The organism is Afipia dichlorophenoxyacetatis, assembly GCF_055386385.1.
On the sequence record NZ_AP029250.1, the window covers coordinates 1,307,725 to 1,421,751 of the forward strand.

The window sequence follows — 114,027 nt, forward strand, 5'->3', positions numbered from 1 at the left end:
TCCGATCGCGTTTGTCGAGATCGAAGTTAAACGACCCGAAGCTCTGGCCTGAGACACAACGTTCTTTCGTCGCGTCTCTGGATACCCGGGATGTCTAGTAGCCACGCTCCCGATTGATGGCGTGGCGTGCCTGCTGGCCAGTGCGGACCGCGTCCGCTGTCGTCGCAATTGTGGTCTTGATCGCATTCATGCTGACATCGCACGCATCATGTGGCGTAACGATGATCTTGGGGTGAGTCCAGAAGGGATGTTCATCGCCCAAGGGCTCTGCCGAGAACACATCGAGCGAAGCTCCGGCAAGCTGACCGTCGTCGAGTGCGGTCAATAAGTCTTTCTCGACCAGATGTTCTCCGCGTCCCACCTGGATGAGATAGCCGCCGCGTTTCATCTTTCTGAATGTTGTGAGATTAAGAATTCCTCTTGTTTCCGGTGTAAGCGGCAAGAGATTGATCAGGACTTCCGTTTCATTCAGCATTGCCGAAAGCCCTTCGGCTGCATGATAGGCTGTCACGCCGGTCGGCACGGACTTCGTCGTGCGACTCCAGACGTTGACTGGAAAGCTGAGCGCTCTGAGATCATCGGCGACACGACGCCCGATCTCGCCATATCCCAGAATGCCGATCGGCACGTCCCGCGCCCTTCGCTGGGAGAGGCGTTGCCACACGCGTTCCCGTTGCTGCGCGAAATAAGCGGCAAAACGCCGCTGGTGCCAGATGACGTGCCAGAGCACGAAGCCGGACATCATCGCCGCCTGTGCAGGATCAACCACTCGCACCACGTCGATGCCATGGCGAAGGCTGGGGGAGGCGAGGATATTGTCGGCGCCCGCACCGATTGAGCAGACAGCCTTCAGGTTGGGATAGGAATCGAAGGCGTTGTGCGCGGGGTGCCACGCCACAGCGAGCTGGATATTGTCCGGACTGTGTTGATCGCGCTGATCCACAAACGTGATGTGGTCGAGCTCGCGAATGATACCGGCGAGATAGTCTCGCAGATCGAGAGTTTCGCTTAAGAGAACGCAGTGCATTGCTCAGGCTGCTTGCGATGGTGATTTCTGCCCCGGAACGGCGGCCAACAACTCACGCGTATAGGGATGCTCCGGCGCTGCAAGCAGCGCGGCTGTCGGCTTTAACTCGACAATCGAACCTTTTTGCATCACGGCGATGCGATCGCAGATCTGGGCAGCAACGCGAAGGTCATGGGTAATGAATAGCATCGATAGACCGAGACGGCCCTTGAGATCTTCCAGCAGGTTCAGCACCTGAGCCTGCACGGAAACGTCGAGAGCTGAGACGGCTTCGTCGGCAACAATGATTTCCGGATCGAGCGCGAGCGCCCGCGCGATGCCGATACGCTGGCGCTGTCCGCCGGAGAATTCGTGCGGGAAGCGTTCCATCGCGCCGGGATCGAGCCCGACCATTCCGAGCAGGTCCTTAGCACGCTGCCGGGCAGCAGCAGGATCCGTGCCGTGGGCGATTGGACCATCGGTAATGATCTGTCCGATCTTGCGTCTTGGATTAAGCGACGCGAACGGATCCTGAAAGATCATCTGGATCCGGCGGCGCTGCTTGCGCAGCTCTTTGCCTTCGATTTCGGTCAGGGCGATGTCACCGATCCGGACTGTGCCGCGGTCGGGCTCGATCAGCCGCATCACAAGCCGCGCGACGGACGATTTGCCCGAGCCGGATTCGCCAACAAGGCCGAGCGTTTCGCCCTGATGAATGGCGAAGTTGATTTCCTTGGCAGCCTGGACCTTGCGATCCGGCTGGAACCAGCCACCGCTGGTCACATAGGTTTTCTCGATACCGATGACGTCAACGGCTCGGTCCCGCTCGACCAGTGACGGGCGCTGCGGCGGATGCATCGAAGGAACGGCGGCGAGCAATGCGCGGGTATAGGCGTGCTGCGGTCGCGACAGCACGTCTTGCGCTGCCCCGTATTCAACAACTTTGCCATGCCGGAGTACGACAATCCGGTCAGCGATATCAGCGACCACGCCAAAATCGTGGGTGATAAAGAGAACCGCCATGTTGCGGGTACGCTGCAGATCACGGATCAGCTTCAGAATCTGAGCCTGGGTCGTGACATCGAGAGCGGTGGTAGGCTCGTCCGCGACCAGCACCGAAGGCTCGAGCGCCAGAGCCATGGCGATCATGGCGCGCTGGCGCTGTCCGCCCGACAGTTGATGCGGATAGGCGCGCACGATGCGCTCGGGATCAGGCAAGCCGATTTCGCGTGCGAGATCGATGGCCTTTTGTTTTCGCTGCTTCGGCGTCAATAGGCCATGCGCCTCGAAGACTTCGGCGATCTGATCGCCAATGCGCATGAGTGGATTCAGCGCCGTCATCGGCTCCTGAAACACCATGGCGATGCGGCGGCCGCGCACATCCTGCCAGGCATTCTCGTCGAGTGAGAGAAGGTTGCGGCCTTCGAACACAATCTCTCCCGCTTCGTTTTTCACGTTGCCGGGGAGGAGGCCCATGAGCGCGTGGGCACACATGGATTTGCCCGAGCCGGATTCGCCAACGACGCAGACGATCTCGCCCGGCGTCAAATCAAGCGAGACGCCATCGACCGCATAAGGGCGGTCTCCGCCCGCGGGCAATGCGATTTTAAGGTCCTTGATTGTGACGGCGGGGCTGGAGGTCATGATCAACGTCCGTCCTTCGCAAGGCGAGGATTAAGTGCGTCGTTGAGGCCTTCGCCGATCAGGTTCATCGCCAGCACCGAGAGCAGGATGGCAACGCCGGGAAATACCGTGATCCACCAGGCTTGTCGGATGACCGTTCTGCCGGCGCCGACCATGTAGCCCCATGAGATCAGGTTCGGGTCACCGAGGCCCAGGAATGACAATGACGATTCCAATAGGATTGCGGTTGCGACCATCAGTGAGGCAAGGACAATCACGGGAGAGATCGCGTTGGGTAAAATTTCACGCCAGATGATCCAGTTATTGGTCTGGCCAGTGACCACTGCCGCTTGCACATACTCCCGTGTTCGCAGCGACAGAACCTCGCCGCGCACGAGCCGTGCGACTGGAGGCCAGCTGACGATTGCGATCGCCGCGACGATCGAATAGATCGACGGCTGCATGATCGCGACCAGCACGATGGCGAGCGCAAAACTCGGAATGGTCTGAAAGAACTCGGTCAGCCGCATCAGGGCGTCATCGACTCGGCCTCCGAAATACCCTGCGGTGGCGCCCAACGGCACACCAACAGCAAGCGCAACCAGCGTCGAGACCATGCCGACAAGAAGAGAGACCCGCGCGCCGTAGATAATGCCGGCCAGGACGTCGCGGCCGAGCGCGTCCGTTCCAAGCGGAACTGTCGGCAGCGTGAACGGCGGAATGAATGGCCGCTGCACCATGCGCCATGGTGAGTTGGGAAATATCAACGGGCCGACGACAGCGACAAGAATGGCGAGCAGCAGGATCGTCAAGCCGATTATGCCGCTGGGGCTGCGCAACATTTGTTTCGCGAGCTTTTTCATGATGTGTAGTTGATGCGCGGATCGACCGCTCGATAAACGAGATCGGTGATGAGGTTGAAGATCAGCACCATCGCGGAGCAGACCACGAACACGCCGAGCAGCAAATTATAGTCGCGCTGGATCAGTGCATCGTACATCAGGCGGCCTATCCCAGGCCATGCAAAAACGGTCTCGGTGATTACGGCGCCCCCGATCAACGTTCCGGAATGAAGCCCCGCGAGGGTCACGACGGGCAACAGTGCATTCCGCAGGATGTGGCGACGCTGGATGATGGCATCACTGACGCCCTTGGCGCGGGCTGTCTTGACGAAGTCGAGGCGTTTGACCTCGAGCATCGACGCGCGTGTCATGCGCGTATAAGTCGCCATGAAGAAGAACCCGATGGTCATTGCCGGCATGATGAGATGCGCGCCGACGTCGAGCACGTGAGCAAAGCCTGTGTAATTGGCGCCGACGGTCTCATAGCCGAAGCTCGGCAACCAATCCAGCCAGACCGAGAGCACAAGGATCGCTATCAGAGCGAGCCAGAATAACGGAGTCGCATAAAATATGAGGGCGAGCACCGTGATCGCGGTGTCGGCCCAGGTTCCGGCGAACCGCGCTGCCAGCATTCCGAAGAGAACGCCGAATATCAGCGAGATTGCAAACGCCGTCAGGGTCAGCAGAAGTGTCGCCGGCAATCGTTCAAGGATCAGCTGTGACACCGGCATTTGCTGCCGAAACGAGAAGCCGAGGTCGAAGGTGACGATGCCCTTGACGTAACGATAGAGCTGCTCCGGCAGAGGTTTGTCGAGGCCGAATTTCTCGCGCAGTTGCTCTACGAAAACCTGATCGCTCGCTCCGGCTTCTCCGGCCATGACAACCGCCGGATCGCCAGGCGCGAGCCGGATCAGGAAGAAGTTCAACACCACGATACAGAGCAGGACGACGACGCCCTTCACAAGCCGCTGGGCAATGAATGACAGCATCAGAGGTCCGTGACGTCCCAATCGGAAGTGGTTCGGCGACTACGCATCAATATAGGATTGTTGCCGTGCTTATTTGTCAATCCATGCATCGCGGAAGCCATCATTCACACCGATCGCAGTTGTGATCAGGTTCTTGATCTGGCAGTGCGTGATGGTTGGAAACTGCAGTTCGAGCTGCCACGCCACCGGCACGTCCTCGACGAGGATCTTCTGCGCTTTCTCGTAGATCTCCTTGCGCTTCGAATCCGGCGTTGCCACTGCACCATCAGCGAACAACTGGTCGATCTCTGGGTTGGAATAACCTTCGACGTTGTTGAACTGCTGGCCCTTGAAAATCTGGCTGCTGATATAATTGCGGCTGACACCAAGCGCAGGATCGCCATACTGGTACAGATAGGTGAAGGCCATGTCGTAATCCCAGTCGCCGATGCGCTGGTTAGAACCCGCCACGTCGGTTGCGATCATTTCGACGTTGATGCCCACATCCTGCAGGTTCTGCTTCACAGCTTCACCCCAGCGCTGCCAGGTTTCGCCGTAGGGCAGGGGCTGGAGGCGAATCTTCTCACCCTTGTAGCCGGCTTCCTTCAGCAGTGCTTTGGCTTTTGCGGGGTCGTAAGTGTATTTCGGAACGTCAGCCGTATAGTACTTCAGCGTTGACGAGGACGGGCCGGTTGCGACCTTCGCGTATCCGTTCCAGATCACGTCCTTGGCGAATTCACGATCGACCGCATACATGATGGCTTGGCGGAATTTCTTGTTCGCTGTCGGGCCGCCGCGGTTGTTGAGCCACATCCAGGCGAGAGGAGAGAAAAATTCCCATCCTGCACCGGTAACGCACGTGTTCTTCAGCTTGCTGATGCGCGGGACGTCAAAATTCTCGACCGAACCGCCTGGCAGAACGTCGACTTTTCCGGTCTCGAAGGCAACCGAGCGCGCCGCTGCGTCAGGAATAACCTGCCAGTAGATCTCATCGATGTAGGGCTTTCCCTTCACGTGATAGTTCGGGTTCTTCACCAGGTGGATGTAAGCGCCTTTCTTCCACTCCTTGAACATGAAGGGCCCGGTGCCGATAGGCGTGTTATTGGCCGGGTTGGTTTTGAAATCGGTGCCTTCATAAACGTGCTTTGGAAACATCGGCATCGAGCCGACTTCAAAGATTCCAATGAATGGACCGAAGGGCTGCTTCAGTGTGAAAACGACAGTGTAGTCGTCTGGAGCTTCGACTTTGTCGACCTGCACCAAGTTACCGCGGGCGCGTGCGTGGGTCTGCTTGAGCATGTCGATCGAAAACAGCACGTCTGCTGATGTAAACGGCTTGCCGTCGTGCCAGGTAACGCCTTTCTTTAAGTGAAAGGTATAGACCTTGGCGTCGTCACTGACGGTCCAGCTTTCCGCAAGACCCGGTTGAGGCTCGAGCTTCGGGCTGTACCGTAACAAGCCCTCATAGATGTTCCCGGCGACCATTTGCGTCGGGCCATTCTGGACCATGGCCAGCATCAGGCTCGGCGGTTCAGGCTGGATCACCGCGTTGATGACGCCGCCCATTTTCGGTTCCTGCGCAAGCGCGGCTGCGCTGATGCTGCAGCTCAACATGAAGCCCGCCACGATCTTCTTCAGCATGAGGTCTCTCTCTATAAGGACTGACAGCAATGCGCTTTTTTTTAATTAGTTCATGAAATCCGGATCGGTGCGAGCCAGCATCCGTTTGAAGGCCGCCCATTCCGTATCCGGCTTTCCTTCAATCTCAATGCTGTCGGAGAAACTTGCATATTGGCCCGCGGTCTTGAGGGCGACAGCAGCGGACGGCTTAACGATATTTCCGCCCGACGCCTGAATCGAGAGCTGTGCGCGGCATGAGCGCTCCATGTTGTGCATCAGCTTGAAAGCTTCTGCGACAGAGCGTCCGCACGTCAGCAGGCCGTGATTGCGCAGGATCATGACAAACTTGTCGCCAAGATCTTTAATCAGGCGCTGGCGCTCATCGAGATCAAGCGCGATGCCTTCATAATCATGATAGGCGAGCCGATCCGTGAACTGCATAGACCACTGGTTGAGCGGCAGCAGACCTTCTGCCTGACAGGAGACGGTGACACCAGCGACCGTATGGGTGTGAAGCACACATATCGCGTCATGACGCGCCGAATGGATGGCGCTGTGAATGGTGAAGCCTGCGGGATTGATGCCAAGACCGAGCGGATCGTCGACGATCTTGCCATCCAGATCGACAGTCACAAGGTTGGACGCGGTGACTTCCTCGAAGCGCATGCCGTAGGGATTGATCAGGAAGCGATCGTGTCGCCCCGGAAGGCGCACTGAGATGTGGGTGTAGATGCTGTCATCAAGGCCGAGCCGATGAATGAGCCGATAGGCCGCAGCAAGGTCGATCCGGATTTGCTGTGTGCTGTTGTCGTAGGTCTCAGGACGTGCGTGAGCAGTTGCAATCATTGTCCACCTTTTGCTGGAAGCAGGCTGACACAGTCTTGAACGATGCCGCAAGATTAAACTGTCGACAATCGACGACTAAATCTTATACATGGATCAAACGGGATTTTTCATGCGGCTCATATCCCCTCCAGTTGGATTGCCTTCACTGGCTGAAAACCACCTTGTCGGTCAGGTGGCCCGCATTCTGACTCAAGCCATTGTTCAGGGGCGGCTGCCGCCGGGATCAAAAGTCGTCGAAGCCGGCATCGCGCGTGAGCTTGGCATCAGCCGCGCGCCCGTGCGTGAAGCCGCCAGACTTCTTGAGCGGCAAGGACTTCTGGTCGCGAGTCCGCGTCGCGGCTTCTTCGTCCGCAAGTTGGAAGCCCGTGATATCGACGAAATTTACGATCTGCGGATTTGCGTTGAGCGTCACGCGGCGGTGCTTGCCGCGCGCAACTGGACGCCTGCGGCGCGTAATGCGTTGCAGCAGCAGATCGACACCCTTCATCGCATGGCAGACATTGATGATCCTGCCCGCCAGGTCGAAGAAGATTACCGCTTTCATCGTTTGATCTGCGAAATCGCGGGTAATCGCCGTCTGTTGCAGCTGTTCGATGACCTAGCGTCGGAGTTGCAGATGGTCATTGGCCTGATCGGCCGTCTTTACGATGATCCAGCGAGAATCGCGCGCACCCATGACACGCTGCTGGCTGTGATCGAGGAAGGACATCCCGAGCGGATCGAGGCCGTCTTCAGCCATCATATTGATGTCGCCTGGCGCGAGGTGAGCAAACTCGTGCGAAATATTTCTACGTCTGACAGTGGAGAAACCTTGTGAAGGCCGTCTATACCGAACGCCACCGCAGCCATGATCCGCAATTCTATCTTGTACGCGGTGTGGTGAAACGCACGACTGAACAGCCCGAACGCGCCGACCGACTGCTCAAGGGACTGGCTGCGGGTAAGCACACGCTGGTTGAGCCGACGGCATTTGGACAAGGTCCGCGCGCGCGCGTTCATAGCCCTGAGTATCTGCGCTTTCTTGCGGATGCCTGGGAGGAGTGGAAAGCTCTCAGCGATGCCGGTACTGAGATGATTCCTAACATGCATCCGGTGCGTCATGCAGCGACGTATCCCAGTCACATCGTCGGCAAGCTTGGCTGGCATACGGTCGACACATCCGCTCCCATGGGACCGGGCACATGGGAAGCTGCTTGCGCGGCGACCGACGTGGCAGCCACCGCTGCCCAACTTGTGATGGACGGCGAGGACACGGTCTACGCGCTCTGCCGTCCGCCGGGACATCACGCCTATCGCGATCAGGCCGGCGGTTTTTGCTTTCTGAACAACAGTGCCGTAGCGGCGGCTCATCTTCGTCTGAAGCATGAGCGCGTAGCGATCCTCGATGTGGATGTGCATCACGGCAACGGCACGCAGGGCATCTTCTATGAATCGCCGGATGTGCTGACGGTCTCCATTCATGCCGATCCGACGCGGTTCTATCCCTTCGTTTGGGGATACGCGCACGAGCGCGGCGCGGGCCCGGGCCTTGGGACCAATCTGAATATTCCATTGCCGCTCGGCACCAAGGACGACGGTTATATGCAGGCGCTCGGCGTCGCGCAGAAGACCATCGCGTCGTTTGCACCGACCGCGCTGGTCGTGGCACTCGGCCTCGATGCCTCGGAGCACGATCCGCTTGCCGGTCTTGCCGTGACGACCGATGGCTTCCGCCGTATCGGTGCGGCCATCGCAAGACTAGGTCTGCCGACCGTCTTCGTTCAGGAGGGCGGGTATCTGTCGGATTTGCTCGGCAGCAACCTGACCGCCGTTCTCGCGGGATTCGAAGAAGCCCGCTGATCAAGCAGGACGCACGGGCAACCGCCCGTGGTCATCAACCAACCTCAAGAAGAAGAAACAAGGATATTATCTATGAGCCTCGATCCCGCCCTTCGCGATCGCATCATTGCGTCCGTTGACGAGGGTTTCAACCAACAGATCAGTCTCAGCCAGGACCTGATCCGCTTTCCGTCAACGCGTGCGCAAGAGCATGCGGTGCAAGACTTCGTCTTTCAGACCCTGCGTAAGCGTGGCTATGCCATGGATCGCTTCGACATGGACCAGGAGGCGCTTGAGCGTCATCCGGGCAGCGGTGCGTTCAGCGAGGAGCACTCGCGTGCGCCAATCGTCGTCGGTATTCACCGGCCACGTAACGAGACGGGACGGTCGCTCATCCTGCAAGGCCACGTCGATGTGGTGCCGACCGGTCCGACAGAGATGTGGACTCATCCGCCATTCGATCCGGTGATCGAGGGCGACTGGCTCTATGGTCGCGGCGGTGCGGACATGAAAGTGGGCTTGGCTGCGAATATTTCCGCGCTCGATGCCTTGCGTCGTATCGGCTTGCAGCCGGCGGCGACTGTCTATGTGCAGTCCGTAGTCGAAGAAGAATCGACCGGTAATGGCGCGCTGATGGCGCATCTGCGTGGCTACAAGGCTGACGCCGCTCTGATCTCCGAGCCAGAGGCTGAACGACTCGTCCGCGCCAATGTCGGTGTGTTGTGGTTCCAGGTCGAAGTCCGCGGCGTGCCGGTGCACGTGCGCCAGATGGGCACCGGCGCCAATGCCATCGATGGAGCCTATCGCGTGATCGGCGAGCTACGGCGCCTTGAAGCGGAGTGGAATGCAGAGAAGGTCAACTACGAGCACTTCAAGAACGAGAACCATCCGATCAATCTGAACATCGGCAAGATCGAAGGCGGTGACTGGGCGTCGTCGGTGCCCTGCTGGTGCAAGATCGACTGCCGCGTCTCGGTCTATCCGGGGACGTCAGCCGAAGAAGCGATGCGCAAAATTACCGATCGCATCGCTGCATTTGCGAGGTCTGACACTTTCCTTAACAACATGCCGCCGATCACGGTCTTCAATGGCTTCCAGGCGGAAGGATATGTCCTGGCGCCGGGTTCTGAGGCGGAAGCTGTTCTCGGACGGGCCCATAAGGAGGCGACCGGCAAGCCGCTCGAGATGTTCATGACGGCGGCGTATCTCGATGCTCGCGTCTATGCGTTGTACGACAAGATTCCCACGCTTTGCTACGGCGGTCTTGGCGAGAACATCCACGGCTTCGATGAGCGCGCCAGCCTTGCCTCCACCAAGCGGATTACCAAGGCGATCGCCTTGTTCATTGCGGAGTGGTGCGGCACTGAACCTGTAAGCGCGTAATCAGCAAAAAGGTGGCGGGGTGATCGGATACGCGATCACCTCGCTGTTACGCCGTCTCTGCTAGAATGCAGCGCGCAGCGCGGTTGTGCGCCAGCTCGACATTCGGTGGCAGCGCTTCAAAGCAGCGCGGCTGTGCGGAGCTGCAGCGCGGCGCGAATGAACAATTGACCGGCTGCTTGTCGAGGGAGGGTGGCGTGCCTGGAATGGTCTCCAGCCGCTCGCCACGTTTGGCGCCGTGAACGGTGGATGACAAAAGCCCGCGCGCATAGGGATGCATCGGCGTCCGCACGATCTGGCTCAAGGTGCCGGTCTCGACAATTTGGCCCGCATACATCACAGCTACGCGGTCGCAGATTTCAATCGCCACACCGATGTCGTGGGTGACGAAGATCACCGACATGCCGAATTCGCGCTGCAGTTCGCGCAGCAGCAACAAGATCTGGATCTGGACCGTTGCATCGAGCGCGGTGGTCGGTTCGTCGGCCAATAGGATTTTCGGTTTGCAAGCGAGCGCCAGCGCGATCATGGCGCGTTGACGCATGCCGCCGGACATTTCGTGTGGATAGGCCTCTAACCGGCGCTTCGCGGAAGGAATGCGGACGACATCGAGCATCTCCAGAGCGCGAGCCATTCCGTCCTTGTGGCTCTTGCCCTCGTGGCGCATCACGCTCTCGGCAATCTGCTGGCCGATCGTATAGACCGGGTCGAGGGCGAGTGCAGGCTCCTGAAAGATCATCGAGACCGTCCGTCCGCGAAAAGCAGACAGCTCATCGTCATTCAACGCCAGCACATCACGGCCAGCGGCCTGCACCTGTCCCGTGATGATCGAGCGCTTCTTCGGCAACAGCCGCATCAGCGCGCGCAAGGTCACGCTCTTGCCCGAGCCGGACTCACCGAGCAGACCGAGAACCTCACCCTGACCTAGGGTGAGGTTGACGCCATTCACTGCGAAGGAGGTACGTTCGCCGGTGAAGCGGACATTGAGATCGCGAATCTCGACAAGATTGCTCATGCTCTTTCCGGGATCTTGTTGTGGAAATCAGTCGCGCGCTGGAAGCCCGCGCCGATGCGCAGGATCGTCGCCTCATCGAATGGCCGACCAACCAGTTGTAGGCCGATCGGCAAGCCATTGCGCGAGAACCCGGAAGGGATCGCGAGCGCAGGCAGGCCAAGGTAGTTGATCGGGCGCGTGAAGCGGGTGAGGTTCTGGAGCACAGCTGCGGCCCTAGGCTCGCCGCCTACGTCGCTGTCCTTGATGGTCGGTGCCGGCACCGGCGAGATCGGCGCAAGCACGGCATCGATCCCTTTTGTCGCCGCCAGATGTTCGGCGAGAGCCTGCCCGCGCCAGCGCATCGCTTCGAGATACGTGATGGCGGGAACAGACAGGCCGTTCTGCAGGCGCATCAAGACCTGCGGGCTGTAATCCTGTGGGCGTTCGATCATCCAGGCTTTATGGAAGGCAGCTGCTTCGACTGCCAGAACGAGCTGGCTCGCCGCCGCTAACTGCCCCTGGTCCGGCAACTCGACTTCGACCACACGCGCGCCTTCTTTTTTGAAGACCGCGAGCGTTTCGTCCAGCACGCGGGCGACGTCCGGATCGAGATCATCGACATAGAAGGACTTCGGCACGCCGATGGTCATGTCTTTCAACGGCAGATTGAGACCAGCCATATAGTCCGGCACGTGACCGCCGATCGTTGTCGGGTCAGCAGGATCGGCACCGGCCATCAGGCCAAGCAACAGCGCGCAATCCTCGGCAGTCTGTGCCAGCGGGCCAACGGTATCGAGCGACTGAGACAACGGCATCGCGCCGGCGCGGCTGACGCGGCCGACCGTGGTTTTCAGTCCGGTGACGCCGCAGAAGTGAGCGGGCATTCGCACCGAGCCGCCGGTATCGGAACCAAGTGCAGCGAAGGTGAGGCGTGCGGCAACCGCCGCACCGGATCCCGATGACGATCCACCGGTGATGTGATCGTAGCCCCACGGATTATGGACGGCGCCATAATTGGAGTTATGGCCGGTGGGACCATAAGCGAATTCAGCCATATGCAGCGAGCCGGTGCGGATGGTGCCGCCGTCCTTCAAGCGTTGCAGCGCGGTTGAAGTCGTCGTCGCAACCCAGTCCTTGCGGATAAGCGAACCGCAGGTGACGACCTTTCCTTCTTCGTAGTACATGTCCTTGTGTGCCAGCGGCACGCCGTGCAGCGGACCGACTTTCTTTCCGGCCGCAAGGGCTGCATCGGCTGCATCCGCCGCCTTCAGGGCGTCATCAGCCTCGATCGACATGAAGGAGTTGAGGCCCGGCTCCCACTGTGCGATGCGGTCCAGGCATGATTGGGTGACTTCGCGCGATGACAGCTTCTTTGATGCGATTGCTTTCGCAACCGCTGTCAGCGACATCAGAGCTGGTTCAGTTGTTGTGCGGGGGGCTTGATCGTTCACTTGCGTGCTCCCGCCAACTGGACAGCTACAAAGGTTGATGGCTCGAGATCAAACGGCAGCGTGCCGGACACCGGCGCAAAGCCCTCAAAGGCTGGTCCGATGGAATTGCCGATACGGGTTGCGACGTCTGCGGTGACAGGAATGCCGGCGACTTTGGCTGTGGCCGCGATCTCTTCGGCTGTCGGTCTTTTACTCACGAAATCATCCTTGTGTTGTTGGGGCGCGGCTGTGGCCCGAGTTTGGAATCGCCATGTAGCAGGCGGCCTGGTGACCCATGTTATCGATCTCTGTCAGCTTTGGTCCGGCTTGTGAGCATAGTGGCTCTGCGAATGGGCAGCGCGTATGAAAGCGGCAACCTGCCGGAGGATCAATGGGATTGGGCGGATCGCCGGTAATCGGCGGTGTTTCCGTCCGCTTGTCCGGATCGGATGACGGCATCGCAGCCAACAGGGCGCGCGTGTAGGGATGTGCCGGCGCGTCCCAGACCTGATCGACAGGACCGAGTTCGACGACTTCGCCGAGATACATCACCAGCACGCGGTCCGAGATGTAGCGAACCACGTTGAGGTCGTGGCTGATGAAGAGATAAGTCAGTCCGAACTCGCGCTTGAGATCGACCAGCAGATTGAGCACCTGCGCTTCGACCGATTTATCGAGTGCAGACACTGCTTCATCGAGAATGACGAGGCGCGGCGACAAAGCGAGAGCGCGTGCGATGTTGACGCGCTGGCGCTGGCCGCCGGAAACTTCGTGCGGATAGCGATTGGCAAAGACTTCAGGCCGGAGCCCGACCTTGCCCAGCAGTTCGCGGGCGAGGGCACGGGCGTCCGCGTCGCTCATGCCGTGAACCTTCGGGCCGAAAGCGATCGATTCCTCGACCGTCAACCGTGGATTGAGTGACGCGTAGCTATCCTGAAACACCATTTGCATAGCGCGGCGTAGTTCGCGCAACGAAAGCGCGCCGCCCACCAGCATGCCGTCGTAGACGAATTCACCGGCGTCGCGATCCATGAGATGCATGAGCAGGCGCGCGGTGGTGGATTTGCCGCAGCCGGACTCGCCGACAATGCCGACGGTTTCGCCTTTGGCGATGGAGAACGTCACATTGTCCACGGCGCGCACTGTCTTGCTCTTACCGAGGAGTCCTCCGCGAACGGGAAAGTGCTTGGTGAGGCCGGTTACCTGCAGAAGAGGTTGGGCTTCGCCACCGAGATCCTCGATCGGCTCAAGCATGTCGATAGGTTGCGCTCGATTTGTCATGGCGTCAGTTCCGGATATCCATTGCGCTGCGCATGCCGTCGCTGAGCAGGTTGAAGCAGATCGAGACCGCGAAGATCATCACGCCGGGCAGCGCGGCGACCCACGGGTTCACGTAGATTGCGGTGCGCAGCGTATTGAGCATCAGACCCCATTCCGGCTCCGGCGGTTTGGTGCCGAGACCAAGGAAAGAAAGGCCTGCTGCCAGGATCATCGATACGGAAATCAGCCCCGTTGCGTAAACAAAGATCGGTCCGAGGACGTTACCAAGCATATGGACGCGCATGATGGTGAACGGTCCTGCGCCTGAAGCTCTTGCTGCGTCAACGAAGTCCATGTTGCGCACGCCTGTGGTTACGCTTTCAGCGACGCGCGTGATCTGAGGGACGAAGACGATGGTCAGCGACACAATCGAGTTTACAATACCGGCGCCAAGTGCACCGGAGATTGCGATGGCGAGCAGAACGGATGGAAACGCGTAGAAAATGTCCACGGTGCGCATGATGGCGGTGTTGAGCTTTCCACCGACATAGCCCGCGATCAGTCCCAACGATGTTCCGATGATAAAGGCTAAGATGACTGGCAGGATGCCGATCACCAGCGATAGGCGGCCGCCATAGATCAGGCGGGACAGCATATCGCGGCCAAGTTCATCAGTGCCGAGGGGATAGCCCGGCGTGCCGATAAAGCGGAGCCGGCGGATCATCGACCCTTGATATGGATCGGCCAGATGAAGCCATGGCGCGATCACCGCAGAGACGAAAATCGCGATCAGGATGATGGCGCAAACCATGCTCACCTTGTCGCGCACCAGGCGACGTCCCACGGTCGCCCAGTAACCGCGCGCCTTGGTTACCGGTGCAGCCTGGACCGCTGTGTCAGTCATTGTGACCATAGGTCCGTTCCTCAGCTTCGTTTGATGCGCGGGTCGATCGACGCCTGCACGATATCGACCAGCAGATTGAGAATGACGAAGAACAACGCGAGCACCAGGATCGTGCCTTGCAGCAGCGGCAGATCGCGCTGGAAGATCGCCGAGTTGAGAAGAAGCCCCGAGCCCGGCCACGAGAACACGGTTTCGATCAGGATCGATCCGCCCAACATGTAGCCGAGCTGCAACCCCATCACGGCGAGCGCGGTGGGCGCTGCATTCTTGATGACGTGGCGAAAAACGTGCGTCTCATGAAGGCCCTTGGCACGCAGCGCTTCGACGAAATCCTGCGACAGGATATCGCCGGTCAGTGCGCGAACGGTGCGCGTGACGATGCCCATCGGAATGACCGATGTCGTGATCGCAGGAAGAATGAGATAGCGGATATGCTCCCAATCCCAGGCCCACGCGCCGGAGCCGCCGGGACCTGCACCGACCGCGGGCAGCCAGTTGAGCTGCACGGAAAAGATGATCACCAGCACCATGCCGAGCCAATAGTGCGGCACCGACACGCCGGCGATGGCAATCGAGGTTGCCACCTTATCTACCCAGGTGTTGCGGAAGTAGCCGGCGATGAGGCCGAAGAACAATCCGAGCGAAAACCCGATAGCTGCTGCGGCAATGGCGAGCATGACGGTATTGCTGACGGCACGCATCACCTCCGACAGCACAGGCCGTCCTGTGGCGATAGATGTGCCGAGATCGCCGTTCACGGCTTTCCAGAGCCATAGGCCGAATTGAACTGGCAGCGGGCGGTCAAATCCATAAGCGACACGCAGTTGGTTCGCGAGTTCTTGCGACGCATCGGCGGGCAGGATCGCGACCAGTGGATCGCCCGGCGTGATGTGCACGAGCAGAAAGCAAACCAGCGCGACGCTGAGGATCACGGGAATAACGTAGACAATGCGCCGGGCGGTATATGCGAGCACGGGTCACCTTCAGAATTCATAAGTCGCCGGCATCATCGCCGTACTTGGAGCGATGATGCCGATTGATGTTGCAGCGGCGGGCAATCCGGTGTGTCCGCCGAGTGTTTCGAAATTATTGGATCGTCACTGGTGAGAAATCGACAAACCAGCTCTTCGGCTGCACGAGCCCCTTCACTTTCGGGCTCACTGCACGAGGGCCGACGTCGTGGGCAACGAACAGGAATGCGGCATCGTCCACGGAAGCAGCATGCAGCTCGGCAAGGGCCTTATCGCGCTCAGCCGGATCGAATGTCTGCCGGGCCTTCTTCACCAGTTCATCGAACTTGGGATTGTTGATGAAGCCCCAGTTGTTCGACACCGGCGGCGCCATCTGCGACTGGAGGAAGCGGACCATGGCGAAGAATGGATCCATCGCCGCATAGGTCACGTTGATCGCGTTCGTGCCGTTGGCGCTCGGATCTTTCACGCCGCGCCGCCAGTTGGTGAACAGCGTGTTCCATTCGATCACATCGAACTGAACGTCGAAGTAGCATTCCGCCAAAGCCTGCTGCAGATACTCGTTCATCGGCAACGGCAGCATCTGGCCCGAGCCTGAGGCCGAGGTCTGGATCTTCACGGAGAGCTTCTTGTTCGGACCAAAGCCAGCTTCCTGCATCAGCTTCTGCGCGGCGGGTAAGTCATACTTGATCTGGAATGTCGGATTGCCGCGCCACGGATGCCCTGGTTCGAAGGTCCCTGTTGCGGGGACCATGAGGCCAGCGAGCAATCCGTCTTTCAAACCATCACGATCGATGCAGAGATTGGCTGCCTTGCGCACGCGAATGTCGTTCCATGGCGAACCTTCGATGCGTGAGAACTGCCAGGGCCAGACGTGCGGTTGTTCGTTCTTGTAGATCTTGAAACCGCGCTGCGTGAGCTCTTTCACTGCGTCGGGTGCGGGCGCTTCGATCCAGTCCAACTGGCCCGACAGCAGTGCAGCGGTGCGTGCATTGGCTTCCGGCATGGGAAGCAGGACCATCTTGTCGGTCTTTGGTACGCGTGCCTTGTCCCAGTAGTTCTCGTTCTTCGCGAGCTCGAGGCGTTCACGCGGCGTGAACTTTGTCATCTTCCATGGGCCTGTGCCCGATGCGTCGCGCGCGAAGGCAGCCCACGCAGCTTGCGATTTTGCTTTGGCGTCCGCACCTTCAGCTGCGTCGTAGAGCTTCTGCCACTTGGTCGGGCTTGCCATGAACAGATTGGTCAAATTGATCGGCAGGAAGCTGTCGGGTTCCTTGGTGGTGAGTTCGACAGTCATGTCGTCGATCTTGCGCGCCGACACGAGCGTCGGCATGCGGGAGGCGGTCACGCCGACCTGACTTGCATCGTACTGTGGCGCATCGGTCTTCAGGACCTTCTCGACATTCCAGACCACAGCATCGGCATTGAACGGCGAACCGTCATGAAACGTGACGCCCGGTCGAAGCTTGAATGTCCACTTCGTCTTGTCATTCGCATCAACAGCCCATTCCGTTGCAAGACCTGGAATGACAACGCTAGCCTTCGTGTCGGACGACAAATCCCACATGGTCAGTGCGTCGTACATTGTCAGGCCGGTGAAGCGATTGCCCTCAAACCCCTGATCCGGCTGGCCGAGCGTGCGCGGAATGTCGGCCGCGGTCATGCCGATACGCAAAACGGTTTCGGCACTGGCAGAATGAGCCAGTGCTGCCGAGGCGATGGCCAATGCGAAGATGGCCGTCGCAGCACGCCATTTTGCAGACTTCACGATACGCATAAGATTCATTCCCTCTGAACTTCGATGGCTAAATCTTATGCAACGCCTGTGCCAATGGCCGCGTTGATCGCCTCTTTGTGCTGAGGGATGGTTACTCCATTGAAATCGATCGCATCCGGGTCATTTGCGCGCCGAATGGGAGAGCGATCGTCCGGCACGTGAACTCAATCGTGCATCACTGCTGCATATATAATGTGTCACCACTCCTCTGGCCTTGAGCCGTGGAACGCGTGTGCAACGTCTATTCGACGTGCTTATTTTGGAGGCAGTTTCGATGCTTAAAAGCGCGCCGTACTGATGCCGACAGCGGCCGCGCTGTCGTTTGCCTTAAGGATTGGCATATCAATCAGACAATTGTGAATGCTGGAGTCGTGCTTTCCCCGAGCTGACAGGGCTTGGCATCAACCTTGCAAACCAAGCTTCAACTGGTTCTTCCACCTTTGGAGCTGCTTTGAGATGAGTATTAAAAGTTCAATTGTTGTCGCGGCATTGGCGGCCATTTTGGGCGCAATCGTGCCCGCAAAGGCTGAGACGGTGGTGCGATACGGCATTTCAATGGCCGATATCCCGCTTACCACGGGGCAGCCCGATCGAGGGGCAGGCGCTTATCAATTTACCGGCTACACCATTTACGATCCGTTGGTCTCATGGGAGATGAATGTGGCCGACCGTCCGGGCAAACTGGTGCCCGGCCTCGCAACTGAGTGGAAGGTCGATCCGGCGGACAAGACGAAGTGGCACTTCACGCTGCGCAAAGGCGTCAAGTTCCATGACGGCAGCGACTTCAACGCCGACGCTGTGATCTGGAATCTCGACAAGGTTCTGAACGACAAGGCGCCGCAGTTCGACAAGCGACAGAGCGCACAGGTGAAGACGCGTCTTCCATCGGTTGCGAGCTACAAGAAGATCGACGACGACACCGTTGAGATCACGACGAAGACGGTGGACTCCTTCTTTCCATATCAGATGCTGTGGTTCCTGGTCTCAAGTCCGGCCCAGTATGAAAAGCTTGGCAAGGATTGGGACAAATTTGCGAGCCAGCCGTCCGGCACCGGTCCGTTCAAGCTAACCAAGCTTGTTCCGCGCGAATTGGCGGAGCTGACCAAGAACACTGACTATTGGGATAAGAAGCGAATTCCGCAGACGGACAAGCTTGTTCTCATTCCGATGCCGGAAGCGCTCACCCGTACCAATGCGCTTCTTGCAGGCCAGGTCGATCTGATCGAGACGCCCGCGCCGGACGCTGTGCCGCAGTTGAAAGCGGCGGGCATGAAGATCGTCGACAACATCACGCCTCACGTCTGGAATTATCATCTGAGCGTGTTGCCGGGCTCGCCCTGGACCGATGTTCGACTTCGCAAGGCGCTTAATCTCGCGATCGATCGTGAAGGTATCGTCGGGTTGATGAATGGTCTTGCGAAACCAGCGAAGGGCCAGGTTGACCCTTCAAGCCCATGGTTCGGTAAGCCAACCTTCGATATCAAATACGATCCGGCAGCTGCAAAGAAGCTGGTGCAAGAAGCTGGTTACTCGAAAGAGAAGCCGCTGAAGGCGACGTTCATCATCGCGCAGGGCGGCACCGGCCAGATGCTCTCACTGCCGATGAACGAATATCTGCAGCAGAGCTTCAAGGAAATCGGCATCGATGTCGACTTCAAGGTCGTCGAGTTGGAAACGCTCTATACCCACTGGCGCAAGGGAGCGGCTGATGAAATGAACGCGGGCATCACGGCGAACAATATCGCTTATGTGACGTCAGATCCGCTCTACGCCATCGTGCGCTTCTTTGCGTCCGACCAGATTGCGCCGGTCGGTGTGAACTGGGGCGGTTACAAGAACGAGAAGGTCGACGCGTTGATCAACGAAGCCAAGCAGACGTTTGATCCCGTCAAGCAGGACGAACTGATCGCGCAGGCCCATGCGCTCATCGTCGATGATGCGGCGCTTGTTTGGGTGGTTCACGACACCAACCCCCATGCACTGTCGCCCAAGGTCAAGAAGTTCGTCCAGGCGCAGCATTGGTTCCAGGACCTGACGACGATCGGTTTCTAATCCCGAGCGCGGCAACTTCGGGCGCGAGATTCATCTCGCGCCCGAGTTTTTGTCGGGACATAATAATTGAGCCTTTTGAAACTCTGAAATCCATGCGCCGCTTCGGCGCATCGATTGATCATCGCTGTTCACGAGAAGGACTATCCATGCCGACCGACCCACTGGACACTTATATCGACACCGTTGCCGAGGCGCTTGCGCTGCCGGTGGAGGAGGCCTGGAAGCCAGCCATTCGTGCGAACCTTGATGTCTCGCTGAAGATGGCGGGGATGGTGCAGGAATTCCCGCTGCCTGACGAAATCGAACCAGCCAGCATCTATCGGGTTTGAGGGTGGCAGCATGAATGATCTGGACTGGTCGTCCGCCTCTCGCATCGCAGAGGCAGTTTCGGGCAAGAAAGTGTCGGCGTTGGACGCGGTGAATGCTGTTCTCGCGCGGATTGAAAAGCACAACCCTGTGCTGAATGCATTTACTGATGTGCTTGCGGATCGTGCGCGCGCGAAGGCTACGAAGGTCGACAGCGCCATTGCACGCGGTGAAAAGCTTGGACCGCTCGCCGGTGTTCCGTTTGCAGTCAAAAATCTTTTTGATGTCGAAGGATTGTCGACCCGAGCAGGTTCGAAGATCAACCGTACGCGTGCGCCAGCATCCCGGGATGCAACCCTCGTTGAGAGGATGGAAGCCGCCGGCGGCATTCTTGTCGGCGCGTTGAACATGGGCGAATACGCCTATGACTTCACCGGTGAAAACATTCACGATGGGCCGTCGCGAAATCCTCACGATGTGACGCGCATGACGGGCGGTTCGTCCGGTGGTTCGGGCGGTGCGGTCGGCGGTGGGCTTGTGCCGCTGGCGCTGGGATCGGACACCAACGGATCAATCCGCGTGCCGGCATCGTTCTGCGGGGTGTTCGGTTTGAAGCCGACTTACGGCCGGCTGACACGCGCCCGGTCGTTTCCCTTCGTACCAAGCTTCGACCATCTGGGGCCATTCGCGCGAACAGTACGGGATCTCGCAATCGCCTATGACGCCATGCAGGGGCCTGATGTGGACGATGCCGCTTGCGTCGATCGACCGATTGAACCGGTGTCAGCGTCAATCGATCGTGGGATTGGCGATCTGCGGATTGCGCTCGCGGGCGGCTATTTCCAGAAGAATCTCTTCCCGGAGGCGAAGGAAGCCGTTGCTCGGATTGCGAAGGCTTTGTCGCTTGCACGGGAGGTTGAACTTCCGGAAGCCGCGCTGGCACGATCCGCTGCCTACGTGATCTCGACTTGCGAAGGCGCATCGCTGCATCTCGACCGGCTGCGCACGCAGCCCAACGATTTCGATCCAGCCGTCCGCGATCGTCTTTTGGCCGGTGCGATGATCCCGGCGCCGTTCGTGGATCGTGCGCAGAAGTTCCGTCGCTGGTACCGCGCGCAAGTGCTTGAGTTGTTTAAGTCGGTTGACGTGATTGTCGCCCCGGCGACGCCCTGCATTGCGCCGAATCTCGGGCAGACCACGTTTACGCTGGATGGCGTTGAGTTGCCGGTTCGGGCTAACATTGGCATCCATACACAACCGATCTCGTTCATCGGCCTGCCGGTTGTGGTCGTGCCGGTGCCTCTTGAGCCGATGCCGATCGGCGTTCAGATTATCGCCGCGCCATGGCGTGAAGATATCGCCTTGCGTGTCGCACACGCGCTCGAACAGACCGGTGCCGCTGTCGCACCGCGTCCGAAAGGATTTTGAAGTGGCTGTTGAAATTGATCCGCCGGATGTGGTTGCTGAAGTCAGCGCAGCCTTTGCGCGCTATGAAAAAGCGCTGACCACGAATGATGTCGCCACGCTTGATGAATTGTTCCGTAACGATCCGAAGACTCTTCGTTATGGGATCGGCGAGAATCTCTACGGCTACGACGCGATTGCGTCTTTTCGCTCTGGGCGAAGCCCCGTCGGACTAATGCGTCAGTTGGCGAAAACCGTGATTACCGCATACGGCAAGGACACCGCTGTCGCCTCGACGCTGTTCTACCGTGAGACGACGCCGGGCAAAGTCGGGCGGCAAATGCAGACGTGGGTGCGTTTTCCGGAGGGGTGGCGCATCGTTGCTGCCCACGTCAGCGTCATCGACGAACCCAAATCGTAAAGAATGAGACATCGCCCCGGCGCGATCCATCGGGATCGCCTGGGCGGTGCTTAATTGTGAGCGCTGCGAAGTCTCCGCTTGATTCAGGCCGGCTCTGCTGGCGCGGCCATGAAGGCACGCCAGCCGCCAAACGAGGTGATGTCGCGCGCACCCTGTACGGCGGTCGCTTCAACGAGGAAGCCTTTGGCCGCCGAGTCATCTGCCAATTTGACCGTACCGATGGAGAGCGGCGAGGGGATCGCGGCCACAAACTTGCCGAATGCCTCAACAGAGAGAGCCCAAACCTCGACGGCGATGGCGGCTCCCGTTCCCGGATCGACACGCAGCATACCCGGCTTGGGTGGGGTCGTGCCTTTCAAGGCATATAGCCGATAATCGGCTGATGTCGTCGTTGCTTGCAGCAGGCGACCGCCCAATTGAAGCAACTCGTGATTCAGCGCCATGCCGGACAGATGCGCGCCGACAGCGACGATCGCAACTTCGTTTGGAGTTTTCTCCTTCGACAGCGCGGCGAGCGGCGGCTGCGGAACAGCTTTCGCGCCCACAGCCATTTTTGTGTCGCTGTGGAAAGCACGGCCGATGCTGGCAAGCTTGGCGTCCTGATTTGCCGGCGCCAGCAATGTGATGCCGAATGGGATGCCGTCTGTCCGCATGGCCGCCGGAACGGCGAGACCGCAGAGATCCAGCAGATTGACGAAATTCGTGTAGGTGCCGAGGCGGCTGTTCAGTTCGATCGGATTGGCGAGCAGCTGATTGACCGTATAGGCGGTCGGGGCAGTCGGCAGCGCCATGACGTCGATGGCTTTGAATGTTTGCGCGCTGATCTGCCGTAGGGCTTCGAGGCGATAAAGCGCAGCGAATGTATCGGCTGCGCCGAGCTTTGCGCCTTTCAGTGTAATTTCGCGTGTCACCGGATGAACGGCATCCGGGTTCGATGCGAGCAGATCGCGGATCACCAGATAACGCTCGGCAACCCACGGTCCTTCATAGAGCAGCCTTGCGGTCTCGTAGAACGGCTCGAGGTCGAATTCGACCGGTGTTGCGCCCAGCGCGACGAGCCGCGCCACTGCGGCCTCATATTCTTTCTCTGCAATGGCATCACCGAAGAACAGCAATTGCCCCTTGCGCGGGATCCCGAGTTTCAATCCAGCGGGGAAGCCGGTGACGGCGCCGACCGAACGATGCCGCGAGAAGGGATCAGCCGCATCATATCCCGCCATGACGTTAAGGGCCGTCATCGCATCGTCGACCGTCAGCGAGAAGATCGACACGCAATCGAGCGTGCGGCAGGCGGGAAGAACGCCCGCGGTCGACATCAGGCCAAGGCTTGGCTTGAGCCCGACAATATTATTGAGCATCGCGGGGACGCGACCCGATCCCGCCGTATCGGTGCCGAGCGAGAGCGGCACCAGTCCGGCTGACACCGCAACGGCTGATCCTGAACTCGAGCCGCCCGGAACGAGCCCGTCGTGTACCGGGTTCTTCGGAATGCCGTACGGGGAGCGCACGCCGACAAGGCCGGTTGCGAACTGATCGAGATTTGTTTTGCCGATCACGATCGCGCCAGCCGCACGCAGTCGCGCGACGGTGTTGGCATCCTGCGTCGGTTGATAAGTGAAGGCCGGACAGGCGGCTGTGGTCGGCAGACCGGCAACGTCGATGTTGTCTTTGACCGCAACCGGAACGCCATACAACGGAAGGGCTGCAGCGTCTTTGCCCTTGAGTGCTTCGGCTTCCGCCACAGCCTCCGCTTCGTCACGCAAGGTGATGAAGATCGCCGGATCGCCATGGTCACGAATGCGCTGGAAGCTTCGCGCGACGGTCTTTGCTGGATCAGCGTTTCCGGCGCGATGCGCGGCGACAATATCGGCAATGGTCTCGGTCATCGGCGGTTATCCTTGTCGCATCGGTGCGAAAAGCGTTGCAGACGGGCGCGAGAACGTCTGGCGGCCATTCTTGAACCCGCAAACAATGTCAGGCAGCTCGGCGATCGCATTCTGGCTGCTTGTCGTGTTGAGCACGATCATGTCCGCCGGATTGCCGACGGCGATCCCGTAGTCCTTCAGGTTCATTAGTTTCGCCGGGTGCTTGGTGACCAGATCGAGGCAGGTCTCGAACTCGCTGACCCCTGCATGGGCGACATTGGCGTAAAAGTTTGCCATACGCAGCAGGGAGCAATCCCCGAACGGTGTGAACGGGTTCAGCACATTGTTGGTCGATACCGAGCAGAGCACGCCTTTGTCGATCAGCTTGTGGGCCGGCGTCAGGCCTCGGGGAGACTTGTGTGTGACGTCGCGCCCCATCAGATAAAGATCGGTCGCGGGAAGAACCGTCACCGCGACACCTGCCTGCGCAAGCCGGCTCGCGGCGGCGTCGAACGCGTCCGGCGGCAGAGCCGAGAGTTTGGACGCATGACCAATGGCAACGCGTCCTTGGTAGTTGCGTTTTTCCGATTGCCGGCAGACTTCTTCGAGATGCCACCAGGAGGGGTCGAGGTCGAAGTCGAGATGCAGGTCGACATCCACATCGAAGGCCTGCGCCAGATCGAACAGCTTTTCGATCTGAGCATTTGGATCGGTGTCCATATAAGGACATCCGCCGATCAGGTTGGCACCATCGCGTAGCGCTGCATCCAGAAGCTCTTCCGTTCCGGGATCGTTGGTCAGTCCTTCTTGCGGAAATGCACAGATCGATAGGTCCATCGCCCATGCATAGTCGCGTTTCAGCGCCTTGATCGCCTGAAAGCCACGCAAACCGATGCGCGGATCGATCTCCACATGGGTGCGCATGCGTGTGGTGCCCTGCGCGATAGCGCGTTCAATCACACGGGCGCCTCTTGCATAGATATCTTCAACCGTGAAATCCCGCTTCATAGCAGCGACAGCAGCGATGGCTTCGCTGACAGTGCCATGATCATGGCCGCAGCGCCCGAGAAGGCAGGCCTTGTCGAGATGGATATGGGTTTCCACGAAACCGGGCAGCACCAGTTGGCCCGCGGCATCGACCTCGACCGCTTCGCAAGCGAGGTGCGGCTCGATCGCGGCGATGCGGCCATCGCGCACGCCAATATCGACGGAATTGGGCAGACCGGGCAGAATGGCCCGGCGGAGGATCAGGTCAAAAGCGGTACGGGCTGTCATTGCGGGTAAGGCTGTTAGAGGTGGATCAAAGTAGCCCAAGAATGTCGCACCGGCAGCTCCAGATTGTGTGCAGTTTGTGCGCTGGATTGTCCAAAATATGTGCATGCAATCCGCGGGCGGATTTGTAAGCATTCACCAACTGAGGAGTTGACCATGTCCGTTGCCGCGCGAGCCGAAACACAAGCGATGTCCGATGCCGAGATTGTCGAGGCCTATCTCGAAGCCTCCATGATTCCAGATCCGGATCGTGCGGCGACATTCATGAAGCCCGACACCATCATCACCTTCACCGGCGGGCGCGACTTCGATCATCCACGCGGCCCGACCGGCTTCAACGCGCACCGTTATCGCTGGGTCAAAAAGAAGATGGATCGTTTTGACGTGTGCCCGGGTGCTGACGAGACGGTCGTCTATAGCGTTGGGACACTTTATGGCGAATGGCCTGATGGCACCCCGTTCGAAGGTAATCGCTATGTTGATCGCTTCGTGGTGAAAGACGGTCAGATCGTCAAGATGGATGTCTGGAACGATAGTGCCGAACGCATTCTGACGCAGCGCGGCATCAAGGCATAATTACTCTGCGGCGTCACGGATGCGCGTGATCTTGGTTTTCTTGTTGCCGTCTGCTCGTGTCTCGTCTTCGGTGTAGGGAGCGAGAATATCGATCAGATCTCGGCCGCGTTGCGGAGCGGGAGTCACAAGCGCCCGATTGGCCACGGAATCCAAATGGCTGTGCATCAGGCTCATGACCTTGGCCTCGTCGCCTCTTGCCAGAGCCGAGATGATGTTTCGGTGCTCGCTGATCGCGCATTCGGATGAGTGCGGGCGACTATAGAGTGACAGTGTGAGACAGCATCGGTACGCGACCTCGCTGACATAGCGAATCAGGATCGGGCTGTTCGTCATCTGGGCGAGGAGGATGTGAAACTCGGTCGCCAGCCGAATCGAAACCGCGTCCGAACCGTTGCGCGCAGCATCTTCCGCATCGACATGGGCTGTTAATGTTGCGACCTGGTTTTTCGTCAGCTTGCCCGCCAGCTGACGCACAACGAGGCGTTCAAGTTCGATGCGTATATCGAAAGCATCACGCGCTTCCTGCCAGCTTGGTGTCGCGACCACGGCAATGCGGTTGCGGCGCAGTTCGACAAGTCCTTCCGCCGCAAGCTGGCCGAGGGCATGGCGCGCGATGGTTCGGCTTACACCAAAGCGTTCACCAAGCGTGTCTTCCGGAAGCTTGGCGCCAGGCTCAAGCGCTTGTTCGATGATCGCCCGGCGCAGGGCACGACAGATCGTTCCGACTTTGTCGGAGGAGCCTGCATCTTTCTTGGCTGATTGCGGCGCCATTGGCGAATTCCGAGTGCCGACATTTAAGTGTCACGTCCTACCTATCATGGCTGCCGCATAAATCAGCGCCTCAATTGCATGCACTTTGGCGGCGCAATTGCACAAAATAAAATCGATGCAAGATCGCGGATTTCACGTCGCCATTGGTTCTGCGGCGATTTCTGTCTGGCATTCGGCTTGCATACACTTCCCGGTATGAGCCGCATGCAAGCAAATCTTCGATTGAGTTCTGACGACAGTCTTACGCCTGCGGTGCATCCATTGGATGCGCCCATCGCGATTGAACTGTCGGGTGCATCCGTCACGTTCGGCCGCGGTGCGAAAGCCGTGCCTGCGTTGTCCGAGACGACGTTGCGTATTCCTGATGGAGAGTTTGTCGCGCTTGTCGGTCCGTCCGGATGCGGTAAATCGACAATTCTGAAATTGGTTAGCGGCCTGGTGCAGCCGTCAACCGGCGTTGTGGTGGTCGGTGGCCGGGAAGTGGCCGCGAAAGCGTTGCGCGTCGGGATGGCGTTTCAAAATCCGACCATGCTGCCATGGATGACGATCGAGCAGAACATCATGTTGCCGCTCAAGATTGTCGAGCCGTTCCGATCGCAGTTCAGAAAACTTCGCAAGACTGAATATCGCGACAAAGCCCACGCCTTGCTGGAGCAGGTCGGCCTCAAGGGATTTGGGGCGCGCTTCCCATGGCAGTTGTCGGGCGGAATGCTTCAGCGCGCCAATCTTTGCAGGGCGCTGATCCATGATCCGCGCATGCTGCTGCTCGATGAGCCGTTTGGCGCGCTTGATCAGTTCACCCGCGAAGAGCTCTGGTCAATTCTTCAGCAGCTCTGGATGACGCATAAACCCACGGTGCTGCTTGTAACCCACGATTTGCGTGAAGCCGGATTTCTGGCGAGCCGCATCTGCGTGATGAGCGCGCGGCCGGGACGCGTTCTCGACGACAGCCAGGTCGAATTCAGCCGTCCGCGGACGGTCGCGATGACCTTCGAGCCGGACTTCGTCGCGCTCAATCAACGTCTGCGTGAGCTCATCGTCGATGCGCGAACGGCGACAGCGGAAGGAAAGGTGTGACCATGCCGGAGTTCAACATTCGCCAGAAGGCGTGGTCGGCGGGCTTGATCATCCTGTTCTTCGTGGGCTGGGAGCTGTTCTGTCTGCTGACTGGGATGTCGGACCTTGTATTGCCGCGGCCTTCACAGGTCATGACGACTTTGGTCGTGCGCTTTCCCGTGTTGTGGCCTCACATCGTTCAGACGTTAGCGACGACCATGGTCGGCTTTGTACTGGGCGTCGCTCTTGGTGTCGTGCTGGGTGCGTTCATCGGTGCGTCGAGAGTTGCTTATGACACCTTTTATCCGTTGCTCATTGGGTTTTCCTCAATTCCGAAAGTCGCCGTAGTTCCCATTTTCGTTCTCTGGTTCGGCTCGGGAACGGTGCCGGCTGTTCTGACGGCGTTGTCGATCTGCTTCTTTCCCATCGTCGTAAATATCGCGACAGGTCTCGCGACGACCGAACCCGAACTGGAGGATGTGCTCAAGGCACTCGGCGCCAGCAAGTTCGATATCCTTTGGAATGTCGGTCTGCCGCGCACCATGCCGTTCTTCTTCGCATCGCTAAAGGTTGCGATCAGCTACGCCTTTGTCGGTGCAGTCCTCTCTGAAACCGTGGCGTCGAACCGCGGCATCGGCAACGTGATGATGACGGCGTCATCGAACTTCGATGTGCCGCTCGTATTCGCCGGGCTTTTCATTCTCGCCGTACTTGGCGTCATCCTCTACGTCGCGTTCTCGCTGATCGAAGGGCAGGTCACGGGCTGGGCGACGCGGAAAAACGATCTGGTTGCAACATGAGCACCGGGTCCCTCTCGCTTTCACCAACCGACGTTTAACTTCGTAAGGAGATCGCCATGTTTGCCAGACTGGGTGCTGCGTTACTGGGAAGCCTACTACTCGCGGGCACAGCCGCGGCGCAGGAGACGACCATCAAGTTTACTCTGGGCTGGAAGACGCAGGGCAGTGACGCAGCCTTCTTCTACGCCAAGGACAACGGCTTCTTTAAAGAAGAAGGGCTTAATGTTGTTATCGACCAGGGCGAAGGCTCGGGCGCGACGGTAACGCGCATCATGTCCGGCGCCTATGACGCGGGCTTCGGTGACGTGAACGCGATCATCCAGAACGCATCGACTCGGCCGCAGGATGCGCCAGTGATGGTCTATATGCTGTGGAACCGTCCGCCATTCGCCATTGTCACGAAGAACACGAGCGGCATCAAGAGCATCAAGGATTTCGAAGGTCACACCCTTGGTGGTGCGCAGGGCACGCCGACCACGCGGCTCTTGCCGGTGTTTGTGCACAAGAACGGGCTCGACAGCGACAAGATCAAGGTGTCGAACATGGCGCCCAATCTGCAGGAACCGATGCTGATCAAGGGCGATATCGACGCAGCACTGGTGTTCAACATCACCAGCTACTTTAATCTCGTGCTCAATCGTCAGGACCCCGACAAGGACTTCAAGTGGTTTTCGTTCGGTGACTACGGCCTGGATCTCTATTCCAACGGCCTGATGGTCTCGCGGAAATTACTCGCCTCGAATCCGAAGGCAGTTGCCGGCCTGGTGCGTGCCGTCAACAAGGCGGTCATCGCCGTGGGCAAGGACCAGAATGCGGGGATGAAAGCGACGGTTAATTACGATAACCTGATCAACGCCGACGTCGAAAAGCGTCGCCTCAAGTACTCCTACGAAGAGCTGATCGTCTCGCCGGAGATGAAGGAAATTGGCGTTGGAGACATCAAGGATGATCGGATGGCCCGTGCCATCGGCATGGTGGTCGAGGGATATCAGCTCTCGCGCACGCCGACACCGGCCGAAGTGTTCTCCCGTGAATTCCTGCCACCGCGAGCGGAGCGCGATCTGGTCTATATGTCGAACTGATATGAACGGTAACCCCGGTCATGGTCACTGAAATCGCTGCCGGCAGCATCTTCTGTGGTCCTGACCGTGGTTGTCTCAAGAATGCGGTTCTCAGCTACGACGGCGGTGTGATCACCGCGATTTCTGAGAACCGCCCGGCTCCGGCTGAACCACGGCGGCTGATCGTTCCTGCCTTTATCAATGCCCATGATCATGCACGGCCTACGGCGTCGTCGTTCGGCGCCGCGGGTATGCCGCTGGAAAGCTGGATCATGCGCACGATTCTCGGGACGCCGCCCGATCCTTATCTCCAGGCGGTCGCGTCGATGGCGCGTTCAGCGCGCGCCGGATGTGCATCGATGATGATCCACTACACGCGACCGAGCGGAACGATGTCTTTGGTGGATGAGGCCAAGGCGATTGCGCGCGCACGCGAGGATGTCGGCATCCGCATGGCCTTCGCACTGGCGGTGCGTGATCAGAATCCGCTGGTGTACGGCGACAGTGATCCCGTGCTTTCGGACCTGCCTGGCGACGCCCGCAAGGTTGTCGAAGAGCTGTTCGTACGCCCGCCGATGTCGCCGCACGACTACACTACACTAACCGAGGATATTTCGGCCGCGATTGCAGGACCCATGGTTGATGTGCAGTTCGGTCCTGCCGGTGTTCAGTGGTGCTCCAAGCCGTTGCTGGAAGCGATTGCGGAAAGCTCACGCCGGACCGGCCGCCGCATTCACATGCATCTCCTTGAGACGATCTATCAGAGGCAATGGGCGGATACCGCTTTCCCGGGCGGAGTGGTTCGTTATCTGAAAGACATCGGCTTCCTGTCTGAACGGGTCACGCTGGCGCACTGCGCTCATGCAACGCCGGAAGAACTGCAGATGATCGGGAACTCCGGTGCGCGGATCGTGACCAATTTCAGTTCCAATCTGCATCTCCATTCCGGTCTTGCGCCGATCAGCACCGCACACAAGTGCGGATGCGACATTGCCGTTGGTGTCGATGGAACGGCGCTGGACGAAGACGACGACGTGATTCGCGAAATGCGGCTCGTTCAGATGATGCACGGCGGGTTGGGTTTCGAGCGGACCTGGTCGCGAGCAGAATTTCTTGGCCTAGCGATCAGGAACGGTCGTCGTGCCACTGGCGCTCTCGGGACGGGCGAACTTGCACCGGGAGCGCCTGCGGACTTTGTGGTGCTCGATCTCGATCGCATCGACCGTGACGCGATCATGGACGTCGATCCCATTGAACTGCTGTTCGCGCGGGGCAATGCGTCTCATGTGATTGACGTCGTGGTCGATGGCCGGATTATTGTGAAGGATGGCAATCCTGTCGGTGTGGATCTCTCCGCTGTCGATCACGAGCTGCGTGGCCTGTACCGGAAGGATCTGCACAAGTTTTCACGGTTTGAGCAGGCGTGGAAACCACTCGAGAGCGCGCTCACGCGTTGGTATGGCACTCATATGGGATGCTCATAGGCGCCAAGCGCGACCGAGGTCCCCACAGGCGCTGAAGCGATCTCGGCTCATTGCGTCAGGAAGCCTGACCTGAAATTCGCGGTGGCGACACCGGCGGTCTGCAAGGAGCGTATTCTTTTAAGTCTCTTCTTTCTTCCGCGGAGTCCTTCGATTTAATTATTATATTTAAGTTGTTCGCTATTTTCAGTGTCTTATTTAATTTTTGAACGCGCCAATTGACTTGGCTAATAATGTACTTTTAAATCATTTTAAAGTGGGCCTTGGGTAGGGGCGTCTGCGATCGTCAATCCCATCCAAAGGGTTGGTTTCGTTTGGTTTAAGCAGCCAGCGAAGCAACGTTTTTAATGACAAGACGGTCGCTTATCGCGGCCGCCGTTTGGTTTTGATATTTAAAAATATTTGTCCTCCGGCAAAATCCGGGAGCATTGCAGATGAGTGGTCCGACGACGGTTGAAGCAGCTGGCGGTCCCGATTCCTCGGTGCAAGATTGGGCCGCTGAGTGGCGCAATCAGGCCTCAACATCAGTCTGTGGCACGTGCCTTGGAGGTGCTTGCGGTATTTGTTCGATCCGCGTAGGCGGCAACCCCAAGGCCGATGGCCAACCCACGGGGTACGTTCCGCGCGCCCTGCAGTTGTACAAGCCCGACGAGATTCCCGTCAGTGCGATCAATAATCTCGACATGGCGGGCTTTGCCCCGGAGTCGGCCACGCCGGGTCTGGTGCGTCAAAGCTCAACGGGATCAACTGGGGCGCCGGCCACTGCAGCCGTACAGCCAAATGCGATCGTCCTTGAAAACATGAAGGAGGGCTCGCCGGAAAGCGAATGGCTGATCGGTGTGGCTGATTCGAGTATTGAAGGATTTGCAGCGCAGTTCACGATCAACCACGGCAACCGCGTCGATTTCAAAATCAATACGGATTCGACGCATTATCGCATCGACATCTATCGCCTGGGATATTACGGCGGAGATGGGGCGCACAAAGTCAAAACCATCGAGCAGACCCTCGATACAGCGCAGGTTCAACCGCTGCCGCTGTTCGATCCGGACCGCAAGCTGGTGGATGCCGGCAATTGGTCGGTGTCCGCCTCGTGGGATATTCCTGCGGACGCGGTATCCGGCGTCTATTTCGCGAAGCTCACACGTCTGGATGGCGGTGGCGATAGCGGTGAAAACATGATTCCGTTCATCGTCCGTGACGATGAAGCCCCCAGCGACATTACGTTTCAAACATCCGATACGACGTGGCAGGCCTACAACTGGTGGGGCGGCTACAATTTTTATGGTGGTATCGACGAGGGTGGGCGCGTGGGACGCGCTTCTGCGGTTAGTTACAATCGGCCCATTATTACGCGTGACGGTGGATTCGCAGCGGGGCCGCAGGACTTCATCTTTGGGGCCGAATATCCCGCCATCCGCTGGCTCGAAGAGAATGGCTACGACATCAATTATATTTCCGGCATCGATACGGCGAGGGACGGTGCGCAACTCCTGAACAGCAAAGTCTTTCTGTCCGTCGGTCACGACGAGTATTGGTCAGCCGAACAGAGAGATAATGTGGAGGCTGCGCGGGATGCCGGCGTTAATCTGGCGTTCCTCAGCGGCAATGAAGTTTATTGGCAAACTCGTTGGGAAACGAGCATCGACGGTACGGGAACGCCGTATAAGACTTTGGTGTCCTATAAAGAGCGCTGGGACAACGACAACACCGACGTGAACGGCACGACGTCGACGTGGCGGGATCCGCAGTTCGGAGCGGGTGAGCCCGAGAATGCACTGACCGGTACAATGTTCACCGTCGACTCCTATCGGCTCGACACCATCGAAATTCCCTATGATCTCTCCAATTTCCGGTTCTGGAGCAACACCGACGTCGCCGATATTGAAGCGGGCCAGGTGTATTCACTGGTTCCAAATCTGCTGGGTTACGAGTGGGACTCCGACGTCGACAATGGCCATCGTCCTGATGGATTGATTGCCCTGTCGTCGACGACGGTTGACGTCAACACACTGCTGCTGGACTACGGCAGCACCACCGGCCCTGGCACTGCGTCTCATAGTCTTACGCTGTATCGTGCTCCCAGTGGGGCGTTGGTTTTCGGCGCAGGAACTGTCTACTGGGTTTGGGGGCTTGATGACAATCATGACCTCGAAGCCACGCCGACAGATCCCAATGTGCAGCAGGCGATGGTCAATCTGTTCGCGGATATGGGTGTTCAGCCGGAAACCTTGATGACGAGCCTGATGCTCGCATCGCAGACGACGGACCACACCAAGCCGACATCCGTCGTCACGTCTCCGACAACGTCCGGATCTTACACAGCCGCTCAGCCGATCGTCATCACTGGAACGGCGACCGACGGTGGAGGAGGAATGGTCGCGGTCGTTGAAGTGTCCACCGATGGTGGCACAACTTGGCATCGCGCAACGGGCTTTGAGAATTGGACATACACCTGGACGCCGCTGGCTGGCGGAACTTACACCATTATGTCGCGCGCGGTGGACGACAGCGTCAATATGGAGACGCCCGGCGCGGGCCAGACCATCGAGGTTGCGGCCGCGCCTGCACTCAGCTTGTTTTTGCCGTCGTCTGTTCCAACAGAGCTTTCCACCGACGACAGCGAATTCGTCAATTTGGGTGTGAAGTTTTCTTCTTCGCAGGCCGGTAGCATCATCGGGCTTAAGTACTACAAAAGCATAGGGGATGGAGGAACTCATGTCGGTTCGCTGTGGTCCGCGACGGGCACATTGCTCGCAAGCGCCACATTCACGGGCGAAAGCGCCAGTGGCTGGCAAACCGTCACTTTCAACACCCCTGTTTCAATTTCGGTTGGTGCGACCTATGTCGCGAGCTATTTCAGCCACGGTTACTACGCCAATACGCAGAACTACTTTACGACGGCACAGAGGAACGGTCCGCTAACGGCGGAAGCTGGAAACGGCTATTTCACCTATGGCTCTGATCCTGCTTTCCCCACAACCGCATCCGGTGGCACGAACTATTGGATCGATGTCATCTTCAGTCCGACCAATCCCGCCAACGAGCCTCCCGTTGGGACCAACGATAACGGATATGCGGTCGCGCAAAACACCACGATAACGTTTGACGCGTCGATGCTGTTGGCGAACGACAGCGATCCGAACGGCGACATCCTCTCAATCTCTGGCGTGGGTGCGGCGTCCGGCGGCACTGTTAGTTTCAACAGCCAGACGAACATCATTACTTTCACGCCAACGGCGGGGTACACCGGTCCGGCGATCTTCGGTTATGCGATTTCCGACGGACGTGGCGGGATTGGTTCCGCTATGGTCAATCTCACCGTCGTACCAGCTCCAACAGGCGTAAGTGTTTTCTCTAGTGCCGATGCTCCGAATGGGTCGGTAGTCGACAATCCCGTGAATCTCGGTATGCGGTTTGTTGCCTCTACGGCGGGCACGATCTCGGGCATTAAATTCTACAAAGCGGCGGGTGAAACCGGCACGCATATTGGCTCGCTGTGGAGCGCCACTGGCACACTGCTGGCGAGCGCGACTTTCATCAATGAATCAGCCAGTGGCTGGCAAAGTGTACTGTTCAGCAATCCGGTCTCGATCACGGCAGGTACCACATATATCGTCAGTTACAACAGCAACGGCCGTTATGTCGTTGACAGCAATTATTTCAATACAGCCCATGTCAACGGTCCGTTGACGGCGCCCGCCGCCGACAACGGCCTCTTTACGTATGGTAGCGGCAGCGCATTTCCGACGAGCACTTATGGCGGATCGAACTACTGGGTCGATGTGTTCTTCAATCCCGATGCCTCGCCGAGCAACGATCCTCCAGTTGCTAACGACGATGGCGGCATTAGCGCAACGCGTGATACCGCGTTGACCATTGCGGCATCGTCTCTTCTTTCCAATGATACCGATCCGAACAACGATATCCTGACGATCACCGGCGTGAACAATGCCGTTAATGGCACTGTCAGCTTCAATGCCCAGACGAATACCATCACTTTCACGCCAACTGCAGGTTACACGGGGGCGGCATCCTTCGATTACGCAATCTCCGACGGCCGAGGTGGCACCGCCACGGCAACCGTCGACTTGACGGTGAATGTCCCCACCACAAGCGTGAGCCTGTTCGCATCTTCCGATACGCCTGCCAATCTTTCGGTCTCCGACGCGAACCAGGTCAATCTCGGAATGAGGTTTGTCTCTTCGGTCGACGGCACGATTACGGGGATCAGATATTATAAAGGAGCACTCGATACCGGCACGCACACGGGCTCGATCTGGACAAGTAGCGGCACGTTGTTGGCGACGGCGACCTTCGTCAATGAAACCAGTAGCGGTTGGCAGCAGGTGAATTTTCTGACGCCGGTGACTATCACGGCGGGAACTACCTACGTCGCAAGTTATCACAGCAATGGACGTTACACTGCCACCAGCGGTTATTTCGGGACGGCCATTACCAACGGCCCACTGACCGCTCCTGCGGGCAATAATGGTCTTTATACCTATGGGGCCGACAATCTGTTTCCCGTCAGCTCTTTCGGTGCGACCAATTACTGGGTCGATGTGGCGTTCAATCCTTCGAGCGCTCCGCCTGTCAACCACTCACCGATCGCGACGGACGACAGCGGTTTCACGACCACGAGGAATATACCGATCACCATTTCGGCCGCAGACCTGTTGATGAATGACAGTGACCCGAACAACGACGCATTGGTGATCACCGGCGTCAGCGGTGCCGCCAACGGATCGGTCAGCTTCAACAGTCAAACCAATCTTATCACCTTCACGCCGACGACCGATTACGCCGGTGCAGCGTCCTTCAATTACTCGGTTTCCGACGGTCGCAATGGAACTGCGTCAGCAAATGTTGCCCTCACGGTGGACACGAGGGAAATCACCAGCCTGTTCAGCGCGGACCATGTCCCCAATATGGTGAGCGTCGCAGAGCAAAATTCGATAGAATTAGGGTTGAAATTCCAGGCGTCGAGCAACGGCGATATTCTCGGCATTCGCTTCTACAAGGGGGCTGACAATATCGGCACACATGTCGCAAGCCTCTGGACAGCCGGCGGCAACTTGCTTGGTACCGCCACCTTTACCAACGAGACGACCAGCGGTTGGCAGCAGGTGCTCTTTAACACCCCGATCGCGATCACGGCCGGGACGACTTATGTCGCGTCCTATCACACCAATGGAAAGTACTCTGCCGATCCGAACTATTTCGCCACGTCACAGACCAATGGACCTTTGACGGCTCCATCGTCTTCCAGCAGCGGCGGAAACGGTCTGTATGCGTATGGCAGCTCGAGCCTCTTCCCCGATAATAGCTACAACTCAACAAGCTATGGCGTCGATGTTCTCTTCAGGGCCCAATTGGCAGCGTAGGAATTGCATCATGCAAGACGAACTTTATACAGATGGCGTCGATGAAGTGATGATCAGCGGCACGATCGTGCGTGTTGACCTGTTCAGCCTGTCGCCGACCGAGCGCGACGCCAACAACTTCCCGAAAAAGGTGTTTCGGCAGAGGCTGATCTTCTCCGCTGAGGGTTTTGCGAACTCGGTAGAGGTCATGCAGAACGCGCTTCAGGGACTGGTTGACGCTGGCGTGGTCAAGCGCAATCAGCCAAGAGGCGTGACGGCAAGTCCGGAAATAGGTTCAGGAGGTGAGCGTGCGCCCACCTCCAGTGCTCAGCGACCGCCAAATGCATCAACAAATTTCCGCTGACGTGGAGCGCGGCAACGAAGCTGCCGAAATTGATCAGCAAGAATCCGCTCCACCAATACATACGGCTCTCGAATGCCTGGTAAAAGTCGCCAGACACCACGGCGTTGATCTCGCGGTCGATCGCCTGCGCCACACCCACGCCGTTGCAGACGCTGCGATCTCGCAGACCCAGCTCTTGCGAATAGCAAAGGAAACCGGCTTCCGCGCACGCAGGGCTAATTTTTCCTGGCACGAATTGTTCCAGCTGCGCGACGCTTATCCGGCGCTCATTCAACTCGCAAACCTGAACTGGATCGTTGTGCTGGGAGCGAGTGACGATTCCAGCGGCGAAGCCCTGCTGATCTTTGATCCGCTGGCCGATCGGCCAGAACCCTTCCTCGTTGGCGAAGAGAACTTCTGCCAGAATTGGCGGGGCGATGCGATCCTGATCAAACGGAATCAATCCCATTCTTCAGTACCGCGGCCGTTTGGGTTCAGGTGGTTTGTTCCGGAATTGATCCGTGAGCGGAGGCTCTTCGCCGATGTGGCGATCGCCGCCATCCTGCTTTACGCCCTCGGCCTGATTACTCCGATCTTCTTCCAATTGGTGATCGACAAGGTGTTGGTGCACGAAAGCTTCAGCACACTTTACGTATTGGCCGCGGGAGCCATCGTCGCGCTGGTGTTCGATTCGATATTCACATTCCTGCGGCGTTATTTACTGCTCTATGCGACGAACAAGATCGATATCCGCATTGCGACCAAGACATTTGGTCACCTCCTGGGTCTGCCCATCACATTTTTCGAGCACATATCGGCAGGTGTGCTGGTCAAGCATATGCAGCAGGCCACCCGCGTCCGGGAGTTTCTGACCGGCCGTCTCTTCGTCACGGCGCTGGATGCGTTATCGCTGTTCGTATTTCTGCCTGTTCTCGCGCTTTACAGCGTGAAGCTGACGGGGCTGGTGCTAGCCTTTACCGCTCTGAGCGGTGTGGTGGTTGCCCTGCTGGTCGGGCCGTTCCGGCGAAGGCTGTTCAATCTTTATCAGGCCGAAGGCGAGCGGCAGGCGATGCTGGTCGAGACCGTGCATGGAATGCGAACGGTCAAGTCACTCGCCATGGAGCCGCTGCAAAGCAGGGCGTGGGACGATCGCTGTGCGCAATCGGTTTCGATGCGCTTCGGTGTCGAGAAAATCTCCGCGGCAGCACAATCAGTGACGGGATTTCTAGAAAAGATGATGACGCTGGGGATCATCTGCCTGGGCGCGCTCGATGTCTTCAGCGGCACTATGACGATTGGCGCGCTCGTGGCTTTCAATATGCTGGCCGGACGCGTGTCCGGGCCACTCGTTCAGATGGTGACCATGGTGCACGAGTATCAGGAGGTTGCCCTGTCGGTGAAGATGCTGGGCGAAGTCATGAACCAGCAGCAGGAGCGTGGCGGGAAGCGCGACGGTCTGCGCCCGGATCTCTACGGACAGATCGAATTTGAGGGCGTCTCATTTCGCTATGGTCCCGATGGCCCGCCGGCGCTGGACGACATTTCTTTCACCATCCCTGCTGGAACAGTGTTCGGTATCGTCGGCAGAAGTGGGTCTGGTAAGACGACGCTGACGCGGCTGATTTCGGGGCTTTATCCGATTCAGCAGGGGCTATTGCGGATCGACGGGTTCGACGCCCGCGAACTCGACCTTGTTCATCTGCGCAAGAGCCTGGGCTTCGTGCTTCAGGATAACTTTCTGTTCCGCGGCACCGTTCGGGAGAATATCGCCTGCGTGAAGCGCGGTGCGACACTTGATGAGGTCGCGCAAGCGGCCAAGCTTGCGGGCGCGGATGAGTTTATTGAGCGGTTGCCGCGCGGTTTCGATACCATGCTGGAGGAGAACGCCGAGAATCTTTCAGGCGGCCAAAGGCAGCGGCTGGCCATCGCTCGGGCGCTGATCACCAATCCGCGCCTTCTCATCCTGGATGAGGCGACAAGCGCACTCGACTCCGAGAGCGAAATGATCATTCGCAAAAATCTCAAGCGCATTGCCGCGGGGCGCACCGTCATTATCGTCTCCCATCGCCTGTCAATGCTGGCGGATGCGGACGCAATTCTTGTCATTGATCGCGGCCGGATTGTCGACATCGGTCGCCACGACAATCTTCTGACCCAGTGTACGACGTATCGGCATCTCTGGAACCAGCAGACGAAGCAAATCGCATGAGCGATATAGATCGAAAATCGCCTGACGCGAACAACGGAAAGCCCGTCGGCCTTCCACCAGCAGCTCGGCGGCGTTCATCGAGACGCGGCGGTGTGCGGCAGCCGGTAGTTACCGAGTTCCAGCCCGACGCGGTCGAGATCGAAGAGCGCGCGCCCCCACGTGTCGCACGCATCACGCTCTATTGCGTTGTTGCGTTGATCGTGGCTGCAGTGACCTGGGCATCCGTTTCCCGCGTGGACACCATCGTCATCGCCCAAGGTAAGCTGATCGCGACAAGCCCCAACGTTGTCTTGCAGCCGCTAGAAACCTCTGTGGTGCGCAATATCCACGTCAAGGTGGGGGATCTCGTTCGGCAAGGGCAGCCGCTGGCAACACTGGATCCGACGTTTTCGCAGGCGGATGTCGATCAGCTTCAGACGCGCGTGATGGCGCTTGATGCGAATATCAATCGTCTGAACGCGGAGCTGAATGGCGAGGATTTCACGGCGGGAGATTCAGCAAACCCGGATGAAATCCTGCAAGTCAAACTGTTCCTTCAGCGTAAGGCCTATTACCAGACGTCGTTGCGCAACTATGATGCGCAGATCGCGAGTGCGCAGGCGACCTTGAAGACCAATCAGGACGAAGAGGTGATGCTGCGGCAGCGGCTCGAAACGCTGCGGGCAATCGAAAACATGCGCGGAATGTTGATGGACAAGGAAGTCGGCTCCAAACTCAACTTCCTGCTGTCTCGCGACGCGCGTCTTGATGTCGATGGCAGCTTATCGCGACTTCAAGGCAACCAGGTCGACTTTAAGCATCGGATCGAAAAAGCACGGGCCGAGCAGCAGGTGTTTGTGGAAGATTTTCGCCGCAACGCGTACCAGGAACTGGTCGATACCCTGGCGAAACGCAACGCCGTGAGAGAAGACCTCAAGAAAGCAGAGCTTCGCCGGCAATTGATCGTGCTCACTGCGCCGGTCGATGCCGTCGTCCTGGATACTGCAAGCCGCACAGTCGGGTCGGTGGTTCGCGAAGCTGAAACGCTGTTCGTGCTTGTGCCGCAGGATGTGAAGCTTCAGGCCGAGGTGAACGTCGATGGCAAGGACATCGGTCGCATTGCTGTCGGCCAGTCTGTTCGGATCAAGTTCGATGCGTTTCCATTCCAGAAACACGGGACGGGTACCGGCACCGTTCGTATCGTCAGCCGGGACTCGTTTACGCCTGATCCGAAAGCTGACCCAGCGCAGCGGATGTCAGCGCCGTATTATCGGGTGCTTATCGACATCAACAACACTGAACTGCGCGAGTTGCCTGTCGAATTCCAGATGACGCCTGGAATGGCGGTGACCGCGGAGATGAAGGTGGGCAACCGCAGTGTGATCTCGTATTTCCTCTATCCTCTGCTCAGGGGATTGGACGAGAGTATCCGCGAGCCATAGCCGCGTCGTTATCAAAATCGCTGGTTGAAATGGCTGTCCGGCCAGCAGGCCGCACAGCCAGGATTGTTCACTCGTGCGGAACGACGGTGTAGGTGGTCGTATAGGGTTCGACGCGGAGCGAGGTGTTGGAGATCAGTCCGATCTTGGCGGTGGGAGCCTGTTGAAGCTCGCCGTTCGGGCCGCGATGGACATTATACTGCCAGACCGCGATGTCGCCTTTTTGGGAAAGCGCGTGCGCCACTGCGCCGGCATCCGTGCCGCCGAGTGCCTTCAGTTCCGCATCGGTTAGCCCGATGACGATCTCGTCCTTGACAGTAATGATCTTGAACAAATTCATTTTGTTCTCCTGTGCCCATGCACCTTGCGCTGCGGCAAGAGCCAGGGCCGCCAGAGCGATACGTGTTGTAAACTTGCGCCGGGAAAGCATTTGGTTGTCCTCAAAAGCGGTGATGTGTGAGCGGCCATGACATGGCGAAGTTCTTTTTCAGAACTACACAAGCCAGAGCCACACGATGCATTGGTCGCATCGCTTCCCAAAAGGTTCACGATAATCGGAGGACAGTAGAGGAGCCTCTCTCTATATATATAGAGAGAGGCTATATAATGTTGTTAGTCCAAGCAGGTGCGGGATGCGCTGATCTAAGTGCTGGCCTCGGACAGAGGCTGCCCTTCGCCTCGCGCCGGCAATTTAGCGATTGAGGCGCTTGTCTCGCTCCTGCAGCAAAGCATCAAGCTCGTCGGTTTGCTGTGCGATCCGATTTGAATTCCGCTCTTCGTCGGCCGCGCCCGAACTGGCTGTGGCTTGTTCGGTGAGTTGCCGAATATTATCGCGAAGCACAGCGATCCGGTCTTCGATTTCTGGCGTTGAAAGCGCGCTGTAATTGCTCATGGCAACCGTTCCGTCAGTGGGCCTATCTGTACTCACTATGACATATTTTGCAGACGCACAAAAATGACAAACAATGGGCGCGGGCACCCTCATGATTCCGCGTTGCACCTAAACGGCTGACTGTCTCGTTTGCACTTCGACGAAGTCGGCGAGCAAGTCTGTTTGAAACAGGCGGACGCAACTATCGTACAACGATAGTATTACGATATTGTCATGAGAGATTTCGGCCGGTCCACTTGCTGGCGCTATCGGCGCAGGTACAATCCTACTAAGGCTGATCCATACAGCTTTGCCCAAGAGATTGAGGAACACCCCATGTCGATTCTATCTACCCTGCGTGATTGCAGGCCGTTGAAAGCTGTATCCGGATTGACCGCGCTATGCTTGCCGCTCACCTTGGCGGGACATGCACTCGCCGCTGATCCTGCTCCGATCAAGATCGGTGTGATTGCAGAAGCACAAGCGATCGCGGGGGCTTCAATTCCGCAGGCCGCACAGATGGCGGCAGATGAAATCAACGCCAAAGGCGGCGTTGATGGACGCAAGATCGAGATTGTCACCTACGACAATCATGCCTCGTCGGCGGATTCAGTTCGCGCATTTCAGCGCGCCGTCAACGAAGATAAGGTCAACGCCGTCATTGCGAGCTTTATCAGTGAAGTTGTTCTGGCGCTCGAACCTTGGGCGTCCCGTCTGAAGACCCCCCTGGTCACGCCGGGCGCAGCATCCAACGAGATCAGCAAGAGCGTCCACAAGGATTACGAGAAAAATAAATATACATTCCACGGCTATTTGACGTCAGCGGCTTTGGCTTTGTCAGTTTGCGACGCTGCAAAAGAATTGCTTGTCGACGGCAAGAAGATGAAAACCGCGGTGATCATGAGCGAAGACGCCGCTTGGACCAAGCCGCTCGATGTTGGTTATGAGGAATGTCTGCCGAAGATCGGCCTGAAGGTTCTCGATCACATCCGTTTTTCACCTGACACCACGGACTTCACGCCCATCTTCAACAAGATTGAGGGCACCAAGCCGGATGTCATCATCACCGGTATTTCGCACGTTGGCGTGCAGCCGACTGTGCAGTGGAAGAACCAGCAGGTGCCGATTCCAATGTTGGGGATCAGCTCTCAGGCGACCAACAGCACCTTCGGCAGCGACACCAACAACGCAGCTGATGGCGTGATCTATCAGAGCGTATCTGGCCCTGATGTGGCCGTGACGTCCAAGTCCGTTCCTTTCACGGACAACTTCAAGAAGAAGTTTGGCAACTACCCAGGCTATGCCGGTTATACGGCCTATGATGAAGTCTACTACATTGCAGATGCAATAAAGCGGGCTGGATCGACCGATGCGGATAAGATGGTCGAAGCACTTGAGAAGACCGATTGGGAAGGGACCATCGGCCGTGTTCAGTTTTACAACAAGGATGAAGAGTTCACCCACTCGATCAAGTACGGAAAAGGCTTGATCACGGGACTTATCCTTCAGTGGCAGGATGGGAAGCAGGTCGCTGTCTGGCCGAAAGAAGTTGCCAAAGGTCAGCTGAAGTTCCCGGACTTCATCAAAACCACGAATTGAGTCGGCGTGAAACGCTCCCGGACATCCGGGAGCGTTTTGCATCAGTTGTCCTCGAACGAGACGGCTTCCGCCGTCGCGGAGCCTGAATGCTTGTCCTACAGATTCTGATCGATGGCTTTGCCATCAGTTCGCTTTATGCGCTGGGCGCAACCGGATTTACTCTGATCTTCGGCGTCTCCGGTGTCTTGAACCTGTCTCACGGTGCATTGATGGTGACCGCTGCCGTTGCTGCGTGGGCAGCGTCCAGCGTTCTTCAGCTCAACACTTACGCCGGCGCGTTGGTCGGGGTGTTTACGGCGTTGATTGCTGCAATTGCGACCTACTTTATCGTGGTGCAGCCGATCCAGCGGTCCCGCAGCATCCCGCCGGAAGAAAAGGAGATCTTCGTCCTGACGGCTACACTCCTCTGGGGCATCATGCTCCAGGAGCTGATCGCTTATCTCTTTACGAACAACGCGAAGACAGTGCTGCCCATCGTGGCGGGCGTCGTCGATATCGTCGGCGTTCGCACGCCAAAGAATGAAATCTTCACCGCGATTGTCTGCTGTTTGGTGATCGGGCTGCTATGGCTGCTTGTCAACCGTACGCGCACCGGCAAGGCCGTGCTGGCCGCGTCGATGAATCCGCGGGGCGTCACGCTGCTTGGCCTCGAACTGAACAACATCTACATCGCGGTCTGGGCGATCTACGGAATTCTGGCTGGCATCGCCGGTGTGTTGCTCGGAATGTTCCTCGGCGTTAGCTCCTATAGCGTCGGTCCTCTGACAGCCAGCGCGTTCTCGATCGTTGTTCTCGGCGGCCTTGGCAGCGTGTCAGGCTCGTTGATCGCGGCTTTCGTGGTCGGCTATCTCGAGACCTTCACCGCCTACGTCGTTTCTCCAGCTTACCGGACGATTCCTGCGCTGCTTCTCCTGGTTGCTGTCATGTATGTCCGCCCGCAGGGCCTTCTCGGGAGGAGATAAGCAATGCGTTTCTTTACTTCGCGTCTCTTCTGGATCGCGGTCGCCGTTATCGTTATCGCGTCCACTTTGCCACTCTATGTTTCCGGCTACATTCTCGGCTTGTTGACAGTCGCCTATTATTTTGGCGTCTTCGCCATGTCATGGGATCTGCTGTTCGGGTTTGCGGGAGAGGTGAACTTCGGACCGACATTTCTGATCGGCGTCGGTGCTTACACGGCGGGCATTCTCAACAGTCAATATGGCTGGTCGCCCTACCTTTGCATCGTGCTTGGCGCGGCGGCATCGGTGCTCGCGGGTCTTGTGCTGGCGTTGCCCGCGTTACGGGTGCGCGGACCGTATTTTGGCCTGACCACGCTCGTTGCGGTTCTGATGCTGCAGAACTTCATTGTCGTGTTTGCGGAATTGACCGGCGGTGAAATCGGCCTGACCATTCCGGATGTCATTACGATCGACGCTAACACCAACTACTGGATCGCGCTCGGCTTCATGACAATTAGCGGTGCGATTCTGTTCGGCTTGTCACGGTCTCCTGTTGGCCTCGTCCTTCAGGCCAGCGGACAGGATCCTGTGCAAGCAGGCGCTCTCGGTTTCAACATCATCAAGCACAAGCTGGCAGCCTTCATTGTCAGCGCATTCTTCTCCGGTCTCTCAGGGGCGCTGCTCGTGTTTTACTTCGGCACGGCATCTGTCGGAACGGTTGTCGATGTTGGCGTAGGCGTACAAGTGATCGTTGCCGCGGTGTTGGGCGGGCGGCGAACCGTTCTCGGCGCTGCGCTTGGCGCCGTGTTCCTGATTTGCGCCGGCGAGCTGCTCAGGCCGCTCGGCGAACTCGCAACCTTCGTCGTGTCGGCTGTCGCGCTTGTCGTCATTCTGTTCTTCCCGAATGGATTTTTGGGATCAATTCTGTCTCGGGGAGCACGCGCATGACTGCCGCGGTAGGCACTGAACCAATTCTTCAAGTCCGCGGTTTGACGAAACGTTATGGCGGTCTGACCGCTGTCAAGAATCTCAGCTTTGATCTGAAGGAAGGAGAGATTTTTGGGCTGATCGGGCCGAACGGCTCAGGAAAATCGACCGCGATGAAGTCGATCATGGGCATCGAACGGCCAACCGCGGGCAACGTCATCCTGAACGGAGAAGACCTCGCAGGTCGGCCGGCACACGAAATCGCGCGCCGCGGCTTCGGCATGGTGTTTCAGCATTCTCGGCCGCTGAATCGGCAGACTGTTCTCGAAAACATCATGGTCGCTCTGCTGCCGGACAGTCTGTTCAAGCTGTTCGCCGACCGTGCGCTGCTCGACCGCGCACGTTGGATCGCACAGCGGGTCGGGCTTGAGAAAGTCGTCGATCGCAAACCGCCGACGCTTCCGTTCGCGGATTTACGCCGCCTTGAGCTTGCGAAAGCCATTGCGCGGGATCCGAAGGTCGTTCTGGTGGACGAGCCTTTCGCCGGATTGACGTCGGCGGAAGTCGGCGTCTTCTCGGACCTGATCCGAAGTTTCCGCGACGAAGGCCGTGCGGTGATGCTGGTCGATCACAACGTCAAGAGCGTTGCAGCCCTCGTTGACCGGGTGCTCGCCATGTATCTGGGCGAGGAGATCGTCACGGGGCGTGCCGAAGACGTGATGAAGAACGAAACCGTCCGCCGCGTTTACCTCGGAGGAGCAATTCAAACCTCTGCGAGGCCGGAGGCGAGCTTCGCCGATAAGCAGCCGCTACTGCAGGTCGAAAATGTCAGCGTCTACTATGGCAAGGCCCAAGCGCTGGACAGCGTCTCGATCCATGTCCACGAAGGCGAGTTTGTATCAGTCGTCGGCCTCAACGGCGCGGGAAAGACAACGCTGTTCAACAGTATTTCCGGACTGTTGCCCTACACCGGCAATGTGATCCGCGACGGTGAGAGCCTGCGTGGCAAAACACCGGCAAAAATTGCTCGAAGCGGTGTGGTGCACTGCCCGGAAACGCGTGAGCTGTTTGGAGAGATGACCGTTCGCGAGAATCTCGACCTTGGTGGACAGCATCTGGAAAGGACCGAGCAAGAAAAGCAGCTCGCCTGGCTCTTTGAGCTGTTTCCGATTTTGAAGCAGCGTCAAGGTCAGTTGGCGCAGACACTCAGCGGCGGTGAACAGCAAATGCTCGCCATTGGCCGTGCCTTGATGATGCAGCCGAGGATTCTCATTCTGGATGAACCGACGCTGGGTCTGGCTCCCATTATTCTTGAACAGCTTTCCAAGGCACTTGAAAAGCTGCGTCAGACGACGCCGATCACGGTGCTGCTCGGTGAGCAGAATGTCACCTTCGCGCTGCCTCATGCAGATCGTGTCTATGTCCTTGAGCATGCACGCATCGTCTGGGAGGGCGGACCCAAGGAATTCGCCGAAACCGCAGGGGCAAACTTCCTCTAGTACCGCCGATTTGAAGTCTCTGCATCAGGTGCGGCGATCTCTTTCAGGGACTTCAAATCGAAGGCGGTACTAGAATCATAGGATTGCTAGTACCCTTTGCTTTCCGAAGTTCGCAACGTGGTTGCTGCGACGTGTCACGAACTTCGGAAAGCGGGTACTAGTGCTCTCTGAACTCACAGTTCGACCAACACAGGAAGGGCGGCTCTTCAGAGCCGCTCTTTTTGTTGGCCTGAACCCTAAGCGTCGCGTTGGGCGGCAACGGACGGCGGTAAGCGCCGCTGAACTGGTCAAAAAACCCGGTCTGAGTGGAAATTTCTCTCTTGCAGAGCGCCCGGAGAACAAAGGTGTCGCCCGGGCCTTAAAGAAGCAATGCTAAACCATTGTTGTTGAACGACTTAAAGCGCACATTCTGGTGGTCTTTCAGGCCCAGGTATTCCATGCGCGAACAACTTTACGATCCGTTTGGCGACGAGACCATTGATGCGACGACGCGCGCACCTATCGGAAACGTGTTGTCGCATGTGGGTGTCGCCGCGTTCTGGTGCATCGTGGCCGTGCTGGTCATAGCGCGGGTGTTTTATTTCGGCTGATGCGCCGTTGCCGCTGGGCCGTGGCCGTTGAGGCGCCGTCCGCTTTTTGATGTTGGCGAAATCAAATCCTCAAACGCCGCCGCAGCAGGAATGTGTATCCGGCCGGGCATGCTCAGTTTCCATAATGTGCGTTCGATACGCATGCCGCGTAGAGGGACAATCCTCAGTCGATTGAGCGCGAGCTGATCCTTCACACTAGCGCGCGAGACAATGGAAATGCCGATGCCGGCGGCAACAAGCTGTTTGATAGCTTCGGTACTGCCGATTTCGAAGCTCTTTGCCGGCTGTATATTGTGAGCGGCGAGAGCCTGCATCACGACTTCGCGTGATCCTGACCCGGCTTCCCGAAAAATAACGACTTCACCCGCAAGCTCTGTCGGATCGATCGGTTCCTTTGCCGCAGCAAAGCGGTGATTAGGGCTGACGATCAATTCCATGACGTCGGTCTGCCAGGCTTCCGACGCCAGTCCGTCTTCGTCGACCGGGCCCTCGACCAGAGCGACTTCGATCTCGTGCCGTAGCATGAGGTCTGCGATATCGCGCGTGTTTAAGCTGATCAGTTGAAGGTCGATTCCCGGATAGGCGGTGTGGAAGGCACCCAGGAAGTCAGGCAGTAAATAGGTCGCGATGGTCGTGCTGGCCCCGATGCGCAGGGAACCGCTGTCGAGACTTCTCAGCGCGCGGAGTTCATCTTCTGCCGACCGTTCAGCCGAGAACAGGATATCCGCGTGGCGCATCAGCGCTGCACCTTCACGCGTTGGTGTGACGCCTTTGGAGGTGCGGTCGAGGAGGCGGCATCCCAGCTGCAGCTCGAAATCGCGCACCCCTTTCGAGATCGATGGCTGGCTTATGGACAAGACATCGGCTGCCTTTGAAAAGCTGCCGGTCCGGACCACGGTCGCGAACAGACGGAAGAGGTGCAGGTTCAGCGGCATAACTTTTCTCTATAGGCCTAAAGAGAAAGGATATTATCCGTCTTGGTGCAATCGATGTACAATTTTCTTCTCTTTTGGAGGGGCAAAGTGCTTCATCGAGTCATCGCCGCCACTGACAAAACACGAAAAAGCCTGATCGGAGCGGGAATCGAGCGGGCCCCTGGCATTATTCTTTGCCTGGGCATTTCGGTCGTCGCCCTTGGTGTTCAGGCCGTGGAAGCCGCCAATTTCGGCCACCCTTATGTCGAGGGGCTCGTGGTCGCCATCCTCCTCGGGATGATCATCCGGTCCGTCTGGCAGCCCGGAAAGCGTTGGCTTGTTGGGATTGCGTTCTGCGCGAAACAGCTGCTCGAAGTTGCGGTGGTCCTCCTTGGCGCGTCCCTGAGTTTTGCGGCCATCGGCGCGTCCGGTCCGCTGTTGCTGGGGGTCGTTGTGATGACTGTCGCGATCGCGCTGGCGTTCAGCTACGGCGTGAGCCGCGTGCTCGGCCTCTCCACCAAGATGTCTATCCTGATCGCCTGCGGAAATTCGATCTGCGGAAATTCCGCAATTGCGGCCGTTGCGCCGGTCATCGGCGCCAACAGCGACGACGTCGGTGCAGCGATTTCATTCACGGCAATTCTCGGTGTTCTCACCGTGCTTGGCCTACCGCTGTTTGTGCCGCTGCTTGGGCTGACCACCTCGCAATATGGAATTCTGGCTGGCCTGACGGTTTATGCCGTCCCGCAGGTGCTGGCCGCGACCGTTCCGCTCGGCATTGTGAGCACGCAAATCGGCACGCTGGTGAAGTTGCTGCGCGTGCTGTTGCTTGGGCCTGTCGTGATTGGGCTGTCGCTGGTTTCGCACAAGCTTCAGGGAAATGAAGCTGCGACGGCCGGGAAGCGTGGTCCTCTGACGTGGGTACCGTGGTTCATTCCAGGCTTTATTCTGTTTGCGTTTTTGCGGTCTTTCAACGTGATTCCCAACTTCGCGGTCGGACCACTTGCCACGATTGCAACCATTCTGACTGTGGTGTCGATGGCGGCGTTGGGACTCGGCGTCGATGTCAGGGTGATTAGCCGTGTCGGCGGCCGTGTTACCGCCGCTGTGACGATGTCGCTGATCGTTTTGATCGTGATCAGCCTCGGGTTGATCCGCTTGTTCTGATCGCCCGACGCATTCGCAATACGCAAAACAAACGCGCCCGATCGAATTCGATCAGGCGCGATACGTTTTCAAAGAATTGATAACTACGCCGCTTGACCACTGGCCTTTTTGGCTGTCCGGGGCTTGGCGATTTTTGCCGGCTTATCGACCTCGGCGACAACTCTCTTGCCCGGGCCGTCATGGACGTGGACTTCCTTCGCCAGCAACGGCTCTCCGCATTCGGAGCAGACCATGACCGGATTGAAGTGCTTATGGCATTTCTGATGTTCATGCAGCAGCGGGCGACCACGTTCGTCGACCATATGGGTATCGCCCCAATGCACGATCGCCATCATGATCGGATAGAGATCGAGACCCTTCTGAGTCAGGATGTATTCGAAACGCTTAGGCGATTCCTGATAGGGAATTCGGCGCAGCACGCCAAGGCGCACCAGCTTCTTCAGCCGTTCAGCCAGAAGATGTCGGGTAATTCCGAGTGCAGACTGAAACGCCTCGAATCGCCGGGTGCGCAGAAAGCATTCCCGCAGGATCAGCAATGTCCAGCGATCGCCAATCACAGCGATGGTGCGGGCCATCGAGCATGGCTCTTCCTCAAGGGCATCCCATCTCATGATAGTCTCCAGTCAGCGTCTGCGGTTCGTATGGTTCCCCGGGCATACTAACCCAACCACTCCGCATTCTAAATAGGTACTGATCTGGATAAAAGTCCTAATTCTCGGGGTGGAACGGCTGATTTCTGCTCGCAAATTCGTTCTGAATTGACAGTTCAAAAATAGAACTTTAAAACTTCCTTATCGCCCGAACCCGGGGTGGACCGCTGCTGCTCCGTGGTCCCAAACGCCCCACCACGATAACGAGCGCCTGAGGAGAAGTCCGGTGGTAAATCCCTTGAAGGTCGAATTCCAGTTCGATTTTGGCAGTCCCAACGCCTATCTCGCGGAAAAAGCGATCCCGGCCATCGAGAAGCGAACCGGCGTCAAATTCGAGTATGTCCCGGTTCTGCTCGGAGGCATCTACAAGGCGACCAACAATATGTCGCCGTTCGATTCACTCCGCGGCATCAAGAATAAGCCGGAATACCAGGCGCTCGAAACCCAGCGCTTCATTCGCCGGCACAACATCACGACGTTCAAGTCGAACCCGTTTTTCCCGGTCAACACGCTGATGCTGATGCGTGGTGCCGTTGCGGCTAAGTTCGAGAACGTTTTTGAACAGTATTTCCGGGCCGCTTACCATCATATGTGGGAAGATCCGAAGAAGATGGATGACGTTGAGACGTTCCGCGCCGCCTTCAAGTCGTCCGGCCTCGACATCGATAAGCTGTTTGCGCGTGCGCAGCAGGACGACGTGAAGAAGAAGCTGATCGAAGACACCACGGACGCCGTCAATCGAGGCGCGTTTGGCTCGCCGACTTTCTTCGTTGGTGACGAGATGTTCTTCGGCAAGGATCAGCTCCGCGACGTCGAGGACTCGATCGTCGAACAGCTCAGTGCGGCTAAGGTCAAGACGGCCTGAGAGCCAAGTCCCGCGGCCGTAAAGGCCGCGGTTCGATAAATTCGAATTCCAAAACGGCTCGCCAATAACAACAGGGAAGAAGCAGATGTCAGGCCCTCTCAAAGGTGTTCGCGTATTGGATCTGACCGGCGTTGTGTCGGGTCCGTATGCGACGATGTTTCTCGCGGATCAGGGCGCGGACGTGCTCAAGATCGAGCCGATCGGTGGCGATATCACCCGCCGCAGCCGCGCGCCGATCGACAAGGCCGGCGAGTTCTCCGCGCTGTTTATCTCGTCGAACCGCGGCAAGCGTTCGCTGTCGATCGACGTAAAGAGCGAGGCCGGCCGCGAGGTGATGGCCAAGCTTGTCGCGCAGAGCGACGTTCTGGTGCAGAACTTTCGGCCCGGGACCACGGAGCGGCTCGGGCTCGGTCCCGAGGAACTGCGCAAGCTTCATCCGCGCCTAATCTACGTCTCGATCAGCGGTGTCGGCGATAGCGGGCCCTATGTGAAGAAGCGAGTCTACGATCCGATCATCCAGGCGCTCTCGGGCTTTGCCGATATCCAGTCGCAGCCGGTGACCAATCGTCCGCAGATGATCCGTACGATTGTTTGCGACAAGACGACAGCGGTGTTCACCGCTCAGGCAGTCGCAGCGGCGCTCTATGCCCGCGAGAAGACCGGGCAGGGCGATCACATTCAGGTCGCGATGCTGGATACGATGATCTCGTATCTGTGGCCTGAGGGCATGATGCAGTACACGGTGGTCGGTGCCGAAGCGACGACCATGGATCCGAATGATCGGCCCGATCTCGTGTTCAAGACGTTGGACGGTTACATCACGGCCGGTACGATTTCGGATTCGGAGTGGCAGGGCTTCTGCAAAGCCTCCGGCGATCCGGAATTGGCCAAGGACGAGCGTTTCGCGACACCGGGTGGTCGTTTCGTCAATGCGACCGCGCGCATCAACAAGATGCAGGACTATATTGGTCAGCGCACGACGGCTGAGTGGCTCGAACGTCTTGATGCTGCTGACGTGCCGTGCGCGCCGATCCTCCGCCGTGGTGAGATCATTCACAACGAACAGGTGGTTGCTCGCGGTCTCATTCAGGAATTCGAGCAGCCGTCGGTCGGTCTCGTAAGGCAGCCGAAGCCTGCTGCGCGCTTCGAGGTCAACGAAGCGGTGATCGGTGGTCCGGCGCCTCGCGTGGGCGAGCACTCCCGCACAGTGTTGGAAGAACTGGGCTACAGCGCTGCCGCAATCGACAAGATGGTGGCTGACAAGGCCGTGCGAGTGATGAAGTAAACTCGCTCTCGGACGGTAAAAAAGAAAAGCGCCGTTTACGGCGCTTTTTTTAGTTTCAGGGAGGTTCAGCGCTTTCCCGGGAGCTTCAACTTTGACGTACACAGCCGCAGGAAACCTGCGAGGCCACCGGGCATAACCAGCATGAGGAGGATGAGGATCAGGCCATAGGTCGCGCCTGATAGTCCCTTCGAGAAGTGCTCAGCGACGTTCGGCACAACGAGAATGAAAGCTGCACCGAAGAATGCGCCGGGCAGCCAGCCCACGCCGCCGACCACCAGTCCCACCAGCAGGGCGACCGACAGGTAGATCGTGAAGCTGTCGGGCGCAACGAACTGCACCACGATGGCACCCAGTGCACCGGCGACACCCGTGTACAGCCCGCTGACACCGAAAGTTACAGCCTTATAGATCGGGTTATTGATCCCCATCGAGCGTGCCGCGAGCGGATTGTCGCGGATGGCCATCATGGCGCGGCCTGTCCGTGTCCGGATCAGGTTTTTCGCCAGAAGGTACATCAGGGCGGTCACGATCAGCGTGAAGACGTACAGCCATTGATCAGATGACAGCGGTAGTCCCGCCGGTGCGTTGGGCTTCATGATCACAAGGCCCTGGACGCCGCCGGTCCAGTCTTCAAACAGCGAGAACTTCAGGATCTGCGGTGTTGCGATGGAAAGCGCGAATGTCGCGAGCGCCAGGTAAATGCCGTCGAGCCGAAGCGCGGGCAGGCCGAACAGAAATCCGAAGATAAAGCAGATGATAGCAGCGACCGGCAGCGTCCAGACATAGCTGATGCCGAACTTCTCCATCATGATAGCCGCGGTGTAGGCGCCGATCGCGTAGAATGCGGCGTGCCCCAACGAGAATTGGCCATTGAATCCGGTTAGCAGGTTGAGACCCATGATCGCGATGGCGTAGATCAGGATCATCGTGAGCTGGAAGATATAGAATGAGCTCAGGGCAAAGGGCATCGCAACAGCAGCCGCAAGAAGGCAGAGGCCGGCAACGATGGATATCATTCGCTTACGATCGACTGCGATGTCGTTCGCACCACCGGGTACATCGTTGAAGTTCGAAATGGCATCGTTGAGGTCGGTCATCTCTAGACTCTCTGCGCGTGGCGGACACCGAAGAGTCCGCTCGGTTTCACCACGAGAACGCTGATAATGATGAGAAGGGCGATGGTCAGCTTCAGTTCGCCGCCAACGCCGGGAATATAAGTTCCCGATAGATTCTCAATGATGCCGACGGCAAAGCCGCCGAACACTGCGCCGACGGGGCTCGACAGCCCGCCAAGGACAGCCGCCGCAAACCCGTAAAGCAGAATGCCGAGCATCATGTTCGGATCGAGAAAGACGATCGGGGCAATCAGAAGCCCGGCGATGGCGCCGATCGATGCCGCCAGACCCCAGCCGAGCGCAATCATCCATTCGACGCGAATGCCGACAAGTTTGGCAGACGCTGGGTTTTCAGCAGCGGACTGCATGGCAAGCCCGACGCGGGTATAGCGAAAGAAGATATACAGCAGCGCCAGCAACAAAAAGCAGATTGCAACCATGGCCGCCTGATGCGTGCTGATCAGACGGGAGCCGAACAAAGGATCAGCTCCGAATGGCGCGGGGAACGGCTTGCTGGTGAAGTCCCAGATGAAGCCGGCAGCGCTGTTGAGGATCGCAAGCAGACCGACGAACATCACGATCTGGCTCAAGACGGCTGCGGTGCGGATCGGCTTGAACACCAGACGATCGATCAGCACGCCGCCGGCAAAGGAGATGATGACAGCGCCGATGAAGGCGCCCCAATAGGGAAGCCCCCACTGCATCAATTGCCACGCGATAAAGGTCGAAAACATCGCCATCTCGCCCTGGGCGAAATTCACGTGGCCAATGGCTTGATAGATCATCACCAGCGCCAGAGCCACGCAGGCATAAATGGCGCCATTGGCGAGGCCGGCCATGATTTGCTGTCCGAACAGTTCCATGACGTGATCCCTCAATAACCGAGATAGGAGCGACGGAGCTTTTCGTCGTTTTTGATGTCCTGCGCGCAGCCGGCGAAGACGATGCGGCCGGTCTCGATCAGGTAGGCATGGTCAGCTAATTCCAGCGCGATGGATGCATTCTGCTCGACCAACAGGATGCTGACCTTCTCGTCCTTGTTCAGCCGGCGAAAGATGTCGAAGATCTCGCGAACGATCAGCGGAGCGAGACCGAAAGACGGCTCATCAAGCAGCAGAAGCTTGGGCCGCAGCATCAATGCGCGGCCGACCGCGAGCATCTGCTGCTCGCCGCCGGACAGAAGACCGGCCTGCTGCGTCCTGCGTTTTTTCAGGATCGGAAAATAGCCGTAGACCATCTCAATATCGGCGGCGATACTAGCCTTGTCGCGCCGGGTCATCGCGCCGAGTTGAAGGTTGTTCTCGACCGATTGCTTCATGAAGGTGCCGCGGCCATCCGGCACGTGGGCCACGCCCTTGCGAACGATATCTTCTGTGGCGAGCTTCATCAGCGACTGGTCATTGAGTTTGATGTTGCCGGTGCGCTTGATCATGCCGGAGATCGCGCGCAGCGTCGTGCTCTTGCCCGCGCCGTTGGCGCCGAGCAATGCGGTGACGCTGCCTTCATCGATGTTGAAGTCGATGCCGTGCAGAGCGGCCGTTTTGCCGTAAAACGCCCGCAGATCGTTCACTTCGAGAAGCTTGGTCATGCTGCTTGCGCTCCCAGATAGGCCGCGATGACATCGGGATGCTTCTGGATGTCGCGCGGACAGCCTTCACCGATTTTCTTTCCGAAGTTCAGGGCGACGACCTTGTCCGAGATCGACATCACAAGGCTCATGTGATGCTCCACGAGCAGGATCGAGATTTGTCGTTCATCCCGGATCTGGCGGATGATGCTGCCGAGTTCTTCGACTTCCTCGTGATTCAGGCCACATGCGGGTTCATCGAGCAGGAGAAGCTTGGGGTTCGTCGCGAGCGCTCGCGCCAGTTCGACGCGCTTTTGCGTACCGAAGGGCAGGTCGGACACCTTGCTGTTGGCAACGCTGCGCAGGCCGAGATATGCGATCATCTCCCGCGCAGTTTGATCCGCAAACTTCTCGTTACGGTTGGTCCACGGCAGATAAAGCGCATCGCTGAGATAATCGCTCCATATCCGCGAGTGTGTCCCGATCCGGACATTGTCCATCACGGAAAGACTTGGAAACAAAGCGAGGTTCTGGAACGTACGTCCGATGCCGATCTCGGCGATGCGATGGGCCGGACGATCCAGAATCGATTGGCCGTTAAACTGGATATCGCCGGAAGCGGGGGTATAAAGCCGGCTCAGGCAATTGAAGAGCGTGGTCTTTCCTGCACCATTCGGGCCGATTAGCCCGAGAATAGTGCAGGGTGCCATATCAAAGCTGATACCGGCGAGCGCGACAATGCCGCCGAACTTGATACCCACATCGCGAACCGACAGGATGGGACGTGTCACGGACTGATCTCCCTGTGTGTAACGAAGGGAACGGGTCGTGCCGATTTATGCTGCCGGGCGATAAATGGGTTCGCCCGGCTTCGGCGGAACGTTAGCTGCGTTGCCTCGCTGATATCCTGGCCGTGTCCTGATGCGCTCAAGATAGGGATGCGCGTTGTCGCAAATTCCGACACCGTAGGCGATCGCCCATTCGAGGCACGTGGTCAGCAGGATATCCGCGCTCGTGAAGCGATCCCCCATCAGGAAGGCTCGTCCATCATCCAACGCGACTTCGACATGGCGCAGCTGTTCACGAAAGTATTCGCCGGCCTTGGCGACAACATCCGGTGCGATGCCGTAGATCGGGCCGAGTGCGTTGGCGCTGTGGCGCCGCATCACGTAGAGACTGGTGGAATCCAGCTCCGTGACGATGAAGAAGCACCACTCCAGCCACGCGGCATAGTCGCGCTGTGCCTCGGGAATCAATGCCTTATCGGGCGTTGAATACGTCCGCGAGAGATAGGCGACAATCGCCGCGCTTTCCCCGATGCAGAAATCGCCGTCCTGAAGGAGCGGGACTTTCTGTCGCGGATTGAGCTTGGTGTAATCCTGCGTCTTCGTCTCGCCGGTGCGCGGACCGATCGCCTGGGTGTCGTACTTCAACCCCAGTTCGTGCAGTGCCCAGTGTGGCCGTACGGTGCGACTTGTCCCGACACCCCAGAGGGTTAGTTTCGGGGCTGTGTCCATCACCATTTCTCCACGGACGGACGAAGATCGAGTTCGTGAGTCCAGCCGTCCCGGGTTTGCTGATGCGCAAACCAGTAGGCTTCGGCAATGGATGAAGTCTTGGCCAGGCTATCCGGTGGGATGTCGGCAACGTCGATGCCTTTTTGGGCCTTAAAACGCTGGTGAATGGCCTCGCTATCCACCGCAGAATCGATCAACAGATGAACGACGTGAATGTTCTTCGGCCCGAGTTCGCGGGCCATCGCCTGCGCAACAGCGCGGAGGCCGAACTTTGCAGACGCGAATGCTGCGAATCCCACGCCGCCACGTACGCTTGCGGTAGCGCCTGTGAACAGGATCGTGCCGCGGCCGCGCTCCATCATGTAGCGTGAGGCTTCGCGGCCAACGAGAAAGCCGCCGTAGCAGGCCAGCTCCCAGGCCTTGAAGAACAGCTTCTCGGTTGTTTCCAGCAACGGCTTATTGACGTTCGAGCCTGCATTGTAGAGGCAGACTTCGATGGGGCCGACTTCCTTCTCGATCTGCGCGAACAACGCCTGCACATCTGCTTCCTGCCGCGCATCAACGCTGAAGGCGCGAACATCGCAGCCTTCTGCTTTCAAGTCGTCGACAACCTTTTGTGATTTTGCTGCGTCGCGCCTCGCAATGCAGACTTTGTAACCGCCCCGTGCGAAACGCTGGGCAACCGCCGCGCCAATGGCATCGCCCGCACCCACGAGCAAAACTACGCCGCCATTCTGAGCCAAATTGGCCTCCCTCATTTATAAGTTCTTATTTGGTACTTTGATAATAATCCGATGCAGCCGCGATTGTAAATGACATTCCAAGCCAAAATGTATTGTTCCTTGTTTGCATGTGCGAAGGTGCGCCGCGTGAACGCTTGACCTCATTGGCGAGGAATGTGATTGACGGGTTCTAAAAAAGAACGTTAACTCCCGTCGAACCAGCCGCCATCGAAGCGGCGGATAAATTGCACGGAGGGAAGTGTGGCTCAGCCAGTGGACACGTCCGAAGTCGCTGAAATTCTTCGAGACATTCCGCAGCGCCTTCATCAGGTCATGGATCGTGGCGCGGTCGAGGCGCCTGATCATCCGGCCTTGGTTGAAGATGGCGTGACTTGGTCCTACCGCCAGCTTTCCGAGTATTTGCCGCAGGTTGCGTCGTCGCTTGAATCGCTTGGCATTCGTCCCGGCGACCGGATGATGATTATCAGCGAGAACTCCATTGCCATGGCAGCGCTTTTGCTAGCCGCTAGCCGGATCGGGGCCTGGGCGATTGTTGTCAATCCACGATTGTCACCGCGCGAACTCGATCAGATTCGAGATCACAGCGGCGCGCGCCGGATGTTCTTCACGGCCGGCGTCTCCAAGGAGGCGGCGGCTCATGGCGTGCGTGTCAATTCAACGGTCCACGAGATCGGTCCTCTCAAGGACATTGCGGTCAGCCCGTTAAACGAGACAGCGATTGTCGAGCCGCCGGAAGAGAGTGCCGCCAGGCAGGTGGCGGTGCTGATCTACACGTCAGGGACAACCGGCACGCCGAAGGGCGTGATGTTGACCCACGAGAATTTGCTGTTTAGCGCAATGACCACGGCGCGTTTCCGCAGGCTGGATCACAACGACAGAGTTTATGTCGTTCTACCGATCTCTCACATCGTTGGCATTTCTCTGCTTCTGATGACGTTGATGACGCGTGGCACCGTGCAGCTCGTCAGCAGGTATGACCCGGCGAATTTGGTCAAGGCCATGGTTGAGGACGGGATTACCGTTCTCAACGGAGTGCCGGCCACCTACCAAAGATTGCTGGAGTACAAGGCAGTCGCGCGTCTTCCCAAGCTGGACAGAGGCAAGTTGCGGCTGATGGCAGTTGCCGGAGCACCACTCGACCTCAACCTGAAGTCGCGCGTCGAGGAGGAGCTTGGTCCGCATCTTCAGAACGGTTACGGCATCACCGAATGCGCGCCGGGAATTTCCGGTGTTCGCTTTGATGCTCCGCGGACCGATCAAGCCGTCGGCCATCTATTGCCGGGGGTCGAGGCGCGGATCGTCGATCGCGAGGGCGTTGTCGTCCCGGAGGGGACGGTCGGTGAACTCCATGTGCGGGGCCGCAACGTGATGCGCGGCTACTATCGAGCACCTGATCTCACAGCAAAGGCAATCGATAGCGAGGGCTGGTTCAACACTGGGGATCTTGCGCGCTTCGAGGGCGATTGCCTGTTCATTGCCGGCCGCACCAAGGAAATGATCATTCGCTCGGGCTTCAACGTCTATCCGGCGGAAGTCGAGGCAGTGCTCAACTCCCATCAGGCGGTGGTTCAGTCGGCCGTCGTCGGACGCAATGCGGGTGGCAACGAAGAAGTCGTCGCCTTTGTGCAATTGTTGAAAGGCGCGTCCGTCACGCCATCGGAGTTGATGAGCTACGCGGGCGGGCAGCTCACGTCCTACAAGCGTCCATCACAGATCATCGTGCTTGACGCGTTGCCGGCAACATCCACCGGGAAAATTCTCAAACACAAGCTCGCGGAGTCCGTGAACGGCTGACGTTCGCGTTCGACGTCCCCTTTGGCCCATTTTCAATCAATACGATCAACCTTTTGCTCGGGAGACAACCAATGAAAAAGAGAAATGCGTCGGTGGCCGTGATCGGCGCCGGAGACTTCATTGGAGGCGAAATCGCCAAGAAGTTTGCTTCCGAGGGGTTTGATGTTTTCGTTGGGCGGCGTCAGGGCGAAAAGCTCGCGCCGCTCGTGAAAGAAATCGAAGATGCCGGTGGCACGGTGTTCGGACGTGCCCTCGATGCCCGCAAGGAGGAGGAAATTGTCTCCTTCCTGGGCGATGCCGATAAACACGCGCCGCTGGACCTCTGTGTCTTCAACATCGGTGCCAACGTCAACTTCCCCATTCTCGACACCACGGAGCGGGTGTTCCGTAAAGTCTGGGAGATGGCCTGTTACTCGGGTTTCCTGGCAGGGCGCGAAGCCGCGCGGCTGATGTTGCCGCGAGGCCGAGGCAACATCTTCTTCACGGGCGCAACCGCCAGCCTGCGCGGAGGGTCTGGCTTTGCAGCATTCGCTAGCGCCAAGTTCGGCCTGCGTGCTGTCGCTCAGTCGATCGCGCGCGAACTTGGACCGAAGAATATTCATGTCGCGCATCTCATCATCGACTCGAGTGTCGATACCGAGTGGGTGCGCCAGCTCATTACACAGCGGGAGGGGAAACAGGCGATCGAAAATCTCGATCCTAATCGCCTGATGCGCCCTGCTGCGGTGGCCGAGACCTATTGGCAGCTTTACCAGCAGCCGCGTGATGCCTGGATGTTCGAGACAGAAATCCGTCCGTTCGGCGAGAAGTGGTAACAGGAGCGGTCGATGGAACTGAGCCTGTCGAAGGAAGATGCGGCCTTTCGCGATGAGGTTCGCGCCTTTATCGCCGAGAGCTATCCGCAAGAGATGCGGGTCCCGAACAATGAAACGGACTTGACCAAGGAGCAGTCGTTGCTCTGGCACAAGATCCTCCACAAGAAAGGGTGGATCGCGCCGCTGTGGCCGAAAGAATACGGTGGCCCCGGCTGGTCAATCACCCAGCGTTTCATCTTCGAGCAGGAAACAACACGCGCTGGTACGCTGCCGCCTCTGGCCTTCAGCGTCACAATGGTTGGGCCGGTGATTTATACGTTCGGCAATGATGCGCAGAAGAACAAGTATCTGCCGCGGATTTTGTCGGGTGAGGACTGGTGGTGTCAGGGTTACTCTGAACCGGGATCTGGATCCGACCTCGCGTCTGTAAGGACCAAGGCGGTCCGGGACGGCGACCACTACATCGTCAACGGCCACAAGACGTGGACCACACTGGCTCAGCACGCTGACTGGATCTTTTGTCTGGTCCGCACCGATCCAACCGCGAAACCGCAGGCTGGAATCTCGTTCCTGTTGATCGATATGAAGTCGCCGGGTGTCACCGTGCGGCCGATCATCACCATTGATGGCTCGCATGAAGTCAACGACGTGTTCCTCGAAAACGTGCGGGTGCCGGTCGAGAATCTGATTGGCGAAGAGAACAAGGGCTGGACCTATGCGAAGTTTCTGCTGGGCAACGAGCGAACCAGCATGGCGAGCATCGGCCGTTCGACGCGTTATCTGAATAAGCTGAAGGATATCGTCAAAGCGGAAATCGCCGAAGACGATCCGGTGTACAACGATTTTGTCGCGGATATCGCGCGTGTCGAGCTGGATGTTCTCGCGCTTGAGGCCACTGAACTTCGTGTGGTGGCACAGATGTCGCGGGGCATCGATCCCGGTCCCGCCGCGTCGCTGTTCAAGATTCGGGGCACGGAAATTTTCCAGCGCATTACGGATCTGACCCATCGAGCCATGGGCAATTACGGGCTGGCGCTTCGCGAACACCCGACAAGTGCAAACATCTTCGTTCCGGGCCCGGACTATGGGCACACGGCGTCGGAGAAGTATTTCAACTCGCGCAAGCTCAGCATCTACGGCGGATCGAACGAGATCCAACGCAACATCATCGCCAAAGCAGTGCTCGGTCTCTAACTTAACTCACGAGGCATCCCGTGGATATTCAATTGACGGAAGAGCAGGAACTCCTGCGAAGCAGCCTCCAGCGACTGCTGCGTGATCAATACGACTTCGAAGCGCGGCGTAAGATTGTTGCGACGGAAGAGGGCTGGAGCCGCACCCATTGGAACAGCTTTGCCGAAATGGGTCTGTTGGCTGCGCCATTCTCGGAAGCTGTCGGCGGTCTCGGTGGCGGCACAGTCGCCACCATGATCGTGATGCAGGAGTTCGGCCGCAACCTCGTCGTCGAGCCGTATTTTGAGACTGTTGTGCTGGCCGGTGGTCTGATCGAAGACGCGGGAACGGATGCCCAGCGGGAAGAATACTTGCCGCCGATTATGGCCGGTGAATCGATCTGGGCGCTTGCGTGGACTGAAGGTCATTCGCGCTACGACTTGAACAATGTCGGCACCAGCGCCAAGAGCGCGGGCGGCGGCTATGTACTCAATGGCGCCAAAGCCGCTGTGATCGGGGCGCCCTGGGCGGACAAGCTGATTGTCTCCGCGCGGACATCGGGAAATCAACGAGATCGTGAAGGGATCAGCCTGTTCATCGTCGACCGGCAATCGGCAGGGGTTCACCTGCAGAGCTTTAGGACCATCGACGGGCGCCGGGCAGCGGAGATCCTTCTCAAGGATGTTCATGTGCCTGCAGGCGCATTGCTCGGCCAGAAGGACAACGCGATTGCTGCACTCGAGACCTGCCGGGACCGAGCTATTGCAGCGCTTTGTGCTGAAGCCACTGGCGCTATGACCGAGCTGAATTCAGCGACTCTCGAATACTCAAAGACACGCAAGCAATTCGGCGTTCCGCTTGGCAACTTCCAGGTTCTGCAACACCGGATGGTCGATATGTTCATCGCGCTCGAGGAAGCGACGTCCTTGATGCAGCATCTCAATCTGACGTTGGCGGCGAACGAGCCGCACATGTCGAAGCTGGCATCCGGCGCAAAGTCAAAAATCGGCAACGCAGCGAAGTTCGTCGGCGAACAGGCGATCCAGCTCCACGGCGGCATGGGCATGAGCGATGAGCTGAATGTCGGCCACTACTTCAAGCGAATTTCTTCCATCAACATCCAGTTCGGCGACCCAACCTATCATCTCATGCGATATGCGCGGGCGAGCTAAGGAGACGACCATGAACGAAGCAGTCATCGTATCGACCGCACGCACAGGAATCGGCAAGGCCTATCGCGGAGCTCTCAACAACACAGAGGGGCCGACCATGGTTGGCCACGTCATCGCGGAAGCCGTCAAGCGCGCGAAGGTCGAGCCTGGTGAGGTCGAGGACGTGGTGATGGGCTGCGCCATGCAGCAGGGGACTATGGTGATGAACGTCGCGCGTAAAGGCGCGATCCGGGCCGGTCTTCCAGTCACGGTCGCCGGAACGACCATCGATCGTCAATGTGCGTCTGGACTTCAGTCGATCGCCGTTGCCGCGCGTTCGGTCATGCTCGACGGCGTGGATGTCGCAATCGCGGGCGGCGTTGAGTCGATCAGCCTTGTTCAAAATGAGCACATGAACAAGTTTCACGCTGTCGACGAAGAGCTGATGGCGATGAAGCCGGACATGTATATGTCGATGCTGGAGACCGCGGAAGTCGTGGCTGAACGCTACAAGATCAACCGCGATCGGCAGGACGAATACAGCCTGGAATGTCAGCGCCGCACAGCGGCAGCCCTTCAGGGCGGCCGCTTCAACGACGAGATCGTCCCTTTCACCACCAAGATGGCGGTGATGGATAAAGAGACCAAGCAGGTCTCTTTCAAAGAAGTCACGTTGACCAAAGACGAAGGTCCTCGCCCGGAAACCACGGCGGAAGGTCTTGCCAGCATCAAGCCCGTGTTTGAAGGCAAGACGATCAGCGCCGGTAACGCCAGCCAGTTGTCGGACGGCGCATCCGCGTGCGTCATTATGAGTGACAAGATTGCAGCCAAGAAGGGCCTGAAGCCACTCGGAATCTTCCGCGGCTTTGTCGCCGCAGGTGTCGAGCCGGATGAGATGGGCGTCGGGCCGGTGGCGGCCATTCCGCGCCTGCTGAAGCGTCACGGTCTCAAGATCGATGACATCGACCTGTGGGAGTTGAACGAGGCTTATGCAGTCCAGGTGATCTATTGCCGCGACAAGCTTGGCATCAATCCCGAGAAGCTGAACGTCAACGGCGGCTCGATCTCGATGGGGCATCCTTACGGCATGACAGGAGCACGCCTTGCAGGACATGTGCTGATCGAAGGCCGGCGCCGGAAAGCCAAATACGGCGTGGTTACGATGTGCATCGGCGGCGGCATGGGAGCAGCGGGACTGTTCGAAATCGTCAACTGACCCGCGCGCGCTCAACTATTTCAAAATCGACGTGAGATCGATGTTGAGAAGGGAGAAAACAGATGTGTGTGCCGGAATATATTTACGGAATGATGCTGGTCGAAAGCCAGGAAGTCGGAATGACACGAAGTCAGGTCACACAGGCGCGGCCTGTGTGGTCCATGGCAAGCATTCTGATGTCCTTTTTCGAATCCTGTTACGGCTTTGGTTGCTTGCTCCTGGATGATCCAGCGGGAATGCAGGCGTGAGACGTTAAGTCATCTTTATCGCTGGATGTTCAATTTGGAGGTCACGTGAAAACAGCCATCACAGAATTGTTCGGTATCGAACACCCGATCATTCAGGGCGGAATGCACTACGTCGGTTTTGCTGAACTCGCTGCAGCGGTATCAAATGCAGGTGGCCTCGGAGTTATCACCGGTCTCACGCAGAAGACGCCGGAACTCCTCGCCAAGGAGATTGCCCGCTGCAACGCCATGACGGACAAGCCGTTCGGCGTGAATCTCACGTTCCTGCCAACATTCACTTCACCTCCGTATCCGGAATACATCGCGGCGATCAAGGAAGGCGGCGTCAAAATCGTCGAGACGGCCGGCCGCAGTCCCGAACAATATATGCCTGCGCTGAAAGCCGCCGGTATCAAGGTCATCCACAAATGCACCTCGGTCCGGCATTCATTGAAGGCGGAGGCGATCGGCTGCGATGCTGTCAGCGTCGATGGATTCGAATGTGGCGGTCATCCTGGCGAAGATGATATGCCGAACATGATCCTGTTGCCGCGTGCTGCCGAGGAGTTGAAAATTCCGTTCGTTGCATCCGGTGGTATGGCTGACGCGCGCAGCCTCGTGGCGGCACTCGCGATGGGTGCGCAGGGCATGAACATGGGCACGCGGTTCGTCGCGACCAAGGAAGCCCCGGTGCATGAGAACGTCAAGAATGCCATTGTCGCGGCCACCGAGCTCGATACGCGGCTGGTGATGCGCGGCCTGAGAAACACCGAACGCGTTCTGAACAATAAGGGCGTCGAAAAGCTGATTGAGATCGAGCGCGAAAAGGGCGGTAAGATCGAGATTTCGGACATCATGGAGCAGGTTGCAGGTGTCTATCCGAAGGTCATGGTGAATGGCGAGATGGATGCCGGAGCCTGGAGCTGCGGCATGGTGGTTGGCCTGATCCGCGATATTCCGACGGTGAAGGAGTTGATCGACCGCATTATGTCAGAGGCCGAGCAACTCATTCAGGAGAGGCTTGTCGGCTTTCTTGGCGCGTCCACCAGCGGGGCCGCGCGTAAAGTCGCTTGAGAGTCCTTGACTGAATCATAAGTTCAAAAAAAGAATTGAATAATCGGGGTCGCCAAATCGGCGGCCCTTTTCGTTTTTCTAACGGGGAAAGATATGCGCTGAAAGCAAAGCGAGCTGTAAAATAATTGTCATCGCGGAGCGGTTCCTGCCGCGTTTCGCTTGACCAGTTCAAAAAAAGAACTTTAAATCCTTCGCAACGAAATGGGCTCCCGTCTCACCACAACAACGGATCAACCGTTGAGCTGACACCGCAGAAAACGCGGGCGGCCGATCTGGAGCGATACTGATGGAAACGCGGCAGAGGAGGAAATAATGTTCAAAAAGCTACAGCTAGCGTCGGCGCTCATGTTGGCGATTTCAACAACGGCATTCGGTGCGGATGCGCCCGGCGTCACCGCAACAGAAATCAAGATCGGAGGCGTGTTTCCCTTCAGCGGGCCTGCCTCTTCGATCGGTGTAGTCGGTAAGGGTCTGCTTGCCTACGTTCAATCCATGAATGACCGTGGCGGCATCAATGGCCGAAAGATCAATTACATTGCGTACGACGACGCCTATAGTCCGCCGAAGAGCGTCGAACATATCCGCAAGCTGGTGGAAAGCGACGACGTCGCGTTCATTTTCGGGCAGCTCGGCACCCCGGGTGTATCCGCCACCGCAAAACTCTTAATGAGCCGTGGCATTCCGGATATCGCGGTGATCACGGGTTCCGCCAAATTCACAGAGGTCGCGAGCTATCCCGCACTGACGACTGGTCTTGTCAGCTACGATGTCGAAGGAAAGATTTACGCCAAGTATCTCAAGAAGGTTTTGCCGAACGCGAAGTATGCCATTCTCTATCAGAACGACGATCTGGGTAAGGATTACGTCAAAGCGTTCAAATCGTATTTCAAGGATGACTTCGACAAGAAAGTCACCGCGGCGGCTTACGAGATCACCGATCCCACGGTCGATTCCCAGGTCGTGAATCTCAAGAGTACTGGCGCGGAAGCGCTTCTGGTAGCCGGCACGCCGAAGTTTTCGGCGCAGGCCATCCGCAAGGCGGCGGAGATCGGGTGGAAGCCGACCTTGATCGTGAACTTCCCGTCGAGTTCGGTGTCGTCGACACTCAAGCCTGCGGGGTTCGATAAATCGGTCGGCGTCATCGTCGGTTCGATTGTAAAAGATCCGACAGATTCTCGCTGGAATGATGATGCGGGAATGAAGGGCTATCGCGCCTTTTTCGAGAAGTACATTCCCGGCGGTGACATCGGTGACACCAATTATCTCACCGGCTATCAGCAGGGATTAGTGCTTGAACAAATTCTCAAGCAGTGCGGCAGTGATCTCTCCCGCGAGAACATCATCAAGCAGGCCAAGAGTCTGAAGGGTGTGACACTGCCGACGTCGATGCCAGGCATCACGATCAGCACCAGCGACACAGTGAATCAGCTCTGGACGCAGATGCAGCTCCAGCGCTGGACCGGCGAGAGCTGGGAGCAATTCGGCGACGTGCTTGACGGCACCTCCGACTAGGACCTCGACAAATTGATCTCCGGCTGGCGCAAGCCAGCCGGTTTGTAGCGTCTAACGGATCGTCTGATTTGAGGGAGAGACCCGTGAAAGGTCTGATGCAAAATCAGCCGTTGTTGCTCTCGTCGCTGCTGCAGCACGCTGACCGTTTCCATTCCACGACGGAGATCGTATCGCGCACGGTTGAAGGGCCGATCCATCGTCATTCCTATGGCGATGCGGCACGGCGGGCACGCAAGCTTGCTGATGCGCTGGCGCGATGGGGCGTCAAGCAGAGTGATCGCGTGGCGACGCTGGCATGGAATGATTTCCGGCATTTCGAGATCGAGCATGCCGTCACCGGCATGGGCGCGGTTTGGCATGCGATCAATCCACGATTGATTCCGGCGCAGATCGCCTACATCGCCAACCACGCCGAAGACCGGGTTTTGTTTCTGGAGAGCTCGTTTCTTCCGTTGGTCGAGAAACTCGCGGCCGATTTGAAAACGGTCAGGCTGTTCGTTTTGATGGTGGACAAAGCTGTGATGCCGTCCAGCAGCCTTCCGAACCTGCAATGCTATGAGGAATTCATCGAGGACGGTGACGAGAATTTCGTCTGGCCGCAATTCGACGAACTGTCCGCATCGTCACTGTTCTACACCTCCGGCACGACGGGCAATCCCAAGGGCGTGCTGTATTCGCATCGATCGGATGTTCTCTACAGTCTTTCGTTCTGCGGCAGCTATTTTATGAGTGCGAACGAAACGATTCTGCCGATGACACCGATGTTTCACGCCAATGGTGCGTGGGGGCTCACTTATGTGGCTCCGATGGTCGGTGCAAAACTGGTGTTGCCCGGGCCGATGCTCGATCCCGCAAGCTTGACGGCTTTGATCGATGCGGAGGGTGTCACGTTTGTCGCCGGTGTGCCGGTCCTGTACGGAAAGCTCTTGCAGTATCTTGAAGAGCGCGGCCGAGGTGCCGGATCATTGAAGCGCATCATGGTGGCAGGCTCAGCACCAGCGCCAAGTATGATCGAGGGATTTGAACGGATGGGCGTGTCCGTCAATCACGTTTGGGGTATGACGGAAACTAGCCCCGGCGGGACTTCGCCACAGCCGTCGAGGAACGTTCGGAATATGTCTCCTCAGGAACAACTCCGTCGCAAGACGACACAGGGGCAGCCGTCTTACGGGGTGGATCTCAAGATCGTCGATGAGGATGGCGCCGAACTGCCGCGTGACGGCAAGAGCAGCGGCCGCTTCATGGTGCAAGGGCCTTGGGTGATTTCGAACTATTATCGCGATGACAAGCCGTTGTTGAACGATGGATGGTTCGACACCGGCGACCTCGCGGTTTTAGATCAGGACAACTACCTGCAGCTTACCGATCGTGCGAAGGACGTCATCAAGTCCGGAGGCGAATGGATCAGTTCGGTCGATGTCGAGAATATCGCCATGGGCTGTGCCGGTGTTGCCGAGGCTGCCGTGATCGGCATTCCGCATCCGAAGTGGGAAGAGCGGCCGCTGTTGATCGTAGTGCCGTCTGCAACGGCACCGGCGACTCCAGCAGCCGTGCTCTCCTTTCTCGAAGGAAAGATCGCCAAGTGGTGGATGCCCGACGATGTCGTCTTCGTCGAGGCGCTCACCTATGGCGCGACCGGAAAGGTCCAGAAGATGGAACTGCGCCGCCGCTTCGCCGAGCACTATTCGGCAAAGCGGATCGCCTGACGCGCGGCTTCCCGCGCGTTGCTCTCCTCAGATCGTCGCCTTGAAGGCCAAAGCGGCCTCACACCATTTGGCGATCCTGAGTAACTTCAGGTTCTCGCCGAAGGGGGCGATGAGCTGGATACCCAGGGGCAGTCCACGCGGGCCGATTCCGGCGGGCAGCGAAATGGCCGGAACGCCAAGCGTCGTCCATGGCACGCATAGGCCCGGATCTCCGGTTTGCGTCAGGCTCTCCGGCGCTTCGCCGGTGGCCGCTGTCGTCAGCACGGCGTCAAAGCCCGCGATGGCGCTAGTGAACGCGGAGCGCAATGCAAGCTGCGCATTGCGCGCTCCGATGTAGTTCGTCGCTGATATGGGGAGACCACCTTCGACGAGTGCCTTGAGCCGATCGCTGGTCTTATCCGGAAATCTTTTGACGAGATCGCTGAAGTTCGCTGCGCCTTCTGCACCATAAAGCGTGGCTGCGATATCCGATAGTGCATCAAATTCGGTTGGTAGCGCGAACGATTCCACAACCGCTCCCGCTTCGGTGAAGCGCTTAGCAGCGCTCGCAAGCAGCGCGCTTTGATAATCGTCCAAAGCGGGTGATGCGGCAGGTCGTAGCCATGCAATCCGCGGGGCAGGGAAGGGCGCGATGCCATCGAGCGAGACTTGGAACGGCGCGTGGCGTGCGGCACCAGGGCCACCCGCGAGCAACGAGAGTGCATAGGCGACGTCGTCGACGCTGCGCGCAAAGACGCCTAGATGGTCCAGCGACTGCGAAAGGGCGCGGACACCTTTGAGACTAATGGTTCCGAAGCTCGGCTTAAAGCCGACAATCCCGCAGAATGACGCTGGCCGCAGAATAGAGCCGAGGGTCTGGGTGCCAAGTGCAAGCTGGACTGATCCGCTCGCGACCGATGCGGCTGACCCGGAGGATGATCCACCCGGCGTGTGATTGAGATTCCATGGATTACGCGTGGGGCCGGGATGGCGCCAGGCAAACTCGGTGGTCACTGTCTTGCCGAGAATAGTCGCGGAGAGATCCTTGAGGCGCGTGACAATCCAGGCGTCCTCGCTGGGCTGATGGTCGGCATAGATTGGCGAGCCGTACGTGGTCGGCATATCCGCCGTATCGACGAGATCCTTTGCGCCGACGGCGATGCCGGCCAGAGGGCCATTTCCAGCAGAGGCTGTTGGTGGTGCAGACGGGAAATACGAGAAAGCCTGAAGATCAGGCTCAAGCGCTGCGGCACGCGCGTAACTCTCGTTGATCAAATCCTGGGGCTGCAGCGAGCCGGCTTGAACCATCCGAACGGTATCGAGAAGCCCTCGACGGGTCTGAGCAGTATTCATGTTTGATGCATCCTTTGCGGAACGTCATACTGAAACACAAACGGCCTCGGGCCAAGCCCGAAGCCGCTTGAAACAGCTGCGACGATATTAGTTCGTTGCCATCGCCTTTTCCATGTACGTGCGAGGCACGAAGGTCTTGTAGTCCGGTTGTGCGGCGAGGTTGCCAAGCGCGATCTGCGTTTCCAGTGCAAGTTTGAGTGCATCCGGCGTGATATCGACGCTGGTCGGGTAGACGTTATCGGCCAGCATGCGCTTGACGGCGGCTTCCACCACGGCGGGTTCAAGGGTCGGGAATTGCTTCTGGGCGATTTCAACTGTGCGGGCCGTGTTCTTGTGCATGAAGCGGACCGCCATTTCGAGACCATTGGTCAGACGTTGGGCGAGATCGGGATCGACGTCGACGCGCGCGGTGATGGTCGAGAACGCATATGCGCCGTACAGCTGTGGAAAGCCGACAACGACTTTCATGCCTTTTGCGACCACCTGATCGAGGCCCGGCTCATACATCACCGCGACTTTCGCTTGTCCGGCGACGAAGGGGCCTGGCTCGGTGCCGAGCGGCACCTGGATCATCTGGACGTCCTTGTTGGCGTCCATGCCGTTTTCCTTCAGCAGCTTAATGAAAAGAGAAGTACTAGTGGTCGGCATCGTCCCGGTGACGATCTTCTCGCCTTTTAGATCCTTCACACTGTCGAATTTGAAGTCGGGCGTCGCGGCAATCCAGACAGCGGCGCCGTTGACCACGTTCGCAATGGTGTTGACCGGCGCGCCTTTGGAGGCCGCAATTGCGCTCCACTCAGGTCCATGGAGTGAGAATTGTGCGCTCTTGGAAATGACGGCTGACAGCGCGACGCTGCCCGAGCCGGCGCTTTCCTTCGTCAGGTCGAGACCTTGCTTTTCAAAGAAGCCTTCGTCCATGCCCACATAAAGAGGTAAATAGAGCAGGGACTGGAAAGCTTGAGAGATGGTGGCTTTCCGCATTTCGGCGGATGCGGGAGCGACAGCCGCAGCGGTTAAGGCGAGGCCGAGAGACAGCGCGCCGAGTTTTGAAATCAGTCGTTTCATTGAAAGTCTCCTGAAGGAATATATCAAACGTTGATTTGGCCGCCGCCTTGTTGCTGCTTCCAGGGAAGCAGGTGGCGTTCAGTGATTTCGACCAGGTGATAGAAAGCGAAGCCCACCAACATGAGGGTGAAGAGCCCGGCCCAGACGGTGTTGAGGTCGTAGAGGCTGGAAGCCACGTAGATGACATGGCCGAGCCCACGCTGGGATGAGATGAATTCGCCAACGACGGCACCGACCAGCGCGAAGCCGATATTGATCCGGAAAGTGGCGATGATGGCCGGAAGGGTCGAGGGGACGATGACGCGTTTGAAGATGTGATGTTTTGAAGCGCCCATCGAGAAGAGAAGGGCCTGCAGATCCTTGTCTGAGTCCTTGGCCGCTTGATAGGCCGTGATGAGCGCGACAATCGATGTCAGCGAGATCGCGAGCGCTACCTTCGACAGCAGCCCGGTGCCGAACCAGAGGATAATAATCGGCGCGAGTGCAATCTTGGGGACGGAGTTGATAGCGGCAATGAACGGCTCAACCAGCCGTGCCACGAATACCGAATACCACAAGGCAAGGCCGATCACCGACCCGATCACGGTGCCGAACGCAAAGCCGAGAATGGCTTCAAAAACCGTGTAGCCGGTATCGGCAAACAGCGATCCATTCGAAATCGCAGCCACGAGGTTGTGCAGAACGCCGCTGGGCTGCCCCACGAGAAAGGCGGAAAGCCATCCCATTTGCACGGCGCCTTCCCACATGAGGAAAAAGGCGACCACAGCCAAGATCTGCAGCACGCTGCGCCCGATCATGGAATCGAACACGTTCTTTCGTTTGATCTGCCGAGGACGCGAGGTTGCGCTTGTTGCAGGTTTTGCGGTCTGCGCCATTTCGGTCATGCGCTCTTCCTGGTTTGAATGTCGAGTTCGGCACACAGCGTGTGGAAATATTCAGAGAAGCGCGGATCGCTGCGTGCGGCGATCGGAGAATGTTCGTTCAGCGCGATATCGTGAACGGCCTTCACGCGCGCTGGGCGCTGGCTCAGCACGACGACGCGCTTGGACAACGCCACTGCCTCATCGATGTCGTGAGTGACGAGAATGACCGTCTTGTGAAAGGTCTCGACGGCCTCCATCAGAACGCCTTCTAGATAGAGGCGGGTCTGATAGTCGAGCGCTGAGAAGGGCTCATCAAGCAACAGAATATCGGGATCGAGAACCAGCGTGCGGATCAGCGCCGCGCGCTGCCGCATGCCGCCGGACAGCATCTTCGGATAAGCGTTCTCAAAGCCCGAGAGACCGAATGTGCTGATGTATTCCCGCGCGGTGTCCAGCGCGAGCTTCGGATCGACGCCCTTGGTTTCGAGACCAAGCAGAACATTGTCCAGAACGGTGCGCCACGGGAAAAGCAGATCCTTCTGCATCATGTAGCCGACGCGGCCGCGCAGACTGTCTACTTCCTGTCCGCGATAAAGGAGCGTGCCCTCGTCGGGATCGACGAGACCGGCAATGATGTTGAAGACGGTGGTCTTGCCGCAGCCGCTTGGCCCGATGATGCTGACGAAGTCCCGTTCGTGAATGTCGAACGTCAGGCCGTCGAGAACCTGGGTTTGCCCCTGCTTTCCGGGGAAGCTTTTGCGAATGCCATTGAGCCGAAGTTGGACCTGGGGTGACGACATGGTGTCTCCTGTGCACCATGTCGATCTAGCAACTGCTGTGCCAGACGAAGAAAGCGCGATTCCATCGCCTCTTCGGACGAGTTAGCCTGAGATTCTATAAATAGAACCGCTCATCGTGCCTTGAACCGAGGCATGTGATTATTTTTCCGGCGTGGGATCTGCGGGGCAGCCTGCTGTTCCCTGTTTTACTCTTCCGGACGATCACGTGACGAACCAATCAGTTCCAGCGGGATCTGTCTCTCTTATTACAATTTGTGTCCCATCCACGCGGCCTCGCTGCGTAATGATCTCGCACCTCCTGCCACTTTTGTCACCAAATGGGGACTATTGCGCGACCTCCCGATCATCCACGCTCTCATCGTCGAGATCCATCAACCATGGATGTCGAGCCAGAACACAGTTTGTGACATTCGTGACACGCCGTGATCGGCCTGCCTTGCGGTGTTTTAGAAAAGGGAGCGAGCAAAATGGCTATCATCATCGGAACGTTGGGCGACGACACACTCATTGGCACAGACGACGCCGACACGATCAGCGGTCTGCCTGGTAACGATACGATAACTGGTTTGGGTGGCGATGATCTGATCAACTCCGGTGCTGGAGATGACAACGCCGATGGCGGCGATGGCAATGACACAATCAACGGCAACGCCGGCGATGATACCCTCATAGGCGGCGCAGGCGATGACATCGTCAACGGCGGCGCAGGTGTCGACACCATGTCCGGTGACGACGGCAACGATGTCATGCATGGGAATCAAGGCGCCGACACGGTCGACGGTGGCGCCGGTGACGATCAGCTCTTTGGTGACCAGGGCGACGACACTGTCAATGGTGGCGATGGCGTCGACGAGATTCATGGCGGCGCTGGTGCGGACACCCTGTCGGGCGATGCCGGCAACGACACTATGTTCGGTGAGGCCGGTGCCGACACGATGAACGGCGGCGACGACGACGACACGCTGAGCGGCGGCCTGGGCGACGACACGCTGAATGGCGACGCCGGTCTCGACACTCTCAATGGTAACCAGGGCAACGACATACTCAATGGCGGAACCGAAGACGATACTCTCAACGGCGGCTCCGGTAACGATGAGCTCAACGGAGACGATGGCAACGACACATTAAACGGCAACGCCGGAGATGACCTTCTCGATGGCGGTCTCGGCGACGACACTATGAATGGTGACGCAGGTGATGACACCATGAGCGGCGGCGATGGTCTCGACACCATGTCCGGCGGCGATGGTGACGACGAACTCAGTGGTGATGCCGGTGACGATACGCTCAACGGTGATGATGGAGACGACACGCTGGATGGCGGAAGCGGCGTTGATGCGCTGACCGGAGGTGAGGGTGACGACACGATCAGCGGCGGTGCCGGTAACGACACCTTGAGTGGTGATGAAGGCGAGGACGTCCTTGATGGCGGAAACGGCGCTGACTCGATCAGCGGCGGAGTTGGAGACGATGTCCTGACCGGCGGAGCAGGCACCGATACATTCAATTTCGGTGACGATACAGCCACTAATTTCGGCGATGACGAGGTGACCGATTTGAGTTTCGCCGACGGTGATGTCGTACACGTCGATGCCGAAGCGGGCTTCGATCCGTCGACGGTCGTGGTTGAAGACGACGGAACCAATACCGTGCTCGATTTCGGTTTCGGTACGATCCAGCTCGACGACATCACGGGTGGAGCGACACCGTTCACTTCGATCGATGAGATCAACGACGCGGCCGGCTATACGGCGATCGAGATCGTATAACGCCAATTTGGAGGGGCGGCCTCGTGCCGCCTCTCCTTGTTTCAGGTGACCGATACTTATGGTGATGATCGAATAAATATCGACGAGACATGCATCTGCGTAACAGGCGTGAGACCTCAGCGGCCGATGAGAGATCGCTGCTTGGATTGATTCCAGGGCGACACGCGCTCGCGTGGATCGTGGCCTTCAGCGTGTCCATTAACACGCTGCTTCTTGCCATCCCGTTCTATTCGATAGAGGTGTTCGACCGCGTCATCAGCAGCGGTAGCGTAGAGACCCTTGTTGGACTCACGGTTATTGCCGTCGGTGCTCTCGCCTTCAGCGCGGTATTCGACATTCTCAGGAGCCGGCTGCTCAGCCGCTTTGCGGTCGGGTTCGAGCGCAGTATTGCGCCCATCGTCCTCGAAAGCAGTATCACCGCTCCTGCGGCGCGCGGCGACAGGCGTTCCCATGATCTGGTGAAGGTCCGGGAGTTGAGGACCTTTCTGGCCAGCGGCACGGTGTCGACCCTGATCGATGCAATCTTCCTCCCGGTGTTCATCTTCATCCTTTTTCTGTTGCATCCCTGGTACGGAGTCATTGCGCTGATCGGGGCCGCGATCTTGCTGGTGATGGGAGCTTGCAGTCGCTGGATCGCTCGCACCGAAGTGTCGCAGGCCTCGGAATCTGCGTTGCGGGCGCAAGCTGTCCTGGACGGCATCGTAGAGCACTCCAGTCTCGTGCGAGCGATGGGATGGACCCGCGGAGCGGTTCGGGAGTTCATGCGCCTCAACGATCTGGCGCTGTCGCCTGTCGTCCGCGCCAGCGAACGCGTCAACGCCATCGCGTCGGGCGCGCGCATGGTGAGAACGATCTTGCAGATCACCGCCATCGGCACCGGGGCGTGGCTTGTCCTTCAAAATGAAGTGTTGCCGGGAAGTTTGATCGCGGCCTCGCTTCTCATTGCTCGCACGTTGCAACCGATGGAAAGTTTGATCTCCGCCTGGCGTGCCCTCGCATCCGCGAATGAAGCATGGATTCAGGTCTGTACGGCGGCGGCGCCGTATCTTGCTCGAAGGCGGCGCACCCAGCTCCCGGCTCCGACTGGAAGGCTCGACATCCACCGCGTGACCTACCGCACGCCCTCAGTCAGGCGCGCCATTCTGTCAGACATTACGTTCCGTTGTCATGCATCGCAGATCATTGTGGTGATCGGCCCAACCGGTGCGGGAAAGTCCACGCTGCTGCGCCTGATCGCGGCCCTGGAGCCACCAAGTAGCGGCACTATCAGACTGGATCACGCTGTTCTCGACAATTGGGATCCGGAACAGCTCGGTCAGTTCGTCGGCTATCTCCCGCAAGATGTGCAGTTGTTCGGTGGTACCGTTGCGGAAGCCATTGCGGGCTTTAACGAGAACGCGCGTGATGAGGATATCATCGCGGCAGCTCAGCTCGCACAGGCTCACGATATGATCCTCTCGCTGCCGCGCGGATACCAGACAGAGATCGGGCGAGAGGGCAACAAGCTCTCGGGCGGACAGCGTCAGCGCATCGGTCTTGCTCGCGCTTTCTTTGGCAATCGTAGACTGATTCTGCTGGACGAGCCGAATGCCAACCTCGATCCGGAAGGAGAAGAGGCATTATGTTCCGCAGTGATTGAGGCAAAGCAGCGCGGCGCGCTGCTCGTAATAGTCACTCACCGGCCGCGATTGCTGACCATCGCCGACGCCGTCCTTCTTCTGAGGGACGGAACACAACTTGCATTTGGCCCGCCCTCTGGCGTGCTTCCTCGCAGCGTTCCCGCAGCGCTCACGATGCCAGCACAGCGCTCCCTTCCAAAAGAAGCCAAGCCGCAGAAATTACCAGCAGGGGGAACAAGGTGATGACGCATAGTAGCCACTACAGTGCCGTTGCTTTTCCATCGCTCATCACGGGCGATCATCAAGCAATGGTGCGGCCCGAGAAGCCAAGGTCCGATATGCGGCGTCTCATAACTGTCGGCTGTGCGCTGCTTGTTTTGCAATTCTGTGGCTTCGGCCTATGGGCCGCGACGGTTCCTCTTCGCAGCGCTGTCATCGCGCCGGGTTTCATCAAGGTGCACTCCAAGCGCAAGGCCGTGCAGCATCTCGAGGGCGGTATCATTAAAACGATTCTCGTGAGAGAGAATGATCACGTCAAAGCAGGACAACTCATCGCGCGACTCGATACGACGCAAATTGAGGCGAGTCTTGGTTCACTTGAAACGAAACTTTTTGCGGATCTCGCGATGGAAGCGCGACTCGCTGCGGAACAAATCGGAGCGAAGTCAATTTCATTTCCCGATGAATTGTTCAAGAACGCGACAAGATCTTCAGCGCGTATTGCCATTGAAAGTCAGGAAGCTGAATTTGCCGCGCGGCTGGTTGCGCTTGATGGCGAAAAGAAATTGATCGATCAACAAATGTTTCAACTGTCCGATACCATCCGTGGTCTTGAAAGCAACACCAAAGGTGCCGAGCAACAACTTGCGTTGTTGCAGGAAGAAATAGCGGACACAACTTTTCTCCTTGAAAAAGGCCTTGCACGAAAGCCCCGAGTTTTGGCCCTGAAGCGAGCTGAGGCTGACGCCAACGCTCAGATTTCGCGCAATGCTTCATCGATAGCCGAGGCGCAAGGAAAGATCTCCGAGCTTCAGGATAGGCGACGGCAACTTGGTTTTAATCAGGGGCAGGACATCGCAAAGCAGCGTCATGCCATCAATGAAGAGATCGGGGATTTTCGGCACCGCATGTCCGCGCTGCGTGATCAGCTTGTGCGATCCGAGTTACGAGCTCCCGAGAGCGGCAAGATCGTCGGTTTGAACAGTCGCGATTTAAGTGCGGTGCTAGCGCCGCGCGATACCCTTTTGGAAATTGTCCCGGCTGAAGACAAGCTCGTGATCGAAGCAACTTTAAAGCCGATGGACCGGGAAGAAATTTACGTCGGTCAACCGGCGCGCATTCGTGTCCATACCTTGAACACGCGCCGCAGGCCGATGCTGGACGGAAAGGTCGTAGCGGTGGCGGCAGATGCGTTGACCGATCCGAAGAGTGGTGTCGCTGCCTATATGACAGAGGTCGAACTCGAAGCAAAAGCCGAGACGGCGCCATACTTGTCATCATTGTTGCCGGGTATGTCCGTCGAGGTATTCGTCGAAACCGGTGAAAGAACATTCGTGGAGTACTTGCTGCAGCCGATGATGCTGCGGGTTCATCGTGCATTCAAAGAGAGCTAAGCGACGGCGTAAATATCAGTCGCGTACAATTGCGGGAGGCGCTCGTGTTTGAAAATGGTAAAGAGCAATCCTCCCACGCGGAGAGCACCTTCGGAAGTCTAGGGCCTACGCAGCTATTCCGTGAGGCGCAGCTCCTCGAATCAAAGCCTCGCAACGGATCCAATCGAGAGAGATCGGTGGAACGCGCGGTCATGGCCTGCTTTGGCAGCGCGATTGCCGAATTGTTGGAATGCAGCAGATGTTACGTTGCGACCATCTCGGATGTGTCAGGCCTGAAAACGGAGGAGGTCCGCGTCGGACACGAAGCCTTTGATCCGTCGTCCGGCGCGACTGTAGCACAAATGGCACGTAGAGCACCGGATTCGGAATGCGTTCTGGTCGAGCCGGATAATCCCCGCACGGTGCTCGTGAGAAAACTGATCGGCGTAGAAGCGGTGCCTGGTAGTCATTCCGTGGTTGGAAGATTCCCGGCCGGTAATAAAACCACAATTATCTTCGTCGCGGGATGGCGCGAGATCGCGCTGTCCTCCGACGAGATTCCATGTCTGGCGCGGGCGATCCGCGTCATGTGGGATACCGCAATATCCATTGCGCAGCCCTCAAAACGTCAATCCGACTTAAAAAGCTGGCTCGAGCAGCTGGTCTTTCCGGCCTTTGTCGTCGATCAGGGATTGCAAATTCATGAGGCTAACGGCCGCGGCCAAAAATTGCTCGTGCAAAGCGAGATCTTGAAAGAGGTCTGCGGAGCGCTCGCCGGGTTGAGCGCTGCTGTGACCGAAAATTTGAAACAAGCTCTTCAAGAGACGCTGGTCCTGCATAGAGAGCTTGGCTGGAAAAATACGATCGTACCGCTTTCCATCGAGCACCAGCAGTTCGCCTTCGCGCGCGTGAGTGCACTACCTGTCCAATGCGATGCCAGGAAGGCCCTGGTTATCGTCCCGCAATTTGATGAGGTGTCAGGCGCAAAGCGTATTGGGTCGGCATTTAACCTGAGCTGGGCCGAGGAGCGGATTGTGGCACGCATCCTTCAGGGCCAGTGTCCACGCCAGATCGGTGCCGATTTACACCTGACCGAGGCAACGGTGCGGACCTACACCAAGCGCATCATGCTCAAGCTGGGCATCAACCGGCAATCGGAGTTCTTCCTGCTGTACCATCTGACACTGTCGCCGTTTGGAATGGCGCAACGCTCAGTTGCCCCTTGCGGAACTTCTCACCGGCGCAACGAAGATACACACTAGGGTCGAAAAACTGGGGTAGGGTGCCTCTCAGAAGTAAGGGAATGGATCGTTGATCTTGTCATGACGTGGCGCCACCTCAGACTGCATTTGGCCTGTCTCATTGCTCTCGGTCTGATATCGAGTACCCGCCCTGGGGCCGCAGAGGAGATCATTCAGCTTAAAATGCCTGCGGCCTGCGAAGTCGGGCGCACCTGCTATCTCCAAAATTATGTCGATGCTGATCCATCGCCTTCCGCGAAGGATTACCGGTGCGGTACGCGCAGCTATGACGCCCACAACGGCACTGATTTCCGATTGCCGTCGATGACAGCTCAGCGAGCGGGAGTCGATGTCATTGCCGCTGCTATTGGCCGAGTTGCGCGCGTGCGGGATGGCATTCCGGAAGGCGCTTTTCTCAAATCCGGACGCGAAGCCGTAAAGGACATGGAGTGTGGCAACGGTCTCGTTATTGAGCATCCCGGCCGCTGGGAGACACAATACTGTCATATGGCCAAGGGAAGCATTCGCGTAAGGCCCGGAGATATGGTCAGCGTGGGACAGCCGCTTGGGCAAATCGGTCTCTCGGGATTGACCGAATATCCTCACCTGCATTTCACGGTCAGGCATGAGAGCAAGATTGTCGATCCGTTTGCATATGACGCTCCTGATAACTCATGCAACGGCGGCAAATCCCTTTGGGATCCTTCGCTTCGGGATCAGCTTACCTATCGGGAGCGGGAGATTCTGAATGCCGGGTTCTCGAATGGTGCCGTAACAATGGAGGCGATCGAGAGCGGTGAGGCTGACAAGGAGTCGTCTCCCCTTGATGCGCCAGCGCTTGTCGTGTTTATCCGGGCTATCGGCCTAAAGGCGGGCGACATTCAGAAGCTGGTGTTGCAAAGTCCGTCCGGGCAAGTCATCGCGGAAAATCACGCCCAAGCGCTGGAGGCGAACAAGGCGCAAGTCATGCTTTTTGCCGGACGCAAGCGACCGCCAAACGGATGGGATGCCGGCATCTATCGCGCAAAATATACCGTCGAGCACGACGGTCACGTCGTCCTCGAAAAAGACGTTGCCCACACAACTCCGTGACCGCGACTTTGCTGGCCGATCAGAAACAAGAAGTTAGAAGAAGTCCTTAGTCAGGACCGCGACTTCCGTTCTATTTCTGGCGTTGAGCTTTCGCATGATGTGGCGCAGGTGCACCTTGACCGTATGCTCACTCATGCTGAGTTCGTACGCGATCTGCTTGTTGGCCATTCCCTGGCAAAGCGCTTCGACAACCATCAGCTGACGTTGAGTCAGAAGATCATTTGCCTTGGCCGCAGTACCAAGCTTGTCACGATTAAGGTCCAGGCTGCTGACCGGCACGAAAGTGCCGCCTGCTTCCACCAACCGAACGGCTTCCACGGCGACATTGAATGGCAGGCTTGTCGGGATGTAACCGCGCGCGCCGCCCTTCAATGCACGCGTGACATAGTTCACGTCATCGCTGTCGGACATGATCACAATGGGGATGTCGGCCGCAGCTGTCTCGAGAGATTGAAGATCGATGCTGCTGGTCGGATTGTTGCTTTCCGCGAAAAAGACAACGATCGCGGGTTCGAGAGCATCCTGGTCGGCTGCCGCCTGCCAGGCTGAAATCGTTTCGAACGCGAAGATCTCATGGCTCTTGTATGAAACCTCGAGACAGCGGACGAAACAATCCCGGAAGAAAGCGCGGTGATGAATCACCACGATGGCGGGCCGCTTTATATTTTCGGATATATGCGAATGACCATTGGCGAGGTTCAGGTCTTGAACCTTCGATATCTCCGGAAACGCGATGGTCGTATGTTGAGCGTTGGTTTCAGCGTCGCGCGGCTGCATCAACTGCTGCTGAATTTTAGGTGGCAGCGATTGCTTCAACACAGATTGCTTCGCTGAAAACTGATTTGTGTCGTCTGCGGAATGCGCGAGCACGGTTTGAGAAAAAGTCTCAGACACGTTGTTGGGAGTTCGCCGCTTGCCGCGAAGGGAATTCGAGTGACCTGTGATACTCATGGAACGCCCCTGGTGAATGATTTTCTAAAATGCTCTTGAAGTGTCTTCCTGCTCCTTGCGCGTGATGATCAGAAATGAAGTTAATCAATTTAGGGAGGTTAAGCTTAGCGGAAACTCGGCCAGACCGACAACGTCTTTTTCAAGTGCCGGGTGATGCTTGCCACAATTGGAAGCTTGATCCGGTTCCTCGTGATCTCCGATAAATCCTTAGCCAGCTGGTATATTCGTGGTTGTGCTTTCGTGACGTGACACGGGCACGATGAGCGTCGCCACATTTCGCGTCAATACGTATACCAAGCATACAAGTCTGTTACGCGACCACTTTGCGATAGAGGTGCCACGTCGAGTGACCAAGTACCGGAAGTACGACCGCAAGACCCACGAAAAACGGCAAAGAGCCGATGAGCAGAAGGATCGCCACAATCAGACCCCAGGCCGTCATGGGGATCGGATTCTTTCTCACGGCCTGTAACGAGACCCGCATGGCCTGACGTGCAGACCCATGGCGATCGAGTATGAATGGAAACGACACCACGCTGATGCAGAGTGCGGCCATGGCGAAGAGAAATCCAATCCCACATCCGACAATGATCAGCACATATCCTGTGTATGTCGTGAGTATGCGCGAAAGAAAGTCAGGGATGTTTGCCGCAGGCTCATAGCCGAATGTGGCGATATAGATCTCATTCGCGACTGTGACCCAGATGACGAATAATCCGAGCAGGATTGTCCCGAGGCCGAGCATAGCACTGAAGGCGGGAGCGCCGATGACACGAAGGACGTGCCACGCCGTGACATCTTCGCCACGTTCACGAAGCCGACTAAGTTCATAAAGGCCAAGCGCGGCAAACGGTCCGATGAGCGCGAACCCGGCAGCCAAGGGGAAGAGAAGCGGCAACACCGAGTAGCCCAGAACCATCCGCACCAACATGAGCCCGACCACAGGGTAGATAACGCAGAGGATGATGGCATGGCTTGGGATTGCGTTGAAATCCTGCAAGCCCAGACGTAGCGCATCGTGCAAATCCGACAAACTGATATTGCGAATCAACGGCGGGCTGGCGACGCGCGGTATGCGAGGGTGCGCTCGTGTTGCCTTGCTGGAATAAGGTATCGCCATGGCATGCCCTTCCTTGCGAAGCAAACAGGAGGATACACCTAAGAAGCGCTGTCTCGGAAAGATCGTATCAGTTACGTGCTCCGACAAGGCTCCGGCTGGTCGCCAGGGAAAGCCGAGCCAAGGGAATTCCTTAGCTCTGTTGAGGTGAAGGACTGATTTGATGATTTGTGCCCTGCACAGGCTCATTGTGCGCCGCATTGCAGCGCTTGTCGCGGGTAGAACCGGTTGTCCTCTATTGACGATGGCGTCGGTCAGGATCATCTTGAAATGGTAAGTGCTGCTGATCCCGACGAGATCGGCGGTGAGGTGGAGACTGTGTCATACTTTGACGTCGCGGCCGGTTAACTGGGCGAGGCAAGGGACACAGCGATGGCAATCTGAAATAGAGCCAACGCTACATTGTAAAAGCTTCGCCCTTTCAATCGCGTCCGTCGCCTTGCAGGCAAAGGACGAATGAAGGATGGCTGTCGCATTCATATTGCTTCTGGTCGCAGTAGCATCGGTGCTCTTCCATCTCTGGAGCCCGTGGTGGTGGACGCCGATTGCCTCGAATTGGCAGTACATAGACAACACCATCATCATCACTTTCTGGATTACAGGCGTCGTGTTCGTCGCGATTATCGCATTCATGGCCTACTGCGTGTTTCGATTCCGGCACAAGGAAGGGCAGCGGGCGGCTTACGAGCCGGAAAACAAGAGACTGGAATGGTGGCTCACCATCGGGACCGCGATTGGCGTTGGCGCGATGCTCGCTCCTGGCCTGATTGTCTGGCATCAGTTCGTCACGGTGCCGGCGAATGCAACGGACGTCGAAGTGATGGGGCAGCAATGGCGCTGGAGCTATCGCTTACCTGGTAAAGATGGCCGTCTCGGAACGGTCGATGCAAGATTCATCAGCCCGGATAACCCGCTGGGCTTGAATCCGAAAGATCCCAACGGCCAAGACGACGTCATCCTAGAGAATGATGATCTGCATCTGCCGATCGGAAAGCCGGTGAAGGTGCTGCTCCGCTCAATCGACGTGCTGCACGATTTCTACGTCCCTGAATTCCGGGCCAAGATGGATATGGTGCCGGGGTCCGTCACCTATTTCTGGTTTACCCCGACACGCACCGGCTCATTCGAAGTTCTCTGCGCTGAACTTTGCGGTATCGCGCACGCGCAGATGCGCAGCAAGGTCATCGTGCAGGAGGAGCGAGATTATCATGCGTGGCTGGAGACGAAGCAGACCTTCGCTGAACTTGCAAGCAAGCGAACCGCGATGAACTCGACGCCCAAGTCAGCCGCCGAGTGAGATGTCGATGAATTTTGAGGTGGAAATGCCTGGTGTGGTGGTTCAGAAGTTCGCTTCATTTTCTCGGAAAGCCCTTTAAGCGAACTTCTGAACCTGAACCACACCAAAATCAAAGGTTGCTAGCGTCCCATGAATCCGAAGTTCGCTACGCGGCGCTGCAGTACGAGGCGAATTTCGGATTCAGGACGCTAGTTGAGGATGGACCAGGGAGATGCTCGATGGTCGATGTCCCGTCTGGAACAATTATCGGTGTCTCGCCGGCTGAAGTCGGTGATGTCGAACTGTATCATCCGCACAGCTGGTGGACCAAATACGTCTTTTCCCAGGACGCCAAAGTCATCGCTATTCAATACTCGGTCACGGCGATGTCCATCGGGATGGTGGCACTGGTGCTGTCATGGTTGATGCGGCTGCAGCTGGGATTTCCCGGGACGTTCTCCTTCATTGATCCGAGCCAGTATCTCCAGTTCATCACCATGCACGGCATGATCATGGTGGTCTATCTGCTCACCGCGCTGTTTCTCGGAGGATTTGGAAATTACCTGATTCCGCTGATGGTCGGGGCGCGGGACATGGTTTTTCCGTATGCCAACATGCTGAGCTACTGGATCTATCTGCTCGCTGTCTTGGTGTTGGTATCGACCTTCTTTGTGCCCGGCGGCCCAACGGGGGCAGGGTGGACGCTTTATCCGCCTCAGGCAATTCTTTCCGGAAGTCCGGGACAAGAGGCCGGGATCATCCTGATGCTGGTGTCGCTCATCCTGTTCATCATCGGCTTCACCATGGGTGGTCTGAATTACGTGGTGACGGTGCTGCAGGGGCGGACGCGCGGGATGACCCTGATGCGGATGCCCTTGACGGTGTGGGGCATCTTCACCGCGACAGTGATGGCGCTTCTGGCTTTCCCGGCCTTGTTCGTTGCCTCCGTGATGATGCTGCTCGATCGCACTCTCGGCACGAGCTTCTTCATGCCTTCGCTCGTCGAAATGGGTCAGCACCTGAAATATGGCGGCGGTAGCCCGATCCTGTTTCAGCACCTGTTCTGGTTCTTCGGCCATCCGGAAGTCTACATCGTCGCCTTGCCGGCCTTCGGCATCGTCTCGGATCTCATCAGCACGCACGCGCGGAAGAACATCTTCGGCTATCGCATGATGGTGTGGGCGATCGTTGGAATCGGCGCGCTCAGTTTCGTCGTCTGGGCGCACCATATGTATGTCAGCGGGATGAATCCGCGCTTTGGCTTCTTTTTTGCCACGACCACGCTGATCATCGCAGTCCCGACGGCGATCAAGGTCTATAATTGGGTCCTGACGCTGTGGCGCGGCGATATCCATCTCACGGTGCCGATGCTGTTCGCGCTCGGCTTCATCGTGACGTTCGTGAATGGCGGACTAACCGGTCTCTTCCTCGGAAATGTGGTGGTCGACGTCCCGTTGTCGGACACAATGTTCGTTGTGGCCCATTTCCACATGGTGATGGGCGTCGCGCCGATCATGGTCGTGTTCGGCGCGATCTATCACTGGTACCCGAAAGTCACGGGGCGAATGCTGAATGATGCGCTCGGGAAATTCCACTTCTGGGTCACGTTCCTCGGCGCCTACGCGGTCTTTTTCCCCATGCACTACCTCGGCCTTCTGGGAATGCCGCGCCGCTACCATGATATCGGAGAGACGGCCTTTATCCCGGCTTCAGCGCATGATCTGAATATGTTCATGAGCGTTGCCGCGCTTATCGTCGGTGCAGCCCAGCTGGTTTTTGTGTTCAATCTGATCTGGAGTCTCTCCAAAGGAAGAGAGGCGGGCGGCAATCCCTGGAATGCGACTACGCTGGAGTGGCAGACGCCGGAAACGCCGCCGCCACACGGCAACTGGGGCAAGGAACTCCCTGTCGTCTATCGCTGGGCTTACGACTATAGCGTCCCCGGCGCGACACGTGATTTCATCCCGCAGAACCAGCCACCCTTGGCATCAGCAGCAGCAGGGCATGCAACATGAGCGCAGTTGTCTTGTTCATGGCTGGTGTGGCGCTGATTGCCGGATGGTGGCTCTCGCAACAGCGTCTCGCATCAAAGCCGTGGCTGGAAGAGGGCGTGATCGGCGATCTTCCGGGCGGGTCGGCTCCTTTGCCTGCGGCAAAGATTGGACTCGGCGTCTTTCTTGCGGTTGTCGGTTCGCTGTTCGCGCTGTTGATCAGTGCCTATGGCATGCGCATGGACCTGATCGACTGGCGGCAGCTGCCGATCCCGAAGCTGCTGTGGTTCAACACCGGTGTGTTGATCCTGAGCAGTATCGCGTTGCACTGGGCATTGGTATCTGTGCGACGAGGAGCAGACGACACCACGCTCCTTGGCCTGATCGCTGCGGAGATCACCGCGATTGTTTTCCTGGTTGGTCAAATCCTGGTGTCCTGGCAACTCGTCAATGCCGGTTACTTCCTTGCGAGCAATCCGGCCAATGCATTCTTTTATCTGATCACCGCAATCCATGGGCTGCATATTCTTGGCGGCCTTTTCGTTCTGAGCAGAGTGCTGGTGAGGGCCTGGCGCAGTGGAGCGACGCCGCAATTGCGTCTGAGCATCGAGTTGTGCGCGATGTATTGGCACTTCCTGCTGTTGGTCTGGCTGATACTGCTCGGTCTGCTGACCGGATGGACGGCCGGTTTCCTCGCAATCTGCCGTCAATTGCTGAATTAGGAAGGTGGCCGATGGCTGACACTGTATTGTCTGGTAGAGCACCGACATTAAAGCCCGGCTGGCGCGGCATTGTCGCCGATTGGTCGTCCGATCAGCGCGCGTTCAAGAATGTGTCCTGGGGGAAGGCCATGATGTGGATCTTCCTTCTGAGCGACACCTTTATATTCGGCTGCTTCCTGCTCTCATATATGACCGCCCGGATGTCGACCACGGTGCCTTGGCCGAACCCGAGTGAAGTTTTCGCGCTAACCATTGCCGGTCATCATATCCCGCTCATTCTGATCGCGATCATGACCTTCGTTCTGATCAGCAGCAGCGGGACGATGGCGATGGCGGTCAATTTCGGTTACCGCCGCGACCGCGTGAAGACGGCAATCCTGATGCTGGTGACGGCGGCGTTCGGTGCGATGTTTGTCGGCATGCAAGCCTTCGAGTGGACGAAGCTGATCATGGAGGGCGTCCGCCCCTGGGGAAATCCATGGGGCGCTGACCAGTTCGGTGCGTGCTTTTTTATGATCACGGGATTTCACGGGACCCACGTGACCATCGGCGTCATCTTCCTGATCATTATTGCGCGAAAAGTCTGGCGCGGTGATTTCGATCGCGAGCGGCGCGGCTTTTTTACGAGCAGGAAAGGGAATTACGAGATCGTCGAAATTACCGGTCTTTACTGGCATTTCGTCGATCTCGTGTGGGTCTTTATCTTCGCCTTTTTCTATCTGTGGTGAGGTGAACCATGGCTGAAGTCGCATTGTCGTCAGTACAGGCTCCCGCAAAATCACATGCTGAAGGACAGCAACATCCGATCAAACTTTATCTCGTGGTTTGGGGATGGCTCTTCGTTCTCAGCACTGCATCCTATCTCGTGGATTTTTTTCAGGTGCAGGGTTACCTCAGGTGGTTTCTCATCCTGCTATTCATGATTTTGAAGGCTGGCCTGATTGTCGCTATCTTCATGCATATGGCATGGGAGCGGCTCGCGCTTGCCTATGCGATTCTTGTCCCGCCCGTTTTCGTCGTGGTGTTTGCGATTATGATGGTCTTTGAATCTGATTATACGTTGCTCTCGCGAATGATATTTTTCGGAGGTGAACAGTAAACGCGATGTCCTGATGCCAAATGGAGGAGTGTCATGACCACGTACGTGATGCTTGCAAACTGGACTGATCAGGGAATGCGTAGCGTGAAGGATTCCACAAAGCGCCTCGATACGGCGAAAAAGGCGCTCAAAGCCATGGATGGAGAGTTCAAGTTGTTCTTCATGACCATGGGCGACTACGACATGGTCGCAATCTACGAGGCGCCGGATGATGCTGTTGCAGCGCGGTTCAACCTGCAGCTTGGCATGCTTGGAAATATCCGCACCCGTACCCTGAAAGCTTTTCCGGAAGCTGCCTATCGAGAGATTATTTCCTCATTAGGCTAGTAATGACAGCACGCTCTTGAAGAGCTGCAGATTCTCATATTCATTGTATTGAGCGGGATGCGTTCGTTCGGGTGTGCGCCCCCTCAATTGTCGGAATATGCATGCTTTTCAGGGCCAGGATATTGTCAGCCGCCGTCTTGTGCTTTCCGGCATGTTTTCCTGCAATTGGATCCGCTGCTGAGGTCGATACCGAGCATATGTTCGGATTCATGATCGGCTCGGATGTCGGCGAAGTCGGCGAGCGTGAAATCGAAAGTAATACGACGGCAAGACTTTCCAAAAGCGGTGGGACTTATCGGGCCATCTCGCAGGCCGTCGAGCTCGAGTTTGTGCCCGCGAAAAATTTTCGCGTAGACGTGGGTGCGGCTCTTGCTTCCTACAAGATAAATAATGTCACTGGTTTCGCTGATGCGCGCCAGTTCGACCTCCAAGGAGGGGAGGTCGAACTCCGCTACCGTTTTCTAGATCGAGAGACGGCACCGTTTGGTCTTGCATTCAATATCGGGCTTCACGCAGATCGGATCGACGAAAATACCGCCACGCGCGTCCGAGCCTACGGGACGGAATTCGTGCTCGCGCTTGATCGGGAGCTTATTCCGGATCGCGTCGTTGCAGCCTTCAATCTGCTCTATCAGCCGGAATGGACAAGCCGCCTCGCTGTTCCGGGGGGCGCCTTCCAGCGGGAAGCGACCATAGGGGCCGCGGCAGCGCTCATGGTCCAGGTCCAGCCCGGTGTCTTCGTTGGCGGCGAGACTCGTTACCTGCGCCAATATGAGGGAGTTAATCTAGGCGAGTTTTCAGGAGATGCCGTGTTTATTGGACCAACGGTATTCCTCAAGTTGTCCGAGCGCTCACGGCTCACCGCCGCCTGGAGCTTTCAGGTGTCCGGAAGCTCACTGGAAGCGGCAGGTCATCTCAACCTTGTTAACTTCGAGCGGCATCAGGCGCGCCTGGTTTTTGGCGTGAATTTCTGACGCGTCAGCGCGCGAGCGCAAGAGTTACTGCGAGCCTGAAAGCCGCTTTGCTTCGCCGACGGAATTCATGCAGTCGTTTTCGTTGCCCTGCCGATTGAACTCACGGGCGCGGTCAAGCGCTAGGCTGGCTTCCGGCATATTGACTGCCGAAGTTTCGCGCGGAGGCATCTGACTTTCCGTCGCGGCGCTCATGGCCGCCGTCGCCGGTTGGCCGCCGGGAGGTGCAGCCTGACTCTGCGTAGCCTGATCCATCGCAGCGGTCGGCGGGTGCTCTTTCGCGGTTCCCGTCGTCTGCTGCTGAGCAGCGGGCGCTTGTCCCGCGGTCTGGCGGCGAACGTCTTCGGGTGACGTCGCGATGCCTTGAGTCTGTTCACTCATCGTGGTGGTCGGCGGATGCTGACCAGCCTGGCTGGTCGCGGTTCGGGCTGAACCCGCGCCCATCGTCGGGCCTGTTCCCGCGTCTTTGGAAGCAAAAAGCTTTGTAAGGCTGTCGACCTCTTCGGCACAGGGGCCTGCTTGAGCGGTTCCACTCAACACGAAGACCGCGCAACCTGCGAAGATAAGAGCTTTCGCGTTCATCGGTGATCCTCCATCGGTGTCGGACAAATGCCATTCGCGGCGTGATGCTTACGCAACTCCGAGGAAGCTGAGGGTGTTCCCGGAAATGAAGGCGCGGAAACGGGAACTTTCTGAAACCTGGATACAGGCCCATCCGTTCTTTAATATATGATCGGTTATTCGCAGCGAGGCACCCGAGATGAATCTGATCGAGCTGATTGTGACTGTCTGTGCCATTGCCTCTCCATCGACTTGCGAAGAGGCTCATCTCCAATTCGACTGGAGCGGGTCGCCACAGCAATGCGCGATGGCTGCGCCACCCTACATCGCCCAGTGGATCAGCGAGCATCCAAAGTGGAACGCGGTGAAATGGCGCTGCGAATATCCCGGAAAGAACGACAAGGCGGAAACACTCAGCCGGTCACTTCCATTGTGATCCGGCAAGGCATTTCCTGGTCGGGTTGTTGAGACAGCTGCTTATCGGTTGCAGTCCTTCAAGTCTTTATCTTCAATTGTGAAGACAGCGTCGGCCTTGATCTCGATGCCGCGGGCGAAGCACACGCGCCGATTGGGATAACCGATCTTGGCATCGTAGCGTCCAGGCTCGATGCCCGTGATGCGCAGCCGCTCGTCGTGATCCACTTCCTTGTCTTTGTCGTTCAAAGTCAGGTTCGGACCCCAGACATCCTTTGTTGCTGGCGACAACTGAAAGCTGCTGACCGTAGCGGTGGTCAGATTCCAGAATCGGATGCCTTTGCCTTCTGCCTTCAGCTCTGCAGAACTTACCAGCAATATTACGATCAGAACGAGCGACCTTCGCATGAATGGAGTCTCCCCAATGCACAACGATGCAGAAGCTTAACACTCAACGAAATCATCGCCTATAAGGCCTCTCGCGGTGCTTTAATCGTATTCAGGTGTTGAGCAACTTCGCGTTGGATCGCTTCGATATCGTGCTCCGTTCGAACCTTGCGGGGGATCGGAATCGAAATTTCTGTTGCGATGCACATCGGATGTGCCGACAGGATAAAGATACGATCGCCGAGACGCGCTGCGTCGCTCACATCATGCGTCACCAGCAGTGTCGTCAGCGGACGGCTATCTACCAGCGCAATGAGTTCGTTCCGCAGATGGGCGGCGAGGGCTTTGTCCAGCGATGCCAGCGGTTCGTCGAGAATAAGAACATCCGGATCAATGGCAAAAGCGCGCGCGAGCGCAACGCGCCGGGCCAGTCCGAGAGAGAGTTCACCGGGATAGTGTGTGCGATGCTCGGCTAATTCGAGGAGAGCAAACAGGGCCGAGAGCCTTGTTTCGTTGACGTCCGGCATGACGAGCCTGACATTGTCCTCGACCGACCGCCATGGAAGGAGCCGCGGTTCTTCAAAGACCATTCCTATCCGGATTCCGGAGGGGTGATTGATGTGGCCGCGATAGTCGCGATCAAGGCCGGCAATGATCCGCAGCATGGTTGTCTTGCCACAGCCCGACGGACCCACAAACGCCGCGACCTCGCCGCGGCCGAGCGCGAAGCCCACATCGCGCAGGACTTCCAGCCGCTCGCCGGCGGCTGTCACGAAGAACTTTTGATTAATTTTGACCTCAAGCAGCGCGCTGCCGCCAGCGGGATGCACGTCTTTCAAAGGGTTGCACCAGAAACATTTCGATCATCATCACAACGGCAGCGAAAGCCAGGGCGTAGGCAAGGATATGGGTAATGTCGAACAACTGAAAGGCCGTGCCGATTTCGAAGCCGACACCGTTCGGCCGCCCGAGCAGTTCGGCGACGAGCACGATCTTCCAGACCAGCGACAGGCCGGACCGGGCCGCAGCAGCAATGTAAGGAGCAAGTTGTGGGATCACCACGTGGCGAAAGGTCCGCCCGCGCGGCATTGCGAATACTTTAGCCATTTCATCGAGCCGATGATCCAGCGCACGCGTACCTTCGCGTACGGTTACGACTGCATTGGGCAGCTTGTTGATGGCGATGGCGGCAATGGCCGCCACCTCGGTCAGCCCAGCCCAAATGTAGGCCAGAATGATCACCACCAGCGCCGGTAGATTGAGAAGCAGGATCAGCCACGGATCGCCCAAGCGATCTGCTGTCCGTACGCGTCCCATCAAATAGCCGATGGCCGTCCCCAGCGTCATGGCGAGGGTGAAGGCGAGGACGACGCGTGCAAGCGTTGCGCCAAGATGAAACAGCAGCGCACCGGAGCGGGCTTCGTCGATGATTGCGCCGATCACTGCAGGGGGCGACGGAAGCATCTGCGGCCCGACCGCGAGCGATGCAATCCACCACGTGCACAGAAAAATCAAGAGTGACAGCAATCGGGCCATTGGTCAGCTGCCTGGGATAGCGCGATAAAACGTTCCGGCATCGAGTTCCTTTGATGGCCCGACCAGATCCGTGCCGCCAGTTTCCGCCAGCACTTTGTACAGGATGCGCGCATCCTCTTGCTCATCGGCGATCGGCCGACGCGGAATGCCCTCGCGATAGCGATCGCGATAGGTACGTAATGTTGCCCTATCGGGAGCGCCGGTAATGGACGCGATGGTCTCCCATTCTTGATCGGAGGTCGCCAGGATCTCCTTCGCCTGCCGCGTCACGGCAATAAAGCGGGCTATCAGATCGCGATTTTTGTCTGCCCATCGTTCATTAAAGACGTAGCCGATCATGGCTGTCGGGCCCTTTGCGCCGAGTTTCGGCAGAATATCTTCCACACCGCCGACACGGCGAAATCCTTTCGCTTCGAGTGCAGCGCAAAAATTCCAGTAATTGAGCGTAGCATCCATTTCGCCACTGGCAGTCTTCGCCGCCAACAGGGGCGGAGCGCCGAAGACAACATCCGCTTGCGATTTGATATCGATGCCGTCCTGTTTCATCGCCGCCTGAAGCAGGATCCAGTTCTTGTCGATGGCGCCGCCAGCGACAGCCAATTTGCGGCCTTTCAGATCGGCGAAAGTGCGGATGGATGAAGACGCCGGCACCATAACGGCGCCCAGTGCACTGGAGTACGGGTAGAAGACCAGCTTGGTGCCTAATTGCCGCTCGCGCGACACCCAGAGCCAATCGGCGATGATCACGTCAGCGGAGCCGCCGCGCAGAGCAATCTTGCCCGCTTCGGGACTGGCAAGCTCGGCGACGGCGATATTTAGGTCAGCCTTCTTGTCCAATCCATGTGCGCGAATGACGGCAAGCTCCCAAGCGACCGTGCCGGTTTTTTGAATCGCAAGACGGAGCGTATCCGTGGCATGCGCTGGATACGTCAGCCAGACCAACGGCAAAACAATGAGCAAGCTGCGAATAAGCCTGGGAACGATGCTTCTCACGTCTGAGCCTTTCGAAAACGAGCTCATCACGGCAATGGCAATGAGACAACGATCTTGACGATCTCCCGTTCAACCATTTCAACTAGGTTAAAGGTCAACCTCATGACTGCGAGGTCGCACGACGATGATCATCAAACCAATATTTGTGCTTGCTGTGGCATGGCTTGCAACTGCTGCAACGTCGCACGCGGAAGATCTAAATGACTATCCGACGTCAGCGCGGGCGGATTATGTGTTCGGTTGCATGAAGGCCAATGGGGAGACACGGCAGTCGCTCGAACAGTGTTCATGTTCGATCGATGTGGTCGCGAGCCTGCTGCCTTACGAACGCTATATCAGCGCAGAGACGGTTTTGAGCATGGCGCAGGTTCCGGGCGAGATGGGAGGCCAGTTCCGAACCACAGAGCAGGCGAAGAGCGCGACCAACGAGTTGCGGAGGGCGCAAGCAGAAGCGGAAGTGCGCTGTTTCTAGGAAGTCGCAGCAATTTTACATGGCGGAGGATTCGACCGGCCATTCTCCCTTGAAGACGCGACCATCCGTATCCTTTGCCTCGACACGGAATTGCTGAGCGCCGTTCGAGAGATACGAGAAGCGGATATTGGGGTCTTCCGAGATCGAGATTCCGCCTTCCATGGCAAGGACAAGCTTATCGCCCTGCCAAACGCGCAATTCATTGATGAAGAGGGCAGGGACATATAGATGCGTCACCTGATCCATCTGTAGTCCCGAATTGTTGGGATGCCCGATCATCAGCTGCGCTTCGTGAGCTCCGCTTGTCGGTGCGTCCGTTGATTTCGGAAACTGCCTGAACCGCATTTGTCCAAGACGCTTGCTGGCTTCATCTGCGGTCTTGGCGGCGGGGGCTGAGCAACCGCCAGATGCCTTCACATAGGTCTTGACCATGTAAAGCTTACCGTCGCTGAGTTCAGCAACTGCATGAACCATTGTGTAGTTGTTGACACGCACGCGCGTCGAAATCTCGGATACGCCTGCGGTGTCGCCGAGTTCAAATTTTGCAGCCATTGGCGCAGGATTTTCATCAATCACCAACGTGATCGACTTGAGGTATCGCGCGTCGCCTACTGGCAAAGTGCTGCGCAGGGTGACGGGGACGATGGCAGCGTCTTCGGCGCGTGACGGCATCTCGATCGAGAGCACCCCAGTGCCATCGTTCATGGAGCGATTGTTAAAAATGTCCTGAACGAGACCGGGCCATGGGTCTGTCCGTTGCGGAGGATCTGCGTAAGACGCGGTTGCGGCGAACGATGCCGCGAGGGCAATGCCAACCAAGCCAAGCAAACGACCCGTCATTCCGCCCATGGTCACGATCCTTTTGCGATCAAGCCAGACTACAAGAGCTTACACCCGTTGTTTCGTTATTCCCACTCAAGCTCTGAAAATGCTGCAGTTGCGTTGCGTGCATTGTAGTCGTCGAACAGTTGCCACTTCGGCTTCTCGGAAGTTCCATTCGTCTCTGCAGCGGTCGCTAACGGGACTCCTCGTTTAATGGATGTCCGCGTATCCGCTGCAAGCTTCTCGAGATAACGCCGCTCGTTAGAAATCGCTTCCGGCCAATCGACAACGGAGCCATGACCCGGAACGACGCGCTTTGCGGCAACTGCGGACATTGTTTTCAGAACATCGAGCCAACTGACGATGCTGCCGTCCAGGACCGGGACGTGTTCGCGGAAAATCAGATCTCCAGCAAACAAAGTTCCCGTTGTGCTGTCGAGAAGGGTGAGGTCGTTGTCGGTATGAGCGGCGGGCCAAGCTTGAAGGATCAGATTCCTGTTTCCGAGGTTGAGCATAATGCTGTCGTCGACGAGGAGTGTCGGCGAGATAATTCTGACATCGGATATCAATTCTTCGCCCATCAGGCGGCGAAAGGAGTCGATGTAGAACTGGCCATGCGTGACCAACGCTCTCGGCAAATTTCGATGGCCCACGAAGATAGTTTGATCGTGTGTGAATGCTGCGTTGCCAAAGACATGATCTGGATGACCGTGCGTGTTCACGACATATCGGACTGGCTTTTGTGTGCGTGTGCGAATGGCTGCGAGGAGGCGGCGTCCTTCCTGAACGCTTCCGCCGGTGTCGATCACCGCGACAGCATCGTCTCCAATGATGAATCCGACATTGGCTGTCGCACCTTCATTATCGCGGGTCATGAGCGCGATCGCGCCAATATGAACAAAGACACCCGGCGCGATTTCATCGACTTCCAAAGGCTCAAGTTCATGTTGCGCCCGCGTTGCCGCCGTTGTCGCGACAATCATGGTGAACAATGTCAGTAAGGCGACAGTACGGATGATGAGCTTCATTGAACTCTGATCACTCTCTTGCGGCAGTGCACCCGGATAAACTCGTCAATGAACGACTTTGGTTTGCGAAGTGCGAGCGCGCAGCGTGACGTTTTGCAGCGACTGCAAGCGCAGTGGTACATTTCAGTTGCGCGCTCTGAATGACCAGCATAGCATTTACTCGTTTCCGACTCTAACAGGACTTCGGTTGACTAGGATCGCCGATGTAATCATCGGAAGCTGATGCGAGGAGACGAATGTCTCACGACGCTCGCCTTGTTGCTGACGCTATGACACGCTGCCAACCCTGACACGCTGCCACGATAAACCCTGGTCGACTGGGAAGTTGTAATAAAAACGTGGGAGGATACGTGATGCGCAAGGTCATAACTGCGACCTGTCTTGCGAGTTGTCTTGGCATTGTAGCGGTATGGACCGCAGGTGCCGCGTATGCCAATGATGAACTAATCAAGATGCAGCAGAACCCAAAAGATTGGGTTATGCCAACAGGTAACTACGCCAACCATCGTTACTCTCAACTTAAGCAAATCACCGCTGACAACGTCGGAAAGCTACAAGTGGCTTGGACGTTCTCAACCGGCGTGCTTCGCGGTCACGAAGGTGGACCGCTTGTGATCGGCGACATGATGTATCTTCATACGCCGTTCCCGAACATGGTTTATGCGATGAACCTGAAGGACGAAAACAAGATCGTCTGGAAGTATGAACCGAAACAAGATCCGAACGTCATTCCTGTGATGTGCTGCGATACAGTGAATCGCGGTGTGTCGTATGCGGATGGCAAGATTTTCCTCTATCAGGCTGATACCACACTTGTCGCTCTCGACGCCAAAGACGGAAAAGTCGTCTGGTCGGTGAAGAACGGCGATGCCGGCAAGGGAGAGACGGGCACTTCGGCGCCAATGATCGTCAAGGACAAGGTCTTTGTCGGTATTTCCGGCGGCGAATTTGGTGTTCGTGGATCTCTCACTGCTTACAGCGTCAAAGACGGCAAGCAGGTGTGGCGTGGCTATTCAATGGGTCCGGACAGCGACACATTGATGGATCCGGTCAAGACAACGCATCTCGGCAAGCCGGTGGGCAAAGACTCCGGCATCAATACCTGGCAAGGCGATCAATGGAAGATCGGCGGAGGAACGACATGGGGATGGTATGCCTATGATCCCGAGCTGAACCTGATCTATTACGGATCGGGTAATCCCTCGACCTGGAATCCAAAGCAGCGGCCCGGTGACAATCGCTGGTCGATGGCTATCTGGGCGCGCGATCCCGACACTGGTATGACGAAGTGGGTCTACCAGATGACACCGCATGACGAGTGGGACTACGACGGCGTCAACGAAATGATCCTGGCCGACCAAAATATCGGCGGGACCAATCGCAAGACGCTGGTGCATTTCGATCGTAATGGCTTTGGCTACACGCTCGACCGCACCAACGGCGAACTTCTCGTCGCCGAAAAGTATGATCCAAAAGTCAATTGGGCCACCAAAGTCGACATGGACAAGAACTCCCCAACCTACGGACGTCCTCTCGTGGTCAAGGAGTTCTCGACTGACCAGCAGGGCGAAGATGTCAACGTAAAGGGCATTTGTCCGGCGGCTCTAGGTACCAAGGATCAGCAACCTGCAGCGTTCTCGCCAGAGACAGGGCTGTTCTACGTGCCGACCAACCATGTCTGCATGGATTACGAACCGTTCCGCGTGCGTTACACGGCAGGTCAGCCTTACGTTGGTGCGACGTTGTCGATGTATCCGCCGCAGGGCGAAACCCATATGGGCAACTTCATCGCCTGGGATGCCAAGACCGGCAAGATCGTCTGGTCCGACAAGGAGCAGTTCTCCGTGTGGTCCGGTGCCCTCGCGACAGCTGGTGGCGTGGTGTTCTATGGAACGCTTGAAGGCTATCTGAAGGCTGTTGACGCCAAGACGGGTAAGGAACTGTACAAGTTCAAAACCTCGTCCGGCATCATCGGCAACGTGACCACCTACGAGCAGGGCGGCAAGCAGTATATCGCTGTGCTGTCTGGTGTCGGCGGATGGGCAGGCATCGGCCTCGCGGCTGGCCTGACAGACCCGACCGCAGGCCTCGGTGCGGTGGGTGGCTATGCCGGCCTCCGCAGCTATACAGCGCTCGGCGGCTCGCTCACGGTGTTTGCGCTGCCGAACTAAAGACGCGGCGCACAATGCAATCAACCGGCGCGTGGAACTTTTCCTCGCGCCGGTTCGTTTGACCCATCAAACCAGAACAATAATCAAAAATGAGGAAAGCCCGTGCACAACGGTTTTATTGCCGCAGCGTTGTTTGTTGTCCTCTTGGGAGGAGGCGTGGCTCTTGCCGATGGTGGTGGAGACCCGGCTGCCGTCAAGAATGAAAATGGAAAATACGAGGACAAGGATGGAAATCCCACCTTCAAGGTCCAGGCGGATGGAACGGTCGATTGGTACACTTACTCCGGTTATCGTCGCTATCACTCGGAGTGCCACGTCTGCCACGGGCCTGACGGCGAGGGATCGAGTTATGCGCCGGCGCTTAAAAATTCGCTGAAGACCATGAGCTACACGGATTTCCTTACTGTGGTCGCAAGTGGGCGTAAGAACGTGTCGTCATCGCAGGAAAACGTGATGCCGGCGCTGGGCGATAATCCGAATGTGGCTTGCTATATGGATGATATCTACGTCTATCTGCGTGCGCGCGCGAACGATGCAGTTGGTCGCGTGCGGCCGCCAAAACATGAAGACAAGCCGGAAGCCGCCAAGCAGGCGGAAGATTCCTGTATCGGAAAGTGAGATTCACGATCGATACGGCGCAGAAACAAGCGGGCGACAATCAAAAGGAGGCCGCGATGGCAATGGCTGCACCACGCGGGACGTTCGTATTCTCTATATGTACCGCGCTAATTGGGCTGCTTCATCCTGGCCCTGCATCGGCGCAGGCTTTGCCGGAAGGCACGGATCTTTCCATTGAACTTGTAGATCCGAAAGTTCTTCGGGTCTGCGCCGATCCGCACAATCTCCCGTTCTCCAACGAGAAGGGCGAGGGTTTCGAGAACAAGCTTGCTGAATTCATGGCGCAGAAGCTCGATAAGAAGCTGGCTTATGCGTTCTTTCCGCAGGCCACAGGCTTTGTGCGGATGACGCTCGGCTCCCATCGCTGCGATGTGATCCTCGGCTTTCCACAAGGCGATGATCTCGCGCAGGGCACGAATCCTTATTACCGGACGTCCTACGCGCTCATCACCAAGAACGGCAGCGATCTCGCCGATGTGACGACGCTGGCCGACGAGCGCCTCAAGGGCAAACGCATCGGTGTCGTTGCGGGCACGCCGCCGGGCACCGCTATGGCCGTAAACGGCCTTATGACAAGCGCCAAGCCTTATCCACTGGTCATTGATACCCGTGTCGATTCCTCTGCCGAAGCAATGGTAAAGGATGTCAATTCAGGCCAGATCGATGCCGGCGTTCTGTGGGGACCGATGGCAGGCTATTACGCCAGGCAGGCCAATCCGCCGTTGCGCGTTGTTCCTCTTACGAAGGAGAAATCAGGACCGCAGCTTGCTTACCGCATCGGCATGGGTGTGCGGCCGGCGGATCAAAACTGGAAGCGGCTGCTGAACAAACTTATTCAGGAGAACCAGCCGGAGATTAACAAAATCCTGCTCGACTTCGGCGTCCCGCTGCTCGATGAAAACGACCGGCCGATCACTGCCGAAGCGCTGACGAAGTAAACTCCCATGCGGTGGCTGCCGCAGGCGGTGGCAATTACACTTCTGGCATTTTGTTCGTCTGCGTTTGCGGAGGAGGCTCCGAACGAGCCCGACACTTATCGCATCGATAATTACCGCTCGCCGGTACCGGCAACGCTTAAGGGCGGGCGCGTGCTGACGACTGACGAAGCAGAGGCGACTTGGCGCAGTGGCTCAGCCATTTTCATCGACGTGCTGCCGCATCCACCGCGTCCCAATCTTCCGGCTGGGACGGTGTGGCGAGAAACGCCGAGGCATAATATTCCCGGCAGCATCTGGTTGCCTGATACGGGGTACGGCGAAATTGCCACCAGCACGGAGGATTACTTCCGGCAGGGTCTCAAGCGTGCGTCCGGGGGAAAACTCGATAAGCTTCTCGTGTTCTACTGCCAGGCCAACTGCTGGATGTCGTGGAATGCCGCGAAGCGGGCGCTGTCGTATGGATATACCAATGTCGCCTGGTATCCCGACGGCACCGATGGCTGGCAGCAGTTCGATCTGCCCGTCGAGGATTCAAAACCGGAGCCGCGTCCCGCAGAATAAGGGCCGTTATTCCATTTCCTGCTGGATCGTGCGCCCCAGCGCGAACAGGCGTTGATCGATAATTGTCGGAACTTCGCACGCAAAGCGAATGACCTTGTTGCGGTCCTCGAAGATGCGCGTCTGCCAAGTCAATTGATTGGAAAGTTCTTCGATCTTGGTTGGATCGGATGTCGGCGAATCCTGCAACGCGTGAAGTGCAAGTGTGTCGGCTCGGATTTTGTCCGCGGCCGCCCGCTGCTTACGGGTGACGCGTTCGAGGCCATTCATCACCGAGTTTCTCTGGGCATTGAGCGACTCGAACAAGCCGACAAACAACATTCTTCCGTTTTGGGCCTTATCCTTTGAATTCGACAGGAGATCAGTGATTAGCTTCTCCGCGTCTTCCATGGATGTGCGGCGTGCGGCGAGCCGGGCGACCAGCGGCTCGATTTTGTTGTCTGCTTTCCATTTATTCGTCACATCGTCCAGCGCAGGTCCGGCCCATACTGCGGCGAGCGAAATCTCCGGTACCTTTGCCTGCGCGCACGGCCAATCGGGATATCGGGGATCGGCCGCAAAGGCCTGACTTGTCGCTCCCACGAATATAAGCGCTGTCAGTAGAAGGGGTCGTCTCATGTTGTCTCACCTCCCGCGGGGCCACGGCGCAAGAGACCACGCGATGGATCGTAAGCGATGACCGCGGCAATCATGAAAAGGAGTGTGCATCCGGCGACCACGCTCAAGGATACCCAGTTGATTTGTCCGTAGAGCGCGAAACGAATGAGTTCGACAGCATGGGTGAACGGGTTGAATTGGCAAACGTAATAAAGCATCGGGCTTCCTTCCTGCACGCGCCACAGCGGGTACAAGGCCGACGACGCAAAAAACATCGGGAAGATCACGAAGTTCATGACGCCCGCGAAATTCTCCAACTGCTTGATGCCGGATGAGATCAGCATGCCGAGGGCGCCGAGCATCAGTCCGGAGAGGATCAGGGCGGGAATAACGGTGAGATAGCCGATGGGAGGAGGCTCGATTTCCCAGAACCATGCGATCAGCAGAAACGCGTAGACTTGCAGGATGGAGACAGCCGTTCCCGCAAGCAGCTTGCAGGTCAGCAAATACCAGCGCGGCATCGGGCTCACGAGCAATGTCCGCATGTTGCCCATCTCGCGGTCGTAGACCATGGAGAGCGACGATTGCATGCCGTTGAACAGCTGGATCATCGCTATCAATCCGGGCGTGATGTAGACCTCGTAGAGGATGTAGGTGTCATAAGGTGGAATGATGGACACCCCGAGCACCTGACGGAAGCCAGCAGCGAAGATGAACAACCAGACCAGCGGACGCACCAGAGCGGAGATGAAACGTTCGCGCTGATGCAGAAAGCGCAATCCCTCGCGCCAGACGATGCCCTTCAGACACGTCAGATATTGTGAAAAAGAAAGACCGGGTGATTGCTCGGGGACTGTCGTGACGGTCATGGCGCGGTGCTCACGGTTTCCACATGCGCTCCGGTCAACTGGACGAACGCGCCGTTGAGGTTCTGCGCTCCGGTTGCTTCGATCACCTGCGAAGCGACGCCATGGGCTCGCACCTTGCCCTGATGAAGGACGACGAGGTCATCATCAGGCGTGATCTCGTCAAACAGGTGAGTGGCCCATAACACGCTGATGCGGTCTTCGCTGACCAGACGCCGCACATAGGCGAGGATATCGAACCGCGCTTTGACGTCGAGGCCGACGGTCGGCTCGTCGAGCAACAGCAGGCGAGGCCGGTGCAGCAACGCACGGGCGATTTCGAGGCGTCGCATCTGGCCGCCGGAGAGCACACGAACCTTGTCTTTTGAGCGATCGGCGAGGCCAAGACGGTGCAGCAGATCGTCGGCCCGCGCGAGCGCCTCACGCTTGCCAATGCCGTGCAGGGCAGCGTGATAGATAAGATTCTGCGTGACCGAAAGATCGAGATCAAGCGTGCGTGGCTGAAAAACGACGCCCAGCATGCGCAGGGCTTCGCTCGGCTGATGCGCAATGTCGTGATGGAATATTGCGATGTTTCCGGCCTGCACGCCGAACAGCCGAGTGATGAGAGAGACGAGCGTGCTTTTTCCGGCACCGTTGAGGCCGAGCAAAGCCAGAAACGTCGCTGGTGCAATCGCGAAACTCACATTGTCCAGCGCGCGGCGGCTGCCATAGGAATGGCTGACGCCGTTCACGGAGAGCGCAGCCGGCTGGTTCGACGAGGCCATTGGGCGCTCGTCCGAGGTAACCGGTGTTCTGATCGGTGTGTCTGTCACGGTCATTGCTGCGATATCGTCACCCCCCAGGGTAACTCGCCGACCTGGATGGTCTTGATGACCTTGAGTGCGGCGACGTCGATAACGGAAACATCATTCGAGACGCCATTGGTGGTCAGCAGATATTTTTCATCCGGCGTGAACGCCATGTGCCAGACCCGCTGGCCCACCAGCAAATATTTGGACACTTGATGAGTATTGGCGTCGATCACAGCGATGCGGTTGGCGGGTCCCAGCGCAACGAAGGCGGTCTTGTTGTCGCGGGTGATGGCGATCCCCACGGGCTGGATCGCCTCGCTGCGCAGGCCTGGAATGTTGAAGGAGATCTTCTTCGTGATCGTCTGCTTGGCCGGATCGATCACCGCGACCGTGCCGCCGATCTCGGAGGACACCCACAGTTCCGAGCTATCGCTCTTGTACTCGGCAAAGCGCGGGCGCGAATCGACCAACACGTTCGCGACGATCTCGCGGGTTTGGGTATCGATGAAGTGCGCCATATTAGTGGTCTCGGATGTATTGATCAGGATCTTTCCATCCGGACTGAGCGTCATGCCCTCTGGTTCAACACCGACCTGAACGTCGCCCACACGCGCACGTTTTGCGATGTCGATGATGGTGACGGTGTTGTCGTTCTCGTTGGCCACATAGAGAATCTTGCCGGCGGCATCCTGCGTGAACAGTTCGGGGTCTGGCCCGGAGGGGAGGCTGTCGACCACTTTCTGCGTCGCGGTGTCGATCATCTCGATCTTGTCGTCATCGCCCACAGCTACGAGAACGAACTTGCCGTCCCTGGTGAGTTCGATGCCGCGCGGGCGTTGGCCAACCTTGATAGTGTTGATGACGGCCCACTTCTCGGTATCGATCACGGAGACGGTGTTGCTCTTTTCGTTCGACACATAAGCGAGGTAGGCATTTGCCGGCGTCGCAGCCGCGAGCAACAGAAGCGCTCCGAACAGAAGGCAGTGTCGCCGCATGCATGTCCTCCGGTTCATTTCAACTTGCACTTGGTTTCTGGGCGATCATACCCAAGCGTATCGAGCTCCGACGTCTGATGCAAAAAGCCTTCCTGCGGTGACACGGACACCACCATGCGACCATCCGCAAGGAGAATGGGCTGGCGCAGTTGCAGATTCCAGTCGCGCAATGTCAGCCGCTGCCCCTTGAAGGCGGCGAGCGAGAAATCCTTGCTCTTGAGAAAGTCCGTCACGGTCTTTGGATCGCCCGAGCGGGTCCGGGAAGTTGCTTCTCCGATCATGCGGACAGCCGTCCACGCCTGCATGTCGAGCGCCGTCATCAGTCTTGAGTTGAGCTTGATGAAGCGGTTCTGCATCTGCACGGCGCCCCACTGATCGTGCGAGGCATCCCAGCTTCTGGGAACAAGGCCGGCCGATCCGGCAACGGGCCGCGGATCCCACGTCCGATAAGGCAGATACGACGCGAACACTTCGCTTTCGTCTGCCGCCACCAGAACATCGTAAGCAGGAGCCTGCTGGGTGAACACTGGCATCTGCCGCTGGATTTGCGTGACGCCGCTATCGGTCCGGCGTGCACCGCCGGTATCTTCGAACACACGCTCCTGGACGATCTTGGCGCCGAAGCGTGTTGCGGCCCGGCGCAGAGCATCAGCATAGAGCTTGTCTTCCGGATGTGACCCCGACACAAGGAACCAGCGCTTCCATTGCTTCCACACCAGATACTGCGCGAGGCCATCGGCCAGCATTGAACGGGTTGGCGCGGTGTGGATCACATTGCTGCGGCAATCCTCTTCTCTCAGCCGATCATCGATCGCCCCGGCGTTGAAGACAACGGTTCCGCGATCGCGCACGGCGTCGGCGGCTTTCAAAAGAGCATCGGGCGGAAGATCGGCGACGACAAACGCGACTTGCTGATCGGCAAGTCTCACAGCCGCGGCAGCCGGGTCTTCTTCGTCCTTGAGCCGGACTTCCTCCAGCGTGAAGCGCTGGTTGAGGAACTTCCCCGTCGTGTTGTTGTCTTCGATGGCGAGGCGGGCTCCCGCGACGCCGTCATCCTTGGTCGGCAGATTGACCAGCGAAAGCGTGGGCTTGATCTCGTCACGGGTTAGATAGCCGATCTTGATCGTGGTCGGATCGGCCGCATGAGCAACCGAAATAAAGGTACCGAGAGCAACCAGGCTGTACACCAATCGATTCAATTCGGTCTCCGTCATCGAGCCCTTGGTGGATGATGATAAAGCCTTTCTTATCGGAAGATATGGCCGATCAGCTTGCAGCGGGTATGATATTTTGCCGCCGTGTGCGGTGCAGCTAACGAAAGGACGCCGCATGAAGGTGTTTTCATTTGCAGGTGCGTTGCTTTTTGCCGTGTTGATCTCGGCTCCTGCTTTTGCCGATCCACCCAAAACGGCTGTCTTTGATTTCGAGCTTGTCGATACCAGTTTGCAGGGTGAGACGAGCGGACCTCAAGCTGACGAACAGGTGCGATTGAGGAGTGTTGGCGACCAACTTCGCAAAGGTCTCGCTGATTCAGGAAAGTTCCAACTGGTGGATATTGCGCCAGTGAGCGCTGCGGCGCACAACAGCAATCTTCAATCCTGTGGCGGATGTGATGTGCAACTGGCTCTAAAGGTCGGTGCTGATCTCTCTGTCACAGGCGTGGTGCAGAAGGTGTCCAACCTGATCCTCAACATGAATGTCTATATCCGCGATGCCCATACCGGGCAGATCGTCGCTGCTGCGAGCGCAGACATGCGCGGCAACACCGATGAATCCTGGTCACGTGGCATGAGTTATTTGCTGCGAAACCGGCTGCTCGCGCCCAATCCGGGCAGCGCGCAATAGACATCACATACGCTTGGCGTGCCAGCGCAGGTGATCTTCCATAAAGGTGGAAATGAAGTAGTAGCTGTGATCATACCCGCTCTGACGGCGCAGGGTGAGGGGAATGCTGGCCTTTGCGCACGCCTCCTGAAGCAGTTCAGGGCGAAGCTGTTCATTTAAAAACTGGTCCGCATCCCCATAGTCGACCAGAAACTCAGGGAAGCGCGCGCCGTCTTCGATCAATGCGACGGTATCGTGTTTTCGCCACAGCTTGTGATCGTCTCCGAAATAACCACTCAGAGCCTTCTTTCCCCACGGCACCTGCGACGGCGCGACGATGGGCGCGAAGGCGCTGGCGGCGCGGAAGCGGTTGGGATTGCTCAGTGCAATAGTCAGTGCGCCATGGCCTCCCATCGAGTGGCCCATGATGGACTGCCGGTCCATGTCAGCTGGAAATCCGTATCTCACCAGTTCGGGAAGCTCTCGGGTGATGTAGTTCAGCATCCGATAATTCTTCGCGAACGGCTCTTTTGTCGCATCGACATAAAAGCCCGCGCCGAGACCGAAGTCATAGGCGCCGGCGGGATCGTCGGGAACGCCCTCACCGCGTGGGCTGGTATCCGGTGCGACGAAAATCAGGCCAAGCTCGGCGCAAGCATTTCGGTATTCGCCCTTTTCCGTGACATTGGCATGGGTGCAGGTCAGGCCCGACAAATACCAGACCACAGGCATTTTGGTGTCGGACTTCTGCTGCGGAACGAAGACCGAAAACGTCATGTCCGTTCCGGTCGCTTCGCTTGGGTGCTTGTAGACGCCTTGCCAACCGCCATGCGATCGATTGAGGGAAACGGTTTCGATCGTCATGTGCAATTACCCGTTCAAAGACACGTATCAGTTCTAAAAGTAAGCCGGTCTGGCGCGACGACGTTGGTCGTGCCACCAGACCGGCTGTTGGGTCAAGCCGCCATTCTTGCTTTCGCAGTATGGGCCGCAATGGCGTCCATCAGCGCGGGCGATAGGCAGTCATATGGTTCGAGCCCGATTTCCTTGAGGCGCGTGCGTATGCCGTCCATTTCACCGGGATCGACACCCGACTCAATGACGGACGATACGAAGGCCGCAAAGCCCGGTGCAGCTGAGCCCTGTTCCTCGAACAGTTCAGGATGGATGAAGTCGAGGCCATAGAACGGATGGTTCTTGTTCTCGATGCGGCCGTACATGTGGGTGCCGCAGACGGTGCATGCGTGCCGTTGAATTGTCGCGGATGCATCGACGATTTTCAGCTTATCGCCATTCTCCAGCACCGTGACGCTGCTGCTGGGTACCACAGCGACAACCGAAAAAGTTGCGCCTTCGGGTTTCCAGCATTTCGTGCATCCGCACGCATGGTTGTGTGCGACATCGCCTTTGATGCCGACTTTGACAGGCCTGTCCTTGCATTTGCAGACAAGTGTTCCCCCGGCGAAGCTGCCGGAGCCTTTTTTGACACCACTGTCGATGGATGGATGAAGACTGACGCCCATGACTCAACCTCCCTTATATTTGTGTTTTGCCTTGTTGATTTAATAGACGACGACCGAGCGGATGGATTTCCCCTCGTGCATCAGATCGAAGCCCTTGTTGATTTCCTCCAGTTTCAGAACGTGGGTGATCATCGGATCGATTTCGATTTTTCCGGTCATGTACCAGTCGACAATTTTCGGTACATCGGTGCGTCCGCGTGCGCCGCCAAAAGCAGAACCCTTCCAGACGCGCCCCGTCACCAGCTGGAAGGGGCGTGTGGAGATTTCCTTACCGGCTTCGGCCACGCCGATCACAACGGAGACACCCCAGCCGCGATGACAGGCTTCAAGCGCCTGGCGCATCACGTTGGTGTTCCCGGTGCAGTCGAAGGTGTAATCGGCTCCGCCGTCGGTCAGGTTGACGAGGTGTTGCACGATGTCACCGCTGACCTTCGACGGATTGACGAAATGGGTCATGCCGAAACGCTTGCCCCATTCCTCTTTCGCATCGTTGAGGTCAACACCGATGATCTTGTCGGCTCCGATCATCTTGGCACCCTGGATAACGTTCAAGCCGATGCCGCCAAGGCCAAAGACAACGACGTTCGAACCAGGCTCGACCTTGGCCGTATTGACCACCGCACCAACGCCGGTGGTGACGCCACAGCCGATATAGCAAGTTGACTGGAACGGCGCGTCCTCGCGGATCTTTGCAACGGCAATCTCGGGCAGCACGGTGAAGTTCGAGAATGTCGAGCAACCCATATAGTGGTAGATCGTTTCACCCTTGTAGCTGAAGCGCGATGTGCCGTCGGGCATGACGCCCTTGCCCTGGGTGGCGCGGATCTTCGTACACAGATTGGTCTTGCGGCTGAGGCAGCTTTTACATTCACGACATTCCGGCGTGTAAAGCGGGATGACATGGTCGCCCGGTTTGACGGATGTCACGCCGGGGCCGATTTCTCTTACGATTCCCGCTCCCTCATGCCCGAGGATCGAGGGAAAGATGCCTTCGCTGTCGAAGCCATCGAGGGTATAGGCATCGGTGTGGCATATGCCCGTCGCCATGATTTCGACGAGCACTTCTCCGGCTTTTGGACCTTCCAGATCAAGTTCGACGATCTCAAGAGGGCGCTTTGCTGCAAAGGCAACAGCGGCGCGTGTCTTCATTGGTTCGGTCTCCTCTCAAACGTTCTTGCCTGAGCCTAGACTTCCAAATTTTTTGACCAGCTCGTCCTGTATTGAGCTGAAATGAGCGTCGCCGTTTAATCGTCCTAATCTCGAAAGCTGCGTCAAAATGCCGGATGTCGTCAGTCCGGCATCGGTCGTTCAGTGAGTGCTGTTTTTGCACTCATGCCATCCGCGGAGTAGGCGCGGTGGCCTTTCTAAAATCCCTTCCGCAATGCAAAAAGGATCGGAAGCCTTTGCTCAGCGGTATGAAGCATTGCATGCCCATACCGAACGTCAAGATATGTGATTGCATAATTTAAAGGATGCGCGCTCGTTTTGGCACGTCGTGAAATTCATTGTGGCATTTTCAGTTCATCATCGGATGATGAACGCTAACCTGCGCATTGAATGCCGGTATCGCTTATCACCGCCGTCCTGGTTCAAGACCGCTGTTGCGTCGCGATAGAAAAGACATCTGAGGCCGTCGCCGACCCACGACGTCAGTTCGTCACGTCAGCTTGCTTTCCATCGCCAAGCGAACCAGCTCCGCTGATGAGCGGACGCCGAGCTTCTGGCGCATCAATGAGCACGTATTTGCGATGGTCTTGTAAGAGGCGCGGATTAACCAGGCGATTTCTGACAGGCTCTTGCCCGTGCTGAGCAGCCTGAGAATTTCGACCTCACGCGCGGTCAGCTTGGATAGGGGATTTTGACCAAATTCCGGGCCGGAGAACGCAAGACTCTTGGCGACGTTGAGCGGAAGAAAAACGCCGCCTTTGCCCACCTCTCGAATGGCCTCGACCAAATCGCCGGGCTCGCCGGATTTCGAAACGAAGCCTTTTGCACCGGCTTCAATGGCGCGTGCGGCAAACACTGGATCGTCGTTCATGCTGAACATAATGAGGCGTGCACTGGCATCGCGCGTCAGGATTCGCCTGGCCAGCTCAAATCCGGAAACACCCGGCAGATTGATGTCAATGACACAGACATCTGGCTGCTCGCTGGCGAACATGCGTTCTCCAGATTCTGCATCCATGGCTTGGAGAATGGCGATATCCGAATCACCGGCGAATAGAGCGCGGCAGCCGGATCCAACAATCGGATGGTCGTCGACAATCAATATGCGCATGGCAAGTGTATATCCCTTTGCGCTGCAGCATGTGTGAGGTCGCTTAAGTCCGGTATCGTTCTTTAGCTTGGAGAGTGTAGATGCTCTACACGGGAATTAAATAGCTGGTACTTTTACCTGTCAACGTAGCTTTGCCGGGAGCTGAAGACCAACATGCTCATGTGGACGAATGCATCTCTGCGCCTTCGCCTGAACCTTCTCATCGCGTTTGTCCTCGTCACCGGCTTGATCATCAATATTGGGCGGCTCGCCTTCGAGGCCGGGCCGCGTGTCGCCGCTGAGGATCAAAGCGTCACACGGCTTGCCAAGGGATTGATCGAGGCTTTCATCTCGGACCTTGGAGAGGCATCGAATCCGGAGCTCAAGTTAGAGGAGATTGCGCGGGAGTTGATGCGATTGCGGCACGTCACCATCACCCACGCGACTGCTGGCGGCAACGGTGCCTCAATCGATCATCTCCCGGATACGAGCGACGATATCACCCAGCCGCCGGCGTGGTTTGTGAGGTTCGTCCATCCGTCTCATACGACGGTGAGCATCCCCATCACCGTTGGGACGCGTTCGTTCGGATCACTCGTTATCAAGTCAGATCCAAGAGATGAGATTAGCGAAATCTGGCAAGGAATCTTGACCCAACTCGTCGTTGGGACTGCGGTGACTATTACTTTATTGTTCATCACGATGTTCGTGGTTGATCGGTCACTGGGACCGGTGAACGAAATCGCCCGAGCCATGGGCAAAATCGGCGCTGGCCAATACGGAATACGCATCAAGCCCCGCGGTTCGCCGGAAATCGCTGAAATCTGTAACGGGTTGAATAGTCTCGCCACGGCATTGAAGCAGGCCGACGATGACAAGCGAAACCTGGCGGCCCGGATTGTTTCGTTGCAGGACACCGAACGCAAGGAGATCGCGGCGGAGCTGCACGATGAGTTCGGACCATGTCTCTTTGCATTGCGCGCTCATGCGTCGTCTCTTGCAAATCTTGCGCGAAACACTGAGCCTGATCTTTCAGCGATAAGGTCTGCAGGGGATGCGATCCATCAGCAGATCAACACTTTGCAGCAATCCAATCGTGACGTTCTTGCCCGGTTGCGCCCGATCGGTCTTTCCGAGCTTGGCCTGCGCGCTGCCCTCGAGGTTCTGTTCCGCCGCTGGCGAGAGATAAGGCCGCAGGTTGGTATCACGGCACGCGTATCGGCTGAGATCGGCGGTTCAGATGAAACCACCGATTTGACCATCTACAGAATTGTGCAGGAAGCTCTCACCAATGCCTTCCGGCATTCAAAGGCGACGCAGATCGATGTCGTGCTGGAGCCGGATAACAGCAATCATGCCATTCAGATCCGGATTAACGACAACGGTGTTGGCTTGAACGCCGATACCGCGAGTGGTCTCGGTTTAATAGGGATGCGAGAACGGGCGATGGCGCTCGGCGGCCGGCTCGCGATTTCATCCACTGATAAAGGTGTCAGGGTAGAGGCGATTGTGCCGCTGCCTGCGTAGTCGAGCCATATGACTACTCGAAGGGGTCGGGAATTTTTCCCGACCGCGCCGGGACCTTTTGAAGATGTAGCATGGACGGCTCAACCTCTAATGTTCATCATATCCTCAAACTCGTGGCTTCGGCGCGAGGATAAATAATAAAGAGGGAACGGATGGACGCTCGCGTTGTCGGCTTATCCATTTGCCTGGCCTCTGTTTCTTGCGCGGCCAATGCGCAAAGTCAGTCGGGCGGTGGTGCAACTGCCCTGCCAACGCTTGATGTATTCGCACCCACACCGCTTGCGGGCTCCGGTACCGGTATCGACGTCAACAAGTACCCCGCGGCAGTTTCGGTCGTCACGCCAAGCGAGATCCAACGCACGGATTCCCTTAACATCACTGATGCACTGCAGCGATGGGTACCGGGCATCATCACCATTGATGTGGCCGGCAATCCGTTCCAGCCTGACGTTCAGTTTCGCGGCTTCACAGCGTCGCCTGTGGCCGGGACGCCTCAAGGCCTCGCGGTTTATCAGAACGGCATGCGCATCAATGAAGCGTTCGGCGACACGGTCAATTGGGATTTCATCCCGACCACCGCCATCAAGTACATCGATGTGATCTCGAACAATCCGGCGTTTGGCCTGAATGCGATAGGTGGTGCGCTAAACATCCAGATGAAGGACGGCTTTTCCTATCAAGGCGCGGAGGTGAGCGTGATGGGCGGCTCCTATGGCCGGTTCCAGGGATCCGCTCAATGGGGCAAGCAGGTCGATAAGTTTGCGATCTACGGCGCGCTTGAGGGCGCGCGTGAGGATGGCTACCGCGATTTTTCCGGGTCAGTCGTTCGAAGGTTCTACGGCGATGTCGGCTACAAGACTGACAGCAGCGAATTCCATATGAATATGGGTGCTGCGCATAACTGGTTTGGCGCCACGGCCGCCGTGCCAGTCGAACTGCTCGATGCACGGGGGTGGGGCGCGACTTACACCACACCGCAGACCATGGAAAACCGCGTCGGCTATCTCAATTTCACCGGCAAGGCGGATGTATCTCCAACGTGGACGGTGGAAGGCTCCGCCCGCGTTCGTGTGTTTGATCAGCGGACGCAGGACGGCAACCCGACGGAAGTGCAGCCGTGCCTGACCAACACCGGATTGTTTTGCTTCGGTGACGACCTCAAGCCAGACAATACCCCGCGTGCAAACGGGTTGAACGGTGCGCAACTCGCCAACACGTTCCCGGGCGGCGCTATCCTCGGCGAAATCGACCGGACCACGACACGCTCCACATCGACCGGCTTGACGCTGCAGGCGACCAACACCGACCAGCTCTTCGGCTTCAACAATCGTTTCGTCGTCGGTGGCAGCCTCGATTACGGTGTCACGCACTTCAACGCGAGTGCAGAGCTCGGCACCATCGGCCCGAACTATGTCGTCAGCGGCTCCAACATCTTTCTCGGACAATCGGGCGATCCGATCGCGATTGGCCCCGTGTCACTACGCACCACCAATCTCTACAGCGGCCTCTATGCCCTCGACTCGTTAGACCTCACCGATCGTTTTACGGTGACGGCGGGAGGACGCTTTAATACGGCGAACATCAAGCTGGAGGACCAGCTGGGCGGCGATTTGAACGGCAATAACAGCTTTACGCGGTTCAATCCGCTGGCGGGTGCGACGTACAAGATTAACTCCGATATCAGCATCTATGGCGGCTATTCGGAAGCCAACCGCGCGCCGACACCGCTTGAGCTTGGTTGCGCCGACCCCGCGCGTCCCTGCATCATCGGAGCTTTCCTGATATCAGATCCGCCGCTCAAGCAGGTGGTGTCCCACACCGTTGAGGCGGGCTTCAAAGGAAATCATAATTTTGGCGCTGGCTTTGGAACCATCAACTGGAAGCTCGGTGTGTTCCGCACGGACAATAAGGACGATATTCTTGCGATTCCGAGCCCGGACCTGCAAGGCTTTGGCTTTTTCCAGAATGTAGGCGCCACGCGGCGGGAAGGTGTTGAGGCGGAGTTCAACATCAAATCCGGCCCGCTCCAGTTTTTCGCGAGCTATGCCTATGTCGATGCGCGCTTTCGCGATCCGCTGACGCTTGCCTCCAACAGCCCGTCGGCTGACGATGACGGTAATATCTTTGTTGTTCCCGGTAATCATATCCCAGGTATCCCGAAGCATCGGATCAAGGCCAGCATCGACTATGCCGTAACCGATGCTTTCAAGCTCGGCGGCGATATGTTGTTTGTCAGCAACCAGTTCTTCATTGGCGACGATTCAAACCAGCAGCCCGAGCTTCCGGGCTACGTGGTCTTCAACCTGCGTGGGACGTATCAGATCGACAAGACATTCCAGGTGTTCGCGCGTGTCGACAATCTCTTCGATCGTCGCTATGCGACGCTCGGCACGTTCTTCGAGAAAGACAACCTTCCCAATTTTGCCACCGGAGGGGACTTCACAAGCGCGAGCACCGTCACTCCGGCGCGGCCGCGGGCGTTCTATGCGGGCTTGAGGGCGACGTTCTAGTTGGAACCAAGCCGCGCAATTAAGCTGTGTTCTGCGCGGATTTGTCCGCATGGAACCGGCAACCTTCAACGAAGCGCCATGTTATAGTAGCAACCGCCCTCGTTAGACGGGGCGAGGATGTTCCCCCTCACATCGTGAAGGAGTGAAATATGACTTGGAAGACCCCCAAGATTGCTGAAGTTTCGGTCGGCATGGAAATCAACATGTACGCTTGCGCAGCGCGCAAGTAATAGACCGAAGCAGATAGCACTTTAAGCGCGGCTCGTTTGCGATTCGTCAGCGAAGGCTGAGGGATCGTGAACGGGCCGTTCGCTTTTAAACCGCGGACATGAGAAGGATGACGCCGGTTGTGGCAAGCGCAACGACCCAGATCAAATCAAGATTGATCCACGCGTTACGCAGGACGGCAACACCAATCCATTCATAGACCAGTATCGCGATTGCGCCAGTGACGACCAGCATAGCTGCGGTGTGAACTCCAACGGCGGTCAGCATCGTTGCGGTCGCGGATGACGCTTCAGGCATCATGTTCTTGGCTGCGGAAGAGGAGAGGCACAGCGGGATCACCACGGGGAGGAGCATGAGTCCTGCACCATGCGCGGTCGCCATGAGGAACGACCACACGGTCAGACCCGCGAGCCCTATCTTCATGCCGAAGCGTACGCGGTGTCTGTGGCCATAAATCTGATGATAAATCGCCCAGCCGATCAGCAACAAACCGGACGCGGCGAGCACGGCGCGCTCGCTGACCACGAAACCTGCCATGATCACAGCGCTGACGATGATGGCCACGGAAAGCGCGTGCCCGACTGCAATTGAGGGCAGCGCCTGCAAGATGATCGTGCGGTTTTGCCGGTGCAGCCCCAGCGCGACGGCGAACAGCCATCCCATCGCCGGGTTAAGGCCGTGGAAGGCCCCAAGCCCGGCGATTGTCAGCCAGGCCCAGGCATTATTCATTTAAACCCTCCGCGCGCTGCAGATTGCGGTTGTCCTTCAAGGGTAGCAGTAGGAATCCGAGGAACAGTCGCCGCCCTCCAGCCGCACCTGATGCGGGCGATGGGACTTGGGCCATTCGACGAAGAAGTCTTTGTCGAATGCGATGCCGCCATTTGGGTTGACGTCGAGCTTCACCATCCAGCCGTTGATCCCTTCGGGGTAGAACTGTTCATCAATCGCCCCGTAAAGCGAATTGGTGAAATAAACCCGCTGTCCGTCGCGGCTGATTTCAACCATCTGCGGCCCGCCATTGAGGGCGCCGTTCTTGGCTCCCGGATGCGAAGCGCGTGAGACGATGCCGCCGATCCGGACCTTGCCTGTAAGCTTCGGTTTGAGCGGGTCGGATACATCGTACTGGTGAAGGTCACCCGTTCCCCAGCAGGCCACATACAAAAACTTGTCGTCCATGGAGAGATCGATATCCGTCACCAGCGGCGGCACGGCCTTGAAGCCCTTGAGCATCGGCGGCAATTCATCTTCTGTCGCTGGCTCGGCCGGAATTTCGATGACCTTGGTGACGGCCCATTTGTCACCGTCGCGGTGCCAGACCCAGATCGATGACGACAGGTTTTCGAGGCTCAACACGCAATTGACGAAACCATACGCCTTGGTCGGATCGTGCGCCGGGCGTAGTTCGAACACGAGCTGATACTTGTCGCCGAAATCGATGGTCTGCTGATGTTTGCGCGTGTGCAGATCCCAGAAGTGAAGCTTGCGGCCGTATTTGGCGCCGAGCAGAATTTCCGGAACGAGGCCGTTCTCGAACATGTCGGGCGTGCCCCATTCGCTGGTCACGAGCGTGTCGTGTCCGAGATGCCACCAGGCATCGTAAGCCAGTTGTTGCGGTCCTCGATCGATCTCCCATTGCCCGCGGACATCGAAGCTCTCGTGATCCATCAGGAAGATACCACCCGGCGCTTCGCCTTTCGCATTGCCAAGTGCTGCGACGTAGATCCCTTCGGGGCCGCAATGAATCGTGTGCGGGCGTGTATAGCCGGCTTTTTCGGCAACTTCAGATGGCTCGATGACCTTGACGATTTGCGGCTTGGCCGGATCCGGCTTGGTATCGATGATGTGGATGCGCGACGACCGCAGCCCTGGGACGATGAGATAGCGTCGTTCGATGTGAGGATGTGGCGCGTTCGGGCAAAGCGATGACGAGCACGCATTCCAGCCGAAATGGTGGAGTTCGTCCCCGACATTCGGCATCACAACCGTATTGATGATCTTCGAATAGGTCTTTGATTTCGGATCGACGTCGACGACGGCAAGGCCGTCGGGCTGTTTTCGCTTCGGATCGAAAGCCGCGACGTAAGCAAGCTTTTCCGGGGGAGCCTTCATCGCCATGCGCGGTGAAGGATAAAACGTTGGGTCGGGTTTCCACGTCGCCATGTTGAGCCCTCCAATTTATGCCCGGACTTCGTCGGACACAGACGATCAATGAAATGTCAAAGCGGTAATTTCCTACTGTCGGAGTTAGTTCGTATTGCGTCGTGACTGTCGCGAGAAAACTCAATACGTCGTGATTGCCGCGAAAGCTCAGTACGGAGGTGCCTTATGGGCGCGCTGCAGCTTCACGGCCTCGGTCCACCAATCAAGGTCGTCGGCAAAGCGGCCGAAAGCCCGATCAAGTTGCTTTCCTGCGTCGCCGGTGGGCTTGCCGTCGGCGGTCAACGTTTGTTCGATGGGGCCAACCGTAATCGTGCTTGAGATTACAACCATGCCCATTTCCGACAAGGTGCCATGCCAAACAAAGTTGGAACGGGCGCCTCCAATACGGCCGGCCGAATAGCTGACGACTGCGGCTGGCCGCCAGAACCATTCCTCAAGAAAGTGGTCTGTCAGGTTTTTCAGGCCGGGTTGCATGCCCCAATTATACTCGCCAGTGACGAAGACGAATGCGTCTGCGGTCTTGATCTTGGATGCAAGCGCTTCCATCGCCGCCGGTGCTGAGCCGGGCGCGTATTCCTTATACATCCGGTCAAGCATTGGCAGATCGACGGCTTTGGCATCGATGAGTTCGACATCGTTGCCGCGTGCACGCAGCGCGTCGACAGAATAGTCAGCCAGACGAATTCCCATTCGATCGGAACGATATGAGCCGTAGAGAACGAGAATGCGGTGGGTCATGAAATCACTCCAAAACAAATCGCCGGCTTGAATGCGTTAGCTTGGAATTAGAGCCGCTTCTGCTACCCGGTTGCAACTGATCTTCCATCATTCCGCACCCGCAATTGTGATCGCGCCGCGTTGCTTTGGGCATGGGTAAGTTCTAGCTTGGTGCCGCCAGCCGCACCGTAGCGGTGAACGATGAGTTATTGCCCGCCCGCTTTTACAGGACAGGTGCAATGGCTGAGATGCCCGTAACACACTACGTCAAATGTGATGACGTCTACATTGCCTATCAGGTGATAGGCGATGGGCCCTTTGACCTGATGTTTGTTCCTGGCTTCGTATCAAACGTTGAAGCGACGTGGCAATCCCCGGATCGAGTTGCCTTCTTCAAGCGGCTTGCCTCGTTTTCTCGGGTCATCCTCTTCGACAAGCGCGGCACTGGAATGTCCGATCGCGGTTCGCAGATCTTTACGCTTGAGCAACGCATGCATGATGTGCAGACCGTGCTGGAGGCCGTCGGGTCCAAACGTGCTGCCTTGATGGGAGTTTCAGAGGGGGGGCCAATGTCGCTGCTTTATGCTGCGACCTATCCTGAGCGGACTTCGGGACTCGTGGTGTATGGCTCTTACGCCAAGCGCGCGTGGTCTTCCGACTACACGTTCGGATGGACGGATGACCGATGGAAAACTGTTCTGGGAAATATCGAGCACCATTGGGGCACGCCGCTTGGAATTAACGCGACGATGTGGGCGCCCAGTATTGCCAATGATCATCATGCGGCGGAGCGTCTGGCCGCGTATTTCAGGGCCTCCGCGAGCCCGGGGGCTGCAGCCGCGATCATGAAAATGAACCGCGAGATCGATGTCCGGCACATCCTGCCAGTGACACGCGTGCCGACGCTTGTTGTTCACCGTATCGGCGATCGCGTGATTGATCTTGA

107 protein-coding genes (2 of these 107 cut by a window edge) are annotated in these 114,027 nt (G+C 57.6%); 56 read left to right on the plus strand and 51 right to left on the minus strand.

The genetic code is table 11. From position 1 onward, the window contains the following. Positions 1–52: the end of a cupin domain-containing protein gene (locus tag ACZ5C3_RS06070; protein ID WP_464036062.1), read on the plus strand. 260 nt of this gene lie to the left of the window's left edge; the window shows 52 of its 312 coding nt (coding positions 261–312); its start codon lies off the left edge, out of view; its stop codon occupies positions 50–52. 42 nt (positions 53–94) lie between these two features. On the opposite strand, the gene ACZ5C3_RS06075 is transcribed toward ACZ5C3_RS06070, so the two are convergent. The 6 genes from ACZ5C3_RS06075 to ACZ5C3_RS06100 all read right to left on the minus strand — a co-directional run bounded on the left by ACZ5C3_RS06075 (position 95) and on the right by ACZ5C3_RS06100 (position 6,905). After that, positions 95–1,027 carry a 2-hydroxyacid dehydrogenase gene (locus ACZ5C3_RS06075; protein WP_464036064.1) on the minus strand — a complete coding sequence of 311 codons (933 nt, stop codon included), beginning with the start codon at positions 1,025–1,027 and terminating at the stop codon, positions 95–97. A gap of 3 nt (positions 1,028–1,030) precedes the next feature. After that, positions 1,031–2,650, minus strand: coding sequence for an ABC transporter ATP-binding protein (locus tag ACZ5C3_RS06080; protein WP_464036066.1), 1,620 nt, complete (start codon positions 2,648–2,650; stop codon positions 1,031–1,033). Between the two features lie 2 nt (positions 2,651–2,652). Beyond that, entirely contained in the window at positions 2,653–3,471 is an 819-nt protein-coding gene (locus ACZ5C3_RS06085; protein WP_464036068.1) for an ABC transporter permease, read from the minus strand. 17 nt (positions 3,472–3,488) lie between these two features. Then, on the minus strand, positions 3,489–4,460 hold the full coding sequence (locus ACZ5C3_RS06090; protein ID WP_464036070.1) for an ABC transporter permease: 972 nt from the start codon (positions 4,458–4,460) through the stop codon (positions 3,489–3,491). A 69-nt stretch (positions 4,461–4,529) separates the two neighbouring features. Then, positions 4,530–6,080, minus strand: coding sequence for an ABC transporter substrate-binding protein (locus ACZ5C3_RS06095; RefSeq protein ID WP_464036071.1), 1,551 nt, complete (start codon positions 6,078–6,080; stop codon positions 4,530–4,532). A gap of 45 nt (positions 6,081–6,125) precedes the next feature. Next, on the minus strand, positions 6,126–6,905 hold the full coding sequence (locus ACZ5C3_RS06100) for a class II aldolase/adducin family protein (protein ID WP_464036073.1): 780 nt from the start codon (positions 6,903–6,905) through the stop codon (positions 6,126–6,128). A 109-nt stretch (positions 6,906–7,014) separates the two neighbouring features. Between ACZ5C3_RS06100 and ACZ5C3_RS06105 the strand changes: the two genes are divergently transcribed. The 3 genes from ACZ5C3_RS06105 (at position 7,015) to ACZ5C3_RS06115 (ending at position 10,106) form a co-directional block, all read left to right on the plus strand. Continuing rightward, the gene (locus ACZ5C3_RS06105; protein ID WP_464036075.1) at positions 7,015–7,722 is read left to right on the plus strand and encodes a GntR family transcriptional regulator; all 708 of its coding nucleotides are present in this window, start codon (positions 7,015–7,017) and stop codon (positions 7,720–7,722) included. Beyond that, positions 7,719–8,744 carry a histone deacetylase family protein gene (locus ACZ5C3_RS06110; protein ID WP_464036077.1) on the plus strand — a complete coding sequence of 342 codons (1,026 nt, stop codon included), beginning with the start codon at positions 7,719–7,721 and terminating at the stop codon, positions 8,742–8,744. The genes ACZ5C3_RS06105 and ACZ5C3_RS06110 overlap by 4 nt, the downstream gene beginning before the upstream one ends. Before the next feature lie 72 nt (positions 8,745–8,816). Beyond that, the gene (locus ACZ5C3_RS06115; protein WP_464036079.1) at positions 8,817–10,106 is read left to right on the plus strand and encodes an ArgE/DapE family deacylase; all 1,290 of its coding nucleotides are present in this window, start codon (positions 8,817–8,819) and stop codon (positions 10,104–10,106) included. A gap of 46 nt (positions 10,107–10,152) precedes the next feature. Here ACZ5C3_RS06115 and ACZ5C3_RS06120 read toward each other — a convergent pair whose 3' ends face one another. From ACZ5C3_RS06120 to ACZ5C3_RS06150, 7 genes are all read right to left on the minus strand, one after another. Beyond that, complete coding sequence (locus ACZ5C3_RS06120) at positions 10,153–11,118, minus strand: ABC transporter ATP-binding protein (RefSeq protein WP_464036081.1); 966 nt, start codon at positions 11,116–11,118, stop codon at positions 10,153–10,155. After that, complete coding sequence (locus tag ACZ5C3_RS06125) at positions 11,115–12,506, minus strand: amidase (RefSeq protein ID WP_464038267.1); 1,392 nt, start codon at positions 12,504–12,506, stop codon at positions 11,115–11,117. The genes ACZ5C3_RS06120 and ACZ5C3_RS06125 overlap by 4 nt, the downstream gene beginning before the upstream one ends. A gap of 38 nt (positions 12,507–12,544) precedes the next feature. Next, positions 12,545–12,745 (minus strand): hypothetical protein, encoded by a 201-nt coding sequence (locus ACZ5C3_RS06130; protein ID WP_464036082.1) that lies wholly within the window; start codon positions 12,743–12,745, stop codon positions 12,545–12,547. A gap of 4 nt (positions 12,746–12,749) precedes the next feature. After that, a complete protein-coding gene (locus tag ACZ5C3_RS06135) occupies positions 12,750–13,808 on the minus strand; it encodes an ABC transporter ATP-binding protein (RefSeq protein ID WP_464036084.1) in 1,059 nt (352 codons plus the stop codon). Between the two features lie 4 nt (positions 13,809–13,812). Continuing rightward, entirely contained in the window at positions 13,813–14,691 is an 879-nt protein-coding gene (locus ACZ5C3_RS06140) for an ABC transporter permease (protein WP_464038268.1), read from the minus strand. Between the two features lie 20 nt (positions 14,692–14,711). Beyond that, positions 14,712–15,665 (minus strand): ABC transporter permease, encoded by a 954-nt coding sequence (locus ACZ5C3_RS06145; protein ID WP_464036086.1) that lies wholly within the window; start codon positions 15,663–15,665, stop codon positions 14,712–14,714. A 112-nt stretch (positions 15,666–15,777) separates the two neighbouring features. Then, the gene (locus tag ACZ5C3_RS06150) at positions 15,778–17,439 is read right to left on the minus strand and encodes an ABC transporter substrate-binding protein (RefSeq protein ID WP_464036088.1); all 1,662 of its coding nucleotides are present in this window, start codon (positions 17,437–17,439) and stop codon (positions 15,778–15,780) included. 456 nt (positions 17,440–17,895) lie between these two features. Between ACZ5C3_RS06150 and ACZ5C3_RS06155 the strand changes: the two genes are divergently transcribed. The 4 genes from ACZ5C3_RS06155 to hpxZ all read left to right on the plus strand — a co-directional run bounded on the left by ACZ5C3_RS06155 (position 17,896) and on the right by hpxZ (position 21,622). After that, a complete protein-coding gene (locus ACZ5C3_RS06155; protein WP_464036089.1) occupies positions 17,896–19,491 on the plus strand; it encodes an ABC transporter substrate-binding protein in 1,596 nt (531 codons plus the stop codon). A gap of 146 nt (positions 19,492–19,637) precedes the next feature. After that, the gene (locus tag ACZ5C3_RS06160; protein ID WP_464036091.1) at positions 19,638–19,820 is read left to right on the plus strand and encodes a DUF4089 domain-containing protein; all 183 of its coding nucleotides are present in this window, start codon (positions 19,638–19,640) and stop codon (positions 19,818–19,820) included. Between the two features lie 10 nt (positions 19,821–19,830). Beyond that, positions 19,831–21,225, plus strand: coding sequence for an AtzE family amidohydrolase (locus ACZ5C3_RS06165; protein WP_464036093.1), 1,395 nt, complete (start codon positions 19,831–19,833; stop codon positions 21,223–21,225). Between the two features lies 1 nt (position 21,226). Then, positions 21,227–21,622, plus strand: a complete 396-nt coding sequence (hpxZ, locus tag ACZ5C3_RS06170; RefSeq protein ID WP_464036094.1) for an oxalurate catabolism protein HpxZ — start codon at positions 21,227–21,229, stop codon at positions 21,620–21,622. Positions 21,623–21,705: 83 nt separating this feature from the next. Here the strand turns inward: hpxZ and atzF are convergent, their stop codons facing one another. Beyond that, positions 21,706–23,508, minus strand: coding sequence for an allophanate hydrolase (atzF, locus tag ACZ5C3_RS06175; RefSeq protein ID WP_464036096.1), 1,803 nt, complete (start codon positions 23,506–23,508; stop codon positions 21,706–21,708). Between the two features lie 6 nt (positions 23,509–23,514). Continuing rightward, positions 23,515–24,762, minus strand: a complete 1,248-nt coding sequence (locus ACZ5C3_RS06180) for an amidohydrolase family protein (protein WP_464036097.1) — start codon at positions 24,760–24,762, stop codon at positions 23,515–23,517. 153 nt (positions 24,763–24,915) lie between these two features. Here ACZ5C3_RS06180 and ACZ5C3_RS06185 point away from each other — a divergent pair, with 153 nt between their 5' ends. Further along, on the plus strand, positions 24,916–25,335 hold the full coding sequence (locus ACZ5C3_RS06185; RefSeq protein WP_464036099.1) for a nuclear transport factor 2 family protein: 420 nt from the start codon (positions 24,916–24,918) through the stop codon (positions 25,333–25,335). On the opposite strand, the gene ACZ5C3_RS06190 is transcribed toward ACZ5C3_RS06185, so the two are convergent. After that, the gene (locus ACZ5C3_RS06190) at positions 25,336–26,106 is read right to left on the minus strand and encodes a GntR family transcriptional regulator (RefSeq protein ID WP_464036101.1); all 771 of its coding nucleotides are present in this window, start codon (positions 26,104–26,106) and stop codon (positions 25,336–25,338) included. Positions 26,107–26,310: 204 nt separating this feature from the next. On the opposite strand from ACZ5C3_RS06190, the gene ACZ5C3_RS06195 reads away from it, so the two are divergent. The 8 genes from ACZ5C3_RS06195 (at position 26,311) to ACZ5C3_RS06230 (ending at position 39,843) form a co-directional block, all read left to right on the plus strand. Beyond that, positions 26,311–27,183, plus strand: coding sequence for an ABC transporter ATP-binding protein (locus ACZ5C3_RS06195; protein ID WP_464036103.1), 873 nt, complete (start codon positions 26,311–26,313; stop codon positions 27,181–27,183). 2 nt (positions 27,184–27,185) lie between these two features. Then, complete coding sequence (locus tag ACZ5C3_RS06200) at positions 27,186–27,962, plus strand: ABC transporter permease (protein ID WP_464038269.1); 777 nt, start codon at positions 27,186–27,188, stop codon at positions 27,960–27,962. A gap of 56 nt (positions 27,963–28,018) precedes the next feature. Then, a complete protein-coding gene (locus ACZ5C3_RS06205) occupies positions 28,019–29,044 on the plus strand; it encodes an ABC transporter substrate-binding protein (RefSeq protein WP_464036104.1) in 1,026 nt (341 codons plus the stop codon). A 20-nt stretch (positions 29,045–29,064) separates the two neighbouring features. Next, entirely contained in the window at positions 29,065–30,507 is a 1,443-nt protein-coding gene (locus tag ACZ5C3_RS06210; RefSeq protein ID WP_464036106.1) for an amidohydrolase family protein, read from the plus strand. A 431-nt stretch (positions 30,508–30,938) separates the two neighbouring features. Beyond that, complete coding sequence (locus tag ACZ5C3_RS06215) at positions 30,939–35,891, plus strand: DUF4082 domain-containing protein (RefSeq protein WP_464036107.1); 4,953 nt, start codon at positions 30,939–30,941, stop codon at positions 35,889–35,891. 10 nt (positions 35,892–35,901) lie between these two features. Further along, positions 35,902–36,234 carry a hypothetical protein gene (locus ACZ5C3_RS06220; protein WP_464036108.1) on the plus strand — a complete coding sequence of 111 codons (333 nt, stop codon included), beginning with the start codon at positions 35,902–35,904 and terminating at the stop codon, positions 36,232–36,234. Then, positions 36,212–38,422 (plus strand): peptidase domain-containing ABC transporter, encoded by a 2,211-nt coding sequence (locus ACZ5C3_RS06225; protein ID WP_464036110.1) that lies wholly within the window; start codon positions 36,212–36,214, stop codon positions 38,420–38,422. Before ACZ5C3_RS06220 ends, ACZ5C3_RS06225 begins: the two co-directional genes overlap by 23 nt. After that, positions 38,419–39,843, plus strand: a complete 1,425-nt coding sequence (locus tag ACZ5C3_RS06230; protein ID WP_464036112.1) for an HlyD family type I secretion periplasmic adaptor subunit — start codon at positions 38,419–38,421, stop codon at positions 39,841–39,843. The genes ACZ5C3_RS06225 and ACZ5C3_RS06230 overlap by 4 nt, the downstream gene beginning before the upstream one ends. Before the next feature lie 67 nt (positions 39,844–39,910). Here the strand turns inward: ACZ5C3_RS06230 and ACZ5C3_RS06235 are convergent, their stop codons facing one another. Further along, positions 39,911–40,270, minus strand: coding sequence for a hypothetical protein (locus ACZ5C3_RS06235; RefSeq protein WP_464036114.1), 360 nt, complete (start codon positions 40,268–40,270; stop codon positions 39,911–39,913). A gap of 261 nt (positions 40,271–40,531) precedes the next feature. Then, positions 40,532–40,732, minus strand: coding sequence for a hypothetical protein (locus tag ACZ5C3_RS06240; protein WP_464036115.1), 201 nt, complete (start codon positions 40,730–40,732; stop codon positions 40,532–40,534). Between the two features lie 315 nt (positions 40,733–41,047). Between ACZ5C3_RS06240 and ACZ5C3_RS06245 the strand changes: the two genes are divergently transcribed. The 5 genes from ACZ5C3_RS06245 (at position 41,048) to ACZ5C3_RS06265 (ending at position 46,267) form a co-directional block, all read left to right on the plus strand. After that, positions 41,048–42,310, plus strand: coding sequence for an ABC transporter substrate-binding protein (locus ACZ5C3_RS06245; RefSeq protein ID WP_464044603.1), 1,263 nt, complete (start codon positions 41,048–41,050; stop codon positions 42,308–42,310). Positions 42,311–42,396: 86 nt separating this feature from the next. Then, entirely contained in the window at positions 42,397–43,272 is an 876-nt protein-coding gene (locus ACZ5C3_RS06250; RefSeq protein WP_464036117.1) for a branched-chain amino acid ABC transporter permease, read from the plus strand. A 3-nt stretch (positions 43,273–43,275) separates the two neighbouring features. Continuing rightward, positions 43,276–44,199 carry a branched-chain amino acid ABC transporter permease gene (locus ACZ5C3_RS06255; protein WP_464036119.1) on the plus strand — a complete coding sequence of 308 codons (924 nt, stop codon included), beginning with the start codon at positions 43,276–43,278 and terminating at the stop codon, positions 44,197–44,199. Further along, on the plus strand, positions 44,196–45,677 hold the full coding sequence (locus ACZ5C3_RS06260; RefSeq protein WP_464036121.1) for an ATP-binding cassette domain-containing protein: 1,482 nt from the start codon (positions 44,196–44,198) through the stop codon (positions 45,675–45,677). The genes ACZ5C3_RS06255 and ACZ5C3_RS06260 overlap by 4 nt, the downstream gene beginning before the upstream one ends. A 437-nt stretch (positions 45,678–46,114) precedes the next feature. Continuing rightward, the gene (locus ACZ5C3_RS06265; protein WP_464036123.1) at positions 46,115–46,267 is read left to right on the plus strand and encodes a hypothetical protein; all 153 of its coding nucleotides are present in this window, start codon (positions 46,115–46,117) and stop codon (positions 46,265–46,267) included. Here the strand turns inward: ACZ5C3_RS06265 and ACZ5C3_RS06270 are convergent. Continuing rightward, positions 46,255–47,202 carry a LysR substrate-binding domain-containing protein gene (locus ACZ5C3_RS06270; RefSeq protein WP_464036125.1) on the minus strand — a complete coding sequence of 316 codons (948 nt, stop codon included), beginning with the start codon at positions 47,200–47,202 and terminating at the stop codon, positions 46,255–46,257. The genes ACZ5C3_RS06265 and ACZ5C3_RS06270 overlap by 13 nt on opposite strands. An 87-nt stretch (positions 47,203–47,289) precedes the next feature. Between ACZ5C3_RS06270 and ACZ5C3_RS06275 the strand changes: the two genes are divergently transcribed. Then, the gene (locus ACZ5C3_RS06275; RefSeq protein ID WP_464036126.1) at positions 47,290–48,348 is read left to right on the plus strand and encodes a YeiH family protein; all 1,059 of its coding nucleotides are present in this window, start codon (positions 47,290–47,292) and stop codon (positions 48,346–48,348) included. A gap of 83 nt (positions 48,349–48,431) precedes the next feature. Here the strand turns inward: ACZ5C3_RS06275 and ACZ5C3_RS06280 are convergent, their stop codons facing one another. Continuing rightward, positions 48,432–48,959 (minus strand): winged helix-turn-helix transcriptional regulator, encoded by a 528-nt coding sequence (locus tag ACZ5C3_RS06280; protein ID WP_464036128.1) that lies wholly within the window; start codon positions 48,957–48,959, stop codon positions 48,432–48,434. Between the two features lie 265 nt (positions 48,960–49,224). On the opposite strand from ACZ5C3_RS06280, the gene ACZ5C3_RS06285 reads away from it, so the two are divergent. Both ACZ5C3_RS06285 and ACZ5C3_RS06290 read left to right on the plus strand, forming a co-directional pair. After that, positions 49,225–49,863 carry a DsbA family protein gene (locus ACZ5C3_RS06285; RefSeq protein WP_464036130.1) on the plus strand — a complete coding sequence of 213 codons (639 nt, stop codon included), beginning with the start codon at positions 49,225–49,227 and terminating at the stop codon, positions 49,861–49,863. Positions 49,864–49,948: 85 nt separating this feature from the next. Then, positions 49,949–51,148, plus strand: a complete 1,200-nt coding sequence (locus ACZ5C3_RS06290) for a CaiB/BaiF CoA transferase family protein (RefSeq protein WP_464036132.1) — start codon at positions 49,949–49,951, stop codon at positions 51,146–51,148. Positions 51,149–51,213: 65 nt separating this feature from the next. On the opposite strand, the gene ACZ5C3_RS06295 is transcribed toward ACZ5C3_RS06290, so the two are convergent. The 6 genes from ACZ5C3_RS06295 to ACZ5C3_RS06320 are packed head-to-tail and all read right to left on the minus strand — an operon-like array spanning position 51,214 to position 56,090. Then, positions 51,214–52,245, minus strand: coding sequence for a branched-chain amino acid ABC transporter permease (locus tag ACZ5C3_RS06295; RefSeq protein ID WP_464036133.1), 1,032 nt, complete (start codon positions 52,243–52,245; stop codon positions 51,214–51,216). 2 nt (positions 52,246–52,247) lie between these two features. Beyond that, positions 52,248–53,126 carry a branched-chain amino acid ABC transporter permease gene (locus ACZ5C3_RS06300; RefSeq protein ID WP_464036135.1) on the minus strand — a complete coding sequence of 293 codons (879 nt, stop codon included), beginning with the start codon at positions 53,124–53,126 and terminating at the stop codon, positions 52,248–52,250. 11 nt (positions 53,127–53,137) lie between these two features. Then, positions 53,138–53,851 (minus strand): ABC transporter ATP-binding protein, encoded by a 714-nt coding sequence (locus tag ACZ5C3_RS06305; protein ID WP_464036137.1) that lies wholly within the window; start codon positions 53,849–53,851, stop codon positions 53,138–53,140. Continuing rightward, positions 53,848–54,621, minus strand: coding sequence for an ABC transporter ATP-binding protein (locus ACZ5C3_RS06310; RefSeq protein ID WP_464036139.1), 774 nt, complete (start codon positions 54,619–54,621; stop codon positions 53,848–53,850). The genes ACZ5C3_RS06305 and ACZ5C3_RS06310 overlap by 4 nt, the downstream gene beginning before the upstream one ends. Positions 54,622–54,666: 45 nt before the next feature. Next, positions 54,667–55,347, minus strand: a complete 681-nt coding sequence (locus tag ACZ5C3_RS06315; RefSeq protein ID WP_464036141.1) for a glutathione S-transferase family protein — start codon at positions 55,345–55,347, stop codon at positions 54,667–54,669. Continuing rightward, a complete protein-coding gene (locus tag ACZ5C3_RS06320; RefSeq protein ID WP_464044604.1) occupies positions 55,347–56,090 on the minus strand; it encodes an SDR family NAD(P)-dependent oxidoreductase in 744 nt (247 codons plus the stop codon). Before ACZ5C3_RS06320 ends, ACZ5C3_RS06315 begins: the two co-directional genes overlap by 1 nt. A 240-nt stretch (positions 56,091–56,330) precedes the next feature. On the opposite strand from ACZ5C3_RS06320, the gene ACZ5C3_RS06325 reads away from it, so the two are divergent. From ACZ5C3_RS06325 to ACZ5C3_RS06360, 8 genes are all read left to right on the plus strand, one after another. Beyond that, a complete protein-coding gene (locus tag ACZ5C3_RS06325; protein ID WP_464036142.1) occupies positions 56,331–57,884 on the plus strand; it encodes a class I adenylate-forming enzyme family protein in 1,554 nt (517 codons plus the stop codon). A 71-nt stretch (positions 57,885–57,955) separates the two neighbouring features. Continuing rightward, complete coding sequence (locus tag ACZ5C3_RS06330; protein ID WP_464036144.1) at positions 57,956–58,699, plus strand: SDR family NAD(P)-dependent oxidoreductase; 744 nt, start codon at positions 57,956–57,958, stop codon at positions 58,697–58,699. 12 nt (positions 58,700–58,711) lie between these two features. Next, positions 58,712–59,893: an acyl-CoA dehydrogenase family protein gene (locus ACZ5C3_RS06335; protein WP_464036146.1), complete on the plus strand. Its 1,182-nt coding sequence runs from the start codon at positions 58,712–58,714 to the stop codon at positions 59,891–59,893. 20 nt (positions 59,894–59,913) lie between these two features. Then, on the plus strand, positions 59,914–61,044 hold the full coding sequence (locus ACZ5C3_RS06340) for an acyl-CoA dehydrogenase family protein (RefSeq protein WP_464036148.1): 1,131 nt from the start codon (positions 59,914–59,916) through the stop codon (positions 61,042–61,044). Positions 61,045–61,054: 10 nt separating this feature from the next. Beyond that, positions 61,055–62,239, plus strand: a complete 1,185-nt coding sequence (locus ACZ5C3_RS06345; RefSeq protein WP_464036150.1) for an acetyl-CoA C-acyltransferase — start codon at positions 61,055–61,057, stop codon at positions 62,237–62,239. 293 nt (positions 62,240–62,532) lie between these two features. Beyond that, complete coding sequence (locus ACZ5C3_RS06350) at positions 62,533–63,540, plus strand: NAD(P)H-dependent flavin oxidoreductase (RefSeq protein ID WP_464036151.1); 1,008 nt, start codon at positions 62,533–62,535, stop codon at positions 63,538–63,540. Between the two features lie 312 nt (positions 63,541–63,852). Then, complete coding sequence (locus ACZ5C3_RS06355) at positions 63,853–65,052, plus strand: ABC transporter substrate-binding protein (protein WP_464036153.1); 1,200 nt, start codon at positions 63,853–63,855, stop codon at positions 65,050–65,052. A gap of 83 nt (positions 65,053–65,135) precedes the next feature. Continuing rightward, positions 65,136–66,758, plus strand: a complete 1,623-nt coding sequence (locus tag ACZ5C3_RS06360; protein ID WP_464036155.1) for a long-chain-fatty-acid--CoA ligase — start codon at positions 65,136–65,138, stop codon at positions 66,756–66,758. A gap of 27 nt (positions 66,759–66,785) precedes the next feature. On the opposite strand, the gene ACZ5C3_RS06365 is transcribed toward ACZ5C3_RS06360, so the two are convergent. From ACZ5C3_RS06365 to ACZ5C3_RS06380, 4 genes are all read right to left on the minus strand, one after another. After that, positions 66,786–68,090, minus strand: a complete 1,305-nt coding sequence (locus ACZ5C3_RS06365) for an amidase (protein WP_464036157.1) — start codon at positions 68,088–68,090, stop codon at positions 66,786–66,788. Between the two features lie 87 nt (positions 68,091–68,177). Continuing rightward, positions 68,178–69,155 (minus strand): ABC transporter substrate-binding protein, encoded by a 978-nt coding sequence (locus ACZ5C3_RS06370; RefSeq protein ID WP_464036159.1) that lies wholly within the window; start codon positions 69,153–69,155, stop codon positions 68,178–68,180. Between the two features lie 23 nt (positions 69,156–69,178). After that, positions 69,179–70,039 (minus strand): ABC transporter permease, encoded by an 861-nt coding sequence (locus ACZ5C3_RS06375; protein WP_464036161.1) that lies wholly within the window; start codon positions 70,037–70,039, stop codon positions 69,179–69,181. Beyond that, positions 70,036–70,818: an ABC transporter ATP-binding protein gene (locus tag ACZ5C3_RS06380; RefSeq protein WP_464036163.1), complete on the minus strand. Its 783-nt coding sequence runs from the start codon at positions 70,816–70,818 to the stop codon at positions 70,036–70,038. Before ACZ5C3_RS06380 ends, ACZ5C3_RS06375 begins: the two co-directional genes overlap by 4 nt. A gap of 467 nt (positions 70,819–71,285) precedes the next feature. On the opposite strand from ACZ5C3_RS06380, the gene ACZ5C3_RS06385 reads away from it, so the two are divergent. The 5 genes from ACZ5C3_RS06385 to ACZ5C3_RS06405 all read left to right on the plus strand — a co-directional run bounded on the left by ACZ5C3_RS06385 (position 71,286) and on the right by ACZ5C3_RS06405 (position 78,131). Continuing rightward, complete coding sequence (locus tag ACZ5C3_RS06385) at positions 71,286–72,587, plus strand: calcium-binding protein (protein ID WP_464036165.1); 1,302 nt, start codon at positions 71,286–71,288, stop codon at positions 72,585–72,587. 89 nt (positions 72,588–72,676) lie between these two features. Continuing rightward, complete coding sequence (locus ACZ5C3_RS06390; protein WP_464036167.1) at positions 72,677–74,449, plus strand: type I secretion system permease/ATPase; 1,773 nt, start codon at positions 72,677–72,679, stop codon at positions 74,447–74,449. Between the two features lie 95 nt (positions 74,450–74,544). Further along, a complete protein-coding gene (locus ACZ5C3_RS06395) occupies positions 74,545–75,819 on the plus strand; it encodes an HlyD family type I secretion periplasmic adaptor subunit (RefSeq protein WP_464044779.1) in 1,275 nt (424 codons plus the stop codon). Between the two features lie 176 nt (positions 75,820–75,995). Further along, positions 75,996–77,060 carry a helix-turn-helix transcriptional regulator gene (locus tag ACZ5C3_RS06400; protein WP_464036173.1) on the plus strand — a complete coding sequence of 355 codons (1,065 nt, stop codon included), beginning with the start codon at positions 75,996–75,998 and terminating at the stop codon, positions 77,058–77,060. Positions 77,061–77,222: 162 nt separating this feature from the next. Further along, the gene (locus ACZ5C3_RS06405) at positions 77,223–78,131 is read left to right on the plus strand and encodes a M23 family metallopeptidase (protein ID WP_464044605.1); all 909 of its coding nucleotides are present in this window, start codon (positions 77,223–77,225) and stop codon (positions 78,129–78,131) included. 33 nt (positions 78,132–78,164) lie between these two features. Here the strand turns inward: ACZ5C3_RS06405 and ACZ5C3_RS06410 are convergent, their stop codons facing one another. Both ACZ5C3_RS06410 and ACZ5C3_RS06415 read right to left on the minus strand, forming a co-directional pair. After that, the gene (locus ACZ5C3_RS06410) at positions 78,165–79,082 is read right to left on the minus strand and encodes a LuxR C-terminal-related transcriptional regulator (protein ID WP_464036178.1); all 918 of its coding nucleotides are present in this window, start codon (positions 79,080–79,082) and stop codon (positions 78,165–78,167) included. Positions 79,083–79,392: 310 nt separating this feature from the next. After that, positions 79,393–80,202: a DUF2189 domain-containing protein gene (locus ACZ5C3_RS06415; protein WP_464036180.1), complete on the minus strand. Its 810-nt coding sequence runs from the start codon at positions 80,200–80,202 to the stop codon at positions 79,393–79,395. Between the two features lie 460 nt (positions 80,203–80,662). Here ACZ5C3_RS06415 and coxB point away from each other — a divergent pair, with 460 nt between their 5' ends. The 7 genes from coxB to ACZ5C3_RS06450 all read left to right on the plus strand — a co-directional run bounded on the left by coxB (position 80,663) and on the right by ACZ5C3_RS06450 (position 86,588). Then, complete coding sequence (gene coxB, locus ACZ5C3_RS06420) at positions 80,663–81,496, plus strand: cytochrome c oxidase subunit II (RefSeq protein ID WP_464036182.1); 834 nt, start codon at positions 80,663–80,665, stop codon at positions 81,494–81,496. 218 nt (positions 81,497–81,714) lie between these two features. After that, entirely contained in the window at positions 81,715–83,490 is a 1,776-nt protein-coding gene (ctaD, locus tag ACZ5C3_RS06425) for a cytochrome c oxidase subunit I (RefSeq protein ID WP_464036184.1), read from the plus strand. Next, positions 83,487–84,188, plus strand: coding sequence for a cytochrome c oxidase subunit 3 (locus ACZ5C3_RS06430; RefSeq protein WP_464036186.1), 702 nt, complete (start codon positions 83,487–83,489; stop codon positions 84,186–84,188). Before ctaD ends, ACZ5C3_RS06430 begins: the two co-directional genes overlap by 4 nt. A gap of 11 nt (positions 84,189–84,199) precedes the next feature. After that, positions 84,200–84,916 (plus strand): heme-copper oxidase subunit III family protein, encoded by a 717-nt coding sequence (locus ACZ5C3_RS06435; RefSeq protein ID WP_464036187.1) that lies wholly within the window; start codon positions 84,200–84,202, stop codon positions 84,914–84,916. Positions 84,917–84,924: 8 nt separating this feature from the next. Continuing rightward, complete coding sequence (locus ACZ5C3_RS06440) at positions 84,925–85,287, plus strand: cytochrome C oxidase subunit IV family protein (protein ID WP_464036189.1); 363 nt, start codon at positions 84,925–84,927, stop codon at positions 85,285–85,287. A 33-nt stretch (positions 85,288–85,320) separates the two neighbouring features. Then, positions 85,321–85,614, plus strand: a complete 294-nt coding sequence (locus tag ACZ5C3_RS06445; RefSeq protein WP_464036191.1) for a GYD domain-containing protein — start codon at positions 85,321–85,323, stop codon at positions 85,612–85,614. Between the two features lie 209 nt (positions 85,615–85,823). Continuing rightward, complete coding sequence (locus ACZ5C3_RS06450; RefSeq protein ID WP_464036192.1) at positions 85,824–86,588, plus strand: hypothetical protein; 765 nt, start codon at positions 85,824–85,826, stop codon at positions 86,586–86,588. Positions 86,589–86,612: 24 nt separating this feature from the next. Here the strand turns inward: ACZ5C3_RS06450 and ACZ5C3_RS06455 are convergent, their stop codons facing one another. Then, the gene (locus ACZ5C3_RS06455) at positions 86,613–87,167 is read right to left on the minus strand and encodes a hypothetical protein (protein ID WP_464036193.1); all 555 of its coding nucleotides are present in this window, start codon (positions 87,165–87,167) and stop codon (positions 86,613–86,615) included. A gap of 178 nt (positions 87,168–87,345) precedes the next feature. Between ACZ5C3_RS06455 and ACZ5C3_RS06460 the strand changes: the two genes are divergently transcribed. Further along, positions 87,346–87,582 carry a hypothetical protein gene (locus tag ACZ5C3_RS06460; RefSeq protein WP_464036194.1) on the plus strand — a complete coding sequence of 79 codons (237 nt, stop codon included), beginning with the start codon at positions 87,346–87,348 and terminating at the stop codon, positions 87,580–87,582. Between the two features lie 41 nt (positions 87,583–87,623). On the opposite strand, the gene ACZ5C3_RS06465 is transcribed toward ACZ5C3_RS06460, so the two are convergent. The 4 genes from ACZ5C3_RS06465 to ACZ5C3_RS06480 are packed head-to-tail and all read right to left on the minus strand — an operon-like array spanning position 87,624 to position 90,443. After that, positions 87,624–87,968: a hypothetical protein gene (locus ACZ5C3_RS06465; RefSeq protein ID WP_464036196.1), complete on the minus strand. Its 345-nt coding sequence runs from the start codon at positions 87,966–87,968 to the stop codon at positions 87,624–87,626. 59 nt (positions 87,969–88,027) lie between these two features. Continuing rightward, on the minus strand, positions 88,028–88,777 hold the full coding sequence (locus ACZ5C3_RS06470) for an ABC transporter ATP-binding protein (RefSeq protein WP_464038270.1): 750 nt from the start codon (positions 88,775–88,777) through the stop codon (positions 88,028–88,030). Further along, entirely contained in the window at positions 88,746–89,483 is a 738-nt protein-coding gene (locus ACZ5C3_RS06475) for an ABC transporter permease (protein ID WP_464036198.1), read from the minus strand. Before ACZ5C3_RS06475 ends, ACZ5C3_RS06470 begins: the two co-directional genes overlap by 32 nt. 3 nt (positions 89,484–89,486) lie before the next feature. After that, complete coding sequence (locus ACZ5C3_RS06480) at positions 89,487–90,443, minus strand: ABC transporter substrate-binding protein (RefSeq protein WP_464036200.1); 957 nt, start codon at positions 90,441–90,443, stop codon at positions 89,487–89,489. Between the two features lie 157 nt (positions 90,444–90,600). On the opposite strand from ACZ5C3_RS06480, the gene ACZ5C3_RS06485 reads away from it, so the two are divergent. Beyond that, complete coding sequence (locus ACZ5C3_RS06485; RefSeq protein WP_464036202.1) at positions 90,601–90,948, plus strand: hypothetical protein; 348 nt, start codon at positions 90,601–90,603, stop codon at positions 90,946–90,948. Between the two features lie 15 nt (positions 90,949–90,963). Here the strand turns inward: ACZ5C3_RS06485 and ACZ5C3_RS06490 are convergent, their stop codons facing one another. Then, the gene (locus ACZ5C3_RS06490; RefSeq protein WP_464036204.1) at positions 90,964–91,797 is read right to left on the minus strand and encodes a quinoprotein dehydrogenase-associated SoxYZ-like carrier; all 834 of its coding nucleotides are present in this window, start codon (positions 91,795–91,797) and stop codon (positions 90,964–90,966) included. A 56-nt stretch (positions 91,798–91,853) separates the two neighbouring features. After that, on the minus strand, positions 91,854–92,798 hold the full coding sequence (locus ACZ5C3_RS06495) for a quinoprotein relay system zinc metallohydrolase 2 (protein ID WP_464036206.1): 945 nt from the start codon (positions 92,796–92,798) through the stop codon (positions 91,854–91,856). A 353-nt stretch (positions 92,799–93,151) separates the two neighbouring features. Here ACZ5C3_RS06495 and xoxF5 point away from each other — a divergent pair, with 353 nt between their 5' ends. The 4 genes from xoxF5 (at position 93,152) to ACZ5C3_RS06515 (ending at position 97,086) form a co-directional block, all read left to right on the plus strand. Further along, positions 93,152–94,969 carry a lanthanide-dependent methanol dehydrogenase XoxF5 gene (xoxF5, locus tag ACZ5C3_RS06500; RefSeq protein ID WP_464036208.1) on the plus strand — a complete coding sequence of 606 codons (1,818 nt, stop codon included), beginning with the start codon at positions 93,152–93,154 and terminating at the stop codon, positions 94,967–94,969. Between the two features lie 102 nt (positions 94,970–95,071). Beyond that, entirely contained in the window at positions 95,072–95,587 is a 516-nt protein-coding gene (locus ACZ5C3_RS06505; protein ID WP_464036210.1) for a c-type cytochrome, methanol metabolism-related, read from the plus strand. Positions 95,588–95,643: 56 nt separating this feature from the next. Next, positions 95,644–96,525 (plus strand): substrate-binding domain-containing protein, encoded by an 882-nt coding sequence (locus ACZ5C3_RS06510; RefSeq protein ID WP_464036212.1) that lies wholly within the window; start codon positions 95,644–95,646, stop codon positions 96,523–96,525. 6 nt (positions 96,526–96,531) lie between these two features. Continuing rightward, the gene (locus ACZ5C3_RS06515) at positions 96,532–97,086 is read left to right on the plus strand and encodes a PQQ-dependent catabolism-associated CXXCW motif protein (RefSeq protein ID WP_464036213.1); all 555 of its coding nucleotides are present in this window, start codon (positions 96,532–96,534) and stop codon (positions 97,084–97,086) included. A 6-nt stretch (positions 97,087–97,092) separates the two neighbouring features. Here ACZ5C3_RS06515 and ACZ5C3_RS06520 read toward each other — a convergent pair whose 3' ends face one another. The 5 genes from ACZ5C3_RS06520 to ACZ5C3_RS06540 are packed head-to-tail and all read right to left on the minus strand — an operon-like array spanning position 97,093 to position 101,525. Continuing rightward, a complete protein-coding gene (locus ACZ5C3_RS06520; protein WP_464036215.1) occupies positions 97,093–97,701 on the minus strand; it encodes a hypothetical protein in 609 nt (202 codons plus the stop codon). Then, positions 97,698–98,549 carry an ABC transporter permease gene (locus ACZ5C3_RS06525; RefSeq protein ID WP_464036216.1) on the minus strand — a complete coding sequence of 284 codons (852 nt, stop codon included), beginning with the start codon at positions 98,547–98,549 and terminating at the stop codon, positions 97,698–97,700. Before ACZ5C3_RS06525 ends, ACZ5C3_RS06520 begins: the two co-directional genes overlap by 4 nt. Continuing rightward, positions 98,546–99,367 (minus strand): ABC transporter ATP-binding protein, encoded by an 822-nt coding sequence (locus ACZ5C3_RS06530; protein WP_464036218.1) that lies wholly within the window; start codon positions 99,365–99,367, stop codon positions 98,546–98,548. The genes ACZ5C3_RS06525 and ACZ5C3_RS06530 overlap by 4 nt, the downstream gene beginning before the upstream one ends. Beyond that, complete coding sequence (locus ACZ5C3_RS06535; RefSeq protein WP_464036220.1) at positions 99,364–100,335, minus strand: YVTN family beta-propeller repeat protein; 972 nt, start codon at positions 100,333–100,335, stop codon at positions 99,364–99,366. The genes ACZ5C3_RS06530 and ACZ5C3_RS06535 overlap by 4 nt, the downstream gene beginning before the upstream one ends. Positions 100,336–100,349: 14 nt before the next feature. Continuing rightward, entirely contained in the window at positions 100,350–101,525 is a 1,176-nt protein-coding gene (locus ACZ5C3_RS06540) for an ABC transporter substrate-binding protein (protein WP_464038271.1), read from the minus strand. Between the two features lie 139 nt (positions 101,526–101,664). Here ACZ5C3_RS06540 and ACZ5C3_RS06545 point away from each other — a divergent pair, with 139 nt between their 5' ends. Further along, entirely contained in the window at positions 101,665–102,180 is a 516-nt protein-coding gene (locus ACZ5C3_RS06545; protein ID WP_464038272.1) for a DUF3280 domain-containing protein, read from the plus strand. Positions 102,181–102,183: 3 nt separating this feature from the next. Here ACZ5C3_RS06545 and fghA read toward each other — a convergent pair whose 3' ends face one another. From fghA to ACZ5C3_RS06565, 4 genes are all read right to left on the minus strand, one after another. Then, positions 102,184–103,023, minus strand: a complete 840-nt coding sequence (fghA, locus tag ACZ5C3_RS06550; RefSeq protein ID WP_464036222.1) for an S-formylglutathione hydrolase — start codon at positions 103,021–103,023, stop codon at positions 102,184–102,186. Between the two features lie 92 nt (positions 103,024–103,115). Then, positions 103,116–103,682: an S-(hydroxymethyl)glutathione synthase gene (gene gfa, locus ACZ5C3_RS06555; RefSeq protein WP_464036224.1), complete on the minus strand. Its 567-nt coding sequence runs from the start codon at positions 103,680–103,682 to the stop codon at positions 103,116–103,118. Positions 103,683–103,721: 39 nt separating this feature from the next. Then, a complete protein-coding gene (locus ACZ5C3_RS06560) occupies positions 103,722–104,831 on the minus strand; it encodes an S-(hydroxymethyl)glutathione dehydrogenase/class III alcohol dehydrogenase (protein ID WP_464036226.1) in 1,110 nt (369 codons plus the stop codon). A 508-nt stretch (positions 104,832–105,339) separates the two neighbouring features. Then, positions 105,340–105,960 (minus strand): response regulator, encoded by a 621-nt coding sequence (locus ACZ5C3_RS06565; protein ID WP_464044606.1) that lies wholly within the window; start codon positions 105,958–105,960, stop codon positions 105,340–105,342. A gap of 159 nt (positions 105,961–106,119) precedes the next feature. Here ACZ5C3_RS06565 and ACZ5C3_RS06570 point away from each other — a divergent pair, with 159 nt between their 5' ends. From ACZ5C3_RS06570 to pqqA, 3 genes are all read left to right on the plus strand, one after another. Next, positions 106,120–107,466 carry an ATP-binding protein gene (locus ACZ5C3_RS06570; RefSeq protein WP_464038273.1) on the plus strand — a complete coding sequence of 449 codons (1,347 nt, stop codon included), beginning with the start codon at positions 106,120–106,122 and terminating at the stop codon, positions 107,464–107,466. Positions 107,467–107,618: 152 nt separating this feature from the next. Then, the gene (locus ACZ5C3_RS06575) at positions 107,619–109,976 is read left to right on the plus strand and encodes a TonB-dependent receptor (protein ID WP_464044607.1); all 2,358 of its coding nucleotides are present in this window, start codon (positions 107,619–107,621) and stop codon (positions 109,974–109,976) included. A 149-nt stretch (positions 109,977–110,125) separates the two neighbouring features. Beyond that, positions 110,126–110,206, plus strand: a complete 81-nt coding sequence (gene pqqA / locus ACZ5C3_RS06580) for a pyrroloquinoline quinone precursor peptide PqqA (RefSeq protein WP_424631636.1) — start codon at positions 110,126–110,128, stop codon at positions 110,204–110,206. Positions 110,207–110,291: 85 nt separating this feature from the next. Here pqqA and ACZ5C3_RS06585 read toward each other — a convergent pair whose 3' ends face one another. The 3 genes from ACZ5C3_RS06585 to ACZ5C3_RS06595 form a co-directional block, all read right to left on the minus strand. Beyond that, positions 110,292–110,933, minus strand: a complete 642-nt coding sequence (locus ACZ5C3_RS06585; protein ID WP_464036230.1) for a hypothetical protein — start codon at positions 110,931–110,933, stop codon at positions 110,292–110,294. A gap of 36 nt (positions 110,934–110,969) precedes the next feature. Then, entirely contained in the window at positions 110,970–112,364 is a 1,395-nt protein-coding gene (locus ACZ5C3_RS06590; protein WP_464036231.1) for a selenium-binding family protein, read from the minus strand. Positions 112,365–112,511: 147 nt separating this feature from the next. Continuing rightward, positions 112,512–113,102: an NADPH-dependent FMN reductase gene (locus tag ACZ5C3_RS06595; protein ID WP_464036233.1), complete on the minus strand. Its 591-nt coding sequence runs from the start codon at positions 113,100–113,102 to the stop codon at positions 112,512–112,514. Between the two features lie 218 nt (positions 113,103–113,320). On the opposite strand from ACZ5C3_RS06595, the gene ACZ5C3_RS06600 reads away from it, so the two are divergent. After that, positions 113,321–114,027, plus strand: partial view of an adenylate/guanylate cyclase domain-containing protein gene (locus tag ACZ5C3_RS06600; protein ID WP_464044608.1) — the 5' portion only. 634 nt of this gene lie beyond the right edge of the window; only the first 707 of its 1,341 coding nucleotides appear in the window; it begins with the start codon at positions 113,321–113,323; its stop codon lies off the right edge, out of view.

Excerpts from the sequence above, each read along its gene's own strand:
- ACZ5C3_RS06255 (WP_464036119.1), top strand. The coding sequence starts at position 43,276 with ATGCGTTTCTTTACTTCGCGTCTCTTCTGGATCGCGGTCGCCGTTATC.
- ACZ5C3_RS06535 (WP_464036220.1), bottom strand. The coding sequence starts at position 100,335 with ATGCGGCGACACTGCCTTCTGTTCGGAGCGCTTCTGTTGCTCGCGGCT.
- ACZ5C3_RS06200 (WP_464038269.1), top strand. The coding sequence starts at position 27,186 with ATGCCGGAGTTCAACATTCGCCAGAAGGCGTGGTCGGCGGGCTTGATC.
- ACZ5C3_RS06265 (WP_464036123.1), top strand. The coding sequence starts at position 46,115 with ATGCGCGAACAACTTTACGATCCGTTTGGCGACGAGACCATTGATGCG.
- ACZ5C3_RS06345 (WP_464036150.1), top strand. The coding sequence starts at position 61,055 with ATGAACGAAGCAGTCATCGTATCGACCGCACGCACAGGAATCGGCAAG.
- ACZ5C3_RS06440 (WP_464036189.1), top strand. The coding sequence starts at position 84,925 with ATGGCTGAAGTCGCATTGTCGTCAGTACAGGCTCCCGCAAAATCACAT.
- ACZ5C3_RS06525 (WP_464036216.1), bottom strand. The coding sequence starts at position 98,549 with ATGACCGTCACGACAGTCCCCGAGCAATCACCCGGTCTTTCTTTTTCA.
- ACZ5C3_RS06295 (WP_464036133.1), bottom strand. The coding sequence starts at position 52,245 with ATGACCGACCTCAACGATGCCATTTCGAACTTCAACGATGTACCCGGT.
- coxB (WP_464036182.1), top strand. The coding sequence starts at position 80,663 with ATGGCTGTCGCATTCATATTGCTTCTGGTCGCAGTAGCATCGGTGCTC.
- ACZ5C3_RS06330 (WP_464036144.1), top strand. The coding sequence starts at position 57,956 with ATGAAAAAGAGAAATGCGTCGGTGGCCGTGATCGGCGCCGGAGACTTC.
- ACZ5C3_RS06080 (WP_464036066.1), bottom strand. The coding sequence starts at position 2,650 with ATGACCTCCAGCCCCGCCGTCACAATCAAGGACCTTAAAATCGCATTG.
- ACZ5C3_RS06240 (WP_464036115.1), bottom strand. The coding sequence starts at position 40,732 with ATGAGCAATTACAGCGCGCTTTCAACGCCAGAAATCGAAGACCGGATC.
- ACZ5C3_RS06385 (WP_464036165.1), top strand. The coding sequence starts at position 71,286 with ATGGCTATCATCATCGGAACGTTGGGCGACGACACACTCATTGGCACA.
- ACZ5C3_RS06590 (WP_464036231.1), bottom strand. The coding sequence starts at position 112,364 with ATGGCGACGTGGAAACCCGACCCAACGTTTTATCCTTCACCGCGCATG.
- ACZ5C3_RS06115 (WP_464036079.1), top strand. The coding sequence starts at position 8,817 with ATGAGCCTCGATCCCGCCCTTCGCGATCGCATCATTGCGTCCGTTGAC.
- ACZ5C3_RS06180 (WP_464036097.1), bottom strand. The coding sequence starts at position 24,762 with ATGACAGCCCGTACCGCTTTTGACCTGATCCTCCGCCGGGCCATTCTG.
- atzF (WP_464036096.1), bottom strand. The coding sequence starts at position 23,508 with ATGACCGAGACCATTGCCGATATTGTCGCCGCGCATCGCGCCGGAAAC.
- ACZ5C3_RS06190 (WP_464036101.1), bottom strand. The coding sequence starts at position 26,106 with ATGGCGCCGCAATCAGCCAAGAAAGATGCAGGCTCCTCCGACAAAGTC.
- ACZ5C3_RS06305 (WP_464036137.1), bottom strand. The coding sequence starts at position 53,851 with ATGACCAAGCTTCTCGAAGTGAACGATCTGCGGGCGTTTTACGGCAAA.
- ACZ5C3_RS06365 (WP_464036157.1), bottom strand. The coding sequence starts at position 68,090 with ATGAATACTGCTCAGACCCGTCGAGGGCTTCTCGATACCGTTCGGATG.
- ACZ5C3_RS06395 (WP_464044779.1), top strand. The coding sequence starts at position 74,545 with ATGCGGCGTCTCATAACTGTCGGCTGTGCGCTGCTTGTTTTGCAATTC.
- ACZ5C3_RS06495 (WP_464036206.1), bottom strand. The coding sequence starts at position 92,798 with ATGAAGCTCATCATCCGTACTGTCGCCTTACTGACATTGTTCACCATG.
- ACZ5C3_RS06450 (WP_464036192.1), top strand. The coding sequence starts at position 85,824 with ATGATCGGCTCGGATGTCGGCGAAGTCGGCGAGCGTGAAATCGAAAGT.
- ACZ5C3_RS06270 (WP_464036125.1), bottom strand. The coding sequence starts at position 47,202 with ATGCCGCTGAACCTGCACCTCTTCCGTCTGTTCGCGACCGTGGTCCGG.
- ACZ5C3_RS06335 (WP_464036146.1), top strand. The coding sequence starts at position 58,712 with ATGGAACTGAGCCTGTCGAAGGAAGATGCGGCCTTTCGCGATGAGGTT.
- gfa (WP_464036224.1), bottom strand. The coding sequence starts at position 103,682 with ATGGGCGTCAGTCTTCATCCATCCATCGACAGTGGTGTCAAAAAAGGC.
- ACZ5C3_RS06405 (WP_464044605.1), top strand. The coding sequence starts at position 77,223 with ATGCCTGCGGCCTGCGAAGTCGGGCGCACCTGCTATCTCCAAAATTAT.
- ACZ5C3_RS06100 (WP_464036073.1), bottom strand. The coding sequence starts at position 6,905 with ATGATTGCAACTGCTCACGCACGTCCTGAGACCTACGACAACAGCACA.
- ACZ5C3_RS06430 (WP_464036186.1), top strand. The coding sequence starts at position 83,487 with ATGAGCGCAGTTGTCTTGTTCATGGCTGGTGTGGCGCTGATTGCCGGA.
- ACZ5C3_RS06355 (WP_464036153.1), top strand. The coding sequence starts at position 63,853 with ATGTTCAAAAAGCTACAGCTAGCGTCGGCGCTCATGTTGGCGATTTCA.
- ACZ5C3_RS06570 (WP_464038273.1), top strand. The coding sequence starts at position 106,120 with ATGTGGACGAATGCATCTCTGCGCCTTCGCCTGAACCTTCTCATCGCG.
- ACZ5C3_RS06375 (WP_464036161.1), bottom strand. The coding sequence starts at position 70,039 with ATGACCGAAATGGCGCAGACCGCAAAACCTGCAACAAGCGCAACCTCG.
- ACZ5C3_RS06410 (WP_464036178.1), bottom strand. The coding sequence starts at position 79,082 with ATGAGTATCACAGGTCACTCGAATTCCCTTCGCGGCAAGCGGCGAACT.
- ACZ5C3_RS06520 (WP_464036215.1), bottom strand. The coding sequence starts at position 97,701 with ATGAGACGACCCCTTCTACTGACAGCGCTTATATTCGTGGGAGCGACA.
- ACZ5C3_RS06090 (WP_464036070.1), bottom strand. The coding sequence starts at position 4,460 with ATGCTGTCATTCATTGCCCAGCGGCTTGTGAAGGGCGTCGTCGTCCTG.
- ACZ5C3_RS06280 (WP_464036128.1), bottom strand. The coding sequence starts at position 48,959 with ATGAGATGGGATGCCCTTGAGGAAGAGCCATGCTCGATGGCCCGCACC.
- ACZ5C3_RS06215 (WP_464036107.1), top strand. The coding sequence starts at position 30,939 with ATGAGTGGTCCGACGACGGTTGAAGCAGCTGGCGGTCCCGATTCCTCG.
- ACZ5C3_RS06085 (WP_464036068.1), bottom strand. The coding sequence starts at position 3,471 with ATGTTGCGCAGCCCCAGCGGCATAATCGGCTTGACGATCCTGCTGCTC.
- ACZ5C3_RS06390 (WP_464036167.1), top strand. The coding sequence starts at position 72,677 with ATGCATCTGCGTAACAGGCGTGAGACCTCAGCGGCCGATGAGAGATCG.
- ACZ5C3_RS06595 (WP_464036233.1), bottom strand. The coding sequence starts at position 113,102 with ATGACCCACCGCATTCTCGTTCTCTACGGCTCATATCGTTCCGATCGA.
- ACZ5C3_RS06460 (WP_464036194.1), top strand. The coding sequence starts at position 87,346 with ATGAATCTGATCGAGCTGATTGTGACTGTCTGTGCCATTGCCTCTCCA.
- ACZ5C3_RS06220 (WP_464036108.1), top strand. The coding sequence starts at position 35,902 with ATGCAAGACGAACTTTATACAGATGGCGTCGATGAAGTGATGATCAGC.
- ACZ5C3_RS06150 (WP_464036088.1), bottom strand. The coding sequence starts at position 17,439 with ATGCGTATCGTGAAGTCTGCAAAATGGCGTGCTGCGACGGCCATCTTC.
- pqqA (WP_424631636.1), top strand. The coding sequence starts at position 110,126 with ATGACTTGGAAGACCCCCAAGATTGCTGAAGTTTCGGTCGGCATGGAA.
- ACZ5C3_RS06135 (WP_464036084.1), bottom strand. The coding sequence starts at position 13,808 with ATGACAAATCGAGCGCAACCTATCGACATGCTTGAGCCGATCGAGGAT.
- ACZ5C3_RS06545 (WP_464038272.1), top strand. The coding sequence starts at position 101,665 with ATGAAGGTGTTTTCATTTGCAGGTGCGTTGCTTTTTGCCGTGTTGATC.
- ACZ5C3_RS06510 (WP_464036212.1), top strand. The coding sequence starts at position 95,644 with ATGGCAATGGCTGCACCACGCGGGACGTTCGTATTCTCTATATGTACC.
- ACZ5C3_RS06160 (WP_464036091.1), top strand. The coding sequence starts at position 19,638 with ATGCCGACCGACCCACTGGACACTTATATCGACACCGTTGCCGAGGCG.
- ACZ5C3_RS06465 (WP_464036196.1), bottom strand. The coding sequence starts at position 87,968 with ATGCGAAGGTCGCTCGTTCTGATCGTAATATTGCTGGTAAGTTCTGCA.
- ACZ5C3_RS06185 (WP_464036099.1), top strand. The coding sequence starts at position 24,916 with ATGTCCGTTGCCGCGCGAGCCGAAACACAAGCGATGTCCGATGCCGAG.
- ACZ5C3_RS06105 (WP_464036075.1), top strand. The coding sequence starts at position 7,015 with ATGCGGCTCATATCCCCTCCAGTTGGATTGCCTTCACTGGCTGAAAAC.
- ACZ5C3_RS06370 (WP_464036159.1), bottom strand. The coding sequence starts at position 69,155 with ATGAAACGACTGATTTCAAAACTCGGCGCGCTGTCTCTCGGCCTCGCC.
- ACZ5C3_RS06300 (WP_464036135.1), bottom strand. The coding sequence starts at position 53,126 with ATGGAACTGTTCGGACAGCAAATCATGGCCGGCCTCGCCAATGGCGCC.
- ACZ5C3_RS06075 (WP_464036064.1), bottom strand. The coding sequence starts at position 1,027 with ATGCACTGCGTTCTCTTAAGCGAAACTCTCGATCTGCGAGACTATCTC.
- ACZ5C3_RS06455 (WP_464036193.1), bottom strand. The coding sequence starts at position 87,167 with ATGAACGCGAAAGCTCTTATCTTCGCAGGTTGCGCGGTCTTCGTGTTG.
- ACZ5C3_RS06315 (WP_464036141.1), bottom strand. The coding sequence starts at position 55,347 with ATGGACACAGCCCCGAAACTAACCCTCTGGGGTGTCGGGACAAGTCGC.
- ctaD (WP_464036184.1), top strand. The coding sequence starts at position 81,715 with ATGGTCGATGTCCCGTCTGGAACAATTATCGGTGTCTCGCCGGCTGAA.
- ACZ5C3_RS06475 (WP_464036198.1), bottom strand. The coding sequence starts at position 89,483 with ATGGCCCGATTGCTGTCACTCTTGATTTTTCTGTGCACGTGGTGGATT.
- ACZ5C3_RS06490 (WP_464036204.1), bottom strand. The coding sequence starts at position 91,797 with ATGGGCGGAATGACGGGTCGTTTGCTTGGCTTGGTTGGCATTGCCCTC.
- ACZ5C3_RS06095 (WP_464036071.1), bottom strand. The coding sequence starts at position 6,080 with ATGCTGAAGAAGATCGTGGCGGGCTTCATGTTGAGCTGCAGCATCAGC.
- ACZ5C3_RS06250 (WP_464036117.1), top strand. The coding sequence starts at position 42,397 with ATGCTTGTCCTACAGATTCTGATCGATGGCTTTGCCATCAGTTCGCTT.
- fghA (WP_464036222.1), bottom strand. The coding sequence starts at position 103,023 with ATGACGATCGAAACCGTTTCCCTCAATCGATCGCATGGCGGTTGGCAA.
- ACZ5C3_RS06120 (WP_464036081.1), bottom strand. The coding sequence starts at position 11,118 with ATGAGCAATCTTGTCGAGATTCGCGATCTCAATGTCCGCTTCACCGGC.
- ACZ5C3_RS06380 (WP_464036163.1), bottom strand. The coding sequence starts at position 70,818 with ATGTCGTCACCCCAGGTCCAACTTCGGCTCAATGGCATTCGCAAAAGC.
- ACZ5C3_RS06210 (WP_464036106.1), top strand. The coding sequence starts at position 29,065 with ATGGTCACTGAAATCGCTGCCGGCAGCATCTTCTGTGGTCCTGACCGT.
- ACZ5C3_RS06530 (WP_464036218.1), bottom strand. The coding sequence starts at position 99,367 with ATGACCGTGACAGACACACCGATCAGAACACCGGTTACCTCGGACGAG.
- ACZ5C3_RS06565 (WP_464044606.1), bottom strand. The coding sequence starts at position 105,960 with ATGCGCATATTGATTGTCGACGACCATCCGATTGTTGGATCCGGCTGC.
- ACZ5C3_RS06290 (WP_464036132.1), top strand. The coding sequence starts at position 49,949 with ATGTCAGGCCCTCTCAAAGGTGTTCGCGTATTGGATCTGACCGGCGTT.
- ACZ5C3_RS06445 (WP_464036191.1), top strand. The coding sequence starts at position 85,321 with ATGACCACGTACGTGATGCTTGCAAACTGGACTGATCAGGGAATGCGT.
- ACZ5C3_RS06195 (WP_464036103.1), top strand. The coding sequence starts at position 26,311 with ATGCAAGCAAATCTTCGATTGAGTTCTGACGACAGTCTTACGCCTGCG.
- ACZ5C3_RS06125 (WP_464038267.1), bottom strand. The coding sequence starts at position 12,506 with ATGTCGCTGACAGCGGTTGCGAAAGCAATCGCATCAAAGAAGCTGTCA.
- ACZ5C3_RS06155 (WP_464036089.1), top strand. The coding sequence starts at position 17,896 with ATGAGTATTAAAAGTTCAATTGTTGTCGCGGCATTGGCGGCCATTTTG.
- ACZ5C3_RS06230 (WP_464036112.1), top strand. The coding sequence starts at position 38,419 with ATGAGCGATATAGATCGAAAATCGCCTGACGCGAACAACGGAAAGCCC.
- ACZ5C3_RS06515 (WP_464036213.1), top strand. The coding sequence starts at position 96,532 with ATGCGGTGGCTGCCGCAGGCGGTGGCAATTACACTTCTGGCATTTTGT.
- ACZ5C3_RS06560 (WP_464036226.1), bottom strand. The coding sequence starts at position 104,831 with ATGAAGACACGCGCCGCTGTTGCCTTTGCAGCAAAGCGCCCTCTTGAG.
- ACZ5C3_RS06165 (WP_464036093.1), top strand. The coding sequence starts at position 19,831 with ATGAATGATCTGGACTGGTCGTCCGCCTCTCGCATCGCAGAGGCAGTT.
- ACZ5C3_RS06225 (WP_464036110.1), top strand. The coding sequence starts at position 36,212 with ATGCATCAACAAATTTCCGCTGACGTGGAGCGCGGCAACGAAGCTGCC.
- ACZ5C3_RS06260 (WP_464036121.1), top strand. The coding sequence starts at position 44,196 with ATGACTGCCGCGGTAGGCACTGAACCAATTCTTCAAGTCCGCGGTTTG.
- ACZ5C3_RS06140 (WP_464038268.1), bottom strand. The coding sequence starts at position 14,691 with ATGACTGACACAGCGGTCCAGGCTGCACCGGTAACCAAGGCGCGCGGT.
- ACZ5C3_RS06415 (WP_464036180.1), bottom strand. The coding sequence starts at position 80,202 with ATGGCGATACCTTATTCCAGCAAGGCAACACGAGCGCACCCTCGCATA.
- ACZ5C3_RS06205 (WP_464036104.1), top strand. The coding sequence starts at position 28,019 with ATGTTTGCCAGACTGGGTGCTGCGTTACTGGGAAGCCTACTACTCGCG.
- ACZ5C3_RS06245 (WP_464044603.1), top strand. The coding sequence starts at position 41,048 with ATGTCGATTCTATCTACCCTGCGTGATTGCAGGCCGTTGAAAGCTGTA.
- ACZ5C3_RS06235 (WP_464036114.1), bottom strand. The coding sequence starts at position 40,270 with ATGCTTTCCCGGCGCAAGTTTACAACACGTATCGCTCTGGCGGCCCTG.
- ACZ5C3_RS06585 (WP_464036230.1), bottom strand. The coding sequence starts at position 110,933 with ATGAATAATGCCTGGGCCTGGCTGACAATCGCCGGGCTTGGGGCCTTC.
- ACZ5C3_RS06435 (WP_464036187.1), top strand. The coding sequence starts at position 84,200 with ATGGCTGACACTGTATTGTCTGGTAGAGCACCGACATTAAAGCCCGGC.
- ACZ5C3_RS06575 (WP_464044607.1), top strand. The coding sequence starts at position 107,619 with ATGGACGCTCGCGTTGTCGGCTTATCCATTTGCCTGGCCTCTGTTTCT.
- ACZ5C3_RS06485 (WP_464036202.1), top strand. The coding sequence starts at position 90,601 with ATGATCATCAAACCAATATTTGTGCTTGCTGTGGCATGGCTTGCAACT.
- xoxF5 (WP_464036208.1), top strand. The coding sequence starts at position 93,152 with ATGCGCAAGGTCATAACTGCGACCTGTCTTGCGAGTTGTCTTGGCATT.